Origin of the sequence: Actinocorallia sp. B10E7, from assembly GCF_039871655.1 — a bacterium.
Classification (GTDB): Bacteria; Actinomycetota; Actinomycetes; order Streptosporangiales; family Streptosporangiaceae; genus Actinocorallia.
Map to the genome: position 1 here is coordinate 1 of NZ_JBDPLZ010000002.1, position 112,984 is coordinate 112,984.

The 112,984-nt window shown below is 71.4% G+C and carries 109 protein-coding genes and 2 pseudogenes (1 of these 111 cut by a window edge); 51 read left to right on the forward strand and 60 right to left on the reverse strand.

Annotated features, from left to right (window positions below):
- A pseudogene (locus tag ABGB12_RS05055) lies at positions 1 to 118 on the reverse strand (IS5/IS1182 family transposase); the annotation flags it as partial.
- An 82-nt stretch (positions 119 to 200) separates the two neighbouring features.
- On the opposite strand from ABGB12_RS05055, the gene ABGB12_RS05060 reads away from it, so the two are divergent.
- Entirely contained in the window at positions 201 to 671 is a 471-nt protein-coding gene (locus ABGB12_RS05060) for an ATP-binding protein (protein WP_347675056.1), read from the forward strand.
- A 125-nt stretch (positions 672 to 796) separates the two neighbouring features.
- On the opposite strand, the gene ABGB12_RS05065 is transcribed toward ABGB12_RS05060, so the two are convergent.
- From ABGB12_RS05065 to ABGB12_RS05080, 4 genes are all read right to left on the reverse strand, one after another.
- Complete coding sequence (locus ABGB12_RS05065) at positions 797 to 1,279, reverse strand: FBP domain-containing protein (protein ID WP_347675058.1); 483 nt, start codon at positions 1,277 to 1,279, stop codon at positions 797 to 799.
- A gap of 141 nt (positions 1,280 to 1,420) precedes the next feature.
- Entirely contained in the window at positions 1,421 to 2,596 is a 1,176-nt protein-coding gene (locus ABGB12_RS05070; RefSeq protein ID WP_347675060.1) for an aminotransferase class I/II-fold pyridoxal phosphate-dependent enzyme, read from the reverse strand.
- A 57-nt stretch (positions 2,597 to 2,653) separates the two neighbouring features.
- The gene (locus ABGB12_RS05075; protein WP_347675062.1) at positions 2,654 to 3,430 is read right to left on the reverse strand and encodes a lysophospholipid acyltransferase family protein; all 777 of its coding nucleotides are present in this window, start codon (positions 3,428 to 3,430) and stop codon (positions 2,654 to 2,656) included.
- Positions 3,431 to 3,511: 81 nt separating this feature from the next.
- Entirely contained in the window at positions 3,512 to 4,867 is a 1,356-nt protein-coding gene (locus tag ABGB12_RS05080) for a hypothetical protein (protein ID WP_347675064.1), read from the reverse strand.
- A 218-nt stretch (positions 4,868 to 5,085) separates the two neighbouring features.
- Between ABGB12_RS05080 and ABGB12_RS05085 the strand changes: the two genes are divergently transcribed.
- Positions 5,086 to 5,838, forward strand: coding sequence for an iron-containing redox enzyme family protein (locus tag ABGB12_RS05085; protein ID WP_347675066.1), 753 nt, complete (start codon positions 5,086 to 5,088; stop codon positions 5,836 to 5,838).
- Positions 5,839 to 6,031: 193 nt separating this feature from the next.
- Complete coding sequence (locus tag ABGB12_RS05090; RefSeq protein ID WP_347675068.1) at positions 6,032 to 7,489, forward strand: wax ester/triacylglycerol synthase family O-acyltransferase; 1,458 nt, start codon at positions 6,032 to 6,034, stop codon at positions 7,487 to 7,489.
- Positions 7,490 to 7,493: 4 nt separating this feature from the next.
- On the opposite strand, the gene ABGB12_RS05095 is transcribed toward ABGB12_RS05090, so the two are convergent.
- Together ABGB12_RS05095 and ABGB12_RS05100 are read right to left on the reverse strand one after the other, a co-directional pair.
- Complete coding sequence (locus tag ABGB12_RS05095) at positions 7,494 to 8,168, reverse strand: uracil-DNA glycosylase (RefSeq protein ID WP_347675070.1); 675 nt, start codon at positions 8,166 to 8,168, stop codon at positions 7,494 to 7,496.
- 45 nt (positions 8,169 to 8,213) lie between these two features.
- Positions 8,214 to 9,752, reverse strand: coding sequence for an amidohydrolase family protein (locus tag ABGB12_RS05100; RefSeq protein ID WP_347675072.1), 1,539 nt, complete (start codon positions 9,750 to 9,752; stop codon positions 8,214 to 8,216).
- Positions 9,753 to 9,893: 141 nt separating this feature from the next.
- Here ABGB12_RS05100 and ABGB12_RS05105 point away from each other — a divergent pair, with 141 nt between their 5' ends.
- The 13 genes from ABGB12_RS05105 (at position 9,894) to ABGB12_RS05165 (ending at position 25,029) form a co-directional block, all read left to right on the forward strand.
- On the forward strand, positions 9,894 to 11,219 hold the full coding sequence (locus ABGB12_RS05105) for a serine hydrolase domain-containing protein (RefSeq protein WP_347675074.1): 1,326 nt from the start codon (positions 9,894 to 9,896) through the stop codon (positions 11,217 to 11,219).
- Positions 11,209 to 12,300 carry a M20 family metallopeptidase gene (locus ABGB12_RS05110; RefSeq protein ID WP_347675076.1) on the forward strand — a complete coding sequence of 364 codons (1,092 nt, stop codon included), beginning with the start codon at positions 11,209 to 11,211 and terminating at the stop codon, positions 12,298 to 12,300. Before ABGB12_RS05105 ends, ABGB12_RS05110 begins: the two co-directional genes overlap by 11 nt.
- A 91-nt stretch (positions 12,301 to 12,391) precedes the next feature.
- Positions 12,392 to 13,189, forward strand: a complete 798-nt coding sequence (locus tag ABGB12_RS05115) for a GNAT family N-acetyltransferase (protein WP_347675078.1) — start codon at positions 12,392 to 12,394, stop codon at positions 13,187 to 13,189.
- Complete coding sequence (menC, locus tag ABGB12_RS05120) at positions 13,186 to 14,289, forward strand: o-succinylbenzoate synthase (protein WP_347675080.1); 1,104 nt, start codon at positions 13,186 to 13,188, stop codon at positions 14,287 to 14,289. The genes ABGB12_RS05115 and menC overlap by 4 nt, the downstream gene beginning before the upstream one ends.
- Before the next feature lie 33 nt (positions 14,290 to 14,322).
- Positions 14,323 to 15,945, forward strand: coding sequence for a helix-turn-helix domain-containing protein (locus ABGB12_RS05125; RefSeq protein ID WP_347675082.1), 1,623 nt, complete (start codon positions 14,323 to 14,325; stop codon positions 15,943 to 15,945).
- A 32-nt stretch (positions 15,946 to 15,977) separates the two neighbouring features.
- Positions 15,978 to 17,558, forward strand: a complete 1,581-nt coding sequence (locus ABGB12_RS05130) for an ABC transporter substrate-binding protein (protein WP_347675084.1) — start codon at positions 15,978 to 15,980, stop codon at positions 17,556 to 17,558.
- A 3-nt stretch (positions 17,559 to 17,561) separates the two neighbouring features.
- Complete coding sequence (locus ABGB12_RS05135) at positions 17,562 to 18,497, forward strand: ABC transporter permease (RefSeq protein ID WP_347675086.1); 936 nt, start codon at positions 17,562 to 17,564, stop codon at positions 18,495 to 18,497.
- A gap of 16 nt (positions 18,498 to 18,513) precedes the next feature.
- Positions 18,514 to 20,304: a dipeptide/oligopeptide/nickel ABC transporter permease/ATP-binding protein gene (locus ABGB12_RS05140; RefSeq protein WP_347675087.1), complete on the forward strand. Its 1,791-nt coding sequence runs from the start codon at positions 18,514 to 18,516 to the stop codon at positions 20,302 to 20,304.
- Positions 20,301 to 21,008, forward strand: a complete 708-nt coding sequence (locus ABGB12_RS05145) for an ATP-binding cassette domain-containing protein (RefSeq protein WP_347675088.1) — start codon at positions 20,301 to 20,303, stop codon at positions 21,006 to 21,008. The genes ABGB12_RS05140 and ABGB12_RS05145 overlap by 4 nt, the downstream gene beginning before the upstream one ends.
- A gap of 26 nt (positions 21,009 to 21,034) precedes the next feature.
- Complete coding sequence (locus ABGB12_RS05150) at positions 21,035 to 21,517, forward strand: WYL domain-containing protein (protein ID WP_347675089.1); 483 nt, start codon at positions 21,035 to 21,037, stop codon at positions 21,515 to 21,517.
- Between the two features lie 26 nt (positions 21,518 to 21,543).
- Positions 21,544 to 22,233, forward strand: coding sequence for a polyphenol oxidase family protein (locus tag ABGB12_RS05155; protein ID WP_347675090.1), 690 nt, complete (start codon positions 21,544 to 21,546; stop codon positions 22,231 to 22,233).
- Positions 22,234 to 22,257: 24 nt separating this feature from the next.
- Entirely contained in the window at positions 22,258 to 23,106 is an 849-nt protein-coding gene (locus ABGB12_RS05160) for a fused MFS/spermidine synthase (protein WP_347675091.1), read from the forward strand.
- Complete coding sequence (locus tag ABGB12_RS05165) at positions 23,107 to 25,029, forward strand: potassium transporter TrkA (RefSeq protein ID WP_347675092.1); 1,923 nt, start codon at positions 23,107 to 23,109, stop codon at positions 25,027 to 25,029.
- Here the strand turns inward: ABGB12_RS05165 and ABGB12_RS05170 are convergent.
- From ABGB12_RS05170 to ABGB12_RS05185, 4 genes are all read right to left on the reverse strand, one after another.
- Positions 25,020 to 25,541 carry a DinB family protein gene (locus ABGB12_RS05170; RefSeq protein ID WP_347675093.1) on the reverse strand — a complete coding sequence of 174 codons (522 nt, stop codon included), beginning with the start codon at positions 25,539 to 25,541 and terminating at the stop codon, positions 25,020 to 25,022. The genes ABGB12_RS05165 and ABGB12_RS05170 overlap by 10 nt on opposite strands.
- A 32-nt stretch (positions 25,542 to 25,573) precedes the next feature.
- Entirely contained in the window at positions 25,574 to 26,128 is a 555-nt protein-coding gene (locus ABGB12_RS05175; protein WP_347675094.1) for a DinB family protein, read from the reverse strand.
- Positions 26,129 to 26,161: 33 nt separating this feature from the next.
- Positions 26,162 to 28,075, reverse strand: coding sequence for a PhoX family phosphatase (locus tag ABGB12_RS05180; protein WP_347675095.1), 1,914 nt, complete (start codon positions 28,073 to 28,075; stop codon positions 26,162 to 26,164).
- 67 nt (positions 28,076 to 28,142) lie between these two features.
- Positions 28,143 to 30,641 carry an AMP-binding protein gene (locus ABGB12_RS05185; protein WP_347675096.1) on the reverse strand — a complete coding sequence of 833 codons (2,499 nt, stop codon included), beginning with the start codon at positions 30,639 to 30,641 and terminating at the stop codon, positions 28,143 to 28,145.
- A gap of 85 nt (positions 30,642 to 30,726) precedes the next feature.
- Between ABGB12_RS05185 and ABGB12_RS05190 the strand changes: the two genes are divergently transcribed.
- The 10 genes from ABGB12_RS05190 to ABGB12_RS05235 all read left to right on the forward strand — a co-directional run bounded on the left by ABGB12_RS05190 (position 30,727) and on the right by ABGB12_RS05235 (position 41,054).
- Positions 30,727 to 31,740 carry an iron ABC transporter substrate-binding protein gene (locus tag ABGB12_RS05190; RefSeq protein WP_347675097.1) on the forward strand — a complete coding sequence of 338 codons (1,014 nt, stop codon included), beginning with the start codon at positions 30,727 to 30,729 and terminating at the stop codon, positions 31,738 to 31,740.
- Between the two features lie 5 nt (positions 31,741 to 31,745).
- Positions 31,746 to 33,275: an iron ABC transporter permease gene (locus ABGB12_RS05195; RefSeq protein ID WP_347675098.1), complete on the forward strand. Its 1,530-nt coding sequence runs from the start codon at positions 31,746 to 31,748 to the stop codon at positions 33,273 to 33,275.
- Entirely contained in the window at positions 33,272 to 34,327 is a 1,056-nt protein-coding gene (locus ABGB12_RS05200; protein ID WP_347675099.1) for an ABC transporter ATP-binding protein, read from the forward strand. Before ABGB12_RS05195 ends, ABGB12_RS05200 begins: the two co-directional genes overlap by 4 nt.
- A gap of 47 nt (positions 34,328 to 34,374) precedes the next feature.
- Positions 34,375 to 35,580, forward strand: coding sequence for a serpin family protein (locus tag ABGB12_RS05205; protein ID WP_347675100.1), 1,206 nt, complete (start codon positions 34,375 to 34,377; stop codon positions 35,578 to 35,580).
- 89 nt (positions 35,581 to 35,669) lie between these two features.
- Positions 35,670 to 36,416 carry a DUF4184 family protein gene (locus ABGB12_RS05210; RefSeq protein ID WP_347675101.1) on the forward strand — a complete coding sequence of 249 codons (747 nt, stop codon included), beginning with the start codon at positions 35,670 to 35,672 and terminating at the stop codon, positions 36,414 to 36,416.
- A gap of 42 nt (positions 36,417 to 36,458) precedes the next feature.
- Positions 36,459 to 37,358, forward strand: a complete 900-nt coding sequence (locus ABGB12_RS05215) for a cyclase family protein (protein ID WP_347675102.1) — start codon at positions 36,459 to 36,461, stop codon at positions 37,356 to 37,358.
- Between the two features lie 9 nt (positions 37,359 to 37,367).
- A complete protein-coding gene (locus ABGB12_RS05220; protein WP_347675103.1) occupies positions 37,368 to 38,108 on the forward strand; it encodes a hypothetical protein in 741 nt (246 codons plus the stop codon).
- An 18-nt stretch (positions 38,109 to 38,126) separates the two neighbouring features.
- Positions 38,127 to 38,960: an inositol monophosphatase gene (locus tag ABGB12_RS05225; protein ID WP_347675104.1), complete on the forward strand. Its 834-nt coding sequence runs from the start codon at positions 38,127 to 38,129 to the stop codon at positions 38,958 to 38,960.
- A gap of 132 nt (positions 38,961 to 39,092) precedes the next feature.
- On the forward strand, positions 39,093 to 39,584 hold the full coding sequence (locus ABGB12_RS05230; protein ID WP_347675105.1) for a hypothetical protein: 492 nt from the start codon (positions 39,093 to 39,095) through the stop codon (positions 39,582 to 39,584).
- 198 nt (positions 39,585 to 39,782) lie between these two features.
- Entirely contained in the window at positions 39,783 to 41,054 is a 1,272-nt protein-coding gene (locus tag ABGB12_RS05235) for a citrate synthase (RefSeq protein WP_347675106.1), read from the forward strand.
- Positions 41,055 to 41,129: 75 nt separating this feature from the next.
- On the opposite strand, the gene ABGB12_RS05240 is transcribed toward ABGB12_RS05235, so the two are convergent.
- A complete protein-coding gene (locus ABGB12_RS05240; protein ID WP_347675107.1) occupies positions 41,130 to 41,555 on the reverse strand; it encodes a limonene-1,2-epoxide hydrolase family protein in 426 nt (141 codons plus the stop codon).
- Between the two features lie 260 nt (positions 41,556 to 41,815).
- Between ABGB12_RS05240 and glnII the strand changes: the two genes are divergently transcribed.
- The gene (gene glnII, locus ABGB12_RS05245; protein WP_347675108.1) at positions 41,816 to 42,832 is read left to right on the forward strand and encodes a glutamine synthetase GlnII; all 1,017 of its coding nucleotides are present in this window, start codon (positions 41,816 to 41,818) and stop codon (positions 42,830 to 42,832) included.
- Between the two features lie 116 nt (positions 42,833 to 42,948).
- Here glnII and ABGB12_RS05250 read toward each other — a convergent pair whose 3' ends face one another.
- The gene (locus tag ABGB12_RS05250) at positions 42,949 to 43,167 is read right to left on the reverse strand and encodes a hypothetical protein (protein WP_347675109.1); all 219 of its coding nucleotides are present in this window, start codon (positions 43,165 to 43,167) and stop codon (positions 42,949 to 42,951) included.
- Positions 43,168 to 43,252: 85 nt separating this feature from the next.
- Positions 43,253 to 44,926 (reverse strand): serine/threonine-protein kinase, encoded by a 1,674-nt coding sequence (locus ABGB12_RS05255; RefSeq protein ID WP_347675110.1) that lies wholly within the window; start codon positions 44,924 to 44,926, stop codon positions 43,253 to 43,255.
- Between the two features lie 88 nt (positions 44,927 to 45,014).
- Between ABGB12_RS05255 and ABGB12_RS05260 the strand changes: the two genes are divergently transcribed.
- Positions 45,015 to 45,638, forward strand: coding sequence for a pyridoxamine 5'-phosphate oxidase family protein (locus tag ABGB12_RS05260; protein WP_347675111.1), 624 nt, complete (start codon positions 45,015 to 45,017; stop codon positions 45,636 to 45,638).
- Here the strand turns inward: ABGB12_RS05260 and ABGB12_RS05265 are convergent.
- The 6 genes from ABGB12_RS05265 to ABGB12_RS05290 form a co-directional block, all read right to left on the reverse strand.
- Positions 45,626 to 46,297 (reverse strand): GNAT family protein, encoded by a 672-nt coding sequence (locus ABGB12_RS05265; protein WP_347675112.1) that lies wholly within the window; start codon positions 46,295 to 46,297, stop codon positions 45,626 to 45,628. The two genes, ABGB12_RS05260 and ABGB12_RS05265, sit on opposite strands and share 13 nt — an antisense overlap.
- 115 nt (positions 46,298 to 46,412) lie before the next feature.
- Positions 46,413 to 47,675, reverse strand: a complete 1,263-nt coding sequence (locus tag ABGB12_RS05270) for an ABC transporter substrate-binding protein (protein WP_347675113.1) — start codon at positions 47,673 to 47,675, stop codon at positions 46,413 to 46,415.
- Entirely contained in the window at positions 47,672 to 48,745 is a 1,074-nt protein-coding gene (locus ABGB12_RS05275; RefSeq protein WP_347675114.1) for a branched-chain amino acid ABC transporter permease, read from the reverse strand. Before ABGB12_RS05275 ends, ABGB12_RS05270 begins: the two co-directional genes overlap by 4 nt.
- A complete protein-coding gene (locus tag ABGB12_RS05280; RefSeq protein WP_347675115.1) occupies positions 48,738 to 49,628 on the reverse strand; it encodes a branched-chain amino acid ABC transporter permease in 891 nt (296 codons plus the stop codon). Before ABGB12_RS05280 ends, ABGB12_RS05275 begins: the two co-directional genes overlap by 8 nt.
- Entirely contained in the window at positions 49,625 to 50,443 is an 819-nt protein-coding gene (locus tag ABGB12_RS05285; RefSeq protein ID WP_347675116.1) for an ABC transporter ATP-binding protein, read from the reverse strand. The genes ABGB12_RS05280 and ABGB12_RS05285 overlap by 4 nt, the downstream gene beginning before the upstream one ends.
- The gene (locus ABGB12_RS05290) at positions 50,440 to 51,303 is read right to left on the reverse strand and encodes an ABC transporter ATP-binding protein (protein ID WP_347675117.1); all 864 of its coding nucleotides are present in this window, start codon (positions 51,301 to 51,303) and stop codon (positions 50,440 to 50,442) included. The genes ABGB12_RS05285 and ABGB12_RS05290 overlap by 4 nt, the downstream gene beginning before the upstream one ends.
- Before the next feature lie 197 nt (positions 51,304 to 51,500).
- Between ABGB12_RS05290 and ABGB12_RS05295 the strand changes: the two genes are divergently transcribed.
- Entirely contained in the window at positions 51,501 to 52,694 is a 1,194-nt protein-coding gene (locus tag ABGB12_RS05295; RefSeq protein ID WP_347675118.1) for a helix-turn-helix domain-containing protein, read from the forward strand.
- 78 nt (positions 52,695 to 52,772) lie between these two features.
- Complete coding sequence (locus ABGB12_RS05300; RefSeq protein ID WP_347675119.1) at positions 52,773 to 54,251, forward strand: serine/threonine-protein kinase; 1,479 nt, start codon at positions 52,773 to 52,775, stop codon at positions 54,249 to 54,251.
- A gap of 10 nt (positions 54,252 to 54,261) precedes the next feature.
- On the opposite strand, the gene ABGB12_RS05305 is transcribed toward ABGB12_RS05300, so the two are convergent.
- On the reverse strand, positions 54,262 to 55,101 hold the full coding sequence (locus ABGB12_RS05305; RefSeq protein ID WP_347675120.1) for an oxygenase MpaB family protein: 840 nt from the start codon (positions 55,099 to 55,101) through the stop codon (positions 54,262 to 54,264).
- A 71-nt stretch (positions 55,102 to 55,172) separates the two neighbouring features.
- On the opposite strand from ABGB12_RS05305, the gene ABGB12_RS05310 reads away from it, so the two are divergent.
- Complete coding sequence (locus ABGB12_RS05310) at positions 55,173 to 55,775, forward strand: TetR/AcrR family transcriptional regulator (protein ID WP_347675121.1); 603 nt, start codon at positions 55,173 to 55,175, stop codon at positions 55,773 to 55,775.
- On the opposite strand, the gene ABGB12_RS05315 is transcribed toward ABGB12_RS05310, so the two are convergent.
- Both ABGB12_RS05315 and ABGB12_RS05320 read right to left on the reverse strand, forming a co-directional pair.
- Entirely contained in the window at positions 55,756 to 56,655 is a 900-nt protein-coding gene (locus ABGB12_RS05315; protein WP_347675122.1) for a zinc-binding dehydrogenase, read from the reverse strand. The genes ABGB12_RS05310 and ABGB12_RS05315 overlap by 20 nt on opposite strands.
- Before the next feature lie 82 nt (positions 56,656 to 56,737).
- Entirely contained in the window at positions 56,738 to 58,132 is a 1,395-nt protein-coding gene (locus ABGB12_RS05320) for an MFS transporter (protein ID WP_347675123.1), read from the reverse strand.
- Between the two features lie 107 nt (positions 58,133 to 58,239).
- On the opposite strand from ABGB12_RS05320, the gene soxR reads away from it, so the two are divergent.
- Positions 58,240 to 58,698, forward strand: a complete 459-nt coding sequence (soxR, locus tag ABGB12_RS05325; protein WP_347675124.1) for a redox-sensitive transcriptional activator SoxR — start codon at positions 58,240 to 58,242, stop codon at positions 58,696 to 58,698.
- A 43-nt stretch (positions 58,699 to 58,741) separates the two neighbouring features.
- Entirely contained in the window at positions 58,742 to 59,389 is a 648-nt protein-coding gene (locus ABGB12_RS05330) for an NAD(P)H-binding protein (protein ID WP_347675125.1), read from the forward strand.
- Positions 59,390 to 59,401: 12 nt separating this feature from the next.
- Here ABGB12_RS05330 and ABGB12_RS05335 read toward each other — a convergent pair whose 3' ends face one another.
- Positions 59,402 to 59,809, reverse strand: coding sequence for a hypothetical protein (locus tag ABGB12_RS05335; RefSeq protein ID WP_347675126.1), 408 nt, complete (start codon positions 59,807 to 59,809; stop codon positions 59,402 to 59,404).
- A gap of 131 nt (positions 59,810 to 59,940) precedes the next feature.
- Here ABGB12_RS05335 and ABGB12_RS05340 point away from each other — a divergent pair, with 131 nt between their 5' ends.
- Together ABGB12_RS05340 and ABGB12_RS05345 are read left to right on the forward strand one after the other, a co-directional pair.
- Positions 59,941 to 61,725, forward strand: coding sequence for a carboxyl transferase domain-containing protein (locus tag ABGB12_RS05340; RefSeq protein WP_347675127.1), 1,785 nt, complete (start codon positions 59,941 to 59,943; stop codon positions 61,723 to 61,725).
- Positions 61,726 to 61,745: 20 nt separating this feature from the next.
- Positions 61,746 to 62,090 (forward strand): zinc ribbon domain-containing protein YjdM, encoded by a 345-nt coding sequence (locus tag ABGB12_RS05345; RefSeq protein ID WP_347675128.1) that lies wholly within the window; start codon positions 61,746 to 61,748, stop codon positions 62,088 to 62,090.
- A 36-nt stretch (positions 62,091 to 62,126) separates the two neighbouring features.
- Here the strand turns inward: ABGB12_RS05345 and ABGB12_RS05350 are convergent, their stop codons facing one another.
- Positions 62,127 to 62,705: a hypothetical protein gene (locus ABGB12_RS05350; RefSeq protein WP_347675129.1), complete on the reverse strand. Its 579-nt coding sequence runs from the start codon at positions 62,703 to 62,705 to the stop codon at positions 62,127 to 62,129.
- 62 nt (positions 62,706 to 62,767) lie between these two features.
- Positions 62,768 to 63,763 carry an NAD-dependent epimerase/dehydratase family protein gene (locus ABGB12_RS05355; protein ID WP_347675130.1) on the reverse strand — a complete coding sequence of 332 codons (996 nt, stop codon included), beginning with the start codon at positions 63,761 to 63,763 and terminating at the stop codon, positions 62,768 to 62,770.
- A gap of 124 nt (positions 63,764 to 63,887) precedes the next feature.
- Here ABGB12_RS05355 and ABGB12_RS05360 point away from each other — a divergent pair, with 124 nt between their 5' ends.
- The 5 genes from ABGB12_RS05360 to ABGB12_RS05380 all read left to right on the forward strand — a co-directional run bounded on the left by ABGB12_RS05360 (position 63,888) and on the right by ABGB12_RS05380 (position 67,495).
- Positions 63,888 to 64,865, forward strand: coding sequence for a helix-turn-helix domain-containing protein (locus tag ABGB12_RS05360; protein WP_347675131.1), 978 nt, complete (start codon positions 63,888 to 63,890; stop codon positions 64,863 to 64,865).
- Positions 64,866 to 65,056: 191 nt separating this feature from the next.
- A complete protein-coding gene (locus ABGB12_RS05365) occupies positions 65,057 to 66,094 on the forward strand; it encodes a BtrH N-terminal domain-containing protein (protein WP_347675132.1) in 1,038 nt (345 codons plus the stop codon).
- Between the two features lie 376 nt (positions 66,095 to 66,470).
- Complete coding sequence (locus tag ABGB12_RS05370) at positions 66,471 to 66,743, forward strand: type II toxin-antitoxin system Phd/YefM family antitoxin (RefSeq protein ID WP_347675133.1); 273 nt, start codon at positions 66,471 to 66,473, stop codon at positions 66,741 to 66,743.
- Complete coding sequence (locus tag ABGB12_RS05375; RefSeq protein ID WP_347675134.1) at positions 66,740 to 67,009, forward strand: type II toxin-antitoxin system RelE/ParE family toxin; 270 nt, start codon at positions 66,740 to 66,742, stop codon at positions 67,007 to 67,009. Before ABGB12_RS05370 ends, ABGB12_RS05375 begins: the two co-directional genes overlap by 4 nt.
- A gap of 207 nt (positions 67,010 to 67,216) precedes the next feature.
- Positions 67,217 to 67,495, forward strand: a complete 279-nt coding sequence (locus ABGB12_RS05380) for a hypothetical protein (protein WP_347675135.1) — start codon at positions 67,217 to 67,219, stop codon at positions 67,493 to 67,495.
- 116 nt (positions 67,496 to 67,611) lie between these two features.
- Here ABGB12_RS05380 and ABGB12_RS05385 read toward each other — a convergent pair whose 3' ends face one another.
- A complete protein-coding gene (locus ABGB12_RS05385) occupies positions 67,612 to 68,124 on the reverse strand; it encodes a hypothetical protein (RefSeq protein ID WP_347675136.1) in 513 nt (170 codons plus the stop codon).
- 164 nt (positions 68,125 to 68,288) lie between these two features.
- On the opposite strand from ABGB12_RS05385, the gene ABGB12_RS05390 reads away from it, so the two are divergent.
- Positions 68,289 to 68,588, forward strand: coding sequence for a hypothetical protein (locus ABGB12_RS05390; protein WP_347675137.1), 300 nt, complete (start codon positions 68,289 to 68,291; stop codon positions 68,586 to 68,588).
- A 64-nt stretch (positions 68,589 to 68,652) separates the two neighbouring features.
- Here the strand turns inward: ABGB12_RS05390 and ABGB12_RS05395 are convergent, their stop codons facing one another.
- A complete protein-coding gene (locus tag ABGB12_RS05395) occupies positions 68,653 to 68,850 on the reverse strand; it encodes a DUF397 domain-containing protein (protein ID WP_347675138.1) in 198 nt (65 codons plus the stop codon).
- On the reverse strand, positions 68,847 to 69,659 hold the full coding sequence (locus ABGB12_RS05400; protein ID WP_347675139.1) for a helix-turn-helix transcriptional regulator: 813 nt from the start codon (positions 69,657 to 69,659) through the stop codon (positions 68,847 to 68,849). Before ABGB12_RS05400 ends, ABGB12_RS05395 begins: the two co-directional genes overlap by 4 nt.
- A gap of 110 nt (positions 69,660 to 69,769) precedes the next feature.
- Between ABGB12_RS05400 and ABGB12_RS05405 the strand changes: the two genes are divergently transcribed.
- Positions 69,770 to 70,450: an ATP-binding protein gene (locus ABGB12_RS05405; RefSeq protein ID WP_347675140.1), complete on the forward strand. Its 681-nt coding sequence runs from the start codon at positions 69,770 to 69,772 to the stop codon at positions 70,448 to 70,450.
- A gap of 19 nt (positions 70,451 to 70,469) precedes the next feature.
- Here the strand turns inward: ABGB12_RS05405 and ABGB12_RS05410 are convergent, their stop codons facing one another.
- Both ABGB12_RS05410 and ABGB12_RS05415 read right to left on the reverse strand, forming a co-directional pair.
- Entirely contained in the window at positions 70,470 to 70,901 is a 432-nt protein-coding gene (locus ABGB12_RS05410; RefSeq protein WP_347675141.1) for a pyridoxamine 5'-phosphate oxidase family protein, read from the reverse strand.
- A 285-nt stretch (positions 70,902 to 71,186) separates the two neighbouring features.
- Positions 71,187 to 72,632, reverse strand: coding sequence for an MFS transporter (locus ABGB12_RS05415; RefSeq protein WP_347675142.1), 1,446 nt, complete (start codon positions 72,630 to 72,632; stop codon positions 71,187 to 71,189).
- Positions 72,633 to 72,826: 194 nt separating this feature from the next.
- On the opposite strand from ABGB12_RS05415, the gene ABGB12_RS05420 reads away from it, so the two are divergent.
- Positions 72,827 to 73,408: a GNAT family N-acetyltransferase gene (locus tag ABGB12_RS05420; RefSeq protein ID WP_347675143.1), complete on the forward strand. Its 582-nt coding sequence runs from the start codon at positions 72,827 to 72,829 to the stop codon at positions 73,406 to 73,408.
- Between the two features lie 78 nt (positions 73,409 to 73,486).
- On the opposite strand, the gene ABGB12_RS05425 is transcribed toward ABGB12_RS05420, so the two are convergent.
- Entirely contained in the window at positions 73,487 to 74,749 is a 1,263-nt protein-coding gene (locus tag ABGB12_RS05425) for a YncE family protein (protein ID WP_347675144.1), read from the reverse strand.
- Positions 74,750 to 75,027: 278 nt separating this feature from the next.
- On the opposite strand from ABGB12_RS05425, the gene ABGB12_RS05430 reads away from it, so the two are divergent.
- Complete coding sequence (locus ABGB12_RS05430) at positions 75,028 to 75,423, forward strand: SHOCT domain-containing protein (protein ID WP_347675145.1); 396 nt, start codon at positions 75,028 to 75,030, stop codon at positions 75,421 to 75,423.
- On the opposite strand, the gene ABGB12_RS05435 is transcribed toward ABGB12_RS05430, so the two are convergent.
- Positions 75,377 to 76,312, reverse strand: a complete 936-nt coding sequence (locus ABGB12_RS05435) for a LysR family transcriptional regulator (protein WP_347675146.1) — start codon at positions 76,310 to 76,312, stop codon at positions 75,377 to 75,379. The two genes, ABGB12_RS05430 and ABGB12_RS05435, sit on opposite strands and share 47 nt — an antisense overlap.
- Before the next feature lie 73 nt (positions 76,313 to 76,385).
- Between ABGB12_RS05435 and ABGB12_RS05440 the strand changes: the two genes are divergently transcribed.
- Together ABGB12_RS05440 and ABGB12_RS05445 are read left to right on the forward strand one after the other, a co-directional pair.
- Positions 76,386 to 76,955: a Rid family hydrolase gene (locus ABGB12_RS05440; protein WP_347675147.1), complete on the forward strand. Its 570-nt coding sequence runs from the start codon at positions 76,386 to 76,388 to the stop codon at positions 76,953 to 76,955.
- Positions 76,956 to 77,008: 53 nt separating this feature from the next.
- Complete coding sequence (locus tag ABGB12_RS05445) at positions 77,009 to 77,749, forward strand: SDR family oxidoreductase (protein WP_347675148.1); 741 nt, start codon at positions 77,009 to 77,011, stop codon at positions 77,747 to 77,749.
- 12 nt (positions 77,750 to 77,761) lie between these two features.
- Here the strand turns inward: ABGB12_RS05445 and ABGB12_RS05450 are convergent.
- The 12 genes and pseudogenes from ABGB12_RS05450 to uraD all read right to left on the reverse strand — a co-directional run.
- Positions 77,762 to 78,925 (reverse strand): annotated as a pseudogene (locus ABGB12_RS05450) (XdhC/CoxI family protein); the annotation flags it as partial.
- Complete coding sequence (locus ABGB12_RS05455) at positions 78,918 to 79,478, reverse strand: nucleotidyltransferase family protein (RefSeq protein WP_347675149.1); 561 nt, start codon at positions 79,476 to 79,478, stop codon at positions 78,918 to 78,920. The pseudogene ABGB12_RS05450 and the gene ABGB12_RS05455, both read right to left, overlap by 8 nt.
- Positions 79,475 to 80,455: an allantoicase gene (gene alc / locus ABGB12_RS05460; protein ID WP_347675150.1), complete on the reverse strand. Its 981-nt coding sequence runs from the start codon at positions 80,453 to 80,455 to the stop codon at positions 79,475 to 79,477. Before alc ends, ABGB12_RS05455 begins: the two co-directional genes overlap by 4 nt.
- Positions 80,455 to 81,732, reverse strand: coding sequence for an allantoinase AllB (allB, locus tag ABGB12_RS05465; RefSeq protein WP_347675151.1), 1,278 nt, complete (start codon positions 81,730 to 81,732; stop codon positions 80,455 to 80,457). Before allB ends, alc begins: the two co-directional genes overlap by 1 nt.
- A complete protein-coding gene (locus ABGB12_RS05470) occupies positions 81,729 to 82,868 on the reverse strand; it encodes an aldolase (protein ID WP_347675152.1) in 1,140 nt (379 codons plus the stop codon). Before ABGB12_RS05470 ends, allB begins: the two co-directional genes overlap by 4 nt.
- Complete coding sequence (gene pucD, locus ABGB12_RS05475; RefSeq protein WP_347675153.1) at positions 82,862 to 85,132, reverse strand: xanthine dehydrogenase subunit D; 2,271 nt, start codon at positions 85,130 to 85,132, stop codon at positions 82,862 to 82,864. The genes ABGB12_RS05470 and pucD overlap by 7 nt, the downstream gene beginning before the upstream one ends.
- A gap of 13 nt (positions 85,133 to 85,145) precedes the next feature.
- Positions 85,146 to 86,495 carry an 8-oxoguanine deaminase gene (locus ABGB12_RS05480; protein WP_347675154.1) on the reverse strand — a complete coding sequence of 450 codons (1,350 nt, stop codon included), beginning with the start codon at positions 86,493 to 86,495 and terminating at the stop codon, positions 85,146 to 85,148.
- The gene (locus tag ABGB12_RS05485) at positions 86,492 to 86,962 is read right to left on the reverse strand and encodes a (2Fe-2S)-binding protein (RefSeq protein ID WP_347675155.1); all 471 of its coding nucleotides are present in this window, start codon (positions 86,960 to 86,962) and stop codon (positions 86,492 to 86,494) included. The genes ABGB12_RS05480 and ABGB12_RS05485 overlap by 4 nt, the downstream gene beginning before the upstream one ends.
- Positions 86,953 to 87,804, reverse strand: a complete 852-nt coding sequence (locus ABGB12_RS05490) for an FAD binding domain-containing protein (protein WP_347675156.1) — start codon at positions 87,802 to 87,804, stop codon at positions 86,953 to 86,955. Before ABGB12_RS05490 ends, ABGB12_RS05485 begins: the two co-directional genes overlap by 10 nt.
- Positions 87,792 to 88,652 (reverse strand): factor-independent urate hydroxylase, encoded by an 861-nt coding sequence (gene pucL, locus ABGB12_RS05495; RefSeq protein WP_347675157.1) that lies wholly within the window; start codon positions 88,650 to 88,652, stop codon positions 87,792 to 87,794. The genes ABGB12_RS05490 and pucL overlap by 13 nt, the downstream gene beginning before the upstream one ends.
- The gene (uraH, locus tag ABGB12_RS05500) at positions 88,652 to 88,951 is read right to left on the reverse strand and encodes a hydroxyisourate hydrolase (RefSeq protein WP_347675158.1); all 300 of its coding nucleotides are present in this window, start codon (positions 88,949 to 88,951) and stop codon (positions 88,652 to 88,654) included. The genes pucL and uraH overlap by 1 nt, the downstream gene beginning before the upstream one ends.
- Positions 88,948 to 89,436: a 2-oxo-4-hydroxy-4-carboxy-5-ureidoimidazoline decarboxylase gene (gene uraD, locus ABGB12_RS05505; RefSeq protein ID WP_347675159.1), complete on the reverse strand. Its 489-nt coding sequence runs from the start codon at positions 89,434 to 89,436 to the stop codon at positions 88,948 to 88,950. The genes uraH and uraD overlap by 4 nt, the downstream gene beginning before the upstream one ends.
- 111 nt (positions 89,437 to 89,547) lie before the next feature.
- On the opposite strand from uraD, the gene ABGB12_RS05510 reads away from it, so the two are divergent.
- Positions 89,548 to 90,972, forward strand: a complete 1,425-nt coding sequence (locus tag ABGB12_RS05510; RefSeq protein ID WP_347675160.1) for a helix-turn-helix domain-containing protein — start codon at positions 89,548 to 89,550, stop codon at positions 90,970 to 90,972.
- Positions 90,973 to 91,065: 93 nt separating this feature from the next.
- Here ABGB12_RS05510 and ABGB12_RS05515 read toward each other — a convergent pair whose 3' ends face one another.
- From ABGB12_RS05515 to ABGB12_RS05585, 15 genes are all read right to left on the reverse strand, one after another.
- On the reverse strand, positions 91,066 to 91,692 hold the full coding sequence (locus tag ABGB12_RS05515) for a hypothetical protein (RefSeq protein ID WP_347675161.1): 627 nt from the start codon (positions 91,690 to 91,692) through the stop codon (positions 91,066 to 91,068).
- A 109-nt stretch (positions 91,693 to 91,801) separates the two neighbouring features.
- Positions 91,802 to 92,104 carry a hypothetical protein gene (locus tag ABGB12_RS05520; protein WP_347675162.1) on the reverse strand — a complete coding sequence of 101 codons (303 nt, stop codon included), beginning with the start codon at positions 92,102 to 92,104 and terminating at the stop codon, positions 91,802 to 91,804.
- Positions 92,101 to 92,985 (reverse strand): glycosyltransferase family 2 protein, encoded by an 885-nt coding sequence (locus ABGB12_RS05525; protein WP_347675163.1) that lies wholly within the window; start codon positions 92,983 to 92,985, stop codon positions 92,101 to 92,103. The genes ABGB12_RS05520 and ABGB12_RS05525 overlap by 4 nt, the downstream gene beginning before the upstream one ends.
- Positions 92,986 to 92,999: 14 nt before the next feature.
- Positions 93,000 to 95,213, reverse strand: a complete 2,214-nt coding sequence (locus tag ABGB12_RS05530; protein WP_347675164.1) for a hypothetical protein — start codon at positions 95,211 to 95,213, stop codon at positions 93,000 to 93,002.
- Complete coding sequence (locus ABGB12_RS05535; RefSeq protein WP_347675165.1) at positions 95,210 to 96,595, reverse strand: hypothetical protein; 1,386 nt, start codon at positions 96,593 to 96,595, stop codon at positions 95,210 to 95,212. Before ABGB12_RS05535 ends, ABGB12_RS05530 begins: the two co-directional genes overlap by 4 nt.
- A complete protein-coding gene (locus tag ABGB12_RS05540; RefSeq protein WP_347675166.1) occupies positions 96,588 to 97,352 on the reverse strand; it encodes a polysaccharide deacetylase family protein in 765 nt (254 codons plus the stop codon). Before ABGB12_RS05540 ends, ABGB12_RS05535 begins: the two co-directional genes overlap by 8 nt.
- A complete protein-coding gene (locus ABGB12_RS05545; RefSeq protein WP_347675167.1) occupies positions 97,352 to 98,401 on the reverse strand; it encodes a glycosyltransferase in 1,050 nt (349 codons plus the stop codon). Before ABGB12_RS05545 ends, ABGB12_RS05540 begins: the two co-directional genes overlap by 1 nt.
- Complete coding sequence (locus ABGB12_RS05550) at positions 98,398 to 99,468, reverse strand: GNAT family N-acetyltransferase (RefSeq protein ID WP_347675168.1); 1,071 nt, start codon at positions 99,466 to 99,468, stop codon at positions 98,398 to 98,400. The genes ABGB12_RS05545 and ABGB12_RS05550 overlap by 4 nt, the downstream gene beginning before the upstream one ends.
- The gene (locus ABGB12_RS05555) at positions 99,465 to 100,301 is read right to left on the reverse strand and encodes a glycosyltransferase family 2 protein (protein ID WP_347675169.1); all 837 of its coding nucleotides are present in this window, start codon (positions 100,299 to 100,301) and stop codon (positions 99,465 to 99,467) included. Before ABGB12_RS05555 ends, ABGB12_RS05550 begins: the two co-directional genes overlap by 4 nt.
- A gap of 222 nt (positions 100,302 to 100,523) precedes the next feature.
- Positions 100,524 to 102,218 (reverse strand): maltose alpha-D-glucosyltransferase, encoded by a 1,695-nt coding sequence (gene treS / locus ABGB12_RS05560; RefSeq protein WP_347675170.1) that lies wholly within the window; start codon positions 102,216 to 102,218, stop codon positions 100,524 to 100,526.
- Positions 102,219 to 102,302: 84 nt separating this feature from the next.
- Positions 102,303 to 103,166 carry a hypothetical protein gene (locus tag ABGB12_RS05565; protein WP_347675171.1) on the reverse strand — a complete coding sequence of 288 codons (864 nt, stop codon included), beginning with the start codon at positions 103,164 to 103,166 and terminating at the stop codon, positions 102,303 to 102,305.
- 15 nt (positions 103,167 to 103,181) lie between these two features.
- Complete coding sequence (locus ABGB12_RS05570; RefSeq protein WP_347675172.1) at positions 103,182 to 104,249, reverse strand: hypothetical protein; 1,068 nt, start codon at positions 104,247 to 104,249, stop codon at positions 103,182 to 103,184.
- Between the two features lie 2 nt (positions 104,250 to 104,251).
- On the reverse strand, positions 104,252 to 104,794 hold the full coding sequence (locus ABGB12_RS05575; protein ID WP_347675173.1) for a SigE family RNA polymerase sigma factor: 543 nt from the start codon (positions 104,792 to 104,794) through the stop codon (positions 104,252 to 104,254).
- Between the two features lie 103 nt (positions 104,795 to 104,897).
- A complete protein-coding gene (locus tag ABGB12_RS05580) occupies positions 104,898 to 105,725 on the reverse strand; it encodes a hypothetical protein (RefSeq protein ID WP_347675174.1) in 828 nt (275 codons plus the stop codon).
- Positions 105,722 to 108,754, reverse strand: a complete 3,033-nt coding sequence (locus ABGB12_RS05585; RefSeq protein ID WP_347675175.1) for an SNF2-related protein — start codon at positions 108,752 to 108,754, stop codon at positions 105,722 to 105,724. Before ABGB12_RS05585 ends, ABGB12_RS05580 begins: the two co-directional genes overlap by 4 nt.
- Positions 108,755 to 108,843: 89 nt before the next feature.
- On the opposite strand from ABGB12_RS05585, the gene ABGB12_RS05590 reads away from it, so the two are divergent.
- The 4 genes from ABGB12_RS05590 to ABGB12_RS05605 form a co-directional block, all read left to right on the forward strand.
- Positions 108,844 to 109,611, forward strand: coding sequence for an SDR family oxidoreductase (locus ABGB12_RS05590; RefSeq protein ID WP_347675176.1), 768 nt, complete (start codon positions 108,844 to 108,846; stop codon positions 109,609 to 109,611).
- Between the two features lie 185 nt (positions 109,612 to 109,796).
- Positions 109,797 to 110,729: an acyl-ACP desaturase gene (locus ABGB12_RS05595; protein WP_347675177.1), complete on the forward strand. Its 933-nt coding sequence runs from the start codon at positions 109,797 to 109,799 to the stop codon at positions 110,727 to 110,729.
- Between the two features lie 140 nt (positions 110,730 to 110,869).
- Positions 110,870 to 112,774 carry a protein kinase gene (locus ABGB12_RS05600; protein WP_347675178.1) on the forward strand — a complete coding sequence of 635 codons (1,905 nt, stop codon included), beginning with the start codon at positions 110,870 to 110,872 and terminating at the stop codon, positions 112,772 to 112,774.
- Positions 112,775 to 112,958: 184 nt separating this feature from the next.
- Positions 112,959 to 112,984 carry the beginning of an electron transfer flavoprotein subunit beta/FixA family protein gene (locus ABGB12_RS05605; protein ID WP_347675179.1) on the forward strand. 754 nt of this gene lie beyond the right edge of the window, so 26 of the gene's 780 nt are visible here — the first part of the coding sequence; it begins with the start codon at positions 112,959 to 112,961; its stop codon lies off the right edge, out of view.

The window sequence follows — 112,984 nt, forward strand, 5'->3', positions numbered from 1 at the left end:
CGTCCCGGCGGGGATGCACCTCTTTGCGGCCGTCCCAGTGCTCGGGAGGCAGCAGGGGCTCGATCAACGCCCACTGCTCATCGGTCAGATCCGACGGATAGGTGGGAGTACGCACCAACCACCCATACCCACCCCAACTGCTCCATCACGATCACCTGTCAAACACGCACTCAGCGAATCCCGTCACCTGGAGGCGACCCATGCGAACCGAGCATCTCCCCACCCCGACCCCGGCCACCCCACCGAACTCCCGGCCCGCCGACCCCCACCCCTCCGAGCAGGACTTCGTCCTCCACCTACGCGCCTACGAGAACAGCTCCGTCATAGCCCGCCGCCTCACCCGCCTGGCCCTGGACGTCTGGAACTGGCAGGGCGACCCCGACGCCCCTCTCACCGTGATGGCCGAACTCTTCGCCAACGCCTGCCAGGTAGCCCCCGGCCATCCCACCCGCCTCCGCATCGCCTGGACCCCGACCGGCATCCGCCTCGAATGCCACGACCCCAGCCCCCACCACCCGCCCGCCCCGTCTCTCCCCGACGACCTCAGCGAAACCGGCCGAGGCCTCTACCTCATATCCGCCCTCTCAACCCGCCACGGCACAACCCCCTCCCCGCCCCCCGCCTCCGGCAAAACCCTCTGGGCCGTTCTCCCCCACCCGACCGGAGCCTGACATGGCCGCTCTCCTCCTCACCGTCTTCACCGTCCTCCCCTCCTTCTCCGCGGTCCTCTTCCTGACCACCGAGACCACCTCCCTTCCACGAACCTCCAAGACCACCGGCCCCGGCTCTCGGGAGGTCATGGCTGGAGCTGGTCGAGGAAGGCCTTGAGTTTGCCGGTGGTGTAGTCGATTTTCTGCTCGACCGTCACGGGGTCCCTGTAGGGGTCGTCGGGTGAGGGTTTGCGGTGGGTACGGATGTGCAGGGAGCAGGCGAGGTCGGTGCAGAAGTAGCCGCCGACCGAGTCGCCGTCCGTGCCGGGGCGGCGTGCGGTCATCAGGGCCACGCCGTCGCCGGTGTGGGTGGTCAGGCACAGGGAGCACATGCTGCGGCGCATGCCGCGATGCGTCGCGGTCAGGCGCAGGGCCACGCCGACGAGACGGCCGCCGTGCTCGGCGACGAGGTAGGCGCGTTCGGGGGCGTCGAGGTCGCGCCAGCCGAGGAAGTCCAGGTCGTCCCAGGGGCGCTCGGCGAGGCCGCGGGGAACGGGTAGCCGCCGGGCCTCGCCCTTGGTGCAGTTGATGAAGGACGCGCGGATCTCACCCTCGGTCAAGGCTCTCATGGTCCCGGAACCTATCCGTCCTCGGAATCCGGGCAAGTGATTATTCCGCCAGGCCAGAGCGTGGAGGCGCGGACGGCTCAGGGGAAGGGGCCGACGGCCGCGGCCCGTCCCGGAGGGTGGACGGGCCGTGGCCGGATGAGGTCAGATTCGGTCGAGGGCCTGGGCGATGTCCTGCCAGAGGTCGTCGGGGTGCTCGATGCCGACGGCGAGGCGGACGGTGCCCTCGCTGAAGCCCGCGGCCTCCAGGGCCTCGGCGGAGTACATGCGGTGGGAGGTGCTGGCGGGGTGGATGGCCAGGGTCTTGGCCTCGCCGAGGGATGCGGTCAGGGCGATGAGCTTCGTGGACTCGATGAAGCGGCGGCCGGCGTCGCGGCCTCCGTGCAGGTCGAAGGAGAGCACGCCGCCGCCTCCGGCGAGGAGGCGCTGGGCCGTCTCGTGGTCGGGGTGGTCGGGCAGGGACGGGTAGGCGACGCGCGCGACCTTCGGGTGGGACGCCAGTTCCTTGGCCAGGTGGAGGGCGTTGTCGCAGTGGCGGGGCACGCGCAGGCCCAGGGTGGCCAGGCCGCGCAGGAGCAGGAACGCGGCGAACGGGTCGAGGGTCATGCCGAGCTCGACCGCCTCTCCCCAGACGGCGCGGTGGTCGTCCTCGGACGCGAAGACCGCGACGCCCGCGACCGCGTCGCCGTGGCCGCAGATGTACTTGGTGGCGGAGTGCACGACCACGTCGGCGCCGTGCTCCAGGGGGCGGCACAGCAGCGGGGTGGCGAAGGTGTTGTCCACGACCTTCTTCACGTCCGGGCCTGCGGCGGCGATCAGCTCGGGGAGGTCGGCCACCCGGGTGGTGGGGTTGGCGATCGTCTCCAGGTACAGGAGCCGGGTGTTCGGGCGGAGGGCGGCGGTGACCTCGGCGGGGTCCTGGCCCGAGACGTAGGTCACCTCGACGCCCCACTTGGAGGCCAGGGTCTGGAAGGAGCCGTAGGTGCCGCCGTAAAGGCAGCTCTGGGCGATGACGTGGTCGCCGGTCTTCAGCAGGCCGTGCAGGACGGCGTTGATGGCGCCCATGCCGGAGGCGGTGGCCAGGGCGCCCGTGCCGCCTTCGAGGTCGGCCATGGCGGTTTCGAACGACTTCACGGTGGGGTTGCCGAGGCGGCTGTAGAACGGCGCCCGTCCCGGCCCGTCGAAGGCCTCGGCCATGCCCTGGGCGCTGTCGAAGGAGAACAGGTGGCCCTGGTAGATGGGCATGCCCAGGGGGTGGCTGCCGTCGGGCTCGATGATGGGGATGTGGACGGCGCGGGTCTCCGGGCGAAGGTCGGTCATGCTTCCAGTCTGCGCCGCACTGACCTGGACAAACAGGTCCAATTCGTATGAATTGGCCTATTCTTCCGGCTTGTTCGCTTCCCGTTGCGCCTTCCGGGCCGCGCGCTCGGCCTGCTCGGCCGCGTCCAGGGCCGCCGCCTGCTCGGGGGTGGGGGCGGTGCCGCCGAGGTGGGCGGGCTGCCACCACTGGCCGGTGCCGTCGACGGGGTACTCGCGCTGGGCGCGGTCGACGAGCTCCTGGATGCGGTCGCGCAGCTCCTTGGCGACCTGCTCGTAGTCGTCGGCGCGGGTCGGGTGCATCGGCTCGCCGACCAGGATGAGGACCGGGGTGCCGCGCTGCCAGAGCTTGCGCTTGCGGCCCTTGGTCCACAGGCGCTGGGTGCCCCAGACCGCCATCGGGACCAGCGGGACCTTCGCGGCCACGGCCATGCGCACGGCGCCGCTCTTGATCTCCTTCACGGTGAAGGACTGGCTGATCGTGGCCTCGGGGAAGACGCCGACGGCCTCGCCGGCCTTGAGGGCCTTCAGCGCGGCGATGTAGGAGGACGCGCCGTTGTCCCGGTCGACGGGGATGTGGTGCATGCCGCGCATGAGCGGACCGGAGACCCCGTGGTCGAAGACCTCTTTCTTCGCCATGAAGCGCACCAGCCGCTTGGCCGGGTGGGCGCCCAGACCGGTGAAGATGAAGTCGAGGTAGCCGATGTGGTTGCAGGCGAGCACGGCCCCGCCGGTGGCGGGGATGTTCTCGTGGCCCTCGATCTTGATCTTCAGCCCGAGCACCCGGAACATGGTCTTGGCCGCGGCGATCACAGGGGGATACACGAACTCGCTCATGCCTGAGAACCTAACCTACGAACTCGTGACCCCCGAAATGAGCTCCCGCTACAAGTGAGTCGCCGACTTTTTGGGGGAATCTCACCTTGAAGCGTGTTCGGGCTGCCACGGCCGGTCGACGGGCGGTCTCGTGCGGTTGGTCAGGATCCGGGAGAGCGCGGCGGGGCGGAACAACGAGGTGGGCGACTTGGCGAGGGCCAGGACGTCCAGCATGTCGGCGCAGCCGTCGGGGTCGGTGTTCGCGGCCCGCACGGCGAGATCGACGTAGGCGTTGATGACGCGCGTGTGCGGGAGGACGGGCGGGCCCTGCGTCTCGGCGTAGCGGCGGTCCTCCCCGGTGGAGATCAGCCAGGCGCCCGCGCCGGCCCGCTTCGCCCGCTTCTGGAACCAGCGGGTGGTGCGGTCCTCCCGCAGCATGCGGTCGAGTTCCAGGGCGCTGATCGCGGCGACGGTGATGCCCTGCCCGTAGATCGGGTTGAAGGCGCAGACGGAGTCGCCGATCGCGGCGAAGCCCGCGGGCCAGGAGCGGATCCGGTCGTAGTGCCGGCGGTGGTTGGCGGTGCGGCGGAAGGACACGACGGGCGTCAGCGGCTCGGCGTCCTTGATGGCCTCGTACAGGACGGGGTCGCGCAGCCCCCGCGCGTACTCCAGGTAGCCCTCGTCGTCGGTCGGGGGGTAGTCGCCGCCGGCTCCGCTCAGGCTGCAGATCCACCGGCCGCCCTCCTGCGGGAACAGCCCGCCGGTGCGCTTGCCCCGCGGCGGGCCGGCCTGGATGTACAGCGCCTTCCAGCCGGGGTCGAAGCCGGGCGGGATGGCGTAGTAGCGGCTGGCGTACCCCAGCAGCGGATCGATCTTCGTCTCGCGGGGCAGCGGGCGGCCGAGTTCGGTCAGCCATTCCGGCGCGTGCGAGCCCCGGCCGGTCGCGTCCACCACCAGGTCGGCCGGCATGCGCTCCTCGGTCCGCGCCGCGTCGCCGCGTTCCCGGTACCGCACCCCGGTGACCGCCTCGTCGCCGGTGAGCCCGGTGACCTCGATGCCGGTGCGGACGGCGAGCCGCGGCTCGGCGAACAGCCGGCGGCGGACCGCCCAGTCGAGGAGCCCGCGGGTGAAGGTGAGCATCCGGGTGGTGTCGAAGCGCCGCCGCCAGCCGCCGGAGGTCAGCCACAGGAAGTCGGCGGGCAGTCGCAGGTCGGGTGCGCCCTGGGCGAGCAGGTCGGCCTCGACGCCGGGGAGCAGCCCGTCGATCAGGCCGCGCCCGTGCTCCCACAGCACGTGCAGGTGCCTGCCCTGGGGGACGCCGGAGCGGGGTACCGGGTCGTCGGGGAAGCCGTCTCGTTCCAGCAGGGTCACCTGTTCGAAGTGGTCGAGGAGCACTCGCGCGGAGAGCAGGCCGGCGAGGCTCCCTCCGACGACCACCGCGTGCTTGCGCCGGGGCAAGGAGGATTCCTCCAAGTTTCTTGATGTTGAGCGCTATAAGGGCCGAAAGTAGCGGAAGTTGCAATTGTCAGCATGGTCAGAAAGTTTCACCAGGGGAGTATATGTCCTATTTGTAAATTACGGACCGGCCGTAACCGGGTAAGGCAAGACAAGCATTTACATCAATGGCCTAGGGGCCGATAGTTGGCACCACTTCTCACGGAGGGAGATCCTGCGAAGTGACCACCGCAACGGAACGCTCCAGGCCACCGTCCAGGACCCAGCACCACCGCACCGTCAAACGCGAACTCTCCGAGACCCCGCATCCCGCGTGGGTCGAGGACATGCTCGGCGAGCTGAAGCCGCAGTGGGACGCGGTGACCGCCAGCTCCGTCTTCGCCAGGACCGCCGCCGACGGCGTCGACGACGAGATCTGGCGGCGGATCGTCCTCGAGTTCTTCTGCGTCGTCGAGGCCTTCCCCAAGTACATGGGCGTCTACCTGGGCCGCACCACCTACGGCAAGGCCCCGGGCGACCTGCTCGCCCGCGACTGGCTCATCGGCAACATCCGCACCGAGGCCCTGCACGCCCAGTGGTTCATCGACTGGGGCGTCGGGCTGGGCCTCACCGAGGATCAGATCATCGACCACCGGCCCAGCCCCGAGGTCGCCTCCCTGTACGAGTTCCTGTGGTCGGTCTCCTACCGGGGCTCGGTGGCCGAGGCGTTCGGCGCCGTCAACTACGCCATCGAGGGCACGACCGGGGACTGGACCCGGCTCGTCATGCCCGCCTTCCGCGAGCGCTTCGGCGAGGACAAGTACTCGCTGATGTGGCTCGCCGAGCACGTCGAGTACGACGACGCGCACCCCCGCGAGGCACTCGAGCTGATCAAGCTCACCGTCCGCGACGCGGACGACCGCGCCGCCGTCAAGGAGGCGGTGAAGCGGTCGCTGGAGCTGTTCAGGCGGGGCTTCGACGCCTGCCTCGGCTGAAGGCCGGCACCGCGAGCCGAGACCGCGTCCTCCGACCGGAGAGGACGCGGTCTCGCGTTTGAGTCCATGCTTCCGAGGAAACCTCGGTTAAGTCATTGTTATTAATCGTTGACCTCTGTTGACGGCCGTACCTTCACGGCATAGCTGTAGGGGTGGGACGCAGGGCTACCAAGAGCGAACGGGACGTGAACCGATGGGCCAATTGACCGCGGTGGACACCAATTTCCTCGACATCGAGTCGCGGCGCACCCTCTCGCACATCGGGGGGCTCGCCATTCTCGACACCACGCTGTGCACCGACGGCAGGCTCACCCGGGGTGACATGGTGGACCTCATCCGGGAACGCGCCCATCTGGCCAAGCCGCTGCGGCGCAGGCTCGTGGACGTGCCGTTCCGGCTCGACCGCCCCTACTGGGAGGACGATCCGCGCTTCGACCCCGACCGGCACGTCCACGAGGTGGCGCTGCCCTCGCCGGGGGACGACCTGCAGCTCGGCGCCGAGGTGGCGCGCATCCACGAACGCCCCCTGGACCGGCGGCGCCCGCTGTGGGAGCTCTTCCTCATCCAGGGGCTGGCGGGGGGCCGCGCCGCGATCTACGCCAAGGTCCACCACGCGTGCGTCGACGGGGTGCTCGCCGCCGAACTGCTCGCGGCCCTGCTCGACCTGCAGCCGGAGGCGGCCTCGCCGCCCGTGCCCGCGCAGGAGAGGGAGACGCGGCCCGAACTGCTGCCGATGCTCACCAGGAGCGTCACCCGCTTCGCCCTCCATCCCGTCCGCTCCACCGAGGCGCTCGTGCGGACCGCGGGCCACCTCGACCAGCTGCCCGTCGTCGGAGGGCTGCCCGGCGTCCGCGAGGTGTCCAGGGCGGTGCGGTCGGTGCTGGGGCACCGGCAGCCGGACCCCTCCCAGCCGCAGAGCCTGCCGCCGCGCACGCCGTTCAACGCGCCCATCTCCCAGCACCGCGCCTTCGCGTTCGGCTCCCTGCCGCTGGAGGACGTGAAGAAGGTCCGCCGCGCCCTGGGCGTCAGCGTCAACGACGTGGTGATGGCGATGTGCACGGGGGCGCTGCGCCAATGGCTGATCGACCACGACGCGCTGCCCGACCGGCCGCTCATCGCCTGCGTCCCGGTCTCGATGCGGCGCCGCGCCGAGTGCGGCGACGGGAACGCGCTGTCGGCGATGTTCGCGCCGCTGCCCGTCCACATCGCCGACCCCGCCGAGCGCTTCCTGGCGGTGCGGGACGCGATGGTGAACGTCAAGCGCCGGTTCGCGGTCTCGCGCGGCAGCTGGTTCGAGGAGGTCAGCGCGCTGATGCCGCCGGCCCTCGCGGGGCTGGCCACCCGGCTGGCCATGCAGGTCGCGCCGGCCCTCAACCCGGTGAACCTGCTGGTCTCCAACGTGCCGGGCCCGCAGCAGCCGCTGTACGCGAGGGGCGCCCGGGTGCTGGCCTACTACCCGGCCTCGGTCATCAGCGACGCCACCGGCGGGGTCAACATCACCGTCTTCTCCTACGACGGCAACCTGGACGTCGGCGTCATCGCCTGCCCCGACCTGGTGCCCGACACCTGGAACCTGGTCGACTACCTGCGCGAGTCCCTCACCGAGCTGCTGAAGATGGTCGACGCCCAGGAGGCCCCGGCCCCGGTCTGAGGACTCAGGGCAGCTTCCAGTCCACCGGCTGCGCGCCCTGCTGCTCCAGGTGGGCGTTGGCCCGGCTGAAGGGGCGGGAGCCGAAGAAGCCGCGGTCGGCGGACATGGGGCTGGGGTGGGCGGAGGTGATGCACGGGTAGCCGCCGAGCATCGGCTGCAGCGTCTGGGCGTCCCGGCCCCACAGGATCGCCACCAGCGGCGTTCCGCGGGCGGCCAGCGCCCGGATCGCCTGCTCGGTGACCTTCTCCCAGCCCTTGCCCCGGTGGGAGGCGGGCTTGCGCGGCGCGACGGTGAGGCACCTGTTGAGCAGCAGCACCCCGTTCTCGCTCCAGCGGGTCAGGTCCCCGTTGGCGGGGCCGGGAAGCCCCAGGTCCTGCATGTACTCGGTGTAGATGTTGATCAGGCTGGGCGGCAGCGGCCACACGTCCGGCGCCACGGAGAAGCTCAGCCCGACCGCGTGGCCCGGCGTCGGGTAGGGGTCCTGCCCGACGATCAGCACCCGCACCTGGTCGAACGGCTGCTGGAACGCCCGCAGGACGTTCTGCCCGGCGGGCAGGTAGCGGCGCCCCGCCGCGAGCTCGGACCTCAGGAAGTCCCCCATGGCGGCGATGTCCCCGGCGACGGGCTCCAGCGCCCTTGCCCAGCCTGCCTCGACGATCTCGTTCAGCGGTCGTGCCATGGCGTCAGAGCCTAATGGCGAGGTGGGACAGAAGTGCCTGAAACGTCAGGACCGCAGCACCCTGCCCCGGCGTTCCCCGGTGAAGTCGCCCTCGTCGACGACCACGTGGCCTTCCAGAAGGACGTAGGGGATGCCGGTGGGCCTCAGGTCGGGGGAGGTGTAGGAGCCGGGGTGGCCGACCGTGGCCGGGTCGAAGCAGGTGATGTCGGCGTACGCGCCGGCGGTGAGGACGCCCCGCCCGTGGAGGGAGAAGGGCACGGCGTTCGCGGAGGTCATCTTGCGGACCGCCTCGGGGAGGTCGACGATGCCCGCGTCCCGGACGTAGGCGCCCAGGAAGTGGGGGAAGCAGCCCCAGGTGCGGGGGTGTTCCAGGCCCACGGGCATGCCGTTGTCGGAACCGACGCCGATGAGAGGGTCGGCCATGATGGCGCGGACGTCGGGCTCGGCCATCATCGTGATGACCATGTAGGCGGCGGGGTCGGCCGCGATGAGGGCGCAGGCGGTCTCGAAGGGGTCGCCGGGGAACTCGGTGAGCCTGCGGCCGACGGCGGACGGGTCGGTGTGGGTGACGACGAGGACGCCCTCGGGGGTGGTGTCGCGCCACATGCCGGTGCCGGTGAGGGGCGCCGGGTCCTCGGCTGCGGCGCGCAGGGCCGCGACGCGCGCGGGGTCGGAAAGCCTGGCGCGCAGGGCCTCGGGGCCGCCCTCCAGCGCGGCAGGGGGGAGCAGCGCCGACAGGGTGGTGGCGCCGGCGAGATAGGGGTACTGGTCGCCGCGCACGTCGATGCCCTCCTCGCGGGCCGCGCGGAGCCTGTCCAGCAGCATGGAGGCGCGGCCGTGGTTGCGCGGCCCGGCCGTCTTGCAGTGGGAGACCTGGAGCCGGACCCTGGCGCGGCGGGCGATCTCGACGGCCTCGTCCAGGGCCTGGGCAAGGCCGGCGCCCTCGTCGCGCAGGTGCGTGGTGTACGGGCGGCCGTACCGGTGGGCGACCTTGGCCAGGGCGACGAGTTCGTCGGTGCCGGCGAAGGACCCCGGCGGGTAGACCAGGCCGCTGGACAGCCCGCAGGCTCCGGCCTCGAACGACTCGGCGGCCAGACGGCACATCTCGTCCAGGCCGCCGGGCGGGAGCTCGGCGTCCCAGCTGGCCGCGGCGAGGCGGAGGGTGGAGTGGCCGACGAGCGTGGCCATGTGGTTGGTGGGCCCGGCCTTCTCCATGTCGGCCAGATGCTCGGCGAAGGACCCTGCGGAGACGGGCGCTCCGGCGTAGGCCGACATGATCTCGACGTGTTCGGCGGTGACCGGCCCGAACGAGAAGCCGCAGTTGCCGTTGACCTCGGTGGTGACGCCCTGGAGCAGTTTGAACGGTTGCGGCTCCGGCAGCGCCGGCACCAGGTCGGAGTGGCAGTGCGGGTCGACGAACCCGGGCGCGACGGCGAGGCCGCTCACGTCCAGGACGCGCCGGGCCGGGCCGAGTCCGTGCCCGACGGCGGTGATCCTGCCGCCGTCGACCGCCACGTCGGCGGTGACCGCCGGGGACCCCAGACCGTCGTGGATCTCGCCGCCGCGCAGCACCAGTTCATGCATGGCCGTTCACTCTAAGTGAGACCGCACTGATCATCCATCCCGTAAACCTGACAAAACAGAATGAAAGCATTGTGGATTCTCCCGATGAGGGGACTCCGCCCGTCCCGTTAGGGTTCCTAAGCCGCTCGGAGAGGAGTTCTGGTGAACTGGGGTGCACGGCTCGGCGAACTCGCCGCGGCGCACGGGGTTCCGGGCGCGTCGCTGGCGTTCTGGCATGACGGCGCGCTCACGGAGCACGCCACGGGCGTGCTGAACCTGGCGACGGGGGTGGAGGCCACGCCGGACTCCCTGTTCCAGATCGGCTCGGTCACCAAGATCTGGACCGCCACCCAGATCATGCTGCTCGCGGAGCGGGGCGGGCTCACCCTGGACGCCCCGGTGCGCGAACTGCTGCCGGAGTTCGCGGTGGCCGACCCGGACGTGACGCGCTCGGTGACGGTCCGGCACCTGCTCACCCACACCTCGGGCATCGACGGCGACCTCTTCCTCGACACCGGGCGCGGCGACGACTGCCTGGAGAAGTACGTCGCGGCCTGCGCCGACCTCGTCCAGCTCCACCCGCCCGGCGCGACGCAGTCCTACGTCAACGCCGGCTACTCGGTGCTCGGGCGGGTCGTCGAAAGGCTCACCGGCGAGGTCTGGGACGCGGCCCTCCGCGAGATGATCGTGGAGCCGCTCGGCCTCACGCACACCGTGACGCTGCCGGAGGAGGCCCTCCTGCACCGCGCGGCCGTGGGGCACCTGGGCGCGGGCGAGGAGATCCGGCCGACGCCCACCTGGGGGCTGATGCGCCCCATCGGCCCGGCGGGCCTGATCTGCGCGTCCGCCGCCGACGTCGTCCGCTTCGGGCTGGCGCACCTGGACGCGTCCCTGCTGACGGACGCATCCCGGGCGGCCATGCGCACCCCGCAGGTGGAGGTGCCCAACAAGCACGGCCTCGGCGAGGCCTGGGGCCTGGGCTGGATCCTCGACACCTGGGACGGCACCTCGGTGCTGTGGCACTCGGGCAGCACCATCGGCCAGCAGGCCGCCCTGTGGGTGGTGCCCGACCGCGGGATCGTGGCGGCGCTGCTGACCAACGGCGGCCACGACAGCGCGCTGCGCAACGACCTCTCCCGCGAGTTGTTCGCCGGGCTCGCGAGCCTCACCGTGCGTTCCGTGCCGGAGCCGGCCTCCGGGCCCGTCGCCGTCGACACCGCCCGCTACGCGGGCCTGTACGAGCGCAAGCACGTACGGACGACCATCAGCGAGAAGGACGGAGGGCTGCACGCGCGGGTGGAGGTGACCACGCCGGGCCTGGCCGAACTCGGCCCGCCGCTGGAGCTGGAACTGCTGCCGGTGGATGAGACGACGTTCGTCGGCGTCGCCGGTGACAACCCGGCGAAGGTTCCGTTCGTGTTCTATGAGTTGCCGGACGGCACACCGCATGTCCACTTCAGTGCGAGGACCAACCCGCGTGTCTCCTGACCGTTTCGACCGGGCTGCGATGACGGCCGACCTGGAAGCCCTGGTGTCCGCCGAATCGCCCAGCGGGGTGCCCGGCGCGCTGGCCCGCTGCCGTGCGGAGGTCGCCGCGCTGGGGGAGCGGCTGCTGGGCCGCGCCCCCGTCGAACACGGGGAACATCTGCGCTGGGGTCCGGAACGCCCGGACGTCCTGCTGCTGGGCCACTACGACACGGTCTGGCCGGTGGGGACGCTGGCCCGCAGGCCGTTCACGGTCAGCGGGCACCGGGCTACCGGCCCCGGCTGCTTCGACATGAAGGCCGGGCTGGTGCAGGCCTTCCACGCGCTGTCCCTGGTCGCGCGGACCGGGGGCCTGGAGGGGGTCGGCCTGCTGGTCACCTCCGACGAGGAGACCGGTTCGGCCACGTCCCGCGAGCTGATCGAGGAGACCGCGCGGTCGGCGACCGCGGTCCTGGTCGCCGAGCCCAGCGCGGACGGAGCGCTCAAGACCTCCCGCAAGGGCCTGGCCCGCTACGAGCTGGAGATCACGGGCCGGGCCGCGCACACCGGCCTCGACCCGCAGATGGGCGTCAACGCCGCCATCGAGCTGGCGCACCAGGTCCTGGCGGTCTCCGCGCTGGCCGCCCCGGAGCGCGGCACCACGGTGACCCCCTCGGTGGCCTCGGCGGGCACGACCGTCAACACCGTCCCGGACACGGCCCGGCTCGCGGTGGACGTCCGGGCCTTCGACCGGGCCGAGCTCGACCGCGTCGACCACTGGATGCGCACCCGCCGCCCGGTCCTGCCGGGCGCGAGCCTGACCGTGCGGGAGGGGCCTCGGCGTGGACCGCTCCAACGTTCGGCCTCGTTCGGCCTGTACCAGCGGGCCGTCACTATCGCCGCCGAGCTGGGCCTGCCGCCGCTGCGCGAGGCGGCGGTCGGCGGCGGCTCGGACGGCAACCTCACCGCCGCGCTGGGCGTCCCCACCCTGGACGGTCTGGGCGCGGTCGGTGGCGGCGCGCACAGCGAGGACGAGTGGGTGGACCTGCGCCGCCTGCCGGAGCGCGCGGCGCTGCTGGCGGAGCTGCTGACCAGGCTGCGCTGAGCCGTCCACTGGCCGATCACACGAAACCCGCGCCCCGGTTGGGGAACTCTGACGATGAGTGCCGGGGGCCGCCGTGGGCAGGCTGATCCCTGTGAGCGAGCGCAGCGGAGACGACCAGATCGAAGTCGTGGAAGTGGACGATTCCCCCGGAGCGGCGGCGCATCACCAGGTGTCCGCGCTGTTCGAACGGATCTGGGGTGAGCCTCTGATGGAGGCGGGCCTGCTCCGGGCCCTGGCGCATTCGGGCAACTACGTGGCCGCGGCCTACCGGGGCGGGGAGATGGTGGGGGCCTCCGCGGGCTTCCTCACCGCCAAGGGAGAACTGCACTCCCACGTCACCGGAGTGGCCCCCGGGACGCGCGGGGCCGGGGTGGGCCGGATGCTGAAGTTCCACCAAAGGGACTGGTCGCTGGAACGGGGCATCGGCACCGTGGTGTGGACGTTCGACCCGCTCATCCGCCGCAACGCGTACTTCAACATGCATGTGCTCGGCGCGACGCCCACCCGGTACCTGCCCGACTTCTACGGGATGATGAAGGACGAGCTGAACGACGCCTCGCCCTCGGACCGGCTGTACGTGGTCTGGGACCTCCGCGCACCCGTGACGCCGCCGCCGGGGACGTCGGGGGAACTGGTCGAGGAGGGCGCGGTCGTCCTGCTGGCGCCGGGGGAGGAGCACCCCGCCGGCCCCGCCTCGGCCGGGAGGCTGCTGGTGTCCGTCCCGCGGGACGTGGAGGGGCTCAGGGCCAGGCATCCGGAGACGACCGCGCGGTTGCGCTTCGCCGTCCGCGAGGCGCTCGCCCCGGCGATGGACGCGGGAATGCGCGTCACCGGGATCACCACCGACGGCTACTACGTGCTCGAAAGGCCAGAAGGAGGCACTCTTTGAGGATCGAAGGCGTGGAACTGCGGTGGGTGGGGCTGCCGCTGGTCTCCCCGTTCCGCACGTCCTTCGGCACCGAGACCGACCGGGAGATCCTGCTCGTGCGGGTGCTCACCTCCGAGGGCGAGGGCTGGGGCGAGTGCGTGGCGATGCGCGAGCCCGTCTACTCCTCGGAGTACGTGAACGGCGCCGCCCAGGTGATCAAGGACTTCCTGCTGCCGCTGGCCCACCCCGACCCCTGGCTGACCGAGCAGGCGTTCCGCCCGGTCCACGGGCACCCGATGGCCAAGGCCGCGCTGGAGGCGGCGATCCTGGACGCCTGGTTGAGGGCCAGGGGGATGTCGTTCGGCGAGTTCCTCGGCGCGGTGCGCCCCGCGGTCCCCGCCGGGGTGTCCGTCGGCATCATGGACTCCCTTCCCCGGCTGCTGGACGCCGTGGAGGGTTATGTCGCCGAGGGCTACCTGCGGATCAAGCTGAAGATCGAGCCGGGCTGGGACGTCGAGCCGGTGCGCGCCGTCCGCGAACGTTTCCCCGACGTCCTGCTGCAGGTCGACGCCAACACCGCCTACACCCTGCGGGACGCCTCCCGGCTGGCCCGGCTCGACCCGTTCGAGCTGCTGCTGATCGAGCAGCCGCTGCCCGAGGACGACCTGGCCGGGCACGCCGAACTCGCCCGCCGCATCCGCACCCCGGTCTGCCTGGACGAGTCCATCACCTCCGCGCGGATCGCGGTCGACGCCGTCACCCGGGGCGCGGCGTCCATCGTGAACGTCAAGCCGGGGCGGGTCGGCGGCTTCCTGGAGGCCCGTCGCGTCCATGACGTGTGCGCGGCGCACGGCGTCCCGGTGTGGTGCGGCGGGATGCTGGAGACGGGCGTCGGCCGGGCCGCGAACGTGGCGCTGGCGGCGCTGCCGAACTTCACCCTGCCGGGCGACACCTCGGCCTCGGGCCGCTACTACCGCGAGGACGTCACCGAGCCCTTCGTGCTGGAGGACGGGCATCTGCGGGTGCCGGAGGGGCCGGGGCTGGGGGTGGTCCCGGACGCGGGCCGGCTGCGGGAGTTCACCCTGAGAAAGGAATACATACCGACTCATATCCCCGCGTAATACGAGAAAGGTCGAGAGTCGTACGGTGGCCTCATGGCGACCGGGTTGAAGCGTGTTCTGGAGGATCTGGGCTCCACCGTCCTGGGCGCCGCCGCCCTCCCGGACGAGGGGGACACCGAGGTCACAGGGGTGCACATCTACGACCCCCTCGACGAGCTCCTGGTCGCGCCCGGAGGGCTGCTGCTGGGCGTCGGCGTCGAGGGCGAGGAGCGCATCGGCCGGCTGCTCGGCGAGCTCGGCGAGCGGGGCGCCGCGGGGCTGGTGGTCAAGGCGCTGGGCACCCCGGGCCCCGCGCTGCGCGCACGGGTCCGCCAGAGCGGGGTGGCGCTGCTGGGCCTCACCCGCGCCGCGTCCTGGGCGCAGCTCGCCGCGCTGCTGCGCTCGCTGCTGTCGGAGGGCGAGATCGGCGACACCGAGAGCGAGGCCGACCTGTTCGCCGTCGCCAACGCCGTCTGCGCGCTGCTCGACGCCCCCGTCACCATCGAGGACCGCTCGTCCAGGGTGCTGGCCTACTCGGTGCGCCAGGAGGAGGCCGACGAGTTCCGGGTCGAGACCATTCTCGGCCGGCAGGTCCCGGAGCGGTTCGTCAGGCTGTACGAGGAGATGGGGTTCTTCCGGCGGCTCTACCAGAGCCGTGAGCCCCTCTACCTGGACGTGGAGGGCATGCTGCCCCGGGTGGCGATCGCGGTCCGGGCCGGCGACGAGATCCTCGGCTCGCTGTGGGCGACGGTCCGCGAACCGCTCGGCGAGCAGCGCAAGGCGGCCTTCGCCGACGCCGCGAAGATCGTCGCCCTGCACCTGCTGCGCCAGCGGGCCGGAGCCGACGCCCAGCGCAGGCTGCGCACCGAACTGCTCGCCACCGTCCTGGCCGGGGGCGAGCAGGCGGCCGAGGCCGCGGCCCGGCTCGACCTGGCCACCAACCGGGTGTGCGTGCTGGCCGCCCGGCTCAGCGGCCCCGCCGAAGGCCAGAACGCGCGGGTGGAGAGCGAACGGCAGCGGTTCTGCGACGCGCTCGCCCTGCACATCGGGGCGATCCACCCCCGCGCGGCGGCGGCCCTGGTCGGCGGGGTCGCCTACGCGGTGCTGCCGCTGACCGGCAGCCGCTCCCGCGCCCGGCAGGTCGCCGAGGACTTCCTGGCCCGCGTCGGCGGCCGGCACTCGGCCAACATCGGCATCGGCAGGCTGGCCGGATCGATCACCGAGATCGCCCGCTCCCGCGCCGACGCGGACCGCGCGCTGCGGGTGCTCCAGGCCAGGGGCGCCAGCGGGACCGCGGTCGACTTCCGCGACGTGCACTTCGAGTCGCTGCTGCTGCAGCTGGGCGACCTGGTGGCCCGCCAGGACCAGCCGCCGTCCGGGCCCTACGAGCGGCTCGCCGACCACGACCGCGACCACGGCTCCGACCTGCTGCCCACCCTCGCCGCCTACCTGGAGGCCTTCGGCAACATCAACGAGGCCGCGGCGGCGGTCCAGGTGCACCCCAACACCTTCCGGTACCGGCTGCGGCGGCTGTGCGAGATCGCCGGACTGGACCTGGGCGACCACGACGCGCGGCTGGCGATGATGCTCCAGCTCAAGTTGTACGGCTCGACAGTCGAACGTCCCCGGCTTGGAGGATTCGACGATGACCAGCCGCGCCGGCGTTCGCGAATGTAAAGGATCTCCTCCGGCCCCCGGGAGCCCCCTTCATGAAGAAGACTCTGGCAGCGGCCCTGGCGGTCGCGCTCACCGCGACCGCCTGCGGCTCCGACGAGCAGGACGACACCCCCGAATTCGCGGAGAACGGCACGTTCACCTACGCGATCCCCGCCGACCCCGGCGAACTCGATCCGGCCGACGCCGTGCTCGGCGCGACCAACACGGTGCTCGCCTTCTCCTACGACACCCTGGTGCACTCCGACGCCGACGGAAAGATCATCTCCGGTCTCGCCGAGAAGTGGGAGGCGCAGGCCGACAAGGTCACCTTCACCCTCCGCAAGGGCGTGACCTGCGCGGACGAATCCCCCGTGACGCCGCGGACCGTCGCGGACTCGATGAACTACCTGTCCGACCCGAAGAACAAGGCGGCGCTGCTCGGCGTGCTCATCCCCGCCGGGATGACCGCCACCGCCGACGAGGCGGCCGGCACCGTCACCCTCGCCACCAAGGAGCCCAACCCGTTCCTGCTGGAGTCGATGACCGCGGTGTACGTCGTCTGCGGCGAGGGGCTGAAGGACCGCTCGGTCCTGAAGACCAGGACCTCCGGCTCGGGCCCGTACCCCCTGTTCTCCTCGGTGGCGGGCGACCACTACGCCTTCAAGGTCAGGGAGAAGTACGCATGGGGGCCGGGCGGCGCGAAGTACGAGCGGGGCATGCCCGCCGCCGTCGAGCTCAAGGTGGTCAAGGACGAGTCCACCGCCGCCAACATGTTGACCACCGGTGAACTGCACGGGGCCCAGTTCACCGGTGCCGACCGCAAGCGGGTCGAGGCCATCCCCGGCATCCGCAAGGGTTCGGCGCCCGACGGCATCGGCGAGTTCTTCTTCCACCAGGGAGACGGACGCGCCGCCGCCGAACACAAGGTGCGCAGGGCGCTCGTCCAGGCCCTCGACCTGAACGAGTTGCGCACCATCGTCTCCGGCGGCGCCGGGGAACCCGCCACCCACCTCACCTCGCTCGCGCCCGACCCCTGCCGGGGTGACAGCGTCACCACCAACCTGCTTGCGACCGACCCGGCGGCCGCCGCGACGCTGCTCGACGAGACCGGCTGGAAGGCGGGGCCGGACGGCGTCCGCGCCAAGGGCGGCGAGAAGCTCAAGCTGCGGGTGGCCTACCAGACCTCGGCCGGGCCGGGCGTCCAGGCGGGCATGGAGTACATCGCGCAGAAGTGGAAGGCGCTGGGAGTCGAGACCGAGCTGGCCGGCTCGGCGGACGCCAAGTACTCCGACTCGCTGTTCAAGAACGGCGACTGGGACATGGCCTGGGTGCCGCTCGGGCTGAGCCTGCCGACCCAGCTCGTCGGCTACCTCTCCGGGCCCGGCCCGGACGAGCAGGGCTCGAACTTCGCGCACATCAACAACTCCGCGTACCAGGACCTCGTCCCCGAGGCCGCGAAGAAGGTCGGCGCGTCCGGTTGCGACCAGTGGACGAACGCCGAGGCCGCCCTGGTCAAGAACGTGGACGTCGTCCCCGTCGTGCGGCCCACCCAGCTCGTCGCGTCCAAGAAGGCGATGCTGGAGGTCATCGGCGGCGTCGTGCGGCCGACCTCCGTCCGGCTGCTGAAGAACTGACCGATGTTCCTGCTGCGGCGCGCGATCCGGTTCGCCCTGTCACTGGTGCTGGTGGTGCTGGCGTCCTTCGCCATGCTCCACCTCATCCCGGGCGACCCGGTGCGCGCCGCGCTCGGCCCGACCGCGCCGCGTGAGGCGGTCGAGCAGCGCCGGGCCGAGCTGGGCCTGGACCGGCCCTGGCCCGAGCAGCTGAAGACCTACCTGGGGAAGGTCGCCACGGGGGACTTCGGGGAGTCCTTCCTGTCCCGGCAGCCCGCCGGGCAGGTCATCGCCGACCGCCTTCCCGCCACCGTCCAGCTCGTCGCCGTCACCATGGCGCTGGCCCTGCTGGTCGCGGTGCCGCTCGGCATGGCGATGGCGGCCCGCACCCATGGCGGCCGGGGCCGGCGGACGGAGCTGGCCTTCACCTCGGTGACCGGCGGGCTGTCCGTCGTCCCCGAGTTCCTGCTGGCCGTCGGGATGATCGCGCTGTTCGGGGTGACGCTGCGCTGGCTGCCCGTGGCGGGCAAGGACGGCGCGGCCTCGTTCGTCATGCCGGTGCTCGCGCTGGCGGCCGGGCCCGCGGCGCTGCTGGCCCGGCTCGTGCGGGTGGAGACGCTGCGGGAGTTGTCGTCGGACTATGTTCGCCTGGCCCGCGCCAAACGCGTCCCGGCCGTCCGGCTGTACCTGCGGCACCTGCTGCCCAACACCCTCACCGCCGCCCTCACCACGGGAGGGCTGCTGCTGTCGTCGCTGCTGGGCGGCTCGGTGGTGGTCGAGTACGTCTTCCAGTGGCCCGGTCTGGGCGGCACGACGGTCGAGGCGATCGCGGGCAAGGACTACGCCCTGGCCCAGGCCGCGATCCTGGTCTACGGGGCGATCTCGCTGACCGTCGTGTTCGCGGTGGACGTCGCGCTGGGCCTGCTGGACCCGCGGTCGCGGCCCCGGATGCTGGGATAGGGGACGAATGAGGCGGATGAGGTCGCCGTCGGCCCTGGCTGGCCTGGTCCTGGTGCTGGCCACCCTGGTCCTCGCGGTGGTCGGGCCCTGGCTGTGGGGAGAGGAGGCGGCGAGGTTCGACCCGCTGCACATCCTCGAAGGGCACAGCGCCGACCATCCCCTGGGCACCGACGACGGCGGCAGGGACCTGCTCGCCCGGACCCTGGCGGCGACCCGGCAGAGCGTGTGGCTGGCGCTCCTGGCCACCTGCGTCACCACCGCCGTGGGAATCCCGCTGGGCGCCCTGCCCTCGGTGCTGGGTCCGAGGGCGGCCCGGCTCGTCTCCGGGCTCATCGACTCGCTGGTGGCCTTCCCGGTGCTGCTGCTGGCCATGTTCGCGGCGCTCATCGCGGGGGCGGGCGCGCGCGGCGCGGTGGTCGGCATCGGCGTCGCCGCGGTGCCGGGACTGGCCCGGCTCACCCGGACGCTCGCCGACACCGTCGCCTCCAGCGACTACGTGGCGGCGGCCCGGATGCTGGGCGCCGGGCGCACCGCCGTCCTGCTGCGGCACGTGCTGCCCAACATCGCCGAACCCCTGATCCTGACGGTCACCGCGAACCTCGGCTACAGCCTGCTGGGCCTGGCGACGCTGTCCCTGCTGGGCCTGGGCGTCCAGCCTCCGGACTACGACTGGGGGCGGCTGCTGCACGACACCCTGCCCAGGGTCTACGTGGACCCCGAGGCGGTGGCCGGGCCCGCGCTGGCCGTCGCCGCCGCCGGGATCGGCTTCGCCCTGCTCGGCGAGTCGCTGGCCCGCGCCGCCGCCCGTACGCCCGACGCCGTGCCCCGAGGCGAGTCCCGCACCGTACTTCCCCCCGGGTGCGGGCCTCTCCCCGGGGCACCGGAGCCGGTGCTGGAGGTGCGGGACCTGAGCGTCTCGTTCGGCGGGACGACGCCCGTGCGGGGAGTCTCCTTCTCGGTCGCGCCCGGCGAGCTCGTCGGGCTCGTGGGGGAGTCGGGCAGCGGCAAGAGCCTCACCGCGCTGGCCGTCGGCGGCCTCGTGCCCTACCCGGGGACGGTGTCGGGGCGGGTCCTGCTGGGCGGCAGGCCGCTGGAGGAGCTGTCGCGGCGCGAACTGGGGACCCGGCTGGCGATGGTCTTCCAGGACCCGATGGCCGCGCTGAACCCGGCCCTGCGCGTCGGGTCCCAGCTCGCCGAGGTGGCGACCGTGCACCTGGGAGCCTCGCGCAAGGAGGCGTGGCGGCGGGCGGTGGACCGGCTCGGCCGGGTGAGGATCCCCGACCCCGAGGCGAACGCCCGCCGGTACCCGCACGAGTTCAGCGGCGGCATGCGGCAGCGGGCCGTCATCGCGATGGGACTGATGGGCGAGCCCGAGCTGATCGTCGCGGACGAGCCGACGACGGCCCTGGACGTCACCGTGCAGAAACGCGTCCTGGAACTGCTCGCGGAGGTGAACGAGACGACGGGCGCGGCCGGGCTGCTGATCTCGCACGACCTGGCGGTGGTCTCCCTGTACTGCCGGCGGGTCCTGGTGATGTACGCGGGCCGGATCGTGGAGGAGCTGCCGTCCTCTCAGCTGCGCAGGGCCCGCCACCCCTACACGCGGGCGCTGGTGGCCTCATCTCCGGACCTGTCGACCGACCGATCGCTGCCGCTGGCCACGATCCCGGGACGCCAGCCCGAGCCCGCCGAGGTCCCCGGCGGCTGCGCGTTCGCGCCCCGCTGCGCCCGGGCACTGGAACGCTGCCGCGCCGACCGCCCGGAGCTGGAAGACGGAGTCGCCTGCTGGAATCCGGAGGACGCATGACCGAGCGGCTGCTGGAGGTCCGGGGCCTGGACGTGCGTTACGGGCGCCTGCACGCCGTCCGCGACGTCTCCTTCGAGGTCGCCGAGGGGGAGATCCTCGGGTTGGTGGGGGAGTCCGGCTCGGGCAAGTCGAGCGTGGCCCGCGCCCTGACCGGCCTGGCGCCCCGCACCGGGACGGTCGCCGGGCTGGGGCCGCGCGAGGCCCAGCTCGTCTTCCAGGACCCCTACGCCTCGCTCGACCCGAGGATGACGATCGCCCGGTCGGTGGCCGAGGGGCTGCCCCGCGGCCTGGGACGCGCGGCCCGCCGGGAGGAGGTGGCGCGGCTGCTGGACCTCGTCCGGCTCGGGTCCGAGACGGCCGGACGGTATCCGAGGGAGCTGTCGGGCGGGCAGCGGCAGCGGGTGGCGATCGCCCGGGCGCTGGGGGCCCGGCCCCGGCTGCTCATCGCCGACGAGGTCACCTCGGCGCTGGACGTGTCGGTGCAGGGGGCGATCCTCAACCTGATCCGGGAGCTGCGCGCGGGACTCGGCCTGTCGGTGCTCTTCGTCTCGCACGACCTCGCGGTCGTCCGGTACGTCTGCGACCGGATCGCGGTGATGCGCGAGGGGCGGATCGTGGAGTGCGGGACGGTGGGACAGGTGATCGAACATCCGTCCCATGAGTACACGAAAGCCCTGCTAGAGGCCGTACCGCGCCTGCAATAATCGAACATTTGTGCTAAAATTTAGGCATGGACACGCTGACTCTCCCCGGTACGGAGACCACGACCCTGTCCGCCGCGGAACTCGCCGCACTCGCGCTCTCCCTGGCCCACCTGGGCTCCGGCCCGCAGGCCGTCACCGCCCGCCGCGCCCTGGCCCACCTGGGCTCGCCGGACGGCCGGCAGGCCCGCTCCTTCGCCACCCTGCTCGATCCCCTCGACCCCGACACCGCCCGCCGGGCCCGCCTCCTCGCCCAGGCGATCACCGAACGCCGGGTCGTCCGCGTCCTGTACGCAGACGAGCGCGGCCGCCTCTCCCGCCGCGAGGTGGAGCCGGTCACCACCCTCGTCCACGGCGACCACTGGTACCTGGTCGGCTGGTGCCGCCTGCGCCGCGGCATCCGCGCCTTCCGCCTCGACCGCCTCCAGGCCGTCGAGCCCACCGAGATCCGCTCCCGCGACCACCGTGCCGACGGTTTCCTGCCCTTCCAGGGGCGGCGCGCGGCCGCCTGAGACCGCTCGTACGGCAAGATGGGGGCATGATTCTGGCGGACGGCGTGCGGGCGGTCTTCACCGACCGCATCGGCGGATTCAGCACAGGTCCCCATGACAGCCGCAACCTCGGGCTCAACGTGGGGGACGAGCCCGAGACCGTGCTGCGCAACCGGGCCAGGACCGAGGCGGAGCTGGGGGTCGAGGGCGCGGTCTACATGCGCCAGATCCACAGCTCGAACGTCGCCAGGGTCGGCGGTGAGACCTCCGACGTGCCGGACGTGGACGCGATCGTCACCGACCGGCCGAACCTGGCCCTGGCCGCCCTGGGCGCCGACTGCCCCGCCGTGCTCGTCGCCGACGCCGGCGCCGGGCTGGTCGGCGCCGCCCACGCCGGCCGGGTGGGCACCCTGCTGGGCGTGGTGCCCGCGCTGGTCGCCGAGCTGCGGGACATGGGCGCCCGCGAGCTGGTGGCCGCGGTCGGCCCGGCCGCGTGCGGGCGCTGCTACGAGGTGCCCGAGAGCATGCGGGACGAGGCGCCCGAGGTGATGCGCTCCACCACGAGCTGGGGCACGCCCGCGCTGGACCTGCGGGCCGCGATCGCGGCGCAGCTGGACGAGTTGGGCGTGAAGGCGCTGCACGACGACCGCTGCACGATCGAGACCCCGGAGCTGTACTCCTACCGGAGGGACGGGGTCACTGGGCGTTTTGCGGGCTATGTCTGGCTGTCCCGATAACGATCACTGGCTACCCTTGGTGCCATGAGACGCGGGGAAAAGCCGTTTCCCGGTCGTTATCCCATCGCACAGGGCGAAGCGGAACTGCTGCGCGACGCCGACCGGGACAACGGCTGGGTGATCAACATCCGGGGGGTGCCCCAGTCCTACCTCGACCTGGACGACCCCACCCACCTGGACTTCGAGTACATGCGGCTGCTCGGCGACGTCGTGGACCGGCTGAAGGAAGGCCCTCTCGACGCCGTCCACATCGGTGGAGCCGGCTGCACGCTGGCCCGGTACGTCGCCGCGACCCGGCCGGGCTCCCGCCAGATCGTCTACGAACTCGACGAGCCCCTGGTCCAGCTCGTCCGCGAGCACTTCCCGCTCAAGCCCTTCCGCGGCCTGAAGGTCCGCGTCGGCGACGGCAGGGCGGGCCTGGCCTCCCTGCCGGACGACTCCGACGACCTGGTCGTCGTGGACGCCTTCTCCGGCGCCGAGATGCCGGTAGCGCTCGCCTCGGTGGAGTTCACCGAACAGGTCGCCCGGGTGCTGCACGGCGACGGCGTCTACCTCGTCAACGTCGCCGACGGAGGCGGCCTCGGCTTCGCCCGCAGGCTCGCCGCGACGATCGCCGAGGTCTTCCCGCACCTCCTGCTGCTGGGCGAGCCGGGCGTCCTGCGCGGCCGCCGCTTCGGCAACCTGGTCCTGGCCGCCTCCCGAGCCCCGCTGCCCGTCGCTGAACTCACCCGCGTCAGCGCCGGCAAGCCACTGCCCGCCCGCTGCATGGACACCGCCGAGCTGGCCCGGTTCACCGCCGGCCACCGCCCGATCCGCGACGGCGACGACATCGCCGTGCCCGTCCCGCCCCCGGCCGTCTTCGGACGGAACTGAATGGGCCGACCCACCTGGCGGGAGCGCTGGCGGTACTGGTTCGACAACACCATGGCGCGGGGGACGCCCGCGCTGATCGGCTGGCTGGGACTGGCCTCGGCGGTCCTGGTCCTGTTCGTGGCGAGTCTCGCCGCGCTGCTCGCGCCCCGGGACGCCGACGAGAACGGAGACTGGCCGGGGCTGGTCTGGCGCAGCCTGCTGCGCACCCTCGACCCGGGCACGATGGGCGACGACACCGGAACCGCGCCCTTCCTCGGCCTGATGCTCACCTCGACGATCGGCGGGATCTTCATCGTCAGCGCCCTCATCGGCGTGCTGACCACCGGCCTGGAGAACAAGATCGAGGAGCTGCGCAAGGGCCGCTCGCGCGTCATCGAGCAGGACCACACCGTGATCCTGGGCTGGTCGGAGCAGGTGTTCACGGTGCTGTCGGAGCTGGCCGAGGCCAACCAGAGCCGCAGGCGCTCCTGCGTGGTGATCCTCGCAGACCTGGACAAGGTGGAGATGGAGGACGCGATCCGGGCCAGGGTCGGCGACCTCGGCCGCACCCGGGTGGTGTGCCGGCACGGAAACCCGCTCAAGGTCGTCGATCTGGAGCTGGCCAGCCTGGACACCGCCCGCTCCGTCATGGTGCTGGCGCCGCCGGACGAGGACCCCGACATCTACGTGATCAAGGTGCTGCTGTCGCTGGGCAACCGGACCTGGGAGCGGCCCGGCCACCGCCCGCACATCGTCGCGGCCGTCCAGGACCCCTCGAACCTGCCCACCGCACGGCTGGCGGCCGGGCCCTCCTCCCGGGTGGTCGACGCCGACGACCTCGCGATCCGCCTGGTGGTGCAGGCCCACCGCCAGTCCGGCCTGTCCACCGTCTACACCGACCTGCTGGACTTCAAGGGCCACGAGTTCTACCTGCGGCCCGAACCTGACCTGGCCGGAATGACCTTCGGCGAGGCGCTGTGCGCCTACGAGCTGGGCGTCCCGGTGGGGGTCCGGCACACTGACGGCTTCGTCCTGCTCAACCCGCCGATGGACACCGAGCTGACCGGACGGGAGGAGATCGTCGTGCTGGCCGAGGACGACATCCTCATCAAGCTGGCCAAGGACCGGCCGCCGATCCACCACGAGGCCGTCGCCGCGCCGCCCCCGCCGCACCCGGCCCCGCCGCCCGAGCGCACCCTCGTCCTCGGCTGGAACGGGCGCGGCGCCCAGATCGTCACCATGCTCGACGACTTCGTGCGGCACGGCTCCGTCGCCGACCTCGCGACCCGCTGCGACGACCCGCGCGGCGGGCTGGGCGCGCTGGAGAACCTCACCGTCGGCTACACCCGCTGCGACCCCACCGACCGGGACCAACTGGAGGCGCTGGACACCGGCTCCTACCAGAAGATCATCGTGCTGGCCGACGCGGACGCCGACCCCGACCACGCCGACGCCCGCACCCTGGTCACCCTGCTGCACCTGCGGGACATGGCGGACAAGCAGAGCGCCGGCTACTCCATCGTCAGCGAGATCCACGACGACGCCAACCGGGAGATCGCCCAGGTCACCCGGGCCGACGACTTCGTGGTCAGCGAACGGCTGATCAGCCTGCTGCTCACCCAGCTCAGCGAGAACCGCCACATCTACGACGTGTTCCACGACCTGCTGGACCACCGCGGCTCGGAGATCTACCTCAAGCCGGCGGTCGACTACCTGCGTCCCGGGCTGCCCGCGAACTTCGCCACTCTCCTGGAGGCCGGCCGCGCCCGAGGCGAGACCGTGATCGGCTACCGGCTCCAGGCGGACTTCCACCGCGCACCCCACTACGGGGTGTTCCTCAACCCCGACAAGACCGCCCCGCTCATCCTCGGCGATGACGACCTGGTGATCGTCATCGCCGACGCGGGCGGCGGCCCCAAACCGGAGCCGAACGCTCAGGCCTGAACGTCCCACAGGTGGTGGACCGGTTCGTGGCCGAAGTAGCGGGAGAAGGTGTCGACGGTGAAGGAAGCGCCGTCGCTGCGCCGCCCCTTCCGCCGCCACTGCTCTCCTTCGACGGAGGCGAAGGCGGCGGCCAGCTCCTGCAGCGCGGCGAGGAGCTCGTCGGCGACGACGGCAGGATCCTGCTCGCCATAACGTCCGGTGACGGCCGCTGCGTCCTGGTCCCAGTCGAGGAAGACCGGATCGTCCTGCTCCAGCATCAGCCTGAGCCGGTAGAGGCAGGTCCGGGAGGAGTCGCGCACGTGCGCGGCGTATTCGAGGGGAGACCACCTGCCGGAATGAGGGCGGGCGGCATGGTCACCGGGGGAACGCAGAAGGGAGTGCCACCGCGCTGCGCTTTCGAGCAACAGCCCGCTCACGTCCTCGCGAGCGACGGCCGAGGCGTCGTAACGGCACTCGGGGCACTCCCTTTCCAGGACCCAGGTCCAGTCTTTGGCGTCAGGGGTGATCGTCACCCGGGAAGCCAACCAGACCGGGCGTCATGTGATCAAGATCCGATCTCGCCGTCGTCCTCACGGAGGTCGGCCTGGACGTCCCACCAGTGGTGGACGGGGTCGTGCAGGAAGTACCGGGCGAAGGTCTCGACGGTGAAGGACGCGCCGTCGCTGCGCCGGCCCGTCCGCCGCCACTGCTCGTCCTTCACATGGGCGAACTCGGCGGCCAGCTCCTGGGCGCAGGCCAGGAGCTCGTCCGCGACGTCGGCGGGGTCCTGCTCGCCGTAGCGCTCCTCGATCGCCGTGGCGTCCTGGTCCCAGTTGGGGAAGAGCGGGTCGTCCTGCTCCAGCATCAGCCGGAGCCGGTAGAGGTAGATCCGGCAGGCGTCCCGCACGTGCGCCGCGTACTCCAGCGGCGACCACTTGCCGGGGAAGGGGCGGGCGGCGTGGTCACCCGGGGAACGCAACAGGGAGTGCCACCGGGCGGCGTTCTCCAGCAGCAGCCCGCTCACCTTCTCGAGGGGAACGGCCGACGCCTCGAACCCGCATTCGGGGCACTCCCTGTCCAGAACCCAGGTCCAGTCCTTGGTGTCAGGGGTGATGCTCACCCCGGCAGCCTAGCCGGATCCGGGTGAGGGCCATCAAGACCCGATCTTGCCTCCGTCGTCCTTGGTGATCACCACGGTGGCGGAGCGGGGGCGGCCCGCCGGGTCGAAGTCCGGCCAGTTGGAGACCACGCGCGGGTTCTCCGGGGTCGGGGTGCCCCACGCCTTGGTGTCCTCGCCCGGGTGCTGGATGTTGACGAACAGCGAGCGGCCGTCGGCGGCGAACGTCAGGCCGGTGACCTCGGCGCCGCGCGGGCCGACCAGGAAGCGCCTGATCTCCTTGGTCTTCGGGTCGCAGGCCAGCAGCATGTTGTTGCCGATGTTGTCGTAGCCCTTGGACGCGAGGTTCTGCGAGGAGTTGGAGATGTCCGTCTGGATCCACAGACGGCCGTCCTCGTCGAAGCCGATGCCGTCGGGGGAGCCGTGGAGGGAGTCCGCGTCGAGCTTGACGGTCTTGTCGTAGGCCGGGTCGCCCGAGAGGACGAACACCTCCCAGGCGAAGGACAGCGAGGTGTTGTCGCCGTTCTTCTCGCTCCAGCGCAGGATGTGGCCGTAGGGGTTGGGCTTGCGGGGGCCGACGGCGCCGCCGTTGCCCGAGCCGTTGGTCAGGGTGAGGAAGACGTCCTTGTTCTTGGGGTGGACCGCGACCCACTCCGGGCGGTCCAGCTTGGTGGCGCCGACGGCGTCCGCGGCGGTCCGGGTGCGCAGCAGGACGTCCGCCTGGTCCTTCCAGCCGCCTGCGGCGGTCAGTGGGCCCTCGCCGAACTTCAGCGGCAGCCACACGCCGGAGCCGTCGTCGCTGAACTTCGCGACGTACAGGGTGCCGTGGTCCAGCGGGCTCTGACCGTGCCGGATCCGGTCGCGCCAGCGGCCGTCGCCGACGAACTTGTAGACGTACTCGCCGTCCTGGTCGTCACCGGAGTAGACGACGACGCGACCCTTGGACTCGGTGACGGTCGCGCCCTCGTGCTTGAAGCGGCCCAGGGTGGTGCGCTTGACCGGCTTGGAGTTCGGAGCGAACGGGTCGATCTCGACGACCCAGCCGAAGCGGTTGGCCTCCTTGGGGTTCTTGGCGATGTCGAACCGCTCGTCGGCCTGGTGCCACTTGTAGCCGAAGCCCGAGGCGGTCACGCCGTAGCGCTTCTGCTCGGCGTCGGCCTTCCAGGAGGCGTCCTCGGTGCCGAAGTAGCCGTTCCAGTTCTCCTCGCAGGTGAGGTAGGTGCCCCACGGGGTGTAGCCGCTGGAGCAGTTGTTCAGGGTGCCCTGCGGGGAGTTGTTGGAGCGCAGCTCGGCGTGGTCGGCCGTGACGGGGCCGGAGAACTTCACCGGGGTGGTGCCGGTGACGCGGCGGTTGAAGCGGGAGTCGGCCTGCTTCCACTTGCCGCTCCTGCGGTCGCGCTGGACCTTCACGACGCTGATGCCGTGCGCGGCGAGGGCCTTGCTCACCTTCTCCTTGGTGATGACCGCGTCGCCGTCGGGGTACAGGCCCATGGTGTCGACGTACTCGTGGTTCACCGCGAGCAGACCGGAGTCCTTGCTGAGCGGGAACAGGTGCATGCCGTCGTGGTGCGCGCCGATCTGGCGCTCCTGCTCGGCGGCGGTGTTGGAGGCGTCCTTCTTGAACGCCGGGCCGCCGGACAGGAGCGGGGTGCCCCAGGGGATGAGCACCTGGGCGGAGTAGCCCTCGGGGACGACGATGGCGTCGTCCTTGCCGGCGGGCACGGCCTTGAAGCCGAGCAGCTTCCTGCCCTGGCCGGGCCTGCCGGGCTTGTGGTCACGAGGCCCGGCGACGGCGGCCTCGGCCAGACCGGCGGTCATGAACCCCGCGGCGGCGACCACGGTGCCGCCCTTGATGATCGAACGCCGGGACAGGACGTCCTGGATGTGCCGGTTGCCGGAGGTGTTGGAAGAGATGTCGTCCGGGTCGACGTCGACATTGACGCGGGTCATGGCTGCAACCTCGTATTTCACAGTGCCTTGATGAGCACTTGTGAGCTTGGAGGGGTGAAATGTCGGATCAGGAAAGGTCGGGTGAACGACGGGAGAAGTGCCGCGTCACCCTTGCCACGAACGTTCCGAAGGCCACTCCCGCCACCAGCGAGGCGATCAGCGCCAGCACCGGCGAGTACCCGTCGAACAGCGGATAGACCTGCCAGTGCGTCAGGTAGATGTACATCGTGGCGCCCGCGAGAGTGCCCGCCAGCCGGTTGAGCGCGGCGGGGCCGGGCAGGCTCGGCACCCAGACCAGCAGGACCGTCCCGGCGATGATGATCACCTCCCGCACCCATTCGCCGGTGCCGAAGTAGCCGGGGACGGTGAGCAGCGCCGCGCCCGTCACCAGCAGCCGCTGCCGGTCGTCGCGGGCCTTGGCGGCGGCCCAGCCCAGCGGGAACATCCAGAAGGCGACGATCGCGTCCGGCAGGGCGCGCGCCCCCAGCACGTCGTAGCGCAGGGCCAGCCCCGCGGCGAGCAGCGCAAGGGGGAACGCGAAGGGGGCCCTGCGCTCGGCCCGGTCCAGCGCCGGGACGCTCAGCAGCGCGGTCAGGGCCAGCAGGATGTAGACGAGGACCTCGACGAACCAGTAGTTGCTGTTCCGGCCGGTCAGGCTGGGCAGCAGCGTGGCCTGGAACAGGTCGTACCCGTCGGTGAACAGCGCCGCCAGCGTGATCCAGGCGACGCTCGGCACCAGGATCCGCAGCGTGCTGTCCAGCAGGTGGCGGCGGCGCTCACCCCAGGGGGCCCCGGTGAGATGGAACCTGGCGAAGTTGAAGCCCGCGACGGCCAGCAGCAGGTGCGCCCCGCCCCGGACGGTGAAGACGTGGATGTGCGAGCCGACGATGAGGACGATCGAGACGGCGCGCAGGACGACCCCGGTCTCGATCCGGTGCCACCTTCGCCGCCGCCCCGTCCGGGGCGCGCCCAGCTCACGGATCGGCAGCAGGTGCCAGTTCCGGGGGAGGCGGCCCAGCGCGGCCTCCAGCTGGAGGGACATCTCCACATAGGAGAGGGAGTCGCCGCCGAGGCCGACGAAACTGTTGTCCTCGGTGACGTCCGGCCGGCCCAGGACCCGGGAGTACAGGGCGCACAGGTCCGCCGACGGCTCCGGCCCGCCGTGCGCGCGTCCCAGCGCGCGCACGGCCTGGTAGTCGGGTTTGCCGGTGGCCAGGCGAGGAAGATCCGGCAGGACGTGCACCTGGACGCTCCGGGCGGGCAGCCCGCACCCTTCGGCCACCAGCAGCCGGACGCGCCCGGCGTCGGCCCCGGGGCCGTCGGCCACCGCGACGATGAGGACGCCGTCGTCCTCGTCGCCCGCGCAGCAGGAGGCCAGGCCGTGCCCGGCGAGCAGCTCCTCGACGCGCCGCGGGTCGATCCGCAGGCCGTAGATCTTCAGGAACCGGCCGCGCCGCCCCACCACCTCGTACAGCCCGTCGGGGGCGAGCCGCGCCAGGTCGCCGGTGCGCAGTTCCGTCACCGTCCGTCCCAGGGCCAGGTCGGCGGGGCCCTCGGCGTAGCCGAGCATCACGTTGGGGCCGGAGTAGACCAGCTCCCCGATCTCCCCGATCTCCCCGTCCTCCCCGGAGCCGGGGTCCGGCTCCAGCCGGAAGGATCCGCCGGGGATGGGGACGCCGATCGCCTGCGGCCGGGAGGCGGCCAGGTCCGGGGGCAGGTAGGCCATCCGGGCGGTGGCCTCGGTCTGGCCGTACATGACGAAGAGGTCCCAGCCCTGCCTGCGGCCGAGTTCGGCGTAGCGGGCCACCTGCTCGGGGGGCATCCGGCCGCCCGCCTGGGTGAGGTAGCGCAGGCTCGGCGGGCACAGGTCGGCGAAGCCCACCCGGTCCAGCAGGTCGAAGGTGTAGGGGACCCCGGCCAGCGAGGTGCCCTCCGCGGCGCGGAACAGCTCCCAGAACCGGGGGTCGCTCACCGACAGGCCGGTGAGGATGAGCCCGGCGCCGCGCAGCAGGTGGCTGTTGATCACCGACAGGCCGTAGCAGTAGTACATCGGCAGCGTCGTGGCGGCCCGGTCGTCCTCGCGGATCCCGAGGTAGTCGGCTATGGCCTCGGCGTTCGACTGGAGGTTCTCGCGGGAGAGCCGGACGACTTTCGGCGAGCCGGTCGAGCCCGACGTGCTGAGCAGCAGGGCGAGATCGGGGTGCAGGTCGTGCGCGGACAGGAGGCGCCGCTCCCGCAGGGTGCCGTCGGGCAGCGCGATGACGTCCGGGTCGTAGGCGGCGACGAGCGACCGCAGGGAGGCGGCGGGCTCCTGCGGGACGAGCAGGAGGGGGTGGCCCGCGCGCAGCGCGGCGAGGTAGACGACGAGGGAGTCCAGCGTGTCGGCGCCCGCGAGCAGCACGAGCCGCCGTTCGGTGCCCAGGCGCAGGGCCGTCTCCGTCACGCGTTCGTTGAGCTCGCGGTAGGAAAGGGCGCCGTTCGGAAGGACGACGGCCGTCCGGTCCGCGTGAATCGGCAGCGAGTCAACGAACTGTGGCGCCTTCGTGCCTGGGAGGGGTGGGTGCACACCCCTATCATAGGTAAGGCTAACCTTCACCTTGAAAGAGCTTAAGAAGATCTTTAAAGCTTCCGTCCCGCAGGAGGGCAAGTCCATGCGTCACCCCCTGGCCCGCTGCCTGTCGGCACTCGCCGCGGCAGTGCTCCTCCTTCCCGTCTCGGCCTGCGGCCTGGGGGAGGAGGCCGGCCTCGTCATCTACTCCGGCCGCAACGAAGGCCTCATCAAGCCGCTGATCGAGGACCTCGAGGACGCCGTCGGCACCAAGGTGGAGGTCCGGTACGGCGGCAGCGCCGAGCTGGCCGCGCAGCTGCTGGAGGAGGGCGACAAGACCGAGGCCGGCCTGTTCCTCTCCCAGGACGCCGGAGCCCTCGGCGCGCTGTCCAAGGAGGGCCGCCTCGACAAGCTGCCCCAGACCGCCCTGGACAAGGTCGCCCCGCAATACCGGTCGAGCGCCTCGGACTGGGTCGGGCTGTCGGGACGGGTCCGGGTGCTGGGCTACAACCCGGGCAAGGTCTCCGACGTGCCCGACAGCGTCTTCGAGCTGGTGAAGCCCGAATGGAAGGGCCAGGTCGGGTACGCGCCGACCAACGCCTCCTTCCAGGCGTTCGTCACCGGCATGCGGGTCCTGAAGGGCGAGGACGCCACCCGCCAGTGGCTGCAGGGCCTCAAGGCCAACGACGCCAAGCCCTACGACAACAACGTCAACCTGCTGAACGCCGTCGACTCCGGCGAGGTCTCCATCGGCCTGCTCAACCACTACTACTGGTACGAGAAGGTCGACGAGGTCGGCGCCGACAAGGTCACCGCCAAGCTGCACTTCCTGCCCGGCGGAGACCCCGGCGCGCTGGTCAACGTCGCGGGCGCGGGCATGCTGAAGGGCACCGACCAGAAGGCCGCGGCCCTCAAGGCCGTCGACTTCCTGCTCTCGGAGAAGGCCCAGAAGTACTTCGCCGACGAGACCAAGGAGTACCCGCTGGCCTCCGGCGTCACCAGCACCGTTCCGGACCTGCCGCCGCTGGACTCCCTCAAGGTCCCCGAGATCGACCTGGGCAGGCTGGAGTCCCTGGAGGAGACCCTGAAGATGCTGCGCGAAGCCGGAATGGTCTGATCGGGATGGCCGGTACGCAGGGAATGACCGCGGCCCGAGCGCCCTGGGCCCTGCTCGGGCCGGCCTGCCTGGCAGGAGCCGTCGCGCTGCTGCCGCTGGGCTACCTGGCCGTCCGCTCCCTGGAACGGGGCCTGGGCTACGCCTGGGACGTCGTCACCACCGAGGGCACCGCCCTGCTGCTGGCCCGCAGCCTGGGGCTGGCCGCCACGGTGGTGGCGGCGTGCCTGCTGATGGGCGTCTCGCTGGCCTGGCTGACCGTGCGCACCGCCCTGCCCGGCGTCCGGGCCTGGGCGGTGCTGGCGACCCTTCCGCTGGCGGTGCCCAGCTACGTGGCCGCCTTCACCTGGCTGTCGGCGGCGCCGGGGCTGGCGGGCTTCACGGGGTCGGCGATCGCGCTGACCCTGGTCAGCTTCCCCTACGTCTACCTGCCGGTCGCCGCCGCCCTGAGAGGGGCCGACCCCGCCCAGGAGGAGGTGTCGCGCTCCCTGGGGATCGGGCCGTTCCGGACGTTCCTGAGGGTCACGCTCCCGCAGCTGCGCCCGGCGGCCGCGGGCGGCGGGCTGCTGGTGGCGCTGTACGTCCTGTCGGACTTCGGCGCGGTGTCGCTGATGCGCTACGACACCTTCACCCGCGGCATCTACACCTCCTACCAGGCCAGCTTCGACCGCACCCCGGCCGCCGCGCTCAGCGTCGTCCTGGTGGTGCTGACCGTGGCGCTGGTCGCGCTGGAGACCCGGACCAGGGGCAGGGCCGGGCACGCCAGGACGGGCGCGGGCACCGCCCGGCCCGCCGCGCCCGCCGCGCTGGGCCGGTGGACGGCCCCCGCCCTGGCCTGGTGCGGCGCGGTCGCCGCCGTCGCCGTGCTCTTCCCGCTGGGCACCCTCGCCTACTGGCTGTCCGCGGGGAGCTCCGCCACCTGGGACCCCGCGGAACTGCTGGACACCGCGGGCGTCACCTTCGGCGTCGCCGCGGCGGGGGCCGCGCTCACCACCGCGCTGGCCCTGCCCGTCGGGGTCGTCGCCGCCCGCTACCGGGGCAGGGCCGTGCACCTGCTGGAGCAGGCCGCCTACGCCGGGCACGCCCTGCCCGGCATCACCGTCGCGCTGGCGCTGGTGTTCTTCGCGGTGCGCTACGCCAACCCGCTCTACCAGGAGCTTCCGCTGCTGGTCTGCGCCTACGCGGTGCTGTTCCTGCCGGTCGCGGTGGCGGCCACCCGCGCCGCCGTCCTGCAGTCCCCGCCCGTCCTGGAGGACATGGCCCGCTCACTGGGCCGCAGCCCGCTGCGGGTCCTGCGCGAGGTGACGGTCCCGCTGGCCGCGCCCGGCGTCGCGGCCGGAGCCGCGCTCACCTTCGTGGTGTGCATGAAGGAACTGCCCGCCACGCTGCTGCTGCGCCCCACCGGGCTGGACACCCTGGCCACCCGGCTGTGGACGGAGACCGGCGTCGGCTCCTACGCCGCCGCCGCGCCCTATGCCGCCGCGCTGATCCTGCTCGCGGCCATCCCCTCGTACCTTCTCGGGAGGCACCGCCCATGACCGAACTGCGGATCGAGGGCCTGACCAAGGCGTACGGGCCGGGCTCCGCCGTCCTGCACGGGCTCGACCTCACCGTCCCCGAAGGCTCGCTGGCCGCCGTCCTCGGCCCGTCGGGCTGCGGCAAGACGACCCTGCTGCGGATCATCGCGGGCTTCCTGCGCGCCGACTCCGGGACGGTCTCCGTCGGAGGGCGCGTGCTCACCGGGCCGGGAACCCACCTTCCCCCCGAACACCGCCGTATCGGCATCGTCCCCCAGGAAGGGGCGCTCTTCCCGCATCTGAGCGTGGCCCGCAACGTCGCCTTCGGGCTGGCGGGAGACCGGGCAGCGCGCCGCCGCCGCGTCGAGGAGATGCTGGAACTGGTCGGTCTGTCCGGGTACGGGGACCGGATGCCGCACGAGCTGTCCGGCGGCCAGCAGCAGCGCGTCGCCCTGGCCCGCGCGCTGGCACCCGAACCCGCGCTGGTCCTGCTCGACGAGCCGTTCAACGCGCTCGACAGCGCGCTGCGCACGGGGGTGCGCGCCGACGTCCGGGCGGCCCTGCGCGCCACCGGGGCCACCGCCCTGCTGGTCACCCACGACCAGCAGGAGGCCCTGTCCACCGCGGACCTGGTGGCCGTCGTCCGTGAGGGCCGGATCGCGCAGTGCGGCACGCCCGAGGAGGTCTACCGGGCCCCCGCCGATCCGTGGGTCGCCGGTTTCGTCGGCGACGCCGTGCTCCTGCCCGGCACCGCGGTGAACGGCACCGCGGCCACCGCCCTGGGAGAGATCCCGCTCCTGGCCCCCGCGGGCGCGGCGGCGGACGCCCCCTGCTCGGGGACCGTCCTCCTGCGCCCCGAGCAGCTCCTGCTCACCGGCGTGGACGACGCGGGGGAGGGCGCGGTGAAGGCGACCGTCCAGGACGTCTGCTACTACGGCCACGACGCGATGGTCACCGTCGCGGTCGACGGGCTCGACACCCCCGTCGAGGTCCGGGTGGCGGGCCCCTTGTCCTTCCGCCCCGGCGACGAGGCCGCGGTCCGCGTCACCGGCACAGGCACCCTGCATTCCTGAGGGAAGGCCGGTGCAACGCGGCGGCCGGGAACGCCCGTCTGTAGGACATGAAGATCTTGCGATGGGCGGCCGTGCTGCTGGCCGTGTCGGCGTGCGGAGCGAGTGTGGAGGCGGCCGAGGTCCGGGGGCGGGTACTGGACGTGCCGGCGGCGGAGGCCGGGCCCGTCGTGGCCGCCGACCTGAGGTTCGGGCTGCGGGTCCTCGACGCCTGGTGCGCACGGGACCCGAAGGCCAACCTGGTGTTCTCGCCGTCGAGCCTGGCCGGGGGCCTGGGCATGGCGGCGCTGGGCGCGAAGGGGGAGACCGCGGCCGAGATGACCGGGGTGCTGGGCTGGCCGAAGGACCCGCTGGGAGCGCTGAAGGCCCGCTCCGAGGCGCTGCGCGGCCTGCCCGGGGTGCGGGCCGTCGACCAGGTGTGGGCGGACGAGGGGCTGAAGACCGATCAGGGCTACCTCGACCGGGTGGCGACGGGTTACGGCGCGGGCGTGAAGCTCCTGCCGCTGCGCAGCGATCCCGAGGGCTCCCGGGAGGCGATCAACGACTCCGTCAGCGAGGACACCGAAGAGCTGATCAAGGACTTGATCCCCGAGGGCGCGCTGAAGGACGTCGGGTGGGTGCTCACCGACACCGTCCACCTCAAGGCCGACTGGGAGCAGGAGTTCGAGAAGGAGCAGACGTCGGCCGGCGAGTTCTCCACGGCCGGGGGCGAGCGGGCCCGAGCGGAGTTCATGAACCGGACCGGCGACTTCGGCCACGCCCGCCACGACGGCTGGACCGGGGTGCGCATGGCCTACGAGGGCGGCCGGCTCGGCATGCTCGCGCTGCTGCCCGACGGTGACGGCCGGGAGTGCCCGAAGATCGGGGCCGAGACCGTCGAGGCCTTCGGGACCCGGAAGAACGGCACCCGCCTGTCCGTCTCCCTGCCGAAGGCGGACCTGTCCGCCAAGGACGAGATGAGCACCCTCCTCAAGGGGCTCGGAATGGCCACCGCCTTCTCCGACAAGGCCGACTTCACCGGGATCTCCCCGGACGCCGGAAGCCTCTCGGCGGTCCGGCACGCCGCCTCGCTCCGGGTGGACGAGAAGGGCACCGAGGCCGCCGCGGCCACCTCGGTCGAGGTCGGGGTCACCTCGGCTCCGGCGGAGGAGCCCCTCAAGGTCGTCTTCGACAGGCCGTACCTCCTGCTCCTCCAGGACCTGACGACCGGCGAGCCGCTCTTCCTGGCGCGGGTCGCGGACCCCTCGCGGAGCTGAGCGAATCCGATCAACGTGATTGAAAGGAACGATCAGTACCGGAACAATGCGGCGGAACCACTCGCCTCCCCGTACCGGACGGTGCACGCGTGCCCTTCACGCTGAGCCACATCGCGGCGGTCCTGCCGCTGCGCTCGCGCTTCCTCCTGCCCTCGGGCCTGGTCCTCGGCGCGACCGTCCCGGACATCCCGCTGTTCGTCCCGTTGAGCGACCGGCCCACCACCCACAGTGCGCTCGGTCTGGTCACGTGGGACCTGGGAATGGGCCTGGTACTGCTGGCCGTCTTCCACCTGCTGCTGAAGCGGCCGCTGCTGGCCCTGTGCCCCCGGTGGCTCCGCGACCGGCTGGCGCCGGTGGTGGACGGGCCGGCCCTGCGCCGGGTGCTGTGGGCGGCGGTGCCGTCGCTGCTGCTGGGCGCGGTCACCCATCTGGCGTGGGACGCGTTCACCCATCTCAGCGGGCCGGGAGTCCAGGCGTTCCCCGAACTGGCCGCCCAGGCGGGGCGATACCCGGTCTACCGCTGGGCGCAGTACGCGTCGGGCGTGTTCGGCGGCCTCGCGGTGGCCGTCTGGGTGCTGCGCTGGCTGTGGCGGGCCCCCGCCGTCCCGTCCGAAGGGCTCTCGAACCGGGCGCGGGCGGCGGTGCTGTCCGTCGCGGGCCTGGCCGTGGCGGCGGGAGTCGCGGTGACGGTGTTCGTGCGGGTCCCGCCGACCCCGTACTCCTACCTGAGGTACTCGGTGACGGACTCGATGGTCATGGTCGGCGGCTGGGCGGCCCTGTACTCGCTGCTCTACTGGGCGGCGTCGGTGACCCGGCGTTCCGCCGCCTCCCGGTAAACGGATGGACCGCCTTTTCCCTGAACTGGGAGAATGCAGGCCATGAGTGATGAACAGCGGCGGGTGCAGTTCGACGCGGAGGTCCGGTTCGCGAACGGGGGAGACCTGAGGGTCAGGGAGTTCCGGCTGGACATCCCGGGAGAGGACATCTCCGACGGCGAGCTGGCCGAGCTCCTCGTCCGCCATCTGGGGCTGCTGATGGTCGGCGAGGTGGAGATCTCCGGCAAGACCTTGATCCGTGAGGCGCACAAGGGTTCGCGGGGCGCGGAGTCCGGGCCGCGCGCCCGGCGGCTGGTCGAGCTCTCCCACACCCTGGAGGACGGCATGGTCACCGTGCCGGGCCTGCCCGCCCCCCGGATCGGCCCCCACGAGACGCACGCCCAGTCCCGCTCCCGGTACGCGCCGGGCACCGAGTTCCACTTCGCGAGCATCTCGATGGTCGGCAACACCGGCACCTACGTGGACGCCCCGCTGCACCGGTACGAGGGCGGGACGGACCTGGCGGGGCTGCCGCTGGAGTCGCTGGCCGACCTGGAGGGCGTCCTCGTCCGGGCCGAAGGCCTCCCGGTGATCACCCGCGAGCTGCTGCTCCCCCTGGACGTGCGGGGGCGGGCGGTGCTGGTGCACACCGGCTGGTCCCGGCACTGGGGCACAGAGGAGTACCTGTCGGGCCACCCTCATCTCACCGCGGGGGCGGCGGAGTTCCTGGTCGAGCAGGGCGCCGCCATGCTGGGCGTCGACTCCCAGAACGTCGACGGCACCCGGGGCGGGGAGCGCCCGGTGCACTCGCTGCTGCTGGCGGCCGGGATCCCGGTCGTCGAGCACATGACCGGCCTGGACCTGCTGCCGCCCCGGGGGTTCCGCCTGCACGCCGCGCCGCCGCGGATCGCCGGGGTGGGGACCTTCCCGGTCCGGGCGTACGCGATCGTTACCGAAGAGTAGCCTTGGGGGATGAGCACCGATGACCCCGGCAACCTGTTCCGCGTAGTCCCGGGGCCGCCCCGGCTGGCCCTGCCCGGACTGGTGCCGGTCTACGACCTGTACGTCCGCGCCGGAGCCGAACTGCTCACCCAGCCGGACGCCCTGAGCGCGGAACTGTGGCTGTCGGCCCAGCTCGGCGAGCTGGGCTCGGCCGCCCCCGACCAGGCCGGGCTGGACAAGGCGCTCGGCGACCTGGTCAAGGTGCTGCGCCGGGCCGGGACGCCCGGGGCGCACGCCTTCCTGGCGGCGATGGCCGCGGTCGGCCCCGAGGACCACCGGGCCGCCGCCGCCAAGGCCGCGTCCGACCTGCGCGGCCCGCTGCTGCCCGAACCTCCGGCCTGGCTGGGGGAGCTGGGCGCGGCGTTCGCCGTCGACGCCTGCAGCATCCAGGACGGCACCCTGGACCGCACCCAGTACCTGGTCGAGTACCGCTACCCGGACGGCGGCGGGCACCACGGCCTGTCGGTCACCCTGTCGGCCGGGCTCCCCGTCCAACTGGTGGCGGTCGGCGACATGCTCGGCATGCGCTCGGAGCTTCGGCGCGTCCTGGAGGAGGGCGAGGTCGTGGTGGCGGCGCTGCCGCTGGGCCTGGCCTCCGAGACCCTCCACCGGGCCTTCTCGGAGCTGGCGGAGGTGCCCAGGGCGGAGCTGACCTCCCCCTTCCACGCGCTTCTGCTCTTCGCCCGGCACCGCCTGTCGCTGCTGCCCTGAATATGAAAATCTGAGCTGGTGATCGACGTCGCAGAGGTCTCCGCCATCGTCCGCCGGGTCGCCGAACGCGAAGTGCTGCCCCGGTTCGGGGCGCTGGCCGCGGCCGACATCAAGGAGAAGAGCCCCGGTGATCTGGTGACCGTCGCCGACCGGGCGGCGGAGGACGCCCTGGCCGAGCGGCTCGCCGCGCTGCTGCCCGGCTCGGTCGTGGTGGGCGAGGAGGCGGTCGCCGCCGATCCGGGCCTGCTGTCCCTGCTGGACGGGCCGGATCCGGTGTGGATCATCGACCCCATCGACGGGACCAGGAACTTCGTCGACGGCAGCCCCCGGTTCACCATGCTGGTCGCGCTGGCGCGGGGCGGGGAGTTGCTGGCCTCCTGGACCCACGCGCCGGCCCTGGACGTGCACGCCACCGCGACGAAGGGCGGCGGGGCCCACGTGGACGGACGCAGGGTGCGGGTGCGGCCTCGCGAGGGCGGCCTGCAGGCGCTGGACATCGTCACCTCGCAGCCACACTGGTGGACCCCCGAGGCGCGGGCCCAGACCCACGCGCTGGCCGGGCGCCGGGTCTCGCTGGCCTACTTCGACACCTCCGGCCTGGAGTACGTGGAGCTGGCGGCGGGCCGCAGGTCGGCGATGATCCTCGGCTGGGAGTTCCCCTGGGACCACGCCGCCGGGATCCTGCTGCACGCCGAGGCCGGGGGAGTCTCCCTCACCGCCGACGGCACGCCCTTCCGGCTCTCGGGGGGCAACCGCCTCCCCTTCGTGAGCGCCCCCGACGAGGCCACCGCGCGGGCGGTCCACGAGGCCATGCGGGGCGGGCCGGAGCGGGTCTTTCCGGTCGGGGTGTGAGGCGGCGCCACTCGACCCATGACAACCCCTGACTAAAGTCATGGAATAGTCAGGAGGCGGCCACGGTTGAACAGGGAGTCACCATCGAACGGCCGTCGGTGCTTTACCCGCGGCCCTGAGGAGGTCCCCGCCATGGAAACCGCCATCCACATGGTCTGCCTGGAGTGCAGTGCGCCGCTGGCCTTCACCGAGACCTGGGTGGACGGTGAGCTGGGCGCCCTGCTCTACGAGCACCCCCTGCGGCCCACGGGCGGCTGGGACCACGATCCGCTGCCCGCCCTGGCCGACCCGGCGGACCACGCCTGGAAGCGGTGCGACTGCTGCGGCATCGCCGCTCCCCGCCCCGAGGGCTTCGTCAACACCTGGACCGTCGATCGGGATCGTCCGGTCGAGGTCAGGGTCGGCGACCGGATCTTCGACTACTCCTCGCCCTGGTCGGTCTGCGCCGCCTGCTCGGCCGCGATCGCCGAGGACGACCTGAGGCTGCTCCTGCTGCGCAACGCGCAGCACAGCCGGCTGCCCGACACCTGCACCGAGGAGCAGCGCGAGGCCGGCGCGGCCCTGGCCCGCGAACTCCTACTGGCATTCCTGGCCGCCCGTCCCCGCATCAAAGACGCTTTCTAAACCTTTTGTAAGTAATGGGTTACCTGCCTGTGAAGTAGGTCACCCCACCCGCTTGTAAATCCTTATGGCGCAGGCGTTTACGCTTCCGCAGGGGTGCCCCCCGGTAGGCCGGCCGACAAGCACACGGCAGACTGGAAGGCCCTGCAGGACGGGTCCGACCAGACGGACACCGACGGATTATGGGAGAGCGGGAGAACAATGGCCGATTTCGGGCTTGACCACAAAGGCGGGCGGCTGCCCCTCGAGGTGACCGAGGCCACCGAAGGCCCCGGCGGCCTGGGCATCAGCAAACTCCTGAGCGAGACCGGGTACGTCACCCTCGACCCCGGTTTCGTGAACACCGCCTCCTGCGCTTCCGCGATCACCTATATCGACGGTGACGCGGGCATCCTGCGCTACCGCGGCTACCCGATCGAGGAGCTCGCCGAGAAGTCCTCCTTCCTCGAGGTCTCCTACCTCCTGATCAACGGCGAGCTGCCGACGCCGGAGCAGCTGTCGGCCTTCTCCGAGCAGATCCAGAACCGGACCCTGCTGCACGAGCGCTTCAAGTCGTTCTTCTCGGGCTTCCCCAGCTCCGCGCACCCGATGGCGGTCGTGTCCTCGGCGGTCAGCGCGCTGGCCACCTACTACCCCGACAGCCTCGACCCGTTCGACCCCGAGCAGGTCGAGATCTCCACCGTCCGGCTCATGGCCAAGCTGCCGACCATCGCGGCCTACGCCTACAAGTCGTCCATCGGCCAGCCGCTGCTGTACCCGGACAACTCGCTGGGCTACGTCGAGAACTTCATGCGGATGACCTTCGGGCTGCCCACCGAGCGCTACGAGGTGGACCCCGAGGTCGTGAAGATCCTCGACATGCTGTTCATCCTGCACGCCGACCACGAGCAGAACTGCTCCACCTCGACCGTGCGGCTCGTCGGCTCCTCCAACGCCAACCTGTTCTCCTCCGTCTCCGCGGGCGTCAACGCCCTGTGGGGCCCGCTGCACGGCGGCGCCAACCAGGCCGTCCTGGAGATGCTGCAGCAGATCCACGACGACGGCGGCGACGTCGCGTCCTTCGTGAACAAGGTCAAGAACAAGGAAGACGGCGTGAAGCTCATGGGCTTCGGGCACCGCGTCTACCGCAACTACGACCCGCGCGCCGCGGTCGTGAAGAAGGCGACCCGCAAGGTGCTCGACACCCTGGGCGTCTCCGACCCGCTGCTCGACCTCGCCATGCAGCTCGAAGAGGTCGCGCTCGCCGACGACTACTTCGTGCAGCGCAGGCTCTACCCGAACGTCGACTTCTACACCGGCGTGATCTACAAGGCGCTGGGCTTCCCGGTGAACGCCTTCACCGTGCTGTTCGCCCTCGGCCGGCTCCCCGGCTGGATCGCCCAGTGGCGTGAGATGATCACCGACCCGGCGACCAAGATCGGCCGCCCGCGCCAGGTCTACGTCGGCTCGCCGGAGCGCCACTACCCGGCGTAAGGCCGCGGCGGTGTGAATCACGACGAAGAAGACCCGTCTCCTCCAGGGGGGCGGGTCTTCTTCGTCTTCACGGGGTCAGGCCTTGGCCGCCCTGCCCGCCGGGCGGGGACGCAGCAGGCCGGCGAGCCCGCGCAGGCTCGCGACCAGCAGCGTGGTCCAGTCGAAGTAGTCGCGCCACAAGGCGATCTTCCCGTCGCGCACCCGGAAGGTGCCGCACACCCAGAACTCCGCGCGCCACCGGCCGCTCTCCAGGGCGTCCGTCCGCACGGTCAGCACGGTGTCGCCGTCGGCGGAGATCTCATGGATCCGCGCCTCGAAGCCGGTGCCGTAACGCAGCATCAGTCTCAACGTCTTCAGGGTCGCCGCCTTGCCGCGGGCCGACGGCAGCGGGACGTTCTGGTACAGGACGCCGGGGGCGAGCAGCTCCCCCGCGGCGTCCAGGTCGAGGTTCTCCAGCGCGGCCAGGAAGTCCCTGACCACCTTCACGTTCTCGTCCGTCATCGGGCTCCCTCCGGGGACACATGTGGCGACCATCCTAAAAACCAACCGATCGGACATGGATCATCGGCCGGGGCGCAGGCCCCGAGAGCGGACTGTGGTCTATACCAAACGGCGTTCCCGGCAGGACAGCGGGGATGGAACGTTTCCGAGTTAACACCGGGTTTACACATGGGCAATGGACGCGAAATCGCGACTCTGCAAAATCTCTTCTGCAGGCAAACCCGGGCTTCACATCCCTCGCACACCACGCAAGGACACCCATGAGCTTCAAGGCTGAGTACATCTGGATCGACGGCACCGAGCCCACCGCCCAGCTGCGGTCGAAGACTCGCATCCTTGCCGATGGCGCGGACCTGCCGGTCTGGGGCTTCGACGGCTCCAGCACCAACCAGGCCAAGGGCACCTCGTCGGACTGCCAGCTCAAGCCCGTCTTCTCCTGCCCGGACCCGCTGCGCGACCCCGCCAAGGACGTCCTGGTCCTGTGCGAGGTCCTCAACGTGGACGGCACCCCCCACGAGAGCAACACCCGCGCGCTGCTCACCCCGATCGCCGAGCAGTTCGCCGACCAGGAGTCCTGGTTCGGCATCGAGCAGGAGTACACCCTGTTCCAGGACGGCCGCCCGCTCGGCTTCCCGGCGCTGGGCTACCCCGCCCCGCAGGGCCCGTACTACTGCGCCGCCGGCGCCGACTACGTCTTCGGCCGCCCGATCGTCGAGGAGCACCTGGACGCCTGCCTCATCGCCGGCCTGAAGGTCTCCGGCATCAACGCCGAGGTCATGCCCGGCCAGTGGGAGTTCCAGATCGGCCCGGCCGGCCCCGTGGAGGCCTCCGACCACATCTGGATGGCCCGCTACCTGATGCTGCGCATCGCCGAGAAGCACGGCGTGCACTTCTCCATCGACCCCAAGCCGGTCAAGGGCGACTGGAACGGCGCGGGCGCGCACACCAACTTCTCCACCAAGGCGATGCGCGAGGGCTACGACCCCATCATCACCGCCTGCGAGGCCCTGGGCGAGAAGTTCCTCGAGCACGTCCGGGCCTACGGCGAGGGCGTCGAGGAGCGCCTCACCGGCGCCCACGAGACCGCCCCGTGGAGCGAGTTCTCCTACGGCGTCTCCAACCGCGCCGCCTCCATCCGCCTGCCCTGGCAGGTCGAGGTCGAGCGCTGCGGCTACCTGGAGGACCGCCGCCCGAACGCCAACATGGACCCGTACGTCGTCACCCGCATGATCACCAACACCTGCTGCACCGCCCTGGAGAAGGTCGGCCAGGTCTGATCCACCAGGTCTGATCCACCGGGCTCTGAGCCCGCCGCGGCGTCGCCGGAGACCCCCTGTCCCCCCGGGCAGGGGGTCTCCGCGTTCCCGGAGGAGATCCTCCGGGAGCAGTGGGGTCAGCGGGCGGGGCGTGCGTGCGGGACGTCGGGCGCGGGACGCAGGACCCGGTCCATCTGCGAGGTGAGCTCCTCGGCCCCCCGGCGGCGCCGGTCGAGTTCGGAGTCGTCGCAGGTCCAGGCGTCCCTGGCGGTCGGTACCGTGTTCAGCAGGTCGGACAGCAACGACGCGAGCACCGCGGCGCGCTGCCGGTCACTCCAGTCACTGGGGTCGCTCACAGTGAGCAGTCTCTCACGCAGAAGCACGACGTGCGAGTGATCGGAGATTATTGAAGCCTGAAGGAGATCGGCGAAGCCGGGGAGCTCAGGCGCAGGAGCCCCAGGGGGCGGTCACGCTGCCCGCGGGGCCGCCGCCCGCGAACTTCACACAGGTGCCCTTCGCGGCCAGGTAGACCGGGCCCGCGTAGTACTGGTACATGCCCCGGTCGGCGTTGCTCTTGCGGTCGGACCGGCGGGTGATCCGGGCGAAGACGCTGGTCTTGCGGTCCAGGTCCGCGGTCTTCAGGGTGACGACGCAGTTGACGCCGGACCCGTTGTAGAGCTGGACGGTCCTGCCACCGGGGAAGGCACGGGAACGCTGGACGTAGAACTCGCCGCGGCCGCCGCCGTTGCAGACCTGGACGGCGCCGTAGGGGTTGCGTTCGGCGTTCGGCGCCGTGGTCGGCGTGGGGGTCTGCGGGGGCGCCGTGACGGTGACGGTCGGCTGCGGCGTCGTGCCGTCCGACGGCCCGGCCGAGGGTGCGGGCTTCTTCTCGTCGGACGCGCTGGGGCCGACGGTGACGGTGACGGTCGTCTGCGGCTTGGCGCCCTTGTCGGTGGGGCGGGGAGAGGCGCCCGAGGCCGAGGACTCCCGGGCGGGGTCCTCGGACCCGGTGACCGGGACGTTCTGCGGGGCGAGACCGACGACCTCGTCGTCGGTCTTCTTGTCGTCGTCCCTGGTCACGGCCCAGCCCGTGACGCCGATGGCCAGCAGCAGGACGATGAAGGCGATGACGGCGATGGCGGGCCCCCGCCCGGCCAGCGCGTCGCTCTCGCCCGGCGGCGGGCCGATCTCGAAGGGGTAGGGCTCGCGCTGCTCGGGCTGCGGGTGCGTCGCGACGGGCGCGGTGACCGGGTGGTGCACCGGCGGGGCCGGCGGCAGCACGATCGGCGGCTGCGGCTGCGGGACCGGCTGCGCGCCGGTGCCCCCCATCAGCGTCGCCTGTGCCTGCGCGGCGGTCGGCCGGGCCGCCGGGTCCTTGGCCAGGCAGGCCTGGACGACCTCGCGCAGCGGCTCGGGCAGCGCGCTGGTGTCGGCCTCGGCGTGCACGATCCGGTAGAGCACCGCGCCGATCTCGTCGTTGCCGAACGGCGGGACGCCGGTCGCGGCGAAGACCATGCAGGCGGCCCAGGAGAACAGGTCGGACGCCGGGGTGAGCTGCTGTCCGTTCAGCTGCTCGGGGGACATGTAGGCGGGGGTGCCGACGCTGTGGCTGTGGGAGGTGGTGTTCAGCGCCCGTGCGATGCCGAAGTCGATGACGCGCGGCCCATCCGGGCCGATGAGCACGTTGTGCGGCTTGAAGTCGCGGTGGATGATCCCGGCCTGGTGGATGGCGGTGAGCGCGGTCAGGGTGCTGATCGCCAGCCGCTCCAGCGCGCCGTCCGTCCTGGGGCCCTCGGCCAGCACCTGCTCCTGCAGGGAGATGCCGGGGACGAACTCGCTGACGATGTAGGGCCGGTCGCCCTCCACGTCGGCGTCGAGGACCTGCGCGGTGCAGAACCGGGCCACCTGCTTGGCGACCTCCAGTTCGCGGACGAACCGGCCCCTGGCCTCGTCGTCCTCGGCGAACCTGGCGTGCAGCAGCTTGACCGCCACCCGCGTCCCGTCCCGTTCGCCCAGGTACACCGTGCCCTGGCCGCCTTCGCCGAGCACACCCGCCAGCGTGTACGACCCGATCGACGCGGGGTCGCCCGCGCGAAGCGGCCGGGCCTCCACCATGGTTCACTCCCGTCACAGCACTTCACAAAAGCAGTGGGGCTACTTTAATGGAGTCGAGGCCGATAAACCCGTCTGCTTTGATGAGCCCATGACCGAGATCACGAGTGCCGCCGAACTCCGCGAGATTCTCGGGGAGCCGATGCCCCGGGCCGTCACCAAGGAACGCGTCGAACTGCACCGGCGGGACCGGGAATGGATCGCCGCCGCGCCCTTTCTGGTGCTGGCCACCGGTGATGCCAGGGGAAACTGCGACGCCTCTCCCAAGGGCGATCCCGCCGGGAATTTCGTCCATGTCATCGACGAGCGCACGCTGGCGATTCCCGAACGCCCGGGCAACCGGCGCGCGGACGGTTACCTCAACATTCTGGAGAATCCCCACGTGGGTCTCCTGTTCCTCATTCCGGGACGGAGCGAGACCCTGCGCGTGAACGGCCGGGCGCGGCTGCTGCGCGACGCCCCCTACTTCGACCGGATGGTGGTGAAGGGGCACCGGCCGGTCCTGGCCATCGAGGTCGAGGTCGAACAGATCTTCTTCCACTGCGCCAAGGCCATGATGCGTTCGAGCATCTGGCGTCCCGAGACCTGGAACCCCGACGTCCTGCCCGCCCACGCCGCCCTGGTCAAGGAGGTGCAGAAGACGTCCGAGACGCTGGAGGAACTGGAGGCCTACTACGCCCCCGAGAACTACGAGGCCAAGCTCTACGGGAGCTGACCGGCGGAGGGCTCGTCCCGCCCCTCCAGGCCGAAGAAGCGCAGGCAGGGCTCCAGACCCTCGATCACGACGTCGGTCTTGCGGTGCCTCAGCCAGTCCTCCCGGTCGAGGACGAACCGCAGCTCCTCGACCGGGCGGCCCAGGAGCGCCGAGCGGGTCACCCCGTTCGGCCGGTAGCCGAGCTTGCGGGTGACGCCCAAGGACGCGGCGTTGTCGAGGTGCGCGCCGGTCGTCGCGAACCTCGCGTCCAGGCCGGTGAAGGCCAGCTCCAGGACCGCCGCGCGCATCTCCGTGCCGAGCCCCCGTCCCTGGTACCGCAGCCCCATCCACGAGCCGGAGGAGACCTCCCGGACGACGGCGAAGTCACGGCCGTGCAGCTCCTGGACGCCGATCGCCCGCCCCTCGTGGACGACGGCCAGGGGGAGGTGCCAGTTCCCGGGCGTCCATTCGGCCAGCATCTTCCACTGCCATTGGAGCAACCGGCCGCCGAGTTCCTCCCGGGGAGCGTGCGTCCAGGGAGTGGCGAAGGGCATCTCGTCGGGCGGGTGTACGCCGTCCAGCGCGGTGTCGGCGAGCTCGTCCAGTTCCTTGGGGCCCGGCAACCGCAGCTCCAGGCGGGGAGTGCGCAGTCTCAGCCCGAACAAAGGCCAGTGCTTCATACCGGACCATCCTGAGCCGGGGAGGCGGCGGCTGTCATCCGGTTTTCCTCCGGACAGAGCGAACCGGCCGGGCGTCCCGCGTGGAGGGACGCCCGGCCGGTTCGGAGGCGGACGGTCAGCCCACCTTGATCTCGTACTTCTTCGCGTTCTCCGAGGCCGAGGGCTCCCGAATGGTCTTCAGACCGCCGAGGGAGTCCTTGTCGGGCTGGAGGATGTGGGTGTCCCGGGACGGGGGCTGGTTCACCTGGGTGAAGTCCAGCTTGCTGCCGAAACCGCCGTCCCAGGCGGACTGGGAGCGGTGCGCCGCGATGATGCCGTCGCGGCTGAGGTCCTTCTTCTCGCAGGCCAGCTTGAGGGCGTCACCGGTGATCGCGGCGGTGGTGTAGCCGGCCATCACGCCGTTGTCCAGGCCGTCGTTGGGGTACTTGGCCTTGTAGTCGGCGGCCAGTTTCTTCATCGCCGGCAGGTCGGCGCTCAGCGGGCTGGAGGCCTGCATCACCACGAGGTTCTTGAGCAGCGCCGGGCCCACGGGGGTGGCCAGCAGCTGCGGGGCGTAGGAGGAGTTGCTGCCGATGAACGGCACGTTCAGGCCCTGCGCGGCGGCCACGCCGACCGCGGAGGCGGTCTGCTTGGGGCTGACGGACAACACGATGACCTTGACGCCCGCGGACTTCATCGCCGCGATCTGCGAGGTCATGTCGGCGTCGGTCGCCTTGACCTTCTGCTCGACGACCGTCATGCCGTGCTGCTGCGCGGCGTAGGTCGATCCGGCCAGCGAGTCGTCGCCGTAGTCGCCCTCGAGGTAGATGTGGCCGATCTTGTCGCCGGACTTCAGGCCGTGCTTCTCCACCATGTAGTCGACGCCGTTGATGACGTCGATCGCGTAGGTGGTGCCGGTCATCTGGAGCTGCTCGGCGCCCAGCATCTGCGGGGACCAGGCGAGCACCATGGTCAGCGGGCCGTCCTTGGAGATGCGGTCCTTGACGGCGCCGACCGTCGCCGAGCCGATGAAGTGGCCGAACGCCGCGACCTTGGGCTCCAGCTCGGTGTAGGCGGCCACGCTCTTCTGCACGTCGTAGGACATGTCGCGGACCAGCGACTCGACCTGGCGTCCGCAGATGCCGCCCGCCTGGTTGACCTGCTCGAAGTAGAGCTGCCCGCCCTGCGTGATGCCCTTGGCGAGCGCGGCGTAGGGGCCGGTCAGGTCGGTGATCATGCCGACGCCGATGGTCTTGTCGGTCACGCCGGGGCCGTGCTTGACGCCGTCGGCGCCGGTCGTGTCGCCGCCGTCCGTGCCCTTGCCGCTGCAGGCGGTGGCGGTCATCGCCAGCAGAGCCGCCAGGCCGATGGCGCCGGCGTGCAGTCGGAACCTGTTCATGGAGCACTCCTTGTCTTACGGGGGTGGGGGAGTCTTCCGGCCAGAGACCGGCGGATCCGGGAGCCGAGCCCGAGCAGCCCGCCCGGCAGGAACAGGACCACGGCGACGACCGCGGCGCCGTAGAGCATCCGGGACGCCTCCGCGGGGGAGAAGCCGCCCGTGCCCGTCTGGGCCACCAGCGGCAGCGAGTCGCTGTAGCGGGTGAGCAGCTGGGGCAGCAGGGAGACGAAGACGGCGCCGACGACGGCTCCGCCGACCGATCCCAGGCCGCCGATCACGATCATGGCCAGGTAGTCGAGGGACAGCAGCATGCCGAAGTAGTCCGGCACGGTCCGCTGGAAGGTCAGGGCCAGCATCACGCCGGCCAGGCCTCCGTACATGGAGGACAGGACGAACACGCCGGCCCGGTAGCGCGTGACGGGGACGCCCATGACGCCGGCGGCCGTCTCGTGGTCGCGGATGGTGTTCATGGCCCGTCCGGGCCGGTCGAGCAGGATGCCCCGGGCGAACCAGGCGGAGACCGCCAGCAGTGCGGCCGCCAGGTACCACAGCCTTTCGACCGCGCCGAACGGCACGCCGAGCACGGTGAGTTCGGGGTCGTCGGCGAAGGCGAAGCCGAACAGCTCCAGCGGGGGCACCGCGCGGCCGTTGTAGCCGCCGGTGACCGGCTCGGAGTTGAACAGCACGTGCTGGCCGAGGAAGATCAGCGCGAGGGTGGCGATGCCCAGGTAGGCGCCCTTGAGCCGGCCGGCGATGGGGCTGAACAGCCCGCCCGCGACCCCGGCCAGCGCGATCGCCAGCACGGCCGCCACCGGGGTGGGCAGCCCCAGCCCGCCGAGGTCGTCCTCGGGGTGGGAGGAGAAGTAGACGTAGCCGTACGCGCCGACCGCCAGGAAGAACGCGTGGCCCATGGACAGCTGGCCGGTCGCGCCGGTCAGCAGGTTGATGCCGATCGCGCCGACCGCCGCGGACATCGCGAACAGCCCTGCCGTCAGCCAGAAGGCGTCGAGGTAGAAGGGGACCAGGACCGCCGCGACGGCGACCGCCCCCCAGACGAGCGGCTTAGACACGGGTCAGCTCCCTGGTTCCGAACAATCCGGCGGGGCGCACGAGCAGGACGATGAGCATGACCAGGAAGGGCGCGACGTCCCCGATGCCCCGGCCCAGGAAGGTCAGGTCGTTCTGGTAGCCGCTCATCAGCGACTCGGTGACACCGATGGCCAACCCGCCGACGAGCGCTCCGGTGGTGGAGTCAAGGCCGCCGAGGATCGCGGCGGGGAAGGCCTTGAGCGCCACCATCCCGGTCGTGCGGTCCAGACCGGGGGTGGGGAAGACGGCGAGGAACAGCGCGGCGACGGCGGCGAGCGCTCCGGCGACGGCCCAGGCGCTCAGCGAGACGCGGCCCAGCCGGATGCCCATGAGCGCGGCGGCCTCGCCGTCCTCGGCGCTGGCCCGCATCGCCACGCCCCAGCCGGTGTGCTTGAACGCCAGCAGGAAGGCGGTGATGAGCAGGGCGGCGACGAGCAGGGCGGCGACGCGGGTCTGCGCGATGGACACCGGGCCCAGGTGCACGACCTTGTCGCCCCAGGGGTCGCCCATCGCCAGCACGCTGGTGCCGATCTGCCGGGTGAGCTCGGTGGCCAGGACGATGTCGACGCCGATGGTGACGATCGCCAGCACGCTGTGCGAGGGGTTCTTGGAGCGGCGGATGATCAGGAACTCCACCAGGCAGCCCACCAGGGCGGCTCCGGCGACGCCCGCGGCCAGCGCGGCCCAGAACCCGATCGGGTCGTGCAGCTTGGCGATGATGAAGCCGCCGACCAGCAGCAGCGAGGCGTGCGAGAAGTTCACCACTTCGCTGGCCTTGAAGATGATGACGAACCCGAGGGCGATGAGCGAGTACACCGCCCCCAGTGAGATGCCGTTCAGCAGGAGTTCGGCGAAGGTGGTCACACTTGCTCCTCGTCGGGTGCGGGGGGCTGTGCGGCGGGCTCCGCCGCCGCGCCCAGGTAGGCCCGGATGACCTCGGGGTCGCGCTGCACCTCGGCGGGGACGCCGTCGGCGATGCGCCTTCCGAAGTCCAGGACGGTGACCGCGTCGGCGAGCCGCATCACCATGCCCATGTCGTGCTCGACCAGCAGCAGCGAGATGCCCAGGTCCTCGCGGATGGCGGAGATGAGCGCGGCCATCTCCCTGCGCTCGCCGCCGTTCATGCCGGCGACGGGCTCGTCGAGCAGCAGCAGCCTCGGCTCCATGCACAGGGCGCGGGCGAGCTCCACCCGCTTCTGCACGCCGTAGGACAGCAGCCCGACCGGGACGGGGAGCTGCTCGGTCAGCCCGACGAAGGCGGCGATCTCGGCGACCCGCGCGGAGTGCGCGGCGGCCTCGCGGCGGGCCCGCGGCAGCCGCAGCCCGGCGGACAGGAAGCCGGTGCGGGTCAGCCGGTGCCGGCCCAGCATGAGGTTGTCGGCTACCGACAGGTGGGAGGACAGCGCGATGTTCTGGAAGGTGCGGGCCACGCCGAGGGCCGCGATCCGGTGCGTGGGCAGCCCGGTGAGCTCGGCGTCGCCGAACCGCACGCTGCCCGAGGTCGCCCGGTAGACGCCCGACAGGACGTTGAAGCAGGTCGACTTGCCGGCGCCGTTGGGGCCGATGACGGCGTGGATCGAGCCGGGCGCGACGGTGAAGCCCACCGAGTCCAGGGCGACCAGCCCGGCGAACCGCACGGTCACGTCGCGGACCTCCAGCGGGGGAGGGGCGTCGTTCACGCCGACCACCTCGTCAGGACGAGCCGCGCCGGCGCCTCGCCGTCCCCGGCGTCTTCGGCGGTGAGCTCCTCGTCGCTCTCGCCGAGGTAGCGGCGGCGCACCTCGTCGCTGGCGGCGAGTTCGCCGGCCGGGCCGGACATGACGACCTCGCCGACCTCCAGCACGTAGGCGTGGGAGGCCAGGGACAGGGCCATCGCGGCGTTCTGCTCGACCAGCAGCACCGTGGTGCCCTCGGAGTTGATCTTCCGGACGGTGTCGGCGATGCGTTCGGCCATGAGCGGCGCGAGGCCGAGGGTGGGCTCGTCCAGCAGCAGCACCTGCGGCCCGGCCATGAGCGCCCGCCCGATCGCGAGCATCTGCTGCTCGCCGCCCGACAGCAGCCCGGCGCGCTGCCCGGCGCGTTCGGCCAGCACCGGGAAGAGCTCCAGGACGTGCTCGCGCGCGGCGGCGGCGGCCTTGCGGCCGCGGACGCCCAGCGTTCCGGCGCGGAGGTTCTCGGCCACGGTCATGCGGCCGAAGACCCGCCGCCCCTCCGGCACCTGGGTGACGCCGCGCGCCACCACGGCGGAGGCGTCCAGCCCCGACAGGGGGCCGTCGGCGTACTCCACCCCGCCCGAGGTGATGGATCCGCGGTGGAAGCGCAGGGTGCCGGAGATCGCGCGCAGCAGCGTCGACTTGCCGGCCCCGTTGGAGCCGAGCACGGCCACGACAGAGCCCCGGGGCACCTCGAGCGACACCCCGCGCAGGGCCTGGACCGGTCCGTAGGAGACCCGAAGATCCCGCACGCTCAGCCCGCCGCCTCCGGCAGCGGTCTTCCGGAGAACCGGACGATCAGGGGGAAGGGGGTCGTCGGCGGCCATGGTGCTCCTCGTACTCCAGGGGTGTGATGGAAAACACAAGGCCCCCGGGCGGACGGCCGTCCAGACCTCGGGGGCAACTGGAGACGGATGCACAATCGAGGCCTCTGAGGTGCTGGAAGACCTCTGTGCAAATGCACAGGCTTTGGATAACGTTCGTTACTGGACGAAGACCGCTCGGGGCGGGGCGGGGGTGGGAAGTGGGCGCTGCGCAAGGTCCGGTGACGTCGGGCGAGGAGACCGCCGCGGTCATGCGGAGGGTGGCCTCGAGGCTGCTGGAGCGGGTCCCGGAACTGGCAGGCAGGCTCCTGGCCGAGCTGCGCTCCACCGAGGACGCCTACCGGCGGGTCCCCGAGCACGAACACCGGCGCGATCTCGAACGAGGCTTCCGCACGGGCATCAGTGCGATGCTGCAGCCCTGGTCGGAACGGCGCGACCTGGCCGTCGCCACCGAGACCGCCGCCAAGCGCGCCGAGCAGGGCGTCCCGCTGGACTCGCTGCTGCGCGGCTACCGGCTGGCCACCCAGATCACCTGGGAGGCGATGGTCGACGTCCTGATGGCCGACCACCCGGGTGAGGCGACGGCCCTGCTGCGCGGCGCCGAACGCATCTGGCAGGGGGTCGACCGGCAGGCGGTGGTCGCCGCGGACTCCTACCGGCGGCGCGAGAACGAGCTGCGCAGCCGGAACACGGAACGGGCGCAGGCGCTGCTGGACGCGCTGCTGGAAGGCCGGGCCGACACCACCGTCGTGCGTGACGCCGCGGCGGCGCTGGAGGTCCCCCAGTTCGGCAGGTACCTCGTCGTCGCCATCCGTCCCGAGCCGTCGCGTCCCAAGGAGGCGGACCGTCCCGCGGAGGCGGGAGGGCTGCGCCTGCTGTGGCGCGCCCGCCCGGACTGCGACCTGGTGGTGGTCTGGCTCGCCGACCGCGACCCGGAGGAGGCGCTGCGGGCGGTGGAGCCGCTGCTCGCCGGCGGGGCGGGGGTGAGCCCGGTGGCCGAGGGCCTGCCGGAGCTGTGCGAGGCCCGCCGCCACGCGATGGTCGCCCTGCGCACCTGCCGCGGCGCCGAGACGGTCCACCTGGACGACCGTCTGCCCGCCGCCCTCGCCGCCAGCCAGCCCGACCTGGCCGAACGCCTGGTGGAGGTGGTGCTCCGCCCCATCCTCGACCTCGACCCGCCGGAGCGGGAGACCCTGCTGATCACCCTCACCCGCTGGCTGGACTGCGACGGCTCGGTCGCCCGTACCGCGGCGGCGCTCTACTGCCACCGCAACACGGTCTTCAACCGGATCCGCCGCATCGAGACCCTCACCGGCCGTTCCCCGGACCGGCCGCGTGAGGTGCTGGAGCTCGCCCTCGCCCTGGACGCGTACCGCATCACGGGCGCGGGCTGACCCCGGGTTCCGCGCTGTCCTGATCCGGACGACCGGGTCGCGCGACGCCCGATGGAAGTCCCGGGTAAAGAGGACAACATGATCGACGAATCCGTCGCCGGACGTTTCACCCTGCTGGAGGTGCTCGGCCAGGGCGGGATGGGGACCGTCTGGCGGGCGGAGGACGAGCTGACGGGACACCGGGTCGCGGTGAAGCAGGTGCTCGTCCCGTCCGAACTGCCCGCCGGCGTCGTCGCCGAAGGGCTGGCCCGCATGGCGCGGGAGTGGCGGGCGCTGACCCGGCTGGACCACCCCAACGCGGTGAGGATCATCGACGTGGTCGAGGACGACGACGGCCTCTACGTCGTCATGGAGCTGGTCGAGGCCGTCTCGCTGGAGGACCTCGTCGGGAACGGCGGGCCGCTGCCGCCCGGCAGGGCGGCCCGGATCGGGCTGCAGCTGCTGGACGTGCTGACGGCCGCGCACGGCGCGGGGGTCGTCCACTGCGAGGTCAAGCCGAGGAACGTGCTGGTGCTGCCCGGCGACTGTGTGAAGCTCGGCGACTTCGGCGTCTCGGGCCTGCAGTGGGAGGCGCGGCTGACGGGAACGGGCGCGTTCCTCGGTTCACCCGCCTACCTGGCGCCCGAGCAGACCCGCGGCGGGTCCTCCGCTCCGGCGTCCGACCTGTGGTCGCTGGGCGCGACGCTCTACTTCGCGGTGGAGGGCAGGGCCGCCTTCGAGGCCCCGACGTTCTCCGGGGTCCTCGCCAGGATCCTCGGCGGGGTGCCGGCCCGGCCGGCGCACGCGGGTCCGCTGGAGCCGTTGCTGGCCGCGCTGCTGAGCAAGGACCCTGAGGCCCGGCCCGGCCCGGAGGAGATCCGGCGGGCGCTCATCGCGGGCGCCGAGGCCCCGCCCGTCGTACCTCCCGTCACGTCCCCGGAGCAGGAGGCCGCCCTGGCCGCCCTGGCCGCCGTGCCGTACGCGGACCCGGACGCGCCCGTCACGACGCTCCCCGGTGCTCCGGAGCACTTCGAGGCGCCGGTGAAGGCGTTCGGCCTGGTCACCGAGACGGCCTCCCGGGTGGTGTGGACGCTGGTGATGTGCGCGGGCGCCTTCGCCTTCCTGTCCTCCGTCTTCGGCGGGCTCGGCCCGCTGGGGCTGGTGCCGTTCCTCGTGGTCGTCGGCGCCGCGGGACTGGGCCGAAGCGCGTACCTGGTCGCCGACGGCGTGACCGGCGTCCTGCGCCGCAACCTCCTGGAGGTCGGCCCCCGCGGCATCGCCCTCCGCCGGGGGCGCCACTCCGCGGGCTACACCTGGGAGGACCTCGAGGCCGTCACCGTCGCCCGCCGCGGCCTCTTCCACCGCCGCGTCCTCCTGGTCCGCCCCGTCGAAGACGCCCCTGCCGGCCACCTCCCTCTGCTGCCCGTGCGCCTCACCGGCGCCACCGGCCGCTCCCCCTGGCTCGAGCGCCGCACCGGCCGCGTCGCCCTCTGCCGCCTGGACGAACTCCGGACCGACCCGGAGACCGTCGAGCAGGCGGTCCGCACATTCGCCGGACCGCGCTGGCAGACCTCCTGATCCGCTCCCGTCAGCGGGGCAGGACGGGCGGGCGGCCGTCGCGCTTGAAGGCCTTGCGGGCCTGCGGGGAGTACTTGACGAACTCCGGCAGGACGGACCAAAGGCCGTCGAGGGAGCGGACGATCTCTGCGAACTTCCGGTAGCGGCGCTCGTCGGCGCGGCTCCACCGCAGGCCGAGGATGTCGCGGGCCTCGGGGGGCATGCCGCCGACGGTGAGGAAGCGGGCCACGGCGTTGACCGGGACGCCGAGGACCTTCCAGACCTGCTCGGGGATCTGCGGGGGGCGGGGGAGGCCCTTCTTGGCGTAGCCGACGCTGTAGGCGGCCGTCTTGTTGTCGTCCAGCCGCTCGTTGAGCATGTGCTTCCAGTACTCCTGGAAGGCCGGCCAGTCCTCGGGCATGGCGCGGTCGCTGACCCCGTACATCGCGTACCAGACCTTGGACTCCTCGTAGATCTGGTGCTTCTCCTCCTCGGTGAGGGGGCGGATGAACGTCTCGACGCCGTAGATCATGTGGTCGAGGAACGTCGCGTGCGCCCAGAAGTACGTCTCGGGGTCGAGGGCGTGGTAACGCTCGCCGTCGGGCATCGCGCCCTTGATGTTCACGTGGTAGTCGCGGACCTTCGCACCGGTCTCGGCGGCCTTGGAACCGCCGTAGACGGTGTTGAGGATGGGGCCGGCCGACCTCTTGAGACGTCCGAAGGTGTCGTTGAAGAAGACCGAGTGCTCCAGGACGCCCCGCCCGAGCTCGGGCAGCATGAGCTGCAGGATCCCGGCGCGCGGGCCGGTGAGGACCGTCCGGTTGTCGCCGAAGAAGCGCCAGGTCAACGAGTCGGGGCCGAGGGGCTGCACGGTGCTCCTAAAGTTGGTGGCGGGTGCCACCAATATCGGGTTCACAGATCCGGAGCGTCAAGATGGACACGATGGGATCTACGACACGTCCGTACAAGGGACGCACCGCCGAGGAGCGCCGGGCCGAGCGGCGCGGGCGGCTCCTGACGGCGGGACTGGAGCTGTGGGGCGACCACGGCTGGGCCGCCGTCACCATGCGCGGCGTGTGCGCCCACGCGGGACTGAACGACCGGTACTTCTACGAGAGCTTCACCGACGTCGAGGCGCTGCTGCTGGCCGTCTACGACCAGGCGCTCAGCGACCTGCTGCGGTACGTCGAGCGGGTGATCGCCGCCCAGTCGTCACCCGAGGAGCGGATCCGGGCGGGGATGTCGGTGTTCGTGAACGCGATGGCGTCCGACTCGCGGCGGGCCCGGATCGGGCTGGCCGAACCGGCGGGCAGCCCGGCGCTGGAGCAGCGGCGCCGGGACACCTACCACCTCTTCGCGCGGTTCGCCCGCGACTCGCTGCGGCCCTCCGACAAGGAGGCGTTCACCGTCGCGATGCTCTTCGCCCTCGGCGGCGCCGGCGAACTGATCATCAACTGGCTCGGCGGCTCGCTCGCCCTCACCCCGGACGAACTCGCGGAGAGGGCGAGCGCGCTGGTGCTGAACGTCATCTCGCCATGTCTGTGACCAGGACGACCTTGCCGCGCGAGGCGCGGGTCTCTATCGCGGTGTGGGCCTTCGCGGCGTCCGCCAGGGGATATTCGTCCACGAGGGGGCGCACGCGCCCCTGGGCGACGGCCTCCAGGGAGCGGGTCTCCAGGTCGCGCAGGGCATTGATGGGCGCTCCCAGAACACTGCCCACGGTGATCGAACGCTCCACGATGTCCTCCGTCGCCACCTGGACGGGGGCGCCGGACGCCCACCCGAAGATGAGGTGACGGCCTCCTCGCGCGAGGGACTCCAGCGCCGTGCGGGCGACGTCTCCGCCCACGCCGTCCAGGACGACCGACGGGGAGCCGTCCTTCAGCTCGTGCTTCATCCGCTCGGCCCAGTCCTGCTCGGAGGTGTCGAGCGGGATCAGGCCGTCGGTCCGCAAAGCGGTGACGGCCGCGCGCTTGGCCTCACCGCCGTAGAGGGCGACGACGCGGGCTCCCAGGGAGAGCGCCAGCTGCATGAGCTGGTTGCCCAGGCCGCCGGACGCGCCCGTCACGACGACGACGTCGTCCGGGGTGAGGCGGGCCGCGTCGAGCACCAGCTGCGCGGTGCGTCCCGTGCCGATGGCCGCGACGGCCTCAGGGAAGCCCACCCGGTCGGGGAGGGCGTGGAGGGAGGCGGCCGGAGCGAGCGCGTATTCGGCGTATCCGCCGCTCAGGAAGCCGACGTGGGCGACGACCCGCTTCCCGGCCCAGGAGCCCTCGACGTCCGGGCCGACCGCCTCGACCGTCCCGGCGACCTCGCGTCCCGGGGTCATGGGCAGCTGAGGCTTGGGCAGAGTCGGAGGGCCGCCCCCCTGCCGGATGTCGGTGTCGACGGCGTGGACGCCCGCCGCCGCGACCTTCACCAGCACCTGGCCGGGCCGGGCTCCGGACGGTCGGCGTCTTCGAGGACGAGCACGTCGGCGGGGCCGAACTCGCGTTGGACGATGGCTTTCATGCGGGCACCTCTTCGTATTCCGTGGGGGTTGTGAGTGGTCTTTCGTTCTTCGCGGCGACCCGGCGGGCCAGGAGCGCCGCCACCAGAGCGATGGCCGCGGCGAAGGCGAACACTCCGGCGAAGGAGCCCTCGCTCGTGGAAGGAGCCGGGAGCGCGGTGAAGATGAGGCCGGTGAGCGCCAGGGACAGCGCCGCGCCGAGCGAGTCGGCGATCGCGAGCGCCGAGGAGTTGAAACCCCGGTTCGCGGGGGTCGAGAGGGAGAGCGTCAGGGTGCTCAACCGCGGATACATGAAGCCCATGCCCGCGCCTCCCGCCACCCAGCCGACGATCGGCACGGCCGGGTGCAGGCCGAGAGCGGCGGTAGCCAGGGCCGGCAGGACCGCGAGGAAGAGGAGGGCGGTCCCGATCCGGACGGCCACGGCGTGGGGCAGCCGCTCGCCCAGCCGTCCCTGAAGCGCGGACGCCGCCGACCAGGCGAGCCCCCCGAACGTCAGGGTGAGTCCGGCGAGCGTGGGGGAGAAGTCGTACCTGTCGGTGAAGAGGTAGGGCAGGTAGACGTCGGCGCCGAAGAACGCGGCGGCGATGAGCCCGCGCATCAGGACGACGCTGGGCAGCCCGCGCCGGGAGACGAGGGTCCCGGCCGGCAGCAGCGGACGCACCGCGACGAGCGCGACGGCGACCGAGGCGAGCGCCAGCGCCCCGCCCACCCGGGGGACCTCGCTCACCAGGTTGAGGGCGAGCACCGCGAGCGCGGCGAGCACGGCCCAGGCGAGCAGCGCCGGTCTCCTGCCGGAGTCCTCCCCGGTGCCCTCGTCGTCCTCGGCCTTCTCGGGGCCGAGCCCGCCGAGCGCCGGGACCACCATGAGCATCGCCAGGACGACCAGCACGACCACGCCGAGGAACACCCAGCGCCAGCTCAGCAGGTCGGTGACGGCCCCGGCGGCGACCGGGCCGACGAGCGAGGGCACGATCCAGGCGGCGGCGAACCAGGCGAAGATCTTCGGATGGAGCTCCTCCGGGTACACCCGGGCGACCACCACGTAGAGGGCCACCGTCACGGCTCCGCCCCCGAGCCCCTGGACGAGCCGTCCGGCGACGAGGACCTCCATGGACGAGGCCAGCCCGCACAGCAGCAGTCCGGCGGAGAACAACGCGACGGACGTGTACAGCGGTTCGACCGGCCCCCGCCGGTCGGCCCACATCCCGCACGCCACCATGCCGATGACCCCGGTCGCGAAAGGGCCCGCGAAAGCGACCGCGTACAGCCCGGCCCCGTCCAGCGCCCTGCTGACGGTCGGCATCACGGCGGTCACCGCGACGCTCTCGAAAGCGGCGAGGAAGACGAGTGCGCACGAGCCGATCGTGACCCAGAGGAATGTTCTGCCCAGCACCCCTGAACTGGATTTTTCCGGTGCCTCGGATGGTTGTGACGAGATCATGAGATGACCGTAAAACCTCAACCAATCTTGAGGTCAAGTTCTTTCGACGGAGGATTCCGATGCCCGGCTCACCCGGCGCCCCCGCCTCTCTGCTCTCCGTGGGAGAGGTGTCCGAACGCAGCGGCGTCAGCGTCTCCACGCTGCACTTCTACGAGCGCGAGAACCTCATCGAGGCGGAGCGGACGGCGGGCAACCAGCGGCGTTACCGCCGCGACGTCCTGCGCCGCCTGTCGTTCATCCGCGTCTCCCAGCGCGTGGGAGTGCCGCTCAAGGACATCCGCTCGGCGCTGGAGTCCCTTCCGTCCGGGCGCACGCCGACCAGACGCGACTGGGCGCGCCTGTCCGAACGCTGGCGCGACGAGCTCGAAAGCCGCATCAAGGCGCTGGAACGGCTGCGCGACGACCTCACCGACTGCATCGGATGCGGATGCCTGAGCCTCGACAGCTGCTCGCTGCACAACCCGTCCGACACGCTGAGGGAGAAGGGGACGGGCCCCCTCCGCTGGAGGGAGCGGTGACCGTGCGTGAACGAGCGCTCCCCGGATCTGCGAAGATCGGGGTATGCGTATCGTCATCGTGGGCGGGCACGGTCAGATCGCACTCCGGCTGCTGCGGACGCTGCCGGACGGGAGTGCGGTCGGAGTGGTCCGCGACCGGGACCAGATTCCCGACCTGGAGGCCACCGGCCAGGAAGGGGTGCTCTTCGACCTCGAGGAGGACCCCATGGCGGAGCTGGCGATCCTGCTCCAGGGGGCCGACGCCGTCGTGTTCGCGGCCGGGGCGGGGCCGGGCAGCGGAGCCGCCAGGAAGGCGACGGTCGACCAGAACGGGGCGATCCTGTGCGCCGAGGCCGCCCAGGAGGCCGGGGTCCGGCGGTTCGTCCAGATCTCGTCGACCGGGGTGGACCAGCCGGTCCCGCCGGGGCTCGACGAGTCCTGGACGGCCTACGTCACCGCCAAGCGGGTGGCGGAAGAAGACCTCCGGGAACGGGACCTGGACTGGACGATCCTGCGTCCGGGACGCCTGACGAACGGCCCGGGGACGGGGCTGGTGCGGCTCACCGACCCGCCGGCCGAACGGGGGGACATCCCCCGCGACGACGTCGCGGCGGTCATCGTCGAACTGCTCAGAACCGGAGCGGGCGTGCACAGGACACTGGAGCTCCACGGAGGCGACGTGCCCATAGCGGAGGCCGTCGCGGCACTGTGAAAGGAGCCGCCGTCAGTCGAAATCGCGGCTGATGGCGGCCGTCTCGTCCTCCATGAACACCGCCACCGACACCGCTCCGGGCTCGACGATGAGGGACACCCGGGAGGAGTCCGGCACCCGCGCCAGCAGGTCGCTCTTGCGGTAGTCGCCGTGGGACGCCGAGCGGATCTCGTTGCCCTCGGGGCGGTTCGCTTCCTGGTAGAGCCAGTGGGCCACGCTCCCGTCCTCGCCGGTGACGGTGAACGCCCGGTGCAGCTCCTCGGGATTGCCGACCGGGGGGAACACCATCTCCCCGGCCACCTCCACCTGCCTGCCCGCGGGAACCAGGAAGGTGAGCGCGGGATCGGGGTTCTGCCCGTCCCGCACCAGCACGTGGTAGTCGCACCTGTTCTCGACAGCCCGGAGATGGACGGTTCCCATGGAAGATCCCTGCGTCGTACGGCCGCTCGACTCGAGCGGGGATACCCGAACGCCCGGAGCGGGGAACCGGAACACGGCCGACCTTTACCGCGGCCCGGCCGGGGGTTGACGACGTCCTTAGGGTCGGATTCGTGGACGAGTTCGTGAGCGCCCCCATGCCGGGCACCGTGGTGAGCGTCAAGGCGTCGGCGGGCCAGGAGGTCCGGGCGGGGACGGCCCTGGTGGTGCTCGAGGCGATGAAGATGGAGCACATCGTCCGGGCCGAGCACGACGGGATCGTCGAGGAGGTCCTGGTCGAGGCGGGCCGGACGGTGCCGCGGGACGCCCCGCTCGTCAGGGTGAAGGCCGCGGAGGTGACGGCCGCCGCCCGCCAGGAGGACGTCTCGATCGACCTGGACGAGATCCGGCCCGACCTGGCGGCCGTCCGCGCCCGCCACGAGACCGGCCTGGACTCCGGCCGTCCGGAGGTCGTCCGGCGCCGCCACGAACAGGGCCGCCGCACCGCCCGCGAGAACATCGCCGACCTGTGCGACGACGGCACGTTCGTCGAGTACGGGGCGCTGGCCATCGCCGCCCAGCGACGGCGCCGCCCGGTGGAGGAGCTCATCGAGCGCACCCCCGCCGACGGCCTCGTCTGCGGCGTCGGCGAGATCGGCGGGCGGTCGGCCGCCGTCATGTCGTACGACTACACGGTCCTCGCGGGCACCCAGGGATACCTCAACCACCGCAAGACCGACCGGATGTTGGAGCTGGCGGCCGAACGGGGACTGCCGCTGGTGCTGTTCGCCGAGGGCGGCGGCGGCCGTCCCGGGGACACCGACACCACGACGGTCTCCGGCCTGGACGTCACGAGCTTCTGGGCGATGGGCCGCCTGAGCGGCAGGGTCCCCCTCGTCGGCATCGCCTCGGGCCGCTGCTTCGCCGGCAACGCGGCCCTGCTGGGCTGCTGCGACGTCATCATCGCCACCCCCGACGCCAACATCGGCATGGGCGGCCCCGCCATGATCGAAGGCGGCGGCCTGGGCGTCTTCCGCCCCGAGGAGATCGGCCCGATCGACGTCCAGTCGAAGAACGGCGTCGTGGACGTCGTCGCCGAGGACGAGGCCGAAGCGGTGGCCGTGGCCCGGCGCTACCTGTCCTACTTCTCAGGCGCCGCCGAGGACTGGACGTCCCCCGACCAGCGTCTCCTGCGTCATCTCATCCCGGAGAACCGCAAGACCCCCTACGACGTCGCCCAGGTCGTCGAGACCCTCGCCGACACGGGCTCGGTGCTGGAGCTGCGCCGCGGCTTCGCCCCCGGTATCCGCACCGCCCTGATCCGCGTCGAGGGCGTCCCCATGGGCCTCATCGCCAACGACCCCACCCACCTGGGCGGCGCCATCGACCGGGACGGCGCCGACAAGGCGGCCCGCTTCCTCCAGCTCTGCGACGCCCACGGCCTCCCCGTCGTCTCCCTCTGCGACACTCCCGGTTTCATGGTCGGCCCCGAGGCCGAGACCACCGCCACCGTCCGCCACTTCAGCCGCCTGTTCGTCACCGGCGCCAACCTCACCGTCCCCCTGGTGACGATCGTCCTCCGCAAGGGTTACGGCCTGGGCGCCCAGGCCATGGCGGGCGGCAGCTTCCGCGCCCCCGTGGCCACGCTCGCCTGGCCCACCGGCGAGATCGGCGGCATGGGCCTGGAGGGCGCCGTCCGCCTGGGATTCCGCAAGGAACTGGAGGCCGCCGAGGACCCCGAGGCCCTCTTCGAGGAGATGGTCGCCCTCGCCTACGACCACAGCAAGGCCCTCAACGCCGCCTCGGCCTTCGAACTCGACGACGTCATCGACCCCGCCGAGACCCGCCGCTGGATCCTCGCCTCCTTCAAGGACCGCCCGCCCCGCGGGCCCCGCCACCGCTTCGTCGACACGTGGTGACCAGGGCGTATGCTTTCCCGGTGAACGAGACGCTGCCTCCCTGCCCCCAGTGCTCCAGCGAGTACGCCTACGAGATGGGCGCACTGCTGGTGTGCCCCGAGTGCGCCCACGAGTGGACGCCCGCCGCCGGGGACGCCCCGGAGTCCGGGGTCATCCGGGACTCGGTCGGCAACGTCCTGGCCGACGGCGACACCGTCACCGTGATCAAGAACCTGAAGGTCAAGGGCAGCCCCGCCGGGATCAAGGCGGGCACGAAGGTCCGCAACATCCGCCTGGTCGACGGCGTGGACGGCCACGACATCGACTGCAAGATCGACGGCTTCGGCTCGATGCAGCTCAAGTCCAGCGTCGTGAAGAAGGCCTGACCTTCGGCGGTCCGGGTGAGGGCGCTCCCGCTCCGGTCAGGCGCGCGTGAAGACCCGGCCGATGAAGACGTCGTAGCCCCGGTGCTTGAAGGACGAGAAGAACTTCAGGGTCCTGCCGGAGCAGCTGAAGGAGGACTTCACCGGGACGGCGTCCTCGACGACGCCTTCGCGCACGTTCTCGGCGATGTTCCACCTGCCCATGGACTCGTACTCGGGCCATGTCGTGGCGCCGGTCCCGGTGGCGTCGCCGCGCGCGGTCTTGGGCTTCAGAACGACGGTCCCCTTCTTGGACCCCTTCACCGTCGCCTTGACCTTGAGCTTCTTGGTGTACTTCACCCAGGACCTGAAGGTGGGCGAGCCGAGGCTGGAGCCGACGAGCGTCTCCCTCGTGGACTTGTCGAAGTCATAGGCGAGCGACGTACGGGTGATCGTCAGCCGTACCCCCTTCACCCCGTTCCCGTGGGTCTCCCCGCCCGATCCCTGGATGATCAGGCGCTGTGAGGTGCTCTTCCACTTGCCGAGCACGCAGGCCTTGGCGGCCTCGGCGGGCCCGGCCACCGACACCGAGGCGGCCACGAGGGCCCCCGCCAGAACAAACCGCGATGCAACAGACATGTCGCCTCCACTAGGGGGATCTCCCTTATTAGGGAAGATCGCCGCTTAACTATCCGGAATCATTAAAAGCCCCCTGGCGTGTTCCGGCGCTCGCCGGATCTGGCCGTTCCTGGCCCTGCGCCCGACGCGGACTCCTGGGGCCGGTCGTGCGCCGCGGCCATTTCGTCGAGGACCACATCGATCGGTGTGGGGGCGATGTTCAGGACCGACGCGGTGAACGACGCGTCGAGGATGCTGGGGCGGTCGTACAGGTACAGCATCTCCGGGAACTCCGCCATGACCGAGTCGGTCCGCCCGATCTCCTCGAGTTCGGCCACCGTCATGCGGCCCAGCTTCGGGGCGGGCGCGGAGGCGGCTGAAGCCAGGCGCTCGGCCAGTTCGCGAACCGGGGCCTGCGAGGTGGAGGGCACATGCCAGGCCCGGCCCCAGGAGTCCGCGTTGCGCGCTGCGGCGATCAGCGTGCGGGCCGCGTCTTCGGTGTAGGTCCAACTGTGCGGCGCGTCGAGATCTCCGGGATAGAAGACGGGCTCGCCGCTCAACACCTGCGCCCCCACCATGAGGGTGAACGGCGAGAGCGCGCCCGCTCCGAGGTAGTCGCAGGCCCGGACTTCGGTCACCCGTACCCGGCCGGCCTCATGGGCGGCGCGCGCGTCGTGCCACAGTCGGGCTCGTACCCGGCCCTTGACGCTGGTGGGCGCCAGGGGAAGGTCTTCGGTGACGGGTCCGTCGACGGGACCGTAGCCGTAGGTGTTGCCGAGCATGACGTAGTCCGCGCCGCTGCGCTCTGCCGTGGTGAGCAGAGCGGCGGCCAGGGGTGGGAACTCGGACGGCCAGCGGTCGTAGGGCGGCATGGCGCAGTTGAACAAGGCCGCTGCTCCGGTGGTCAGCTCGATGAGCCCGGCGGTGTCGGCCGCGTCGGCGGCCACGAGTTCGATCCGTTCGTGCGCCGGCCCGGTGCCTCGGCGGCTGATGAGCCGAACCCGCTCGCCGGCGTCGGCCAGCTGACGCGCGGTGGCCGATCCAGTGGCCCCGGATCCAACGATGACGTACAAGGACACGCGTGCACTCCCTGATCGGAAAGAGGGGACCGTCGCCCCGGCTGCCGCGGCGACGGCTCTACCTTTCACCCCGGCCGGTCCGTAAGGTAGTGGCCCGAATGCCAAACATCCGGAGGTTCGGGCCATGCATCGGGTCGCGGTCATCGCCGTCCCCCCTGCCACCACGTTCGACCTGTCCATCCCCGAGCTGGTACTCGGGGAGACGACCATCGACGGACACGCCGCCTACCAGGTACGCGTCTGCACGGCCCGTCCCGGGCCGGTCGCCACCAGTGGCAGCCTGGAGATCACCATCCCCCACGGGCTGGAGGTCGTCGACGACGCCGACACCGTCATCGTCACCGGAACCGGTGCTCGCGAAGACGTCGACCCACGCGTCCTTTCAGCCCTGCGCCGCGCGTCAGCCGCAGGCAGACGTGTCGCCTCGATCTGTACGGGAGCCTTCGTCCTCGCCCAGGCCGGCCTGCTCGACGGACGCAGCGCCACCACCTACTGGGCCAAGTCCGAGGAGTTCTCCACCCGCTTCCCCGCCGTCAAGCTGCGCCCGGACGTGCTGTACGTCCAGGACGGCGACGTCCTGACCTCCGCCGGACTCTCCGCCGGCATCGACCTGTGCCTGCACCTGGTACGCACCGATTACGGCGCCGCGACGGCCAATGCCGTCGCCCGCCTGGTCGTGGCGGCACCCGTACGACCCGGTGGGCAGGCCCAGTTCATCGACACGCCCCTGCCACCCGAGACCGGAACCTCCCTCACCGAGACCCGCGCCTGGGCACTCGACCGCCTGCACGAACCGCTCACCCGGGCCGACTTCGCCGCCCACGCCCGCACCAGCGTCCGCACCCTTACCCGCAGGTTCCACGCGGAGACCGGCCTCACCCCGCTCCAATGGCTCCTCCACCAGCGAGTGCTCCGGGCGCAGGAACTACTTGAGACGACCGACCTGCCGATGGACCACGTCGCCCGGCTCAGCGGCCTCGCCACCACGGACTCCCTTCGCCGACACCTGTCGAGACGGACCGGACTCACCCCCAGCGCCTACCGCGCCGCGTTCACCCGGCACCCGAGCCCGGCAGGAGGAGTCGTGGCGGCGCCGGTGTAGTGGCGGGCCGTTGGGCTGCATCGCCCGCGGCATGGGTGCGCGGCTCCAGCATGCGCGCCGGTTCCTGCCGCAGACCGGCGGGTTGAAGAGTCCTGCGCGGCGGAAGGCTTCCCGGACCCGGTGGCCAATTGATACCGAATGTGGTTCGGTAATGCGGGGTCCTGGAGGCGAACCACCTGAGGGAGGCGGTCATGGCACGGGTGATGATCGAGGGCTATCCGCACCGGCTCGGCGGGCACTGCGGGTCGGCGTCGTTGCGGGACCTGATCGGCTGGGCCGGGCTGGGCTGGGACGGGCCGCCCGGCGAGGCGCTGGTCTTCGGGCTCGCCGGAGGCCTGAGCTTCCACTGGATGTCGATTCCCGAGGTGAGCCCCCTGCTCTACTTGGGAGGCCGCGGCGGAGACATGGAGCTCGACCTGTGCGGCCGGCTGGGCGTCGCCGTCGAGCGCCGCCAGACCGAAGACCCCGCCGAGGGCTGGGCCTGGGTCACCCGGGAACTGGACGCCGGCCGCCCCGTCATGGTGTGGGCCGAGATCCTCCAGCTGCCCTACCTGCGCGTACGGCTGAGCAACACCCGGCACGCCCTGGTGATCGTCGGCTACGACACCGAGGCGGGCGTCGCCTACGTCGCGGACAACGACCGGGAGGAGATCCAGGAGGTCCCCTTGGACGCCCTGGCCAAGGCCCGCGATTCCGACGGCTTCCCCGGACGCAACCGCCACGCCACCTACCCCATGCGCTTCCCGGACAGCCTTCCCGAACTCCTCCCCGCGGCCCGCGAGGCGGCCGCGGGCTCCGCCGCCCGCCTGCGGGGCGACGACGACCTGAGCGGCCTGCTCCCCGAGAACATCAGCGACGCCCACGGCCTGGAAGGCATCTCCCGGTTCACCACCGGACTCGCCGATTGGCCCCGAGATCTCGCCCCCGACGACCTGTCCCGCCTCTACCGCTCCCTGGCCGTCTACATCGAGAAGGCCGGCACCGGCGGCGCCCTCTTCCGCCGCCTCCAGTCCGGTTTCTGCCGCGACGTCGCCGCCCTCACCGGCGACCCGTCCTTCGGCGAAGCGGCGCACGCCTACGCCGCCTGCGCCGAGACCTGGAGCGCCCTGGCCTCCGCCGTCACCGCCCCGAACCCCGACCACGCGACGATCGCCAGAACGGCGGCGGCTCTCCCCGCCCTGGAGGAACAGGCCCTCGAAACCCTGGCCGCAGCCGGCGGACAACCCTGACCCGCCCCGGCACAGCGCTTCCGCGCCGACTGACCAGAAAGAGACTTTGACGTGCTCGAACTGCGCCATGGCCGACGGCCTATGCGCTGCCGAGGGCGGGACGACGAGCATGGTGAACAGCCTGTTCGTAAGGTGCCGTCTCTGAAGCGGACGGCTGCACAGCGCTGCCACCGGCAAAAGGGCCCTCGCGAGGGGCCCTTTGGGCTGCTGCGCACCCTAAGGGATTCGAACCCCTGACCTTCCGGTCCGCAGGTCTCCCTTACCGGGCAGAATCACCCGTTCTCGCGGGAGGGTGGGAACGCCTGCTCGCCGACCTGCACGGGACGGATGGCAGGTGATGCCCGGTTGTGTACACGCATATGTGTACACTGGCCTCATGGCCGAGAACTCAGTGACCCTGCGGGAAGCCCGTGCACACCTCTCAGACCACATCAACCAGGCCGAGCAGGGCACTCCAACAGTGATCACTCGCAACGGCGTGCCTGTCGCAGCCATAGTGCCGGTTGCGGATCTGGAGGCACTCGAAGAGGCGGCCGACGTGATGCTGGCCCGGGAAGCGGAGGCGGTCCTGGCCGAAGGCGGCCCCACGGTGACGATGGCCGAGCTGCTCGCCGACCTGTTCTCCGAGCGGGACGAAAACGTCGCATGAAGTACGCGTTCCGGTTCACCGCGGCGGCGCAACGGCAGCTTCGGGCCATCAGCCGACCCGACGCCATGCGCATCCTCACCGCACTGACCGCGCTCGGCGACGACCCGTACTGTGAAGGCGCCGACGTCAAGAAGCTCACTGGCCTTTCAGGGCTCTACCGGCTCCGGGTAGGCAACTACCGGCTTGCCTACCAGATCAACGACGGGGAACTGCTCATTCTCGTGGTGAAGGTCGGCGACCGGCGCGACGTCTACCGCAACCTCTAAGACCTGTTTCAAAGTCGAAACAGGCCGGTGCCCGGTGGCGTCTGCCCGGTGAGACCCGTGGAGGGTTCCGGTCCGGGGTCGGCGCCGTCGGCGTTCCGGAATCGGCCGAGCAGAGGCCTTCCTGTGGGGGCGGCTGCCGCCTCGCCTCCCGCCGCTGCCTGTGCGGGCGGGGCGGGTGCTGGCGGCGGTTGACTCGGCCAGGGCTCCTTGCAGCCCGGGCCCGAACACGCCCAGGGCGTGCCGGGAAGAAGAGAAGTCGATGGCACCGAGATCGACGTCGACCTGGGACCGACGCCTCCCCTGATCCAGTTCGACGTCTGGCGTGTCCGCATGTTCGCCGAGTCGATCGGCGAAGCATCCGTGACCGACCAAGAGCTCTCCCAGGCCTTGCAGGAGCTGGCCGATCAAGGTCTGATCAGCCGTATCCCTTCTCCCCACGCCTGGTACACCATCACCAGCCAGGAAGGCGATGACCGGAGAACTTGAAGCCGCACAGCAGAAACCCTCCGCGATTGACCTGATCGCTGGGCCTTTCGGGCACGTTCAGTCGATCATGTCGCCCAGCTCAGCGTTCCCGTGATCGATGGAGGTACTCGGTCGCTTCAGAACTTCCGGAGCGCCATGATCTCGTGGACAACCAGGTCTTCCCCGTCCAGGGATACCGGTTTCAAGACGAGATCGTCCTCATGGAAGCGAGTGTGACAGCTGAAGCATGCCGGGCCGCCCCTGTAGCCGACCGCCCGTTCCTGCAGCCACCGGAGGAGTTGTGTCAACAGGGGGAGGTCATCACTGTGGAAGACCTGGCGGGAGGACAAAGCCCAGCCACTGCCCGCTGGCTCCTCGCGACGTATGAGTTCGGAGAAGACCACTCCGCCGATCCTCGGGTCTGCTGGGCCGCGCTCTGCCAGCAGAGGATATGCATCGATCTCCCACTCGTCCTTTGGCAACGGTTCGCCATCTTCATCAGTGGTCACGAGGGGAAGGCAGTCAGCCACGATGTTGAACTCCGTTGGTTTCGCGCCAAGCCCGAGATGCCAACGAAGTTCCGCGATCTCAGTCTCCGGAAGGTCGGCCGGAAGCTCGGCGGTGATGAGCACCTCATGCAGATCTGCCATGTCGAGCCATGCTAGCCAAGGCCGAACACGTACCGAACTGTTCCATTCGTTGTTCGGCCGCCCCGGCGACCGTGAAGCGGACGTCCTTGAAAGGGAGTGTTCAGGCGAAGGGTGTGACTCAGAGGATCTGAGGAGGCATCTTGGGTGCGGAATCCTCCGAAAGAGTGGAGACCAGTCTGCCCGGTTCGCAGCAGAAGCAGATGCAGGAGGAGCAGCGGGTCCTGGTGGGTCGGCTGGTGGAGGCGGCGAAGACCGACGGGCGTGAGCTGGTCGGCAGGGACGGAATGCCGGCCGGGCTGGTCGAGCTCGTGCTGGAGACCGCTCTGCAGGCCGAGATGGACGCCCATCTCGGCCGTGGGCATGGCGAGACCTTCGTTCACCTGGCAGAGGTCTATGGAGCCGACGTGTCGAAGGCGACGATCACCGCGATCACCGACCGGGTCCTGGAAGGCATGACCGAGTGACAGAACCGGCCCCTCGACCCGGAGACCAGCGGACGCGGCGAACGACCGTACCGGCTTCTTTCCGCTACAGGTCGAGCGCACCGGCCTTGGCGGCGGACAGGACCTTGGAGAGTTGCTCGCGGCTGAACGTCAGGTGCCCCGAGGTGACGTGCTTGGAGTCACGGATGCCGATGCCGGTAGGAAGGGCGGCGAGTTCCACGCACTGGTCTGAGGTGCCATCGACGCTTCGTGTGCTCTTGCGCCAGACAGGGTGAACCGTCATGACATCTCCTTCATCACGCGTTCGATCACTTTTTGCGAGGAGTCTATGGGGGTGGCATACATGCCGATACGGTCGAATTTATTTCGTAGTTCGGTGACTTCAGCAGCGACGGTGATGAGGCGCCCTTCCAAAGTCGCGTCGGTGAATCCCACGTCGCCTTCGCTGACGGTGATGACTTTGAAGGGACCGTCCAGGCCTTCGGTCGCACCTGCGCGGTTCTCGACGACCCGTAGGTGGACGTGGGGCATTCGGGAGGCCTTCAGGAGGAGGGCGAGTTGGTCCCGCATGGCCGCCGCGCCTCCGATACGGGGCAGGAGCGCGGTTTCGGAGAGCAGCACCCAGACTTCCGGAGGGTCGGTGCGATGGAGGAGTTCCTGGCGGGCAACGCGTTCGGCCACCGCCTTGTCGGGGTCCTTGGATCGGCCGGCGACCATCAGGGCCCTCGCGTATTCCGGGCTCTGAAAGAGGGCGGGGATGCGCTGGCCGTCGTACAGCCGGAGGACCGACGCCCGTCTCTCGAAGCTGAAGTAGCTCTTGGCCCAGTCGGGGTTGTGGCCGAGGCGGGCGTACCAGAGCAGGTTGGTGAACAGGCCGCCGGTGTTCCACTTCTCGTCGAGGAGGGCGGCCTCTCGGTCCTTGAGTTGGGACTCGCCGCTCTCCAGTCTGGAAACCGAGGAGCGGGAGCATCGCAGCCAGCGAGCCACCGTGTCGCCTGACTGACCGTGCCGGGTGCGAAGGAAGCGCACGTAGAAGGCCATCATGGCCCAGAGGCTGAGCCGGGGGTCGGGGGGTTCCTTGGTGTTGTACATGACACGCTCCGTCGCGTTCAGTTTCCAGACTTTCCCAGGAACGGGGCAAGGCTAGGGACGTCTCGGCAGACTCGCCATCGATAGCGCGGAATCGGTGGGGGAGGAGAGCCGTGGGGGTGCGGGTCGGGATGAGCGGGGACGGCGGGGAGCTGAACCGGTGGTGCGAGGTGTTCGCCGTCGACGGGTCGGCGGCGCGGAAGGCTCGGTGGGCGGTCGTCGCCGCGTTGCGGGAGTGGGGGCTGGAGCGGCTCGTGGAGGACGGCCGGGTGGTGGTGTCCGAGCTGGTCACGAACGTGTTCGCGCACGCGGGGACGGAGACGGTGGAGGTCGGCGTCGTCGAGACGCTCGGTGACGTCCGCATCGAGGTGTGGGACGGCTCGGGCCGGATGCCGGTGGCGAGGGCCGCCGGTGAGCTGGACGAGGCCGGGCGGGGGTGGGGGATCGTCGCGGCGCTCTCGGCCGCGTGCGGGGTCGAGCCGGACGGGGAGCGGGGCGGGAAGGCGGCGTGGGCGCGGCTTTCGAAGTTCCCGTCGTCGGTGATCCCGGTGGAGCCGGGTGTCGGGCTGCTGGCGGAGTCGGTGCGGGAGGCGCTCGACGCGCACGGGGTCCTCCGGCGGACCCGGGAGCTGCTCGTCGCCGACGTGGTGGGCCGGCTGGGCGAACGGATCGCCCGGCTCGCCGAGGAGCACCAAGGCCACAACAGCGACGACGTCCCCTTCCGCGCCTCCGCGGAGGTCTGCGCCGTCCGCGCCGACGGCCAGAGCCCTGGCCGCGGCGGGCGGGAAGGCTGACGTCGGAGTCCGGGCGGGCTCAGCCCGAGCCGAGGTCGGAGCTCACCCAGCGCCGCGGACGCATGCGGATCACCACCTGGGGCCCGTGGTCCCCCCAGGCGAAGTCGACGTACGGGGCGACCTTCTCGGCGGGGAGGTAGCGGGAGGCCAGCTCGGTCAGCCGTTCCCGGGTCGCCGGGACGGTCTCCTCCACCGTCCCCTCGACGGAGACGTACCGGATGGTCGGCTCGATCCGGTCGACCAGCAGCGAGAACCGCCCCGCCTTCGCGATCAGCCGCGCCTTCCGCGAGTCCCGCCCGGTCATGATCCACACATCGCCGCCGGGCGTGTAGTGGTACCAGACCGGCACGACGAGCGGCCCCCGCCCTCCGTCCTCGCCCGCGTCCACTCCCAGCGCCGCCACATGCGGCTCGGCCAGGAACTCTTCCCGCTCTTCCTGCGACAAAGCCATGAAACCCCCTTTTCTTCGGGTGGTCGGGCCGCCCCCGGGCTTTCCGTCGACCAGATCGGACCGTACCCGTCGCCGACGACAAAAAGCACCGCTCGTTCCGGCCCGGCCGCTGGTCGGCATGCTCTCAAGAACGCGCCGCGCGTCGCCGAGCGGTTCATCCGGAGGTCGCCGCCCCAGGTGGACTCCACCTTGGTGCTCCGCCCCGCATGGGACGGCACCCGCTCCCATGAAGCGATGCGGATATGCGGGCACGTACGCGGAGTGGTTGTCTTCGCCGGAGGGCCGTCAGGCGGCGGCCTCGACGGGCTGAGGGGTCGGCTCTTCGGGTTCGGAGGCGGTGGCGGGACGGCTCGACGGGAGGGCCGTGATGATCAGGGCGGCGACGAACGCGACTCCGCAGGCGATCAGCATGGTGGTGCGGAAGCCGTTCTCGGACGGCAGGGTGTATCCGCCCATCCGGACGGTCATCTGGGACAGGACGAGTCCGACGATGGCGGCCGACACGGTGGTGCCGATGGAGCGCATCAGGGTGTTGAAGCCGTTGGCGGCGGCGGTCTCCGAGAGGGGGACCGCGCCCATGATGAGGGCGGGCATCGCCCCGTAGGCCAGGCCGACGCCGGAGTTGATGACGCAGACGACGGTCAGCAGCCCCCACGTGGAGCCCAGCAGGACCGTCGAGGAGCCGTATCCGGCGGCGATGACCAGGCAGCCGGCGAGCAGGGTGGTCTTGGGGCCGCGGGCGGCCGACAGCTGGGCGCCCAGGGGTGAGACCGCCATCATCATCAGGCCGCCGGGGGCCATCCACAGTCCGGCGGCGAGCATCGACTGGCCCAGCCCGTACCCGGTGGCCTCGGGGAGCTGCAGCAGCTGCATCACGACCAGGGACTGCGCGTACATCGCGAACCCGACGAGGAGTGAGGCCATATTGGTCAGCAGCACCTGCCGCCGCGCGGTGACGCGCAGGTCGACCAGCGGGTCGCCGGTCCTCAGCTCCCACCAGCCCCACACGAGCAGGACGACGACCGCGGACGTGAGCAGCCCGATGATGGTGCCGCTGGTCCAGCCCCAGTCGGCGCCCTTGGAGACGCCCAGCAGCAGGCACACCAGCCCGGTCCCCAGCCCGACCGCGCCGACGAGGTCGACGCGTCCGGAGGCCTGGACGGGAGTGGGCGGCACCAGCCGCCAGATCAGCACGGTGACCAGGACGTTCAGCACGCTGACACCCCAGAACAGCACCCGCCAGCTGGTCTGTTCGGCGACGGCCGCGGCGATCGGAAGGCCGAGCGCCCCGCCGACGCCCATGGAGGCGCTCATCAGCGCGATGGCCGAGCCCAGCTTCCGCGGCGGCAGCAGGTCGCGCAGCGCGCTGATGCCCAGCGGGATCATGCCCATGCCGAGGCCCTGCAGCCCCCGGCCGACGATCATGGGGACCACGGAGTCGGCCAGGGCGCAGATCACGGAGCCCGCGATGAGCGGCAGCGAGGAGAGCAGCAGCATGCGGCGTTTGCCGTAGAGGTCGCCGAGCCGTCCGGTGACGGGGATGAAGACCGCGCCGACCAGCAGCGTGATGGTGACGACCCAGGACGCGTTGGACGCGGTGGTGCCGAGCAGGTGCGGCATCTCGCCGATGAACGGCACCACCAGGGTCTGCACCAGTGCGGCGACGATGCCCGCCACGGCGAGTACGCCGACGATTCCGCCGGAGCGGACGGCGGGTGCGGGTTCTTGCACGTGGGGTCTCCGTCAAGATCGGTGCCAGGGGGATTTGTGTACCGTACATAAGATGTGATCGACGCACAAAGTATGTATGGTGCACATCCCTGTGACGTGCACGACACGGCGCCCAGGAGGGGAAGACCTGCCGGACCGGCACACCTCCTGCGACCCGCCCCTTTCGGCCCGTCGGCGGTTGTACGGTCGTGGGCATGGACGAAGGAGTCGTACTGAGGACCGAGCGCCTGCTGGTGCGGCGGTGGCGGGAGGAGGACCGGGGGCCGTTCGCGGAGTTGAACGCCGACCCCGAGGTCATGGAGCATTTCCCGGCGGCGCTGACGCGGGCGGAGAGCGACGCGACGGTCGACCGGCTCGAGAGCCGGATCCAGGAGGACGGCTTCGGGTTCTGGGCGCTGGAGGTCGCAGGGAGCGGCGAGTTCGTCGGATTCACCGGGATGGCGCGGACGAGGTTCGACTCCCACTTCACGCCCTCGGTGGAGATCGGGTGGCGGCTGAGCCGCGGGAGTTGGGGTCTGGGGTACGCCAGTGAGGCGGCGCGGGCCGTGCTGGAGTACGGGTTCACCGAAGTCGGCCTGGACGAGATCGTCTCGTTCACCGCCGTTGCGAACCTCCGCTCCCAGGCGGTGATGCGGCGGATCGGCATGGTCCGCGATGAGGACGGGGACTTCGAGCACCCCCTCGTCCCGGAGGGCCATCCTCTGCGCCTCCACGTGCTCTACCGGCTGACCGCCGGGCGGTGGAAGGCGCAGCGGACCACGCGAAGCGGTGCATGACCCGCCTCGGCGCGGTGAACTCGAAGAGGAGCGCCGGGGCGGGGGAGGGGCGCCGCCCTTCCCCCGCCCGAGCGGGGGTCAGCTGCCGGCGGGTGAGGTCCAGCCGACGGGGACGCGGGCGACGCGGACGCGCTGGGGGTGGTCGCCGACCGGGACGGAGACGACCTTCTGGCCGGTGGCGAAGTCGATCGCGGTGACCTGGTCGGCGTCGCTCTCGGAGATGACGCAGGCCTTGCCGTCGCCGCTGACCGTGGCCCAGTAGGGCTTGGCGGCGGGCACCAGCGGGCCCTCGGTGAGGGAGGCGCGGTCGACGATGGTGGCGTAGTCGTCCATGGTGCCGGCGATGCACAGCTTGGAGCCGTCGGGGCTCATGGACATGCCGTGGTGGCGGGAGTCGTTGACGTAGGTCTTGCGGTCGTCGCTGGTGTCCGGGTTCTTCGGCAGCGTCTTCACCCGGGTGATCTTGTCGGTGGCCACGTCGTACTCGACGAAGCCGTTGAAGAACGACACCTGGAAGTACAGCTTGGACTCGTCGGGGGTGAAGGCGACCGGGCGGACCGAGTCCGACAGGTCCTTGCGGTCGAAGGCGTCCAGGCGCTGGCGCATGTCGATGGTCTTGACGACCTTGTACGTCGCGGTGTCCACGACGGTGATCTTGCGGTCGCCCTTGAGGAAGTCCTGCCACGGCGCGTCGGAGTCGTTGTTGACCTCGCCGATGGACATGTTCCACAGGTACTTGCCGCCGTCGGTGTAGACGTTCTCGTGCGGCTTGTCACCGGTCTTGAACGAGCCGACCTGGTGCCCGGTGTTGATGTCCAGGACGTGCACCGTGTTGGAGGTGGACGCCGACACCGCCACCTTGGTGCCGTCGGGGGAGACGGCCATGTGGTCGGCGCGGAACCCGGAGACGGGGAAACGCCACTTGACCTTCCCGGTGGCGACGTCGATGGAGACGACGTCGGCGAAGCTGGGCCGGGAGGCGACCAGCGCGCTGCCGTCGGGCGTGGAGTACATGTCGTCGACGTACTGGTCGTGGCCTTCGCCCACGGTCTCCCGGATGCCCAGGAAGAAGACGAGCCTGATGGGGTTGAGGTAGATCTCGCGGAGCCGTTCGTCCTTGTCGGGAACGACGTTGATCCGGCCGATCTTGGCGAAGTCGCCGCTGGACCGGATGACGTCGGCGGTGCCTTCCCAGTTGTTGCCGACGAACATCACCTCCTGCAGCGAGGGGGCGGCCTGCGGCGCCGCGCCGGCGGGGGCGGTGGCTCCGGCCAGGGCGGCAGCGGTCAGGGCGGCGCCGGCCAGCAGCGATCTGCGGGACCGTGAAGCCGAAACACGCATGTTCTTCCTCCTGGGGGGTGGGGAGGAACGCGGGCGGATCCCGCGTCCGGATCTTCCGGAATCTGGATACTTCAGGGTTCAAGACCGGTTACCGGACGGTAGAACAGTGTGGCGGCCGCCACAAGGGTCCGGGGGATGAAGATCCACTCCGTGAATGCTCAAAAAGGCGCAATATTCCCTCGGGGATTTTGCGAAACCGGGACGTTGCCCTCCACGCCTGAAGGGGTGATGGGGAGGGGCTGAACGTACCGGTCCGTCGCGGCGGGAATAGCGGTGACATGGACGACTACCCACTGCTCGAGTTCTTCTGGACGATGCTGGTGTTCTTCACCTGGATCCTCTGGCTGGTTCTGCTCTTCAAGATCATCAATGACATCTTCCGGAGCCACGACCTGAGCGGCTGGGGCAAGACCGGCTGGCTCATCCTCATCCTCGTGCTGCCGTTCCTCGGCGTGTTCATCTACCTGATCGCCCGCGGCACGGACATGAGCAGGCGCGAGATGGAACGGCTCCAGCAGCAGGAGCAGGAGTTCAGGGCCTACGTGCGTGAGACGGCGGGGCCCGGTGGGGGCACGAGCCACGCCGACGAACTGTCCAAGCTCGTCGATCTCAAGAACCGCGGGGCGATCACCGAGGAGGAGTACCAGCGGGCGAAGGAGAAGGTCCTCGGCTGAGCTCCCCGCCCGGGCCCGCGATCCTCGCCAGGTGCTCCTTCAACGCGGCGGCCGCCGGGAGCGCGGCCGTCGGCAGGGCCAGGTGGACGGTGCGGGACAGGGTGTCCAGAGGGCGCAGGCGAAGGTTCCCGGGGACGGCCCGGACGGCCAGGGACGGGACGAGGGTGACGCCCAGCCCGGCCTGGACGTAGCCGAACTTGCCGGTCCACTCCGCTATGCGGATGATCTTCCGCGGGGTGAACCCGGCGCGGGAGCAGGCGTCGGTGAGCAGGGTGGGGCGGTCGGGCGGGCCGTGCTGGATCCAGGTCTCCGCGCGCAGGTCCCACAACTCCAGGTCCGGTTCGCCGGCCAGGGGATGGGCCGGTGGAAGGGCCACGTGGAGGGTGTCCTCCAGCAGCGGGGTGAGCGTCACGCCGTCCAGAGGGGCGAGGCCGGAGGGGTAGTCGCTGACGATCGCCAGGTCCAGTGAGCCGTCCGCCACGAGGCGCATGAGGTGGCGTGACGGTCCTTCCACGGGAGTGACCTCCACGCCGGGGTGCGTCTCGTGGAAGTGGCGCAGGGCGGTGGGGAGCAGGTGGACGTTCGCCGTGGCGAAAGCGCCCACGCGGAGGGTCGCGCCGTAGCCGCCGTGGAGGGCCGCGAGGTCGGCTTCGGCCCTGGCCAGGCGGTCGAGGACGGCCTTCGCGTGGCGGTGCAGGGTCCGGCCCGCCGGGGTGAGGCGCACGCCCCGGGGGAGGCGTTCCAGGAGGGGGCCGCCGGCTTCGCGTTCCAGGGTGGCGATGCGGCGGGAGACGGCGGACTGGGTGTAGTTCAGTTCGGCCGCCGCCGCGGTGAAGGAGCCGGTACGGGCGACGGTGACGAGCAGCAGCAGGGCGTCGGTGTCGAACACATTCCCTCCTCGCATGGGTTCTATGAAATATAGTCGCTGGTGGAATGCCTTCTCACTCCCTAACGTCGTGGACGTGATCGCATTCATGGGACTGGGGCGCATGGGCGTCCCGATGGTGGAACGGCTCGTCGCCGCGGGCCGCGAGATGACCGTGTGGAACCGGACGCCCCGTGGCGTGGCGGGGGCCGTCACGGCGGCAGGCCCGGCCGAGGCCGTGGCCGGAGCCGAGGTCGTCGTGACGACGCGGCGGGAGAGGCGCGTCGAGGCGCTCAACCCGGCGACCGTCCCCGCGACCAACGGCTTCTACTCGCACGCCACGCGCGCGGGGGGCCTGCTGTTCGTCTCCGGCCAGGTCGCTCTGGACGACGACGGCGAACTCGTCGGTCCGGACGACATGGCCGCGCAGTCCGAACGAGTGATGGTCCTCCTCGGACGCATCCTCGCCGACCAGGGATGCACCTTCGAGGACGTCACCCACGTGCGCACCTTCGTCACGGATCTCTCCCGCCTCCGCGAGTACGGCGTCGTCCGCAACCGCTACTTTCCCAAGGATCCGCCCGCCAGCACCACGGTCGAGGTGTCCCGTCTCTTCATCCCCGGCGCCCTGCTGGAGGTGGAGGCGACCGCCTCGCTGCCCTCCTGATCGGCCCGGCCGGACCCGTGACCAAGAAGTAGAACGTGTTCTATTCTGCGCCCATGCGCTTTCACGACAGAGTGGTCATTGTGGCGGGCGGCGGCAGCGGGATCGGCGAGGCGACCGCCAGGCGGCTGGCCGCCGAGGGCGCGCGGGTCGTCGTCGGAGACCTGGCGTTCGACAACGCCGAGAAGGTCGCCGGGGAGATCGGCGGCCTGGCCGTCCGGTACGACCAGGCGGACGAGGCGTCGATCGCCGCGCTGGTGGACAGGGCCGTCCGGGAGTACGGGCGCCTGGACGGCCTGCACGCCAACGCCGCCGACATGTCCGTGCTCGCACGCGACACCGACGCCGTCGACATCGACCTGGAGGTCTTCGACCGCACCCTGGAGGTCGGCCTCAAGGGCTATCTCCTGCTGACCCGCCACGCCATCCCGCACCTCCTCGAAACCGGCGGCGCGATCGTCTACACGTCCTCGGGCGCGGCCTACGCGGGTGAACGCGAGCGGGTCGGCTACGGCGTCGCCAAGTCGGGCGTCAACGCCCTGATGCGCCACGTGGCGTCCCGCTGGGGCAGGAAGGGCGTCCGCGCCAACGCCGTCGCCCCCGGCCTCGTCCTGACCGAGCAGGTGAGGGAGTCCCTGCCCGAGGACTTCCGGGCCTCGGTCCTGCGCGGCCAGCGCAGCCCCCGGCTCGGCGACCCCTCGGACATCGCGGCCGCCGTCGCCTTCCTCCTCTCCGACGACGCCGCCTGGGTCCTCGGCCAGGTCCTCAGCGTCGACGGCGGCGCCACCATGCGCTGACCATAGGTTTCAGGCGCCTGCCGCCGGAGCCTCCGTACCGGGGCTCCGGCGGCGTCAGCCGTGGTGGATGGGGCCTTCGGCGCCGGTGAGAGCGGCGCCGGTGCCCGACCAGCGGGCGGCGATGATCTCGGCGGCGATGCTGACGGCGGTCTCCTCCGGGGTGCGGGCGCCCAGATCGAGGCCGATGGGAGAGCGGAGACGGGCCAGCTCGGCGGGGCCCAGCCCGGCTTCGCGCAGGCGTGACAGCCGGTCCTCGTGGGTGCGGCGGGAGCCCATCGCGCCGACGTACGCGACGGGGAGGCGCAGGGCCGTCTCCAGGACGGGAACGTCGAACTTCGGGTCGTGGGTCAGGACGCACAACACGGTGCGCCCGTCCACACGGCCCGCGTCGGCCTCGGCCTTCAGGTAGCGGTGGGGCCAGTCGACGACGACCTCGTCGGCGTCCGGGAAACGGCGCCGGGTGGCGAAGACGGGACGCGCGTCGCACACCGTCACGTGGAAGCCCAGAAAAGAACCGGTGCGGGCCAGAGCCGCCGCGAAATCGATGGCGCCGAAGACGACCATGCGGGGTTTGGGCGCGTACGAGGCCACGGCCAGTGTCAGCTCGTCGCCCCGGCGTTCGCCGTCACGGCCGTAGCGGAGGGTGCCGGTGGTGCCGGAGGCGAGCATTCCCCGGACGTCGTCGGTGACGGCCTCGTCCAGCCGCTCCGAGCCGAAGGAACCGGACGTGCGGTCGCCGAAGACGACCATGCGGCGGCCGAACCTCTCGGTGTCCGCCGGATCCACGCATGTCACGACGGCCACCGGTACTCCCGTGCGGATCGCCTCGGCGACCTCCCCGAGTTCCGGGAACGTCTCGGGAGTCACCCGCTCGACGTAGACGTGGATCGTCCCTCCGCAGGTCAGCCCGACCGCGAACGCGTCATCGTCACTGACTCCGTACCGCTCCAGCGTGGGGATGAAGGAGGCGTCGGAAGCGGCCTCTACGGCCAGTTCGTAAACGGCGCCTTCGACGCACCCGCCGGACACGCTCCCCAACGCCTCGCCCGAAGACGAGACGAGCATGGACGCCCCCGCCGGGCGGGGAGCCGACCTCCATGTCTCCACCACGGTCGCCAGCCCCACGGCACGTCCCCGCGACCACTGCTCGAACAGTTCGTCCAGCACGTCACGCATCGGGCACGTCCAGGTCCCGCCCGTCCGCAACGTCCTCGCACGCCACCAGTTCGGGCTTCCGGGACCTGAGGTAAGGACGCGCCCCCACGTCCCCTACGGCGAGTTCGGCGACTCCGTCCCAGTGGGCCCGTCCGAGCAGCACCGGATGCCCTCGCTCCCCGTGGTACGTGGCCACCCGCAGTGAGGAGGCGTCCGCCCCCGCGCTCATCCGCCGTACCGCCTCGGCCGTCACCCCGGGCGTGTCCACCAGCAGCACCACCACCGCGTCTCCTTCCGCTTCCGCGAGCCCCGTCCGCAGCGACGACCCCATCCCGCTCGCCCACTCCGGGTTGACCACCACCCGCGTCCCCGGCAGCTCCGGCACGCTCTGCGCTCCGGCCCCCAGCACGACCACGACGGGCGAGCAGCCGCCTTCCCGCAACGTCCGCACGCCGTGCTCCACGAGCAGTTCCCCGGGATTTCCGGGCGTCGGCACGAGCGCCTTGGGCATCCCGTACCGTCGGCCGCCTCCAGCGGCCAGCAGCAGCCCGCAGACGCCGGGGGAGCCGGTCACGAGGACTCTTGGAGGCTCGTCCAGCGGTCGGCCAGAGTCGCGCGGGCCTTGGGCTTCAGGGAGCCGTAGAGGCGGAAGCGGGCCATCCCGCCGTCCGGATAGATGTCCAGGCGGACGGCCTTGACGGGCTTGTCGGCGGTGACGCGGAAACGGTGCCGGGTGTCGGGCCTCAGAGGGGTCGGGGGAAGGAGTTCCCGCCCGTCGGAGGCGGTGACGCGGGCCCGGCCGGGGCAGTTGCCCTTGAAATGGGAGGTGTCCAGCTCGACGATCTGGGGGAGCCCGGGGGCCGCGAGTCCGATCTCGACCCAGTCGTTGCCGGAGTCGCGGCGCCGCCGCGTCTCCCAGCCCTCGCCCATGGTGGTGGCCAGGCCGGGGAGGAGGAGGTTGGCGGGGGAGCCGTAGAAGCGGTCGCTGCAGTCGGTGACGGTGCCGCCGAGCTCGGCGGCGGCCAGGTCGAAGACGCCGGGCAGGAGCCCGGGATCGACGACGGGCTCACCGTGGACGCGCAGGCGGGCCACCCCGCCGTCCGGATAGATGGACAGACGGACGTGCGTCACGAGACGGCGCGCGGCGGCCTCGAAGAAGTTCCGGGTGTCGCCTTGCAGCGCCGAACGGGGGACCAAGGAGAACCACTCGGCCTTCTCCAACTCGTCCACCGAGGGGTAGCCGGGCAGGAAACAGCCCTCCACGGAGCCTTCGGGCGGGTAGTTGCCCTTGAAGTACGCGGTGTCTATGACCACCCCGTGCACCAGGCCGGAGGCACCCAGCCGGACGAGGGCGTGGTCGTGGCCGGGTTCACGGCGTCGGCGGGTCTCCCAGCCGTCGTAGACCTGCCCCTTGTTGCCGAACGTGGCGGCGCTGTAGGTGGGCTCATGAGGGTTGATCAGGTTCTCGCGTTCGGCGAAGAACTCGTCATTGGCGTACATGACGGTGCCGCCGAGGGAACGGGAGGCCAGGTCGAACAGGTCGGTGAACATCACTTCGCCTCCCGGCGGAGCAGTCGGCCGGTGGGCGTGACGCCGTCCACCGGCTCGCCGCGCAGCCACGTCTGGTGGACGACGCCTTGCAGGGTCCGTCCGTGGTAAGGGGTGACCGGGTTGCGGTGGTGCAGACGGGACGCGTCCACGGTGAACGTCTCGTCGGGGGCGAAGACGACGAGGTCGGCGTCCGCTCCCACCTCGATCCTGCCCTTGTGCGGCAGCCCTACGAGGTCGGCGGGCGCCTTGCTCATCCAGTGGACGACGTCCTCCAGCGGGATGCCGCGGCGGTGCGCCTCCGTCCAGACGGCCGGCAGCCCGAGCTGGACGGACGCGATACCGCCCCAGGCGGTGGCGAAGTCACCCGCCTTGAGGTCCGCGGTGCAGGGCGAGTGGTCGGACACGACGCAGGTGATGACGCCGTCCGCCAACGCCTGCCACAAGGCGTCCTGGTGCTGCCCTCCACGGATCGGAGGGCAGCACTTGTACTCGGTGGCCAGCGAAGGGACGTCCTCGGCCCGCAGCGTCAGGTAGTGAGGGCAGGTCTCGGCCGTGATCCGCACCCCGTCACGCTGTGCCGCGGCCAGCGAAGGCAGCGCGTCGGCCGCCGCCAGATGCAGGATGTGCGCCCGAGCGCCGGTCCTGCGCGCCAGTTCGATGACGGTCTCCACGGCCCGCGCCTCCGCCTCGGGCGGCCGTGACGCCACGAAGTCGGGATACAGGGGAGAGGACTCCGCGACCAGGGCGGGGTCTTCGGCGTGCACGATGAACAGCGCGTCCACCGTACGCATGGCCGCATCGAGCCCGGCCGCGTCCAACGGCGGGAACTCCGGAACCCCGGAGTCGATCAGGAAGCTCTTGAACCCGAACACCCCGGCCTCGTGCAGCCCGGGTAGGCAAGAGGCGTTCCCCGGGACGGCACCGCCCCAGAAACCCACGTCCACATGGCACTGCCCGGCGGCGGCCTTCCGCTTGGCCTCCAGCGCCGCGACGTCGACGGTCGGCGGGATGGAGTTCAACGGCATGTCGACGAGCGTCGTCACACCCCCGGAGGCGGCCGCGCGGGTGGCGCTGGCGAACCCCTCCCATTCGGTCCGGCCGGGCTCGTTCACGTGCACATGGCTGTCCACGAGCCCCGGCAGGAGGGCCAGAGCCCCCAGGTCCACGCCGTCCGTCTCGTACGGCAGGACCGCCGTGATCCGCCCGTCGTGGAACTCCACCGCTGCCGGGCGCACCTCGTCGGGCAGGAACACCCGACGTGACCGCAGTACCGTCACAACCCCTCCAGCCGGGAGACGTCCAAACCGAGCGAAGACTCCTCCAACGCTCCGCACTCCAGCCCGCGCCGCAGGAACCCGGCCAGCGCGCGGGCCGTCGCGGGCTCGTCCAGGAACCCGCTGTCCGTCCGGTCCAGGTACGCCCGCAGCCGCGTCGCCGCCAGGGACGCGCCCTCCCGGTAGAAGGCGTACGTGGCGGCGAACCGGGTCGGCAACTGCGCCGGATGCAAGTCCCATCCCTGGTAGAAACCCCGCTCTAGCGACCGCCGGACGAGCCGTAGGTGCAGCGCCCAGGCCTCGTGCACGTGGTCGCCGACGGGCAGGACGTTGGTCGAGCCGTCACTCAGCCGCACGCCCGTCCCCGCCGCCGCGACCTGCATGACGGCCTTCGCGTGGTCGGCCACCGGGTGGTCCATCGCCTGGTGGGCGGCGGCGATCCCGCATGAGGCCGAGTAATCGTACGTCCCGTAGTGCAGCCCGGCGCACCGCCCGTCCGAGGCATGGATCATCCGTGCGACCAGCGCCGTCCCGTCCGGTCCGAGCACCGACTGCGGCGTCTCGATCTGGATCTCGAAACGCAGCGCCCTTCCGGAGGGCTCCAGAGCCTCGCAGAGCGCGACCATCGCCTCCACCTGCGCCACGGCGGTGACCTTCGGCAACGTGACGACGAAGTTCTCCGGCACGTACCCGAGTTCGTCGAGCAGCACGTCCAAAGTGCGCACACCACGCCGGCGCGCATCACGTTCCATGCATTTGATGCGCACGCCCGTGAAAGGCGTGGAACCAGCGGCGATCAGCTTCGCCGCCGCCCGCGCGTGGGCGTCCTCGGTGGCGTCGTCACGCCGTCCGTAACCGTCCTCGAAGTCGATCCGCAGGTCCTCGATCGGCTCGTCACGCAGCTTGGCCCGCACCCGCGCGTCCAGTTCCGGCGCGTAAGGCGCCCCGTGGGCGTCCAAGGCGGCGAGCGCCTCGGCCCCCCACCGTGCGGGAAGGTCCTGCGAGAGGCGGTCCGCCGGGACGTACACCGTGTGCACCGGCTGCCGTCCCGGACGTTCCCCGGGGTAGCGCACCGCCAGTTCGGCGTCGGCCGAAGCCAGCCTCCGGTCCAGTTCGTCGTAGAAGGACGGCCTCAGCACACGGCCTCCGTGATGTGCTCCGGCCGCACCGGAACACGGGTGAGCGCCGCACCCGTGGCCGCCCGGATCGCCGCCACGACCGCCGGAGTGGAGGAGATGTTCGGCGGCTCCCCGATCCCGCGCAGCCCGTAGGGCGCGTGCGGGTCGGCCAGTTCGAGGATGTCGAGCCTCATCGGCGGCATGTCCATGATCGTCGGAAGCAGGTAGTCGGTGAAGGACGGGTTGCGCACCTTCCCGTCCCTGACCTGGATCTCCTCCATCAGGGCCAGCCCCAGCCCCTGGGCGGTACCGCCGTGGATCTGCCCCTCGACGGCGTCGGGGTTGATCGCCTTGCCGACGTCCTGGGCCGTGACGATCTCCACCACCCGCACCAGGCCCAGTTCGAGGTCCACGTCGACGGTCGCCCGGTGCGCCGCGAACGCGTACTGGACGTGCGCGTTCCCCTGCCCCGTCTCGGGGTCGAGCGGGGACGTGGGACGGTGCCGCCACTCGACGGTCTCCTCGACCGCCTCGTCGCCGAGCAGCTCGCCCAGGCTCGTGACGAGGCGGCCGCCGGAGTCCAGCACCTGCCCGTCGGACAGGCGCAGCCCCGGAGCGTCCAGCCGCGCGAACAGCCGTTCCCGGACGGCCTCGCACGCCGCCTTCGTCGCCCCGCCCGTCATGTACGTCTGCCTCGACGCCGACGTGGAACCGGCGCTCCCGACGTTCGTGTCCGCGGGCGCGATCGTCACCTGCGAGACGCCCAGCTCGGTCCGCGCGATCTGCGCGAGCACCGTCACGAGCCCCTGCCCGACCTCGGCCGCCGCCGTGTGGATGAGCACCGCGGGCCGACCGCCGACCAGCTCCAGGCGGACCCGGGCCGTCGAATAGTCGTCGAACCCCTCGGAGAAGGCGACGTTCTTGATCCCGATCCCGTAGCCGACGCCCCGCACGACCCCTTCGCCACGGGTGGTGTTGGCCGTCCCCCCGGGCAGGAAATCCGACTTCGCCGGCGCCGGGGGCTTCTCCTCCACCAGCCGCATGAGCTCGGCCACCGGAGCGGGCCCCTCGACGACCTGACCGGTGGGCATCAGATCCCCGGTCTTCATCGCGTTGCGCACCCGGATCTCCACCGGGCCGACCCCGACGGCCTCGGCGAGCCTGTCCATCTGCGACTCGTAGCCGAAGCACGCCTGCACCGCCCCGAAACCGCGCATGGCCCCGCACGGAGGGTTGTTCGTGTAGACGACCTCGCCGTCCATGACGACGTTCGGCACGTCATAGGGCCCGATCCCGAGTGTCGCGGCGTTGGCGACGACCGCCCCGGAGCTGGACGCGTACGCGCCGCCGTCCAGCAGGATCCGAGCCTTCACGTAGACGAGGCGCCCGTCCCTGTCGGCCCCGTGCTCGTACCACATGCGCGCCGGGTGCCGGTGGACGTGACCGAAGAACGACTCCTCACGCCCGTAGACCATCTTCACCGGACGCCCCGTACGCAGCGCCAGCAGGCAGGCGTGGATCTGCATCGAGAGGTCCTCCCGCCCGCCGAACGCGCCGCCGACCCCGGCCAGGGTGAAGCGCACCTTCTCCGGCGGCAGCCCCAGCGACGAGGCGACCTGCGACCGGTCGACGTGAAGCCACTGCGTGGCCACATACAGATCGACCCCGCCGTCCTCGGCAGGGATCGCCAACCCGGACTCCGGCCCCAGGAACGCCTGGTCCTGCATCCCCACGTCGTAGACGCCGCTGACCACGACCTCGGCCGTCACGTCCGGGTCGCCTTTGCGGATCGGGACGTGGCGCAGCAGGTTGGGACGCCCCTCGTGCACCCGGGGTGAATCGGCGAGCACGGCCGTCTCCGGATCGACGACGGGAGGCAGGACCTCGTACTCCACCTCGATCAGCGAAGCCGCCCGCGCCGCCACCTCCGGATGGTCGGCCGCCACGACCGCGACCGGCTCCCCCTGGTAGCGGACCTCGTCGAAGGCCAGCACCGGCTGGTCGGCGTGCTCCAGCCCGTACCGCTTGCTCCCCGGCACGTCCTCGTGGGTCAGCGCCGCGAGCACTCCGGGCACCGCCAGCGCGGGCCCCACGTTCACCGAGACGATCCGCGCCCGCGGGTGCGGGCTGCGCAGTGTCGCGCCCCACACCATGTCGTCGGCCCACAGGTCGGAGGAGAACGCGAACTCCCCGGTCACCTTCAGCCGCCCGTCGGGCCTCGGCGGGCTGGCCCCGATCCCGTCCACGGCCGTCGCCGCCAGCCCCAGGTGCGTCGTGGTACTCATCCCAGCCTCCCGATCACGCGGGCCGCTCGCGCAGCCTGCCGCTCACCCTCGTCAGCTCCCGGGCCAGCGCGGTCTCGTCGGCGGTGAGCAGGCGCCCTTCCCGGACCACCGGGTTCCCGCCGACGAGCAGCGCCTCCAGCGGCGCGGGCGGCCCGAACACCAGAGCGGCGACGGGGTCGGCGATGCCGGCGTGCCCGATCCCGTCGAGCCGCCACAGCGCGACGTCGCCGAGCTTGCCGGGCTCCAGGGAGCCGAGCTCGTCCTGGCGGCCCAGGCAGCGGGCGCCTCCGGCGGTGCCCAGCTCCAGAGCCTGCCGGGCCGTCATCGCGGCGGGGCCGCCGCGCAGCCGGGCGAAGTACAGTGCCTGCCGCAGCTCCGGCGCGAGCTGGCCGGTCTCCTGGGAGGCCGCGCCGTCGACGCCCAGCCCCACCGGCGCCCCCGCGTCCAGCAGGTCCCGGACGGGCGCGATGCCCGCGCCGAGCCTGGCGTTGGAGCTGGGGCAGTGCGCCACCCCGGTGCCGGTCGCGCCGAGCGCCGCCACGGACTCGCCGTCCAGGTGGACGGTGTGCGCGAACCACACGTCCGGCCCCAGCCAGCCGAGCCGCTCGGCGTACTCGACGGGCGTGCAGGCGAACCGCTCGCGGCAGAACTCCTCCTCCTCGACGGTCTCGGCGAGGTGGGTGTGCAGGCGGACGCCGTAATGGCGGGCCAGGACCGCGGCCTCGCGCATCAGGTCCTCGGTGACGGAGAACGGCGAGCAGGGCGCGACGGCGACCCGCAGCATCGAGCCGAAGGACGGGTCGTGGAAGAGCTCGATCGCCTCGGCCGTCGCGGTCAGCGCGCCCTCGGTGGTCTCGACGATGTTGTCCGGCGGCAGCCCGCCCTGGGACACCCCCAGGTCCATCGACCCCCGGCACGGATGGAAGCGCAGCCCGATCGCCCGGGCCGCGTCCACCTGCGCCCCGAAGACGTCCCCGCCGTCGCGGGGGAAGACGTAGTGGTGGTCGGTGCTCGTCGTGCACCCCGACAGGGCCAGGGCCGCCAGGCCCGCCCCGGTCGTGGCGTGGACGAGGTCCGCGTCGAGCCGCCCCCACGTCGGGTACAGCTCCACCAGCCAGCCGAACAGGTGCTGCTGCTGGGCGTGGCCCCGGGTGGCGTGCTGGTACAGGTGGTGGTGGGTGTTCACCAGGCCGGGCGTGGCCAGGCAGCCCGTCCCGTCGATGACGTTCTCCGGCCGCCGGGGGGCGGGCCCCGGCCCCACCGAGGTGATCAGCCCGTCCTCGACGAGCACGTGCCCCGAGGCGTACTCGCTGCCCGAGGCGTCGACGGTGGCGACGGCGCAGCCTTCGACGAGGACGTTCACCGCTCCTCCCGCGAGGCCGAGGCGAGCCGTACCGCGTCCATGATCTTCTCGTAGCCGGTGCAGCGGCACAGGTTGCCGGCGAGGGCCTCCCGGATCTCCGGGTCCGACGGCGCCGGACTGCGCTCCAGCAGGTCGTGCACCGAGACGACCAGCCCCGGCGTGCAGAACCCGCACTGCACGGCGCCCGCCCGCAGGAACGCCTCCTGGACGGGATCGAGCCCGTCCTCGCCGCCCAGCCCCTCGACCGTCACGACCTCCCGTCCGGCGGCCTGCCCGGCGGCCACCAGGCAGGAGCAGACGGGCGTCCCGTCCAGATAGACCGTGCAGGAGCCGCATTCGCCCTGTTCGCAGGCGTTCTTGCTGCCCGGCAGGCCCAGCCGCTCCCGCAGCAGGTACAGCAGGCTCTCGCCCGCCCAGACGTCGTCGGCGGTCCGGTCCACTCCGTTGATCTTGCAGGTCACCCGCATAGGTCGCTCCAGGCCCAGGTCAGTGTGCGCCGCGCCATGACGGCGAGGGTGTGACGCCGGTAGGACGCGCTGCCGCGGACGTCGTCGATCGGCGAGGCCGCCGCGGCGACCAGCTCCCCGAACCGGCGCGCCACCTCGGGGTCCAGCGCGGCCCGGCTCTCCCACGGCAGCTGTGAGGCCGCGAACTCCTCGGCCTCCGGCGCCCGCAGCGGCGTCGGACCGGCCGAGCCGATCCCCGTCCCCACGGCCTGCCGCGACGGGTGCAGCGCCAGCGCGAACGAGCTGACCGCGATCACCATCGCGTTCCGCGTCCCGATCTTGGAGAACTGCTGGGGGCCCTCGGCGGGCGCGACGCGCACCGCCGCGATCAACTCGTCCTCGGCGAGGACGCTGCGTTTGGGGCCGGTGAAGAACTCCGCCACCGGGACCGTGCGCGTCCCCCGCACGGACGCGAGTTCGACCTCGGCGCCGCAGGCCAGCAGGGGCGGGTGCCCGTCCCCGGCGGGGGAGGCCGAGCCGAGGTTCCCGCCGAGCGTCCCCCGGTTGCGGATCTGCGGCGACCCGACCGTCCGGGCCGCCATCGCCAACCCCGGCAGCCGCCCGCCCAGTTCGTCCATGATCCGGGAGTACGGCAGCCCCGCCCCGATCCGGATCCGCCCGTCCCGCTCCGACCAGGAGGCCGGTTCGGGGATCCGGGTGAGGTCCAGCAGCACCGAAGGCCGGCGCTTGCGGAAGTTCAGCTCCACCATGACGTCCGTGCCGCCCGCGATCGGCGTCGCGTCAGGCCGGTCCGCCTTGACGGCCAGGGCCTCGGCCCAGGTGGCCGGACTCAGGAACTCCATGCCGGGCCCCCCTCCGGGGCGCCGTCCCGGGTCACGGTCCCCTCGATCAGCCCGTAGGGGCGGTCGGCGGCGAAGAACACCTCGTTCGGGTTGTCCAACCCGAACGGCGACAGGTCGACGAGAAAGTGGTGCTTATTGGGCAGCGCCAGCCTGACCTCCGCGACCTCCGGCGCCTTCTCCAGGACCCGCGAGCCCATCGCGAAGAGCGTCTGCTGGAGGGAAAGGCTGTACGTCTCGACGAAACCGCCGATCAACGCGTCGCGGATCACGGCGTACGCGGCGTTCCAGGAGACGTCCAGCGTGGAGAAGCGCCACTTCGCGTCCACGGCCGTCGCGAGGATGCGGTCGTCCGTCTCCGGCAGCGTCGTGTAGGGGTCACGGGGGAAGCCGTGGAATTCCGAACCGGTCGTGTTCATCACGGTCAGGCCGGTGAGGCCGCCCGTCACCCACGCGTCGTCCGGAGTGACCGTCACCTCCGCCGTGCGCACCTCGTCCCCGGCGCGGGAGAAGGAGTGGTCGCCCAGCCTGTTCCAGCCGTACTGCTCGATCCGGATGTTCGCCTTGTGGATGGCGTCCTGTGAGGACACGAAATGCCCGCCCAGCCGCAGCGCGAACTCCTCGATGGAGGGGATCCCGAACTCCCGCGCGAAGGCGTAGACGGTGTTCTTCTGGGAGTCCGTCGGCAGTACGGAGGAGTTGTCGCCCGTCAGGTGGGTGTCCTCCAGATCCCCCGAAAGGGACGTGCTGACGTTGAGGTCGGTCATCTCGTGCCGGTCGCCGTCGCGCACGACCCGGACCAGGCGGCACTCCGCCTTCCCGTAGCGGTTCGGGCCAAGGCTGAACTTCATCAGGACCCCCGATAGGTGGTGTAGCCGTAGTTGCTGAGCAGCAAGGGGATGTGGAAGTGCTCTTCCTCGTCGGCGACGTCGAAGACGATCGTGACCTCGGGGAAGAACGCCGCCGGCACGTCGAACCGCAACCGGTGGCGTCCGGGCCGCGTGGGCCATCCGGAGATCCGCCCGTCGGGGTCCGTCTGCCCGGACGCGGTCGCCTCCCAGCCGTCTTCACCGAGGAACTCCAGCGTCACCGGCACCCCCGGCGAGGGGTGCCCCAGCGTGGTGTCCAGGACGTGTGTGGAAAGACTCACGACTCCACCAGCTTCCGCAGCCTGATCCGTACGATCTTGTCCAGTTCCGTCCGGACGACGGCCCGCTCGGTCTCCTCGTCGTGCTCCAGCCGTGCCCGGGCGGCGGCGAGCATCTCCGCCCCGGACAGGCCGGTCGCGCAGATCAGGAAGACATGTCCGAAGCGCTCCTCGTATGCGAGGTTGGCGGCGGTCAGGGCGTCCCGGTCGGCGTCTTGCGCGCCCGCCTGCTCCTGGCGGGACCAGGCCGCCTCCCGCGAGTCGCCCCCGGCCCGCTCTCCGATCCGCGGATGCGCGGAGAGAGCGGTCAGGACCGCGTCCCAGGAGAGTCCCGCCAGCGCCCGAGAACCCGTCTCCAACAGGGCGGCGGAGTCCGGATAGGGGCGCCCGTACGCCACCTTCCGCGCCCATTCCGGGACGGCGCAGCAGGTCAGCAGCTCCTCCTCGGCCTCGGGGCCGGGCAGCGCGTCGAACCGGGCCATCTCCATGAAGAGAGTCAATCTCCTGAGGTAGCACCACCGAAACGTGCGAAGCACCGAAGTTGAAACACGGCCTGACTACGTTGTTTGGAGGCCACTACAAGCGGCGGGGGAGGGGCGATGAGGCTCAGGGACGTTCTGGAGCATCCCGGAGGGCGGCTTCCCGTCCTGACCGGCGCGAACGCGCTCGACCGCCCGCTGCAGACGACCTTCACCACCGACCTGCTCGACCCGGGCAGGTACCTGTCGGGCGGGGAACTGGTGCTCACCGGCCTGGTGTGGCGGCGAGGCCCCGCCGACTCGGAGGTCTTCGTGGAATGCCTGGCCAAGGCGGGCGTCGCCGCCCTGGGCGCGGGCGAGGGCCTGCTGGGCGGAGTCCCGGACGACCTGGTCGACGCCTGCGAGCGGTACGCGGTCCCGCTGTTCGCGGTGCCCGCCGACACCTCCTTCCGGGAGATCACCGACCGGATCACCTCGGTGCTGTGGACCGAGCGGGAGGCCGGCGCGCTGGCCGCCCGCAGCCGCAGGCGCGGCATGGTCGCGGCGCTGACGGCGGGCGCGAGCCTGGCCTCGATCTGGCCCGCGGGTCGGGCCTGGGTGATCGGCTCCACCGGCGGGGTGCTGGCGGGCGGGCCGCTGCCGGAGGCGCGGAGGCTGGCCGCCGCGTTCCTGGCCGCGGACGGCCCGCCCGGACCGGTCCGCGCGGGCGGGAGGGTGTTCCACCTGGAGGCGCTGCCGGGCGTGCCCCGGCTGGGCGGCAGGTTCGTGGCCGCCGCCACCGCGGAGGCGGCCGACGAGCTGGCCTCCCTGGCCTCCCTCGACCTGGCCAGGCTGGAGAGCGCCCGGCAGGTGGAGCGGCGGCTGGCCGCCCAGCTCGCCGGAGTCCTGGCCGCCGAGGAGCCCCCGCTTCCGGCGATGCGCGCCTGCGGCCTCGACCCGAGGGCCCGGCACGTGGTGCTGGCCGCCTCGCTGCCGTCGGGCTCGGCGGTGCCGCTGCTGGAGGAACTGCTCGGCCGGGCCGCGGCGGAACGGGACGGCTGCGCGGTCGCCGTGGTGCCCGACCGCCCCGACCTGCTGAGCGGCCTGCGCGAGGCCGCGCACCGCCTCGCCGCCGTCACCCGCCTGACCGCCGGGGTCAGCCGGGCCGTCGAGGCGCCGGGGCTGTCCACCGCGTTCACCGAGGCGGGGCACGCGCACGCCTACGCCTTGGACCGACCCGGCCGCTCCCGGGTGGTCGGCTGCGACGAGCTGGCCTCCCACGACCTGCTGCTGGCCGGGGTCCCGGCCGCGGCGCGCCGGGCGTTCGCCGACCGGCTCCTGGAGCCCCTGTCCGCCTACGACGCACGCCACAACTCCGAGCTGCTGCGCACCCTGGAGGCCTTCCTGGCCTGCGACGGCTCCTGGACGCGCTGCGCCGGCGTCATGCACGTCCACGTCAACACGCTGCGCTACCGCGTCAAGCGCATCTCGGAGCTGACCGGCCGGGACCTGGACCGCTTCGAGGACCGCGTCGACTTCCACCTGGCCCTGCGCCTGCGCCGCTGAACCGTCCCGTGAACGCCAGGACGCCCCCGGCGGGACCGGAGGCGTCCTGGTGGAGCCCTTGGGGGGGAAAGCGCTCCCGAATCAGTGTGACGGTCAGCGGCGGACCAGCTTGAAGCGGATGTCCACGATCTCGGTGAAGGTGTCCCACTTGCGCACATCGACGAGACGCAGCGTCTTCTTCTTGGGGTTGCAGACGAACTTGGCGTTCTTGACCACCGGGGTGTCGAAGTGGCCGATCTTGGCGTGCGCGGCGACCTTCCAGCCGCCCCAGGAGGCCTGCTTGGGCTTGACGGTCATCCCGGTGCCGGTCGCGGGGCCGGAGGCCCGCTTGTTGTAGGTGGCGATCCGCCCCTTCACGCCTTTTTTGTCACTGGTGACCTTGGAAGGCAGATACAGGACGCCCGTGAGCTGCTCCCAGGCCTCCATCGGCTTGCCGTCCGCGCCGATCCCCTTGATGGTCTCGCGCTTGGAGCCGGTGAAGTCGTAGACGATGCGCTGGGGCGAGATCTTGAGTTTGATCCCGGCCATGCCCTTGTAGTCGACGTCCTGGAAGTTCCCTCCCTGCGTCTTGCCGGAGATGTTCGCCTTCAGGCCCGTGGTCTTCCACAGGCCGATGTGGCACTTGGCCTTCGGCTTGGCCTCCGCGGGAGCGGCCACCGCCGCCGACACGCCGGCCGCCAGCAACGCGGTCAGGGCCACTCTCACTGTCTTCTGGAACACCTATTACTCCCCGTGGGTCACGTCAGATGCTTCTGCAACTTTGACGGACCCTACTAAGAAGAACGGTCGAATGCGTCGACACCTACCAAAAGAGAACAGGATCCGAAGTTCAGCCGTCGAAGAGCCAGTCCTCGTCCTCGTGCTCCCGGGCCGCGGGCACCGTCACCGGCCGCCTGGCCCGGCGCACCAGGGCGAGCAGCACCATGACCAGGCAGAGCGCCCCCACCACCGCGGTCCCGCCCAGCGGCGACCACACCCGCAGGACGAGCATCGTCTGCGCGGTCAGCAGGAAGAGGCACAGCGACCCGGCCACCCCCACCATGGCGCGGCCCAGCGGGTCGAGCCCCGGCAGCAGCCAGGCGATGCACAGCGCGGGCACCGCGAACATCAGGGGTATCAGCAGCGCGTTCACATCCCACGTCCGATCTTGCTCAGGTTCCGCATGACGAATGACGCCGGGATCCCCGCCACGACCGCCAGCGCCAGCAGTGCCCGGGCGTCCAGGGGGCGGGCGCGCATCGTCCGGCCGATCCAGCGCAGCGCCTGGCCGCGCCTGCCCCGGACGGCCTCGGCGAAGGCGACCTTGCCCGCCCAGTGCGCGTAGCCGCTGCGCGGGAAGTCGTACCGGCCGAGCAGCCACCGCACCGCCTCGGAGATGAGCTGCGCGTTCTCCAGCACCGAGAAGTACGACTCGCGGTGCCAGCGCAGCCCCAGCCCGGGCAGCGGGATCTGCCGGATCGGCGCCCGTGCCGCCGCGCGCAGCAGGAACTCGTAGTCCTCCCCGTAGCTGCCGGGGACCTCCTCGTCGAACAACAGCCCCGCCGAGCGCCGCAGCAGCAGCGCGGACGGGTGCAGCTGGGGCTTGTGACCGCGCAGCAGCTCCTCGCGCGTCACCAGGGGCCGCGGCACGCGCCGGTCGATCTCGTCGATGCCAGGCCCGAAAAGGCGCAGCCCGCAGCAGACGACCTCCGTCTCCGGTTCGGCCTCCAGCACCGCGACCTGCGCGGAGACCTTGCCCTCCAGGAACAGGTCGGTGTCGTCGCAGAAGCCGACCAGCTCGGTGGAGGCGGCCAGCAGCCCGGTGTTGCGGGCCCCGGCCGCGCCGGGTGTGCGCTCGTTGCGCAGCACCTCCACCGGGCGCAGCGGGTCGTGGGAGACCAGGGAGGGGTCCGGCTCGCTGCGGTCGAACACCACGATGCAGCGCAGTTCGCCCGGATAGTCCTGCTCATGGATGGAGGCCAGAGTCTCGCGCAGTAGTTCGGGTCGGTCTCGGGTGGGGATCACTACGCTCACCGAAGGTCGGTCGCTCAAGGGGTCAGTCCTTTGAGGGTGAGGAAACGTTCGACCACGATGGCCACGAAGCCGAGGAACAGCGGCACCGCGACCACCGTGTACGGCCGGAGGCGTCCGTACTGGTCGGGGGAGAGTCTGATGCGTCGCAGTTCCCTGGCGGTCAGGACGCCGACGAGCACAGGGAGGTAGATCAGCCCTGCGGGCGTCCAGTTGCTCACTCCGATGGTCAGCTGGGCCGGCGGGGGGTCGGGCTCGGGTCGCGGACCCGGCTTCGCCAGTTTGTAGACCGAGGCGTCGCCGTCACCGAAGACCTTGACGAACTCCGGAGAGGCGTCGATCTGGCGGATGAGCCGCTCTCCCCAGTCGGGGGCCAGCCCGAAGTTCAGCGTCTGATAGGTGTCGTTGGTGCGCGACTGGTACAGGTAGGTGCCGGGCTGGCTCCTCATCTGCGCCAGCACCTCCTCGACGGTGGGCCTGCGGCTGCGCTGCTGCTCGGCGGTGAGCGGGACGGGCGGCTTCTTGCTCAGATTGCTCGCCCAGGGCTCCTGGGCGAACTCGACCCGCAACCAGTGGAACCGCTCGAAGTACCGGTAGCCCCAGGGCCCCTGCGGGGTCTGGCTGGCCGCCTCGGGCACCGTGACGATCTCGCCGCTCACCCAGACCAGGGTGATGGGGTCGCCCTTGGAGTCGGAGATCATGGCGTCGAAGGCCTTGAGCTCGCCCGGCCTCACCTGCTCGAACGCCTCGTTGCCGTACCTGACGGTCAGGAACCCGCCCATGAGCAGCAGCGCGAACGAACCGGCCACCAGGGCCGGGAGCCGGTGCCGGAACCGCTGCATCCGCGGCACCGACCTGACCACCGGCACCGGCTTGGGGTCGGGGTAGAAGGCGTAGGCGGCGAGGAACACCGCGCCGGGCAGCATGAACAGGTAGGTGCGCAGCGCGATCTCGCCGCCGTAGGACTGCAGCCCGAACGAGCTGAGCGGGACGACCAGCAGGACGAACGCGACCCGGTCGTCGATGCCGCGCAGGCGCCGGCGCAGCAGCCCGACCATGGTCAGCGCCATGAGGACCAGCACCAGCAGGATCCGCGCGGTCTGGATCCGGCCGAGCTGCTCGCTGGGCGAGATCCGGCCGGTGGTGCTCTCCAGGAACGTCTGCAGCGGGTTGCCGCCCCCGGCGAACAGGGTGCCGGCCGGGTCGGGCCCCCAGTAGCCGTAGGCCATGAAGGAGATCCAGCCGAGGTAGACGACCCCGCCGATGACGGGCAGCGCGCGCAGCTCGCTGCGGCCGACCAGCGCCAGCGCCGCGGCCGAGGCGATGAGCAGGTACGGGGTGAGCTGGTGGCTGGCGGTGCCCACGACCAGCAGGGCCACCAGCAGCACGACCAGGAAGGAGCGCTCCCTGGTGCCGACCGTGCGGACCGGCTCCTCGCCCGGGGTCTTGGGGCCGAACAGGAAGCGGTACACCGGCCCGGACTCCTCGCCCGTCCCGCGCTTCCCGGCCCGCCGCGTGCGCAGCACCTCAGGCCGGAACCAGGTGAGCAGGACCGCCAGGAAGAAGAGGTAGACGAGGTAGCCGAACGCCTGCGGCGACAGGTAGTCCTGGCCGACCCAGTTGGCCACCGGGAACAGCCACACCGCGAACCACTTGGCCCGCCAGTTGGCCTTCATCACCCGGACGATCATCGCCATCGGCAGCAGGTACAGCAGCTGGATCGTCACCGGCGCCCACTTGAGCACCGGCCCGAGGGAGTCCATGCCGACGGCCTCGGTCAGGAAGCCGATCATCCCGAAGAACGCGGCCCAGCTGAACCGCGCGTCCAGGCTGATGCCGACGGTGCCGGTCCGGGTGATGTACTCGATGAACCCGGCGTGCTGCCAGACCGTCGGGAAGCGGGCGACCGGCTCCAGGACCTGGGCGAGCGTGTGCAGCGCCACCACGGTCACCACGATCTGGGCGCCGAGCAGCACCGGGACGGGGCGGCGCAGCGACAGGGTGGCGATGAAGGTCAGGGCCAGCACGCCCGCGCCGAGCATGGTCGGCACCGGCAGCACGCTGATCAGCCCGTAGCCGTCGGCGGAGTCCGGGTCCGCTCCGCGCAGCGGCACCCAGAAGAGCACCGCGCCGAGCGCCACGCACAGCCCGAGGACGACGGCGGGCAGCTTGGCGATCGGATCCTCCGGGGCCGCCTGGGCGCTCGGCGTCCGGCTCAGTGTCACGCTCACCGCTCACCTTCCTCGCCGCCGCGCGCCGGGGCGGGCACCGCCGGGGCGGGCCGGATGATCCGGCGCAGCGCGGGCAGGACCGTCAGCGCCACCGCGCTCTGCACGGCCAGGACCGACCAGCCGACCGCCTCCAGGTTCGCGTCGCTCACCCAGACCGCCACCCCGACCAGCACGCCGGCGAAGCGCACCACCTGGATCAGCGCCACCAGCCGGGTGCGGGAGCGCACCCGCAGCACCCCGACGTACAGCTCGATCAGCGCCTTGGGCAGGGTGGACAGCGCCAGCAGCGTGAGCACCGGCCCGGCGTGGTGCAGGAAGCCCGGCCCGAACAGGAAGGGCAGCCCCAGCACGTAGGGGGCGACCAGGGCCATCAGCAGCGAGACCGGCACCAGCAGCATGAGGGTGCGGCGCAGCGCGTCACGGCAGGTCCGCGCCAGGTTCTCGGTGTCGAAGGAGCCCTCGACGGTCAGGGACATCGCCATGTTCAGCGCCAGCAGGTCCAGCATCAGCCCGAAGATCCAGGCCATCGCGAAGTAGCCGTTGGTCGCCTCGGTCACCTTCGCGGCCACCAGCAGCGGGATGAAGTTGATGGCGGAGTGGGAGGCGACGGTGCCCACGAAGTCGCCCTGCAGGTACCGGCCGATCTCGCGCGGGGTCGGGGTGCGGTGCAGGCGCCGGGTGAGCGCGACGTGCTCGGGCAGCAGCCGCCGGAAGACGACCACGTCCACCGGGACGACCAGCAGCAGCACCGGCAGCATCGTGGCCAGCAGGATGCCGTCGGAGGGCGCGAAGGTCCAGGCGAGGACCGCGAGGAAGCCGAATTTCACCAGCCCGTAGACGGTGTTCTTGACCGGCACCCAGGGCGCGTGGCGCAGCCCCGTCAGCGAGGAGTCCTGCTGGGTGAAGATGTTCCAGGCGACGATGAAGACCAGGAACAGGACGGCGTTCCCGGGTCGCGTGAGGTGGTCGAAGTTGGGGCTGTCCCACCAGGCGAGCGAGGCCAGGAAGAACACCCCGGCCAGCGCCGCCAGCACCGCGCCGAACAGGTAGGTGGCGACGATCAGCCGCCCGGAGGAGCGGCCCGCCTGCGGCAGGAACCGCATGAGCACATAGCTCAGGGTGGTGAGGCCGCCGATGTACATGATCGCCTGGATGACGGCGGCGTTGCGGCCGAAGTCGTCATGGCTGTGGAAGTGCCGGGCGGCGATCCAGAAGCCCAGCCCCAGCAGGCCGGTGAGCCCGCCGTTGAGCATCAGCGCGTAGGCGTTGCGGAACAGCGGGTTGCCGAGCTCGCCGCGGACGCGCTCCAGCCTGCTCACGCGCTCGCCCGGCGATCCGGAGACGTCCCGCGGGCCCGTCCCCAGCACTTCGGGATCAGTCACGGCGCATCGCCTGCCGGTACAGGTATCTGGACCGGCGCACGACCGCGTACCCCTTGGTGAGGGCCTTCTCCCGGTGGAACCGGTGGGTGCCCTCGGCGATCCGCTCGAAGGACGCCAGAGAGGTGGAGCGCTGGATGGTCAGGCGGGGGACGGCGTAGCCCGAACGGTGGGAGGAGACCTCGTTGGCCACCACGTACGCGGTGTCGTAGCCGGCGCGCGCCACGGCCCGGCGCACGCGCGCGCTGGAGTAGCCGTACGGGTAGGCCATGGTGGTGACGGGACGCTGGAGCCTGTCCTCCAGCAGCAGGCGGCTGCGGGTCAGCTCGTCGCGCAGCGGCCCGTCGCCGAGCTGGTCGAGCTGCGGGTGGCTGTGGCTGTGCGCGCCGATCTCGACGCCCTCGTCGGCGGCCTCCCGGACGTGCCCCCAGCGCAGCATCGCGTCCAGGGGGCGTCCGGCGGCGTCCGGCCCGGCGTCGTCCAGCCAGCCCGTGGTGACGAACACCGTGGCGGGGTAGCCGAAGGAGGTGAGGACGGGCAGCGCCTCGGAGTGGAAGTCGGCGTACCCGTCGTCGAACGTGATGCAGATCGGTTTGGGCACGTCCTCCGCCGGCTCCGACAGGCGGACGGGGGTGAACCCCTTCTCCTTCAGCAGGGCCATCTGGTCGGCGAACGCCCCGGGCCTGACCGACAGCGCGGCGGTGTCCGGAGGCGGGTCGTCGCGGACGGAGTGGTACATGAGGATCGGTACCGTCGGCATCAGTGCTCCTTCCGCCGGGCACCGCGGCCCACGAGGTAGCCGGCCGCGGTGTACCCGAGGCCCGCGGTGATCGCCGAAGCGCGGCCGAGACCTCCCACGTCCCCCCGGAAGGTCTCGGCCAGTCCCCGGAACACGCCCTTGGGGAGGGTCTTGAACGCGTGCGCCCGCTCGTTGGACAGGCCGTCCCTGCTCCCTACGCTCCGCGCGACCAGCGCCTTGGACAGGCCCTCGGCGTAGCAGCGTTCGCGGTAGTAGCGGAAGCGGGCGCGGTCGGCCGGGACCCGGTGCCAGATCACCGCCTCGGGCTCGAAGAGCTGGACGGTGCCGGGCAGGCGCTGCCCGAGCCGGATGCAGAACTCCGTCTCCTCGCAGCCCAGCGGCCGGTCGACGGCATGGGTGCGGCCGATGCCGCTGGAGAAGCCGCCCGCCGCGGCGAACGCCTCCCGCCGGAAGGAGGCGTTGCCGCCCAGGACGTTGCGCACGGGACCCGGGACCATGCCCCGGTAGGTACCCCCCACCGTCCATTCGAACTCTTCGGGGAACCATCGGGGACGCACGCCCGTTGGGACGGTGAAGGCTTCTGCGGAATCTGGGCGAGGATGGGGGTCAACGTCCTGGATCCGCAGAAGCCTTCCTTCGCGCAGGACCTCCAGCAGCTCGGCAGAGTCCGGCGAGCCCGGCCACAACGAGACCGTCCTCCCGCCGACCCCCATGACCCGCTTGTCGGCGTAGGCGGCGGCGAAGGCGGCGAGCCAGCCGGGCGCGGCGACGGCGTCGTCGTCCAGGAAGGCCACCACGTCGCCGGAGGAGTGGGACACCCCGGTGTTCTTGCCGCCGGACAGGCCGCGGTCCTCGGCGTTCTCGACCACCCGGACGTCGGGCATCGAGTCCTTCAGCCGGGCGTGCAGTCCGGGGTTGTGGTCGACCGAGAGGATGATCTCGTGCGGCGCGTGGGTCTGCCGCCGCACCGACTCCACCGCGGCGTGGACGTCGTCCCAGCGCCGCTCGGTGAACGCGCAGATCACCACGGAGACGGAGGTGGCGCTCATGACGTCCTCCCGCGCGCTTTGGCGTATCCCTTGAGGGTCCGGTCGGCCAGGGAGTAGAGCCGGGGGCTGTCCAGCGCGGCGTCGCGCATCCGGTTCAGCGGCACGTGCCGCAGCCAGTGCCAGGCGGCGCCGGGCGTCGCGCGGGCGACCCTGCCCTCGGCGATCGGCACCTCCCGGCTCTTGAGCCACTCCTTGAACTCCTTGCCCCCGCGGCCCATCCAGATCTCGGTGAGGCCCTCTTCGGCGCAGCCCCTGGCCAGTTCGAGATGGCCGATCATGCCGGGGGAGTAGCGGGAGAATTCGGTGTCGTAGGCGGGGAACCAGCCGGCCATCGCCGTCCCGCCGCGCAGCCCCAGATGGAGGGAGACGGTGCGGTCCCCGGCCCGCAGCACGCTGAGCACGCCGAAGCCCGTCTCGTGGAAGTGCCGCAGCAGCCCCGTGATCCACGGCCGGGTGAAGCGGTCGGTGCGGCCGGTGCGCCGGTACTGCGCGGACTTCCAGCGCATCAGCCGGGTGAGCTCGCCGGGGTCGGAGCTGGCGAACTCGTAGGACAGTTCACCGACCTCGCGGCCGAGCTTGCGCTCCTTGTAGCGGATGGTCTTGTGCGTCTTGGGCGCCAGCGACCGGGCGGCGGCCTCCCAGGCGGTGAACCCCGCGCTCAGGTCGATGATCGGCTCGGCCCGGACGACCTGGTGGTGGGGGGCGAACATGCGCTGGCCGGCGATGAGGTGGTCGAAGTCCCAGACGCCCAGCCGGCAGGCGCGCAGGAGTTCCCGGGCGGGCAGGTCGAGGCCGGGGTCGGCCACGATGCCCTGCAGGTCGGTCAGCCCGAAGCCCACGGGGTGGCCCACCCCGCCCGGACGCCGTTCGTGGGGGAAGAACGCGGCGATCCCCGAGCCGTCCTCGACGACGCCCACCCGCACGTCCCGGCGGAAGCGGGCCACGCCGAGGGTGAACTCGGGGGCCAGGAAGGGATTGCTCAGCGCGGGGTCGGCCTCCTGGAGCTTGCGCCAGCGCTGGATCTCCGTTTCGCCCAATTCTTCCGGACGAACGACGTGCGTTCTCATTTGATCCTCGCCGCCGCCAGATGTCCGACCGATACGGGTTCGAAGGGCTGCTGTGGTTGAAGTTGTGAATCGTCGAGTTTTCCGGCGAAACGAAGCCGAATCATGGTCTTGAGCACCCGCCAGCCGTCACGGAAGGTGTTGAGGTTGGACTCGCCGAAACGGCGGTGGGATTCGTGGCTGGCCACCTCGGCCACCTTGAGTCCGGCCCGCACCGCGTTGACGCAGATCTCGGTCTCGATCTCGAAGCCGGTGGACTTCAGCTGCAGTTTCTCCACGACATTTCGCCGCATGGCTACATATCCGTAGCAGAGGTCTGTCCATTTCTGGCCATACAGCAGGTTGGCCGTCCGGGTCAGCCAGAGGTTGCCCTTGTCGCGCAGCCAGGTCAGGTCGTCCGAGCCGCCCCCGCAGCTGTAGCGCGAGCCCTTGACGAACTCGAAGCCCCGGCACAGCAGGGACAGGAAGCTGTCGAACTCGGCGGGGTCCATGGACCCGTCCGCGTCGAGCATGACGATGACCTCGCTGGTCGCCGCGGCCATGCCGGTCCGCATCGCGGTCCCCTTCCCCGTAGGGGGCTCCACGATGATGACCGCGTCCGGCCGCAGCAGTCTGACCACCTCGACGGTGCCGTCGGTCGACTCGCCGTCGACGATGACGACCTCGTCGACCGAGGCCAGGCGTGGCAGGAGCCATCGGAGGTTGTCGGCTTCGTTGAGGGTCGGGATCACGGCCGTCACCGTCGGCCATTGGGTACGCCGCCTGGACAGATCCAGCCGGCTGCGGCGCGGCGTCTGCGAGAGCGTCGCCGGCCCGAGGGAGTGCTGGGTGTTCATCAGGGCCCCCGTGGGATGTGGGTGTCTGCCTTCTTTGATGTAGGCCACCCGCATGATGTTCAGACATCCCTGGGAATCCTCTCCTTAGGGACCGTGGATATTCTACGGCCATGGTGAGGATTCGATCAGCCAGGTAATGATCACGGTGTGACGTAATGGACATGAGGGATATATGAGCTGATCGGGTGTGGCGTTGTTAGGCTTTCCCGCAAGATCGGCGACTTATTCCTGCTCGGGGGAAGGAGGGATGGTGAACCAGAAAAATCCATGGCCGGAAAGGGTCAGAAGGTAAGGCAACTGTCCTATTGCCGGAAATCTCACACCGCCGGTGCATTCGATGGGAGTCAGCCCTTCGAATCGGCGAAGGTCGAGTTCGACCGGTTGCGGGAACCGGGAGAGATTGTTGACGCACAGGACCCGGTCGTCCCCGTATTCGCGCAGGAACGCCAGCACCGCCGGGTTGGACGCCGGCAGCTCGGTGTAGGAGCCGCGGCCGAACACCGGATGCCGCTTCCGGATGCCGATCATGTGCCTGGTCCACTGCAGCAGCGACCCGGCGTCGCGCTGCTGGGCCTCGACGTTCAGCGCCTGGTAGCCGTAGATCGGATCCATGATGACCGGCAGGTAGAGCCGGGCCGGGTCGCACCGGGAGAAGCCCGCGTTGCGGTCGGGCGTCCACTGCATCGGCGTGCGGACGCCGTCGCGGTCGCCCAGGTAGATGTTGTCGCCCATGCCGATCTCGTCCCCGTAGTAGAGGACGGGACTGCCCGGCAGGGACAGCAGCAGCGCGGTGAACAGCTCCATCTGGTCGCGGTCGTTGTCCAGCAGCGGCGCCAGCCGCCGCCGGATCCCCACGTTGGCCTTCATCAGGGGATCGCGCGCGTACTCGGCGTACATGTAGTCGCGCTCCTCGTCGGTGACCATCTCCAGGGTCAGCTCGTCGTGGTTGCGCAGGAAGACGCCCCACTGGCAGTTCTCGGGGATCTTGGGGGTCTGCGCCATGATCTCGGAGATGGGGTACCGCGACTCCCGCCGCACCGCCATGAAGATGCGCGGCATCACCGGGAAGTGGAAGGCCATGTGGCACTCGTCGCCGCCCGTCGCCGGATCGCCGAAGTACTCCACCACGTCGGCCGGCCACTGGTTGGCCTCGGCCAGCAGCACCCGGTCGGGGTAGAGCCGGTCGACCTCGGCGCGCACCCGCTTGAGGTAGGCGTGGGTCTCCGGCAGGTTCTCGCAGTTGGTGCCCTCCCGCGCGTACAGGTACGGGACGGCGTCGAGCCGGAACCCGTCGATGCCCAGGTCCAGCCAGAAGCGCAGGATCTCCAGCATCGCTTCCTGCACGGCGGGGTTGTCGTAGTTGAGGTCGGGCTGGTGGGAGAAGAAGCGGTGCCAGTAGTACTGGCCGCGCACCGGGTCGTACGTCCAGTTGGACGTCTCGGTGTCGACGAAGATGATGCGTGCGTCGGGGTAGCCCTCGTCGGTGTCGGCCCACACGTAGAAGTCGCCGTAGGGGCCGTCGGGGTCGCGGCGGGACTCGGAGAACCAGGCGTGCTGGTCGCTGGTGTGGTTGATGACCAGGTCGGCGATGACCCTGATGCCGCGCGCGTGCGCCTCGTCGACGAGCTCCACGAAGTCGCCGAGCACCCCGAACTCCGGCAGGATCCGGGTGTACTCCTTGATGTCGTATCCGCCGTCCCGCAGCGGCGACTCGTAGATGGGCAGCAGCCACAGGCAGTCGATGCCCAGCCAGCTCAGGTAGTCGAGCTTGTGTATCAGCCCCTTGATGTCTCCTGTGCCGTCCCCGTTGGAGTCGTGGAAGCCCCGGACCAGCACCTCGTAGAAGACCGCGGTCTTGTACCAGTGGGGGTCGCGGGGTTCCTGCGCGTCGAAGGTGTCCGGAACGGGAGGGGTCAACCGTCACTCCTTCACGGATCTGCACGGCTGGGGGTCGACTTCACACTAACCGCCCGTGACCCCTACGGAACGGTATGAATTCCCTCACCCCTCGATGTTCACCTTGAGGCACCCCAGATCGGTCTCCGGGCGGGAGAGGTGCACTTCGGGACGGAGCATGGTGATGCCCTGGCAGGCCCTGCGGATCTTGCGGTCGAGGTTGCGCTCCTCGCGGGGCAGGCAGTCCTCGAAACCCAGACGCAGCGGCTCGCCGGCCTCCTGGGGATAGCGGAGACGGGGAGCGCAGACCGTGCCGTCCGAACGGAGGCGGTAGAAGATCTCGTCGCGGAGCCCGGTGAGACTGCGCTGCTCCGTCCAGGTCTCCGGAAGGTCGGCGTAGGCGCCGACGATGCCGTCCTCCCCCTCGAAGACCAGGGAGGTGGGGCCGTACGGCACGAAGCCGCCCCCCGCTCCCACGTGGAAGCCCTCGCGCGGGAACAACCGCACCAGGAAACGGGAACCCTCGGGCACGGCCGCGCGGTAACGCGCGACCGTGCCCCTGTTCGCACGACGGGCGGAGCCGGGGGCGTTGTCCCTGCGGCCGAGGTCGATGCGCAACATCCGGCCGGGGACCATGCCGGCACCCTTGAGCGTCTCCTCCACCCGCACGCTCATCACCACGGACCGGGGCCTGCCCGTCAGCCGGAACCCGCGGACCGTGCCCAGCAGCAGGATCCGCGACTGGCCCGCCGCGAGCAGCGCCCGCTCCTGCTGGGGCGCCTTGAACCTGGCGAACAACCCGTTGCCCACCGCGTTGCGGAAGACCGACACGTCCAACCGCCCCGGAGCCCCGGGGGACCGCTCGGACGCGTCGCCCACACCGCACGCGCTCAACGCGAGAACCATCAGCGGAACGAAGAACCTGCGCAGCATCCAACGGCCTTTGTCCAGGGTGGGAGATCCGGACAACCTAGCAGCCGAAGGTCAAGAAGGAGTGGGAGAAGGCGTCGGCACGGCGGGAGCCGGATCCGGTGAGGTAGGCGAAGGCGTCGGCTGCGCGGGAGAGGTCGCGGTCGGATCGGGAGCAGGCGAGGCTGTACGGACCCGGAAGCACCGCTTCATCTCGTGGTCGAACCGACGGAGGTCCGTGGGCTTCACCTTTTCCGGCTCTTCCACCACGACGAGAGCGCAGGTGTACTCGATGCGCTTACTGAGTTCCAGCAGTTCGTCGAAGGTCTTCACCTTCTGCCAGATGCCGGGTTGAAGACCCTTGGTGTAGGAGCCTCCGACCAGGGTTCCGTCGGCGTCCTCCAAGACGGCACTACGGACGTAACGGACCTGTTTCGGGCCGGAGGGCGCGAAACCCGCACCCGGCCTCCATTCGTAGAGCAGGACCCGGGTGCCCGCCGGGACCGCCCGGTTGAGCTCGGCGATCGGATAGGAGGCCGGGTCGGTGGCACCCACGGTGAAAGCCGTTGCCTCCTCCTTGTGCAGGCCCAGCTCATCGAGTCCGGTCGAGCTGTTGATCAGGGAATCGGGACGGACCTTCATGAGGATGCCGTGTTCTTTCACTCCGTCTTTGGGGGGTTCTGTCGCCAGTTCGAAGCCCTCGACCGTTCCGACGAGCGCCTGCAGACGAAGGTCGGTCACCGAGACGAGCCCGTTCTCGATCGTCTGAATCCATCGACCGGCAGTCCACAGGTCAAGGGAATCGACGACTTCCACGTTTCCGATGCCGCTGGTGAGTATCAACGGAATCTCGTTCTTCTTCAGCAGCGACAGGTCGACGTCGGGGCGGGCCGCAGGGGTGGTGGGCGAGGAGCTGGCCGCGACCGACGCCATCCGGTCGGGCCCGTCGGACTGGCGCAGAGACGGGACGACGGTGATGCCGACGGCGACGAGGGCGGCGGCGGCCACCGCGCCCGCGGTCTGACGGCGGCGGCGGATGCGGCGGCCGCGTTCCTGCGCGGCGGCGGCGAGGTCGCCGGTGGGGGGGAGGTCGGAGCTGTTGTCTTCGAGCATGGCCCGCAGGTCCCTTTCGGTGAAAGGCAAGGTCAGGCCCCCTGTTCTTGGAAGACGTCCCGGGCCGGGAGACAGTCGCGGAGCGTCGGGTCGACGCGGAGCTTGGCCAGCGCCCGGCTGATCTGGCTGCGGACCGTGACCGGCGAGCAGCCGAGGATCCGGGCGATCGCGGCATGTTCCAGGTCGCAGAAATACCGGAGCACGATCGCGGCGCGCTCGCGCCGCCCGAGCCCGCCGAGGGCCTTCCACAGCACGTCCCTGTCCTCGACCCCTCGGCCTTCGGGAAGAGGGAGGTCGGGCAGGTCCCCGGTGGGGACCTCGCCCCGCCAGCGCCGCCGCCACCAGGAGTGGTGGGTGTTGACGAGGATCCGGTACACGTACGGGTCCGGGTCGTCGCCCACCCTCGGCCAGGCCAGCCACGCCTTCGTCAGCGCGGTCTGCACCAGGTCCTCGGCGGTGCCCCAGTCACGGCACAGCAGGAACGCGGTGCGCAGCAGTCGCGGTGACCGCTCCGCCGCGTACGTCCCGAACTCCGGGCGGTCGGACCCGACCGCCGGATCAGGCGGCTTCGCCATCGGCTGGTTCTCCCTCGTTCCGAGCCCGGCTCCGGGGGATGCGGCCGGGCTCCGCCGACGACTACCCGCCGGGCCCCGCAGGACGTTGCGCGCGGACGGGAACTCATTCCGGCGGGACTGCTCCGCCTCTCTCCGCCAGGGCTTCGTAGGCTGGTTCCAGCACGTCCGTCAGGGCACGGCGCCTGATCTTGACGGCGGGCGGGTCGAGCAGCCGCAGCAGCAGTCCGGGCGGCGCGGGCGGATGCCCGGACCGGTCCTTCAACGCGGCGAGCCCGGCGGGGGGAGTCCAGAACCCCTCGGCGTCCAGCGGAGTCTCCGCGACCGGGGGCGGCCCGCTCTCGACGGGACGGCGGCGCAGCGCGGTGAGCAGCTGCTCGCGGGTGCGGCCGTTCCAGGCCAGCACGAGGAACGGGTCGTCGTCGAACGCGCGCGCCAGGAAGTGCAGCGCGGCGGCGGCGTGCACACACGGGTCGATCCAGTCGGCGCAGCCGCACATCAGGTGCAGCTCCTCGGCGGCCTCGGGGAACAATCCCACCCCGCAGTCGCCGAAGACGCCCTCCAGGTCGTGGGGGATCTCCCCGGCCAGCATCCGGGCCCGGAACACGGCGCGGCGGGCGAGCTCGCCCTCGATCTCGTCCCAGCCCTCGATCGCGGTGAGCCCGAGCGTCACCTCGTGCGGCTCGTCGGCGGCCTCGCCGACGAACGCCGTCACCTCGTAGGGCCGGACGTCCAGCCGCAGCACCCGGCCGCGCTCGGCGTACGCGCGGCCCCGGCGCAGCCGCTCGGCGTCGAGGAAGGACTCCAGCGAGCCGAGGAAGCGGCGCGACCACCAGCCCGGAGGCTCCCGCAGCAGGGCGGAGCCCGGCCCGCCCCGCACCCGGATCGGCTTGACCGTCTGGAAGTAGCCGTCGGAGCCGTCGTGAGACGTCATGAGCTCACCGCGTCCGGGGACAGCCGCAGCACGTCGCGCAGCTCGGCCACCGACAGGCCGGTCAGCCACTCCTCGCCGGTCCCGACGATCGACTCCGCGAGGGCCTTCTTGCGTTCGATCATCTCGTCCACCCGCTCCTCCATGGTGCCGACGCAGACGAACTTGCGGACCTGCACGTCGCGGGTCTGCCCGATGCGGAACGCCCGGTCGGTGGCCTGGTCCTCGACGGCGGGGTTCCACCAGCGGTCGAAGTGCACGACGTGGTTGGCGGCGGTCAGCGTCAGGCCGGTGCCCGCGGCCTTCAGCGACAGCAGGAAGACCGACGGCGCCTCCTCGCCCTGGAAGCGGGCCACCAGCTCGTCCCGCTGCTCCTTGGTGGTGCCGCCGTGCAGCCACAGGACGGGCCGGTCGAGCCGGGCCGCCAGATACGGCTGGAGCATCGAGCCGAACTCGGCGTACTGGGTGAAGACCAGGACCTTCTCGCCCGCTTCGAGGATCTCGGCGCACAGGCGTTCCAGCTCCTCCAGCTTCCCCGAGCGCCCCTGCAGCCGTGAGCCGTCCTTCAGCAGCAGCGCCGGATGGTCGCAGACCTGCTTCAGCTTCGCCATGGTCGCCAGGACGAGCCCGCGCCGCTGCTTGGCGTCGGCCTCGGCGATCTGCTCCAGCATGTCCTCGACCGTCGCCTGGTACAGGGACGCCTGCTCCACGGTGAGGTTGCAGTAGACCTTCATCTCCTGCTTCTCGGGCAGGTCCGTGATGATGCTCCGGTCGGTCTTCAACCGGCGCAGGACGAACGGCTGGGTGGCGCGCTTGAGCGCGGCGGCGGCACGCTCGTCGCCCTCCGCCTCGATCGGGACGGCGAACCGCTCGCGGAAGGACTGTCTTGGCCCCAGCAGCCCCGGATTGGCGAACTCCATGATCGACCACAGCTCGGTGAGGTGGTTCTCCACCGGGGTGCCCGTCATCGCGATCCGGCCGCGCGCGGGGATGGAGCGCACCGCCCTGGCCTGCCGCGTGCCGCTGTTCTTCAGCGCCTGGGCCTCGTCGCAGACCACCCGCGCCCACGCGACCTTCGCCAGCTGTTCGGCGTCTCGGGTGGCCGTCCCGTAGGTGGTGAGGACGAGGTCGGCGGCGTTCGCCGCGCGGACGAGCTCGTCGTCTTTGTGCCGCTTCACTCCGTGGTGCACGTACAGCCGCAGCTTCGGCGCGAACCTGGCCGCCTCCCGCTGCCAGTTCCCGACCAGCGACATCGGCACCACGGCCAGCGTCGGCCCGCCCGCGCCGTTCGCGCCGTCCGCGCCCGCCCGGACGAGATGGGCCAGCACCGTCAGCGTCTTTCCCAGCCCCATGTCGTCGGCGAGCAGCGCGCCCAGCCCGAGCCCCTCCATGAAGCCCAGCCAGGCCAGGCCGCGCTCCTGGTAGGGGCGCAGGGTCGCCTCGATGCCGTCGGGGGTGGCGACGGGGGTGATGCGGCGGTCGGCCTCGCCGGACAGGAGGTCGCCCAGCGCGCCGTGCGCCTCGACCGCGACCAGCGGCAGCGTCCGCTCTCCCGCGTGGATGACGGCCCGGACCACCTGGCCCGCGGTCATCGTTCCGGAGCCTCCCGAGCGCAGGAACTCCAGGGCGGTCTCCAGCTGCTCCTCGTCGAGCTCCACCCACTGGCCGCGCAGCCGCACCAGCGGGGCCTTGAGGCGGGCGAGCTCCGCGAGGTCGTCCTCCTGGAGGGACTCCTGCCCGACGGCCAGCTCCCAGCGGAACTCCACCAGGTCGCCCAGGCCGAACCCCGAACCCGTCGCCGCGCCCTGCTCGTCGCCCTCCGGTTCGGCGGTCCTGAGCTTCAGGCCGAGGCGGGAGCGGCCCGCCCAGGAGGGCAGCAGCACCCCGAAGTCCGCGGCGGCCAGCAGCGGCGCGGCGGACCGCAGGAAGCGGAACGCGCCCGCGGTGTCCAGGGCCAGCTCGGCCGGGGTGGCGACGTCCAGGGCGCGGCCCAGCTCGGGGAAGAGCCGCAGCGCGCGGCCGAGACCGGCCAGAAGGGTCTCCTCCGCGCCCTCCAGCAGGACGTCCCCGCTCCAGATCTGCGCGGCCGGCACCAGCAGGCTCGGGTCGTCGGTGCCCTGGAGCAGGAACTCCACCCGCCAGGGCTGCTCGGAGAGCGGGACCCGCGGGGCCTGCGGGACCTGCGGGAAACCGGTCTCGCCGGGCTCCGGTTCGGGGAGCCTCGGCTCGACCAGCCGGAAGGTCAGCCGCAGCGGCCCGTGGGCGGGGCGGGCCGCCCGGTGCCAGGCGTCGAGTTCGGCGCGCAGTTCGGCCGGGTCGTCGCCGGGCTCGCGCGCGACCAGGGGGTTCGGGCCGGTGAGCGCCTCCAGCCAGCGTTCGGCCAACGGGACGCGCTCGGGCGCCTTCCCGGTGCGCGGCGGCAGCAGCGGATGCGGCACCACGCCCCGCACCGCGGTGTCGGCCAGCCCGTCCAGGGCCTCGGCGAGCACCTCGGCGGCGGGCCGTCCCGGGACCACGGCCCGGCATGCGGGCGGCATCGCCTCGGCGAGGCGGGCGAACCGGGTGGGGTCGAGCACCGGACGCCAGCAGGCCAGGAGGTCGCCGTCCTCCTCGCGCAGCGCGGGCAGCACCCGTCCGGCGGAGGCCAGCGCGGCGGCGTCGGCGGCGACCACGCCGAGGAAACGCAGATCCGTGCCCGGCACCACGTCGGCCCGCTCCTCGGCCGTCCGCAGCAGCTCCATCGCCCGGAACGGCTCCAGCACCAGGGCGGGGACCTTCCACGGCGAGAGCACCGGCGTGCCGTCGAACGGCTCGGGCCCCAGCTCCCCCGAGGGCAGCGGACGCTCCCCGGTGCCGGGCAGCAGAAGCTCCAGGGTGATCCGGGCGGCGCCGCGCAGCAGCGGTTCGTAGGACGTGCCGGCGAAGTCCCGGGTGGCGAACGGGTGGACGCCCGGCCCGGCCGAACGCGGCCCGTCGTGTTCGGCCCACAGGCACAGCGCTCCTCCGTGCCAGGTGGCGTGCGCGACGAGCATGGAGATTCCGCTTTCCCCGGGACCGGATCGGGTCTTCGAAGCTACCAGCCGCCGCCGACACTCCCCGGACGTCTCTAAGGTGCAGGGCCATGTGGCGCAACGCAGTGGTGACAGGAGCCTCCAGCGGGATCGGCGAGAGTTTCGCGCGCTCCCTGGCCGAGCAGGGGACCGACCTCGTACTGGTCGCCCGGCGCAAGGACCTGCTGGAACGGCTCGCCGGAGAACTGTCCGGCCGGTTCGGGATACGCGCGGAGGCGCTGGACGCGGACCTGACCGAACCGGCCGATCTGGAACGGGTGGCCGAGCGGGCCGCCGGCGTGGACCTGCTGGTCAACAACGCCGGTTACGGGGCCTTCGGAGCCTTCCACGAGCTCTCTCTGGCCGACCAGTCCAAGGAGGTCGGCCTCAACGTGACGGCGCTGATGCGGCTGACGCACGCCGCGGCGCCGTCCATGGCGGGGCGGGGGAGGGGCGGGATCCTGAACGTCGCGTCCGTGGCCGCCTACGCGCCCTCGCCGGGAAGCGCCGTCTACGGGGCGACCAAGGCGTTCGTGCTGTCCTTCACCGAGAGCCTGCACGCCGAGCTGAAGCCCGCGGGCGTCCACGTGACGGCGTTGTGCCCGGGGTTCACCCGAACCGAGGACGACCAGCCGACCGGCCTGATGTGGATGAGCCGCGACGCCGTGGCGCGGGCGGGCCTGGAGGCCGTCCGCGGTGGCCGCGCCATGTGTGTCCCCGGCGCGCAGTACAAGGTGCTGCTGCCCGCGATGAGGCTGGCTCCCCGGGGGTTGCTGCGCACCGTCTCGAGCGCGGTCTGGAGCCGGGCGGTTCAGACGCATGTGCGGCCGGATGCATAGAAGAAGCCCTGCTTCTTGTGAGCTCTCCCCAAACCATGCTCGGATCACTTGTAGCACTTGCGCATATCCAGGGCTTGGCTCCGGCCCCTAGCATGAGGAACGGCGTCGCATGGGACACGCCGTGGTGTCCCCGCATGAAGTGCTCTCTGAACGCGCCGATCCCGTGAATCCGGAAAGGTCTTGGTATGCCGGAAGCTATTGACATTCAGGTGCTACACGAACTCGACCAGGTGGCCGAGAAGGAACTCAACCGGCATCTGTCGATAGCCAAGGAGTGGTTCCCGCACGAGTACGTGCCGTGGGGCCAGGGCCGGGACTTCGCCTTCCTGGGCGGCGAGGACTGGGTCCCCGAGGACTCCAAGGTCTCGCCGGAGTCCCGCGAGGCGCTGCTGGTCAACCTCCTGACCGAGGACAACCTGCCCGGCTACCACGCCGCCATCGCCCGCATCATGGGCACCGAGGGCGCCTGGGGCCAGTGGGTGCACCGCTGGACCGCCGAGGAGAACCGGCACGGCATCGTCATCCGCGACTTCCTGACCGTCACCCGGGCCATCGACCCGGTGCTGCTGGAGCGGGCCCGGATGCAGCACATGGAGATCGGCTACGCGCCCGACCACGGCGACAAGGTCCTGCACGGCCTGGCCTACGTCTCCTTCCAGGAGCTGGCGACCCGGGTGTCGCACCGCAACACCGGCAAGGCCTCCGGCGACGAGCTGTGCGAGCAGATGATGCAGCGCGTGGCGGCCGACGAGAACCTGCACATGATCTTCTACCGGAACCTCATCGGCGCGGCTTTCGAGGCCTTCCCGAACGAGGCCGTGAAGGCGATCACCGACGTGGTCAAGGGCTTCCAGATGCCCGGCTACACGATCGACGGCTTCCTGCGCAAGTCCGTGGCCATCGCCAACGCCGGCATCTACGACCTGCGCCTGCACCACGACGACGTGCTCATGCCGGTGCTGCGCAAGTGGGGCGTCTTCGAACTCGAGGGCCTGAGCGACGAGGGTGAGAAGGCCCGGCTCGAGCTGGCGGAGTTCCTGGAGAACCTGGACGCCGCCGCGACCAAGTTCGAGGAGCGCCGCGAGGCCCGCCGCGCCCGGATCGCCGCCCGCGCCTGAGGCCGGCAGGGAATCTCATTCCCGGCAAATCCGGATAATTTCCGCCAGAACGAAACCAATGGCCCCGGTTCCCGCGTCTTAACGGCGACAGGACCGGGGCCGTGGTCTTGCCACGCCCCCCACACGGTTCGGGGGTAGGGTTGGCGGCGACGAAATATCAGGATTGGGGTAGCGCCACGTCCGGGGAGAGCATTGGCCCGTACCGGCTCGCCGAGGTGCTCGGCGAGGGCGGCATGGGCGTCGTGCGCCGCGGCATCGACCCGACGGGCCGGGCGGTCGCGGTCAAACTGCTGCGCGGCGGGACGGGCGACGCCACCGCCCTGCGGAGGCTGGCCCGCGAGGTCGACACCATGCGCCGGGTTCGCAGCCCCTTCGTCGCCCAGATCGTCGACGCCGACGTCACCGCCGACCCGCCCTACATCGTCACCCAGTACGTTCCCGGGCCCACCCTGGAGAAGCTGGTCACCGACGGGGGCCCGCTGGGCGGCACCGCGCTCAAGCGGCTGGCCGAGGGCCTGGCCGAGGCGCTCGCGGCGATCCACGCGGCCGGCATCGTGCACCGCGACCTCAAGCCGGGCAACGTCATGTTCGGCGAGAACGGCGACCCCGTCCTCATCGACTTCGGCATCGCCCAGTCGGTGGACGCCACCCGGCTGACCTCGGCCGGCATGGTCATCGGCACCCCCGGCTACCTGTCGCCGGAGATCCTCAACGGCGACGACTACCGCGCCCCCGCCGACGTCCACGCCTGGGCGGGCACGCTCATCTACGCGGCCACCGGACGGCCCCCGTTCGGGGGCGGCACCTTCGAGCAGATCTTCTCCAAGATCCTCCAGGGCCAGCCGGACCTGACCGGGGTGCCCGCGCCGCTGCTGCCCGTCCTGCGGGCGGCGATGGCGCAGCATCCGGTGGAGAGGCCCACCGCCAAGGACCTCGCCCACCTGTGCGGGCGGCTCGATTTCGAGATGACGATGATCGACCACGGCACGCTCGCCGACGAGCCGGCGCCGCACCGCTCCTTCCAGCCCGCGCCGCCCCGCGACGTGCGGGAGATGCCGAGGGCGCAGGGGGGATCGGGCCAGGCGCCGCGGCCCTCGACGCCCGGCGTGTCCCGGCCGCTGCCGCAACCGAGCGACTTCATGGGGATGCTCCCCCCGGTGGCCCCGCCTCCGGATCCGTACCAGGAGCTGTACCAGCCGAGGCAGGGCACCCAGCCGCACTCGACGGTGAACGATCCGCCCTACGCGCCCGACCGCCACTCGCCCTACGGGCCGTCGCGGAGCGGAGCCCTGTACGCGGGCGCGCCTTCCGACGCACCGACGGCGCACGATGACCGGCGGCCGGCGGCCGGACCGCTGCCCTGGTCTCAGCCGCACCGGCCGCAGGACGTCCAGCGGGGGCCGCAGGGCGAGGAGGCCACGCGTCCCGACCGGGAGGAGCAGCGCAAGCCCTACGGCCTGTACAAGGTGCTCAGCCTGCTGCTGCTGGCCGCCGCGCTCGGGCTCACCTGGGCGGCCCCGGTCACCGGGCTGTGCGTCGTGATCATCACGGTGCTCGTGCTGCGGGCGGGGGACAAGGCGGCCCGGGGCCTGGAGTCCCGCCGGACCCGGCGGGGCGAGCGGCCGAGCGATCTGGCGGCGACGCTGCTGCGCTCTCCGCTGCAGCTGCCGGGCGCGCTGATGACCACCGCGATGGTCACCCCGATCGGCCTGGGCGCGGGCCTGGTGCTGGCGCTCGCACTGGTCGCCGGCGGCCGTCCCGCCGCCGAGTCGCTGACGTTCGGCGCGCTGCTGGCCGTCGTCCTCCAGCTCTTCGGGCCGGGGGGCACCGCGCCCCGGCGGCAGGCGGCCCGGATCTGGAGCGCCCTGCTGCCGCGTCAGGAGGCCGCGATGATCGCGGTACTGTGCCTGGGCGCGGGTGTCGCGGTTCTTCTGCTCCTCGTGCTCGACCAGCAGCCCGACCTCAGGCCGCTGGACGGGTTCGCGGGCTGGCTCGACGACGCGCGCAGTACGGTCAAGGGGTGGATCAACCGCTTCGCGGGGTGATCCGCGTCACGCCGGGTATCGAAACAGCCTGTCTGCGAGCACCCGTGGTTTAAGACTGTGCTACTGATGAGTAACATTCAGGTACGGCTTGACCCGGACCCGGATCGGAACACCATTCGGGTGTTTGGCAGGCTATAGCCAGCATCAGCCCGAGAGATGAATGCAGGGAGGTCGGCCAGCGGCCATGAACATCGTCGTATGCGTGAAGCA

Coding starts and splice junctions, on each gene's coding strand:
- ABGB12_RS05060 (WP_347675056.1), top strand. CDS start 201: ATGCGAACCGAGCATCTCCCCACCCCGACCCCGGCCACCCCACCGAAC.
- ABGB12_RS05065 (WP_347675058.1), bottom strand. CDS start 1,279: ATGAGAGCCTTGACCGAGGGTGAGATCCGCGCGTCCTTCATCAACTGC.
- ABGB12_RS05070 (WP_347675060.1), bottom strand. CDS start 2,596: ATGACCGACCTTCGCCCGGAGACCCGCGCCGTCCACATCCCCATCATC.
- ABGB12_RS05075 (WP_347675062.1), bottom strand. CDS start 3,430: ATGAGCGAGTTCGTGTATCCCCCTGTGATCGCCGCGGCCAAGACCATG.
- ABGB12_RS05090 (WP_347675068.1), top strand. CDS start 6,032: ATGGGCCAATTGACCGCGGTGGACACCAATTTCCTCGACATCGAGTCG.
- ABGB12_RS05095 (WP_347675070.1), bottom strand. CDS start 8,168: ATGGCACGACCGCTGAACGAGATCGTCGAGGCAGGCTGGGCAAGGGCG.
- ABGB12_RS05100 (WP_347675072.1), bottom strand. CDS start 9,752: ATGCATGAACTGGTGCTGCGCGGCGGCGAGATCCACGACGGTCTGGGG.
- ABGB12_RS05125 (WP_347675082.1), top strand. CDS start 14,323: ATGGCGACCGGGTTGAAGCGTGTTCTGGAGGATCTGGGCTCCACCGTC.
- ABGB12_RS05130 (WP_347675084.1), top strand. CDS start 15,978: ATGAAGAAGACTCTGGCAGCGGCCCTGGCGGTCGCGCTCACCGCGACC.
- ABGB12_RS05135 (WP_347675086.1), top strand. CDS start 17,562: ATGTTCCTGCTGCGGCGCGCGATCCGGTTCGCCCTGTCACTGGTGCTG.
- ABGB12_RS05140 (WP_347675087.1), top strand. CDS start 18,514: ATGAGGTCGCCGTCGGCCCTGGCTGGCCTGGTCCTGGTGCTGGCCACC.
- ABGB12_RS05145 (WP_347675088.1), top strand. CDS start 20,301: ATGACCGAGCGGCTGCTGGAGGTCCGGGGCCTGGACGTGCGTTACGGG.
- ABGB12_RS05150 (WP_347675089.1), top strand. CDS start 21,035: ATGGACACGCTGACTCTCCCCGGTACGGAGACCACGACCCTGTCCGCC.
- ABGB12_RS05155 (WP_347675090.1), top strand. CDS start 21,544: ATGATTCTGGCGGACGGCGTGCGGGCGGTCTTCACCGACCGCATCGGC.
- ABGB12_RS05160 (WP_347675091.1), top strand. CDS start 22,258: ATGAGACGCGGGGAAAAGCCGTTTCCCGGTCGTTATCCCATCGCACAG.
- ABGB12_RS05165 (WP_347675092.1), top strand. CDS start 23,107: ATGGGCCGACCCACCTGGCGGGAGCGCTGGCGGTACTGGTTCGACAAC.
- ABGB12_RS05180 (WP_347675095.1), bottom strand. CDS start 28,075: ATGACCCGCGTCAATGTCGACGTCGACCCGGACGACATCTCTTCCAAC.
- ABGB12_RS05190 (WP_347675097.1), top strand. CDS start 30,727: ATGCGTCACCCCCTGGCCCGCTGCCTGTCGGCACTCGCCGCGGCAGTG.
- ABGB12_RS05195 (WP_347675098.1), top strand. CDS start 31,746: ATGGCCGGTACGCAGGGAATGACCGCGGCCCGAGCGCCCTGGGCCCTG.
- ABGB12_RS05200 (WP_347675099.1), top strand. CDS start 33,272: ATGACCGAACTGCGGATCGAGGGCCTGACCAAGGCGTACGGGCCGGGC.
- ABGB12_RS05205 (WP_347675100.1), top strand. CDS start 34,375: ATGAAGATCTTGCGATGGGCGGCCGTGCTGCTGGCCGTGTCGGCGTGC.
- ABGB12_RS05215 (WP_347675102.1), top strand. CDS start 36,459: ATGAGTGATGAACAGCGGCGGGTGCAGTTCGACGCGGAGGTCCGGTTC.
- ABGB12_RS05220 (WP_347675103.1), top strand. CDS start 37,368: ATGAGCACCGATGACCCCGGCAACCTGTTCCGCGTAGTCCCGGGGCCG.
- ABGB12_RS05230 (WP_347675105.1), top strand. CDS start 39,093: ATGGAAACCGCCATCCACATGGTCTGCCTGGAGTGCAGTGCGCCGCTG.
- ABGB12_RS05235 (WP_347675106.1), top strand. CDS start 39,783: ATGGCCGATTTCGGGCTTGACCACAAAGGCGGGCGGCTGCCCCTCGAG.
- ABGB12_RS05240 (WP_347675107.1), bottom strand. CDS start 41,555: ATGACGGACGAGAACGTGAAGGTGGTCAGGGACTTCCTGGCCGCGCTG.
- glnII (WP_347675108.1), top strand. CDS start 41,816: ATGAGCTTCAAGGCTGAGTACATCTGGATCGACGGCACCGAGCCCACC.
- ABGB12_RS05255 (WP_347675110.1), bottom strand. CDS start 44,926: ATGGTGGAGGCCCGGCCGCTTCGCGCGGGCGACCCCGCGTCGATCGGG.
- ABGB12_RS05260 (WP_347675111.1), top strand. CDS start 45,015: ATGACCGAGATCACGAGTGCCGCCGAACTCCGCGAGATTCTCGGGGAG.
- ABGB12_RS05265 (WP_347675112.1), bottom strand. CDS start 46,297: ATGAAGCACTGGCCTTTGTTCGGGCTGAGACTGCGCACTCCCCGCCTG.
- ABGB12_RS05270 (WP_347675113.1), bottom strand. CDS start 47,675: ATGAACAGGTTCCGACTGCACGCCGGCGCCATCGGCCTGGCGGCTCTG.
- ABGB12_RS05290 (WP_347675117.1), bottom strand. CDS start 51,303: ATGGCCGCCGACGACCCCCTTCCCCCTGATCGTCCGGTTCTCCGGAAG.
- ABGB12_RS05300 (WP_347675119.1), top strand. CDS start 52,773: ATGATCGACGAATCCGTCGCCGGACGTTTCACCCTGCTGGAGGTGCTC.
- ABGB12_RS05310 (WP_347675121.1), top strand. CDS start 55,173: ATGGGATCTACGACACGTCCGTACAAGGGACGCACCGCCGAGGAGCGC.
- soxR (WP_347675124.1), top strand. CDS start 58,240: ATGCCCGGCTCACCCGGCGCCCCCGCCTCTCTGCTCTCCGTGGGAGAG.
- ABGB12_RS05330 (WP_347675125.1), top strand. CDS start 58,742: ATGCGTATCGTCATCGTGGGCGGGCACGGTCAGATCGCACTCCGGCTG.
- ABGB12_RS05335 (WP_347675126.1), bottom strand. CDS start 59,809: ATGGGAACCGTCCATCTCCGGGCTGTCGAGAACAGGTGCGACTACCAC.
- ABGB12_RS05350 (WP_347675129.1), bottom strand. CDS start 62,705: ATGTCTGTTGCATCGCGGTTTGTTCTGGCGGGGGCCCTCGTGGCCGCC.
- ABGB12_RS05360 (WP_347675131.1), top strand. CDS start 63,888: ATGCATCGGGTCGCGGTCATCGCCGTCCCCCCTGCCACCACGTTCGAC.
- ABGB12_RS05365 (WP_347675132.1), top strand. CDS start 65,057: ATGGCACGGGTGATGATCGAGGGCTATCCGCACCGGCTCGGCGGGCAC.
- ABGB12_RS05370 (WP_347675133.1), top strand. CDS start 66,471: ATGGCCGAGAACTCAGTGACCCTGCGGGAAGCCCGTGCACACCTCTCA.
- ABGB12_RS05375 (WP_347675134.1), top strand. CDS start 66,740: ATGAAGTACGCGTTCCGGTTCACCGCGGCGGCGCAACGGCAGCTTCGG.
- ABGB12_RS05385 (WP_347675136.1), bottom strand. CDS start 68,124: ATGGCAGATCTGCATGAGGTGCTCATCACCGCCGAGCTTCCGGCCGAC.
- ABGB12_RS05395 (WP_347675138.1), bottom strand. CDS start 68,850: ATGACGGTTCACCCTGTCTGGCGCAAGAGCACACGAAGCGTCGATGGC.
- ABGB12_RS05400 (WP_347675139.1), bottom strand. CDS start 69,659: ATGTACAACACCAAGGAACCCCCCGACCCCCGGCTCAGCCTCTGGGCC.
- ABGB12_RS05410 (WP_347675141.1), bottom strand. CDS start 70,901: ATGGCTTTGTCGCAGGAAGAGCGGGAAGAGTTCCTGGCCGAGCCGCAT.
- ABGB12_RS05420 (WP_347675143.1), top strand. CDS start 72,827: ATGGACGAAGGAGTCGTACTGAGGACCGAGCGCCTGCTGGTGCGGCGG.
- ABGB12_RS05425 (WP_347675144.1), bottom strand. CDS start 74,749: ATGCGTGTTTCGGCTTCACGGTCCCGCAGATCGCTGCTGGCCGGCGCC.
- ABGB12_RS05430 (WP_347675145.1), top strand. CDS start 75,028: ATGGACGACTACCCACTGCTCGAGTTCTTCTGGACGATGCTGGTGTTC.
- ABGB12_RS05445 (WP_347675148.1), top strand. CDS start 77,009: ATGCGCTTTCACGACAGAGTGGTCATTGTGGCGGGCGGCGGCAGCGGG.
- alc (WP_347675150.1), bottom strand. CDS start 80,455: ATGTTCACCGACCTGTTCGACCTGGCCTCCCGTTCCCTCGGCGGCACC.
- pucD (WP_347675153.1), bottom strand. CDS start 85,132: ATGAGTACCACGACGCACCTGGGGCTGGCGGCGACGGCCGTGGACGGG.
- ABGB12_RS05485 (WP_347675155.1), bottom strand. CDS start 86,962: ATGCGGGTGACCTGCAAGATCAACGGAGTGGACCGGACCGCCGACGAC.
- ABGB12_RS05490 (WP_347675156.1), bottom strand. CDS start 87,804: ATGGAGTTCCTGAGTCCGGCCACCTGGGCCGAGGCCCTGGCCGTCAAG.
- pucL (WP_347675157.1), bottom strand. CDS start 88,652: ATGAAGTTCAGCCTTGGCCCGAACCGCTACGGGAAGGCGGAGTGCCGC.
- uraD (WP_347675159.1), bottom strand. CDS start 89,436: ATGGAGATGGCCCGGTTCGACGCGCTGCCCGGCCCCGAGGCCGAGGAG.
- ABGB12_RS05510 (WP_347675160.1), top strand. CDS start 89,548: ATGAGGCTCAGGGACGTTCTGGAGCATCCCGGAGGGCGGCTTCCCGTC.
- ABGB12_RS05540 (WP_347675166.1), bottom strand. CDS start 97,352: ATGCCGACGGTACCGATCCTCATGTACCACTCCGTCCGCGACGACCCG.
- ABGB12_RS05545 (WP_347675167.1), bottom strand. CDS start 98,401: ATGAGCGCCACCTCCGTCTCCGTGGTGATCTGCGCGTTCACCGAGCGG.
- ABGB12_RS05550 (WP_347675168.1), bottom strand. CDS start 99,468: ATGAGAACGCACGTCGTTCGTCCGGAAGAATTGGGCGAAACGGAGATC.
- ABGB12_RS05555 (WP_347675169.1), bottom strand. CDS start 100,301: ATGAACACCCAGCACTCCCTCGGGCCGGCGACGCTCTCGCAGACGCCG.
- ABGB12_RS05575 (WP_347675173.1), bottom strand. CDS start 104,794: ATGGCGAAGCCGCCTGATCCGGCGGTCGGGTCCGACCGCCCGGAGTTC.
- ABGB12_RS05580 (WP_347675174.1), bottom strand. CDS start 105,725: ATGACGTCTCACGACGGCTCCGACGGCTACTTCCAGACGGTCAAGCCG.
- ABGB12_RS05585 (WP_347675175.1), bottom strand. CDS start 108,754: ATGCTCGTCGCGCACGCCACCTGGCACGGAGGAGCGCTGTGCCTGTGG.
- ABGB12_RS05590 (WP_347675176.1), top strand. CDS start 108,844: ATGTGGCGCAACGCAGTGGTGACAGGAGCCTCCAGCGGGATCGGCGAG.
- ABGB12_RS05595 (WP_347675177.1), top strand. CDS start 109,797: ATGCCGGAAGCTATTGACATTCAGGTGCTACACGAACTCGACCAGGTG.